The 115343-nt window shown below is 31.3% G+C and carries 114 protein-coding genes and 5 tRNA genes (1 of these 119 cut by a window edge); 59 read left to right on the top strand and 60 right to left on the bottom strand.

Features of this window, described 5'->3' with window-relative positions:
* Together D6T69_RS06145 and D6T69_RS06140 are read left to right on the top strand one after the other, a co-directional pair.
* On the top strand, window positions 1–1190 hold the 3' portion of the coding sequence (locus tag D6T69_RS06145) for a sensor histidine kinase (protein ID WP_164506693.1). It extends 685 nt beyond the left edge of the window; the window shows 1190 of its 1875 coding nt (coding positions 686–1875); the start codon falls outside the window, past its left edge; it ends in the stop codon at window positions 1188–1190.
* A 2-nt stretch (window positions 1191–1192) separates the two neighbouring features.
* A complete protein-coding gene (locus D6T69_RS06140; protein ID WP_125066924.1) occupies window positions 1193–1615 on the top strand; it encodes a response regulator in 423 nt (140 codons plus the stop codon).
* A 60-nt stretch (window positions 1616–1675) separates the two neighbouring features.
* Here D6T69_RS06140 and D6T69_RS06135 read toward each other — a convergent pair whose 3' ends face one another.
* The 3 genes from D6T69_RS06135 to D6T69_RS06125 form a co-directional block, all read right to left on the bottom strand.
* Complete coding sequence (locus tag D6T69_RS06135) at window positions 1676–1933, bottom strand: DUF6952 family protein (RefSeq protein WP_028892839.1); 258 nt, start codon at window positions 1931–1933, stop codon at window positions 1676–1678.
* A gap of 2 nt (window positions 1934–1935) precedes the next feature.
* Window positions 1936–2244 (bottom strand): thioredoxin family protein, encoded by a 309-nt coding sequence (locus D6T69_RS06130; RefSeq protein ID WP_099214027.1) that lies wholly within the window; start codon window positions 2242–2244, stop codon window positions 1936–1938.
* An 89-nt stretch (window positions 2245–2333) separates the two neighbouring features.
* Complete coding sequence (locus tag D6T69_RS06125) at window positions 2334–2975, bottom strand: peroxiredoxin (protein ID WP_121148250.1); 642 nt, start codon at window positions 2973–2975, stop codon at window positions 2334–2336.
* A 287-nt stretch (window positions 2976–3262) separates the two neighbouring features.
* On the opposite strand from D6T69_RS06125, the gene katG reads away from it, so the two are divergent.
* Complete coding sequence (katG, locus tag D6T69_RS06120; protein WP_125066923.1) at window positions 3263–5461, top strand: catalase/peroxidase HPI; 2199 nt, start codon at window positions 3263–3265, stop codon at window positions 5459–5461.
* Window positions 5462–5528: 67 nt separating this feature from the next.
* Here the strand turns inward: katG and D6T69_RS06115 are convergent, their stop codons facing one another.
* From D6T69_RS06115 to D6T69_RS06100, 4 genes are all read right to left on the bottom strand, one after another.
* Window positions 5529–6692, bottom strand: a complete 1164-nt coding sequence (locus D6T69_RS06115) for a sigma-54-dependent transcriptional regulator (protein WP_125066922.1) — start codon at window positions 6690–6692, stop codon at window positions 5529–5531.
* A 196-nt stretch (window positions 6693–6888) separates the two neighbouring features.
* Window positions 6889–7818 carry a mechanosensitive ion channel family protein gene (locus D6T69_RS06110; protein WP_125066921.1) on the bottom strand — a complete coding sequence of 310 codons (930 nt, stop codon included), beginning with the start codon at window positions 7816–7818 and terminating at the stop codon, window positions 6889–6891.
* A gap of 100 nt (window positions 7819–7918) precedes the next feature.
* A complete protein-coding gene (locus tag D6T69_RS06105) occupies window positions 7919–9241 on the bottom strand; it encodes an ABC transporter permease (RefSeq protein ID WP_125066920.1) in 1323 nt (440 codons plus the stop codon).
* A 3-nt stretch (window positions 9242–9244) separates the two neighbouring features.
* Entirely contained in the window at window positions 9245–10174 is a 930-nt protein-coding gene (locus D6T69_RS06100; RefSeq protein WP_125066919.1) for an ABC transporter ATP-binding protein, read from the bottom strand.
* Between the two features lie 190 nt (window positions 10175–10364).
* Between D6T69_RS06100 and D6T69_RS06095 the strand changes: the two genes are divergently transcribed.
* The 19 genes from D6T69_RS06095 to D6T69_RS06000 all read left to right on the top strand — a co-directional run bounded on the left by D6T69_RS06095 (window position 10365) and on the right by D6T69_RS06000 (window position 27159).
* Window positions 10365–10826: a MarR family winged helix-turn-helix transcriptional regulator gene (locus tag D6T69_RS06095; RefSeq protein ID WP_125066918.1), complete on the top strand. Its 462-nt coding sequence runs from the start codon at window positions 10365–10367 to the stop codon at window positions 10824–10826.
* 17 nt (window positions 10827–10843) lie between these two features.
* Window positions 10844–13249 carry a 3-hydroxyacyl-CoA dehydrogenase/enoyl-CoA hydratase family protein gene (locus D6T69_RS06090; protein ID WP_125066917.1) on the top strand — a complete coding sequence of 802 codons (2406 nt, stop codon included), beginning with the start codon at window positions 10844–10846 and terminating at the stop codon, window positions 13247–13249.
* Between the two features lie 68 nt (window positions 13250–13317).
* The gene (locus D6T69_RS06085; RefSeq protein ID WP_125066916.1) at window positions 13318–14508 is read left to right on the top strand and encodes an acetyl-CoA C-acyltransferase; all 1191 of its coding nucleotides are present in this window, start codon (window positions 13318–13320) and stop codon (window positions 14506–14508) included.
* Window positions 14509–14541: 33 nt separating this feature from the next.
* Window positions 14542–14898, top strand: a complete 357-nt coding sequence (locus D6T69_RS06080; RefSeq protein WP_073184577.1) for a four helix bundle protein — start codon at window positions 14542–14544, stop codon at window positions 14896–14898.
* Between the two features lie 34 nt (window positions 14899–14932).
* Window positions 14933–16741 carry an acyl-CoA dehydrogenase family protein gene (locus D6T69_RS06075; protein ID WP_125066915.1) on the top strand — a complete coding sequence of 603 codons (1809 nt, stop codon included), beginning with the start codon at window positions 14933–14935 and terminating at the stop codon, window positions 16739–16741.
* A 275-nt stretch (window positions 16742–17016) separates the two neighbouring features.
* Entirely contained in the window at window positions 17017–18018 is a 1002-nt protein-coding gene (locus D6T69_RS06070) for a PliI family lysozyme inhibitor of I-type lysozyme (RefSeq protein ID WP_125066914.1), read from the top strand.
* A gap of 11 nt (window positions 18019–18029) precedes the next feature.
* Window positions 18030–18458, top strand: a complete 429-nt coding sequence (locus D6T69_RS06065; protein WP_125066913.1) for an META domain-containing protein — start codon at window positions 18030–18032, stop codon at window positions 18456–18458.
* A 616-nt stretch (window positions 18459–19074) separates the two neighbouring features.
* Window positions 19075–19317 (top strand): hypothetical protein, encoded by a 243-nt coding sequence (locus D6T69_RS06060; RefSeq protein WP_125066912.1) that lies wholly within the window; start codon window positions 19075–19077, stop codon window positions 19315–19317.
* 14 nt (window positions 19318–19331) lie between these two features.
* Complete coding sequence (locus D6T69_RS06055; RefSeq protein WP_125066911.1) at window positions 19332–19607, top strand: hypothetical protein; 276 nt, start codon at window positions 19332–19334, stop codon at window positions 19605–19607.
* A gap of 134 nt (window positions 19608–19741) precedes the next feature.
* Window positions 19742–21313 carry a hypothetical protein gene (locus tag D6T69_RS06050; RefSeq protein WP_125066910.1) on the top strand — a complete coding sequence of 524 codons (1572 nt, stop codon included), beginning with the start codon at window positions 19742–19744 and terminating at the stop codon, window positions 21311–21313.
* Between the two features lie 2 nt (window positions 21314–21315).
* Window positions 21316–21792, top strand: a complete 477-nt coding sequence (locus D6T69_RS06045) for a hypothetical protein (protein ID WP_125066909.1) — start codon at window positions 21316–21318, stop codon at window positions 21790–21792.
* 285 nt (window positions 21793–22077) lie between these two features.
* The gene (locus D6T69_RS06040; protein WP_125066908.1) at window positions 22078–22314 is read left to right on the top strand and encodes a hypothetical protein; all 237 of its coding nucleotides are present in this window, start codon (window positions 22078–22080) and stop codon (window positions 22312–22314) included.
* A gap of 136 nt (window positions 22315–22450) precedes the next feature.
* Window positions 22451–23107, top strand: coding sequence for a dioxygenase family protein (locus D6T69_RS06035; protein ID WP_125066907.1), 657 nt, complete (start codon window positions 22451–22453; stop codon window positions 23105–23107).
* Window positions 23108–23206: 99 nt separating this feature from the next.
* Entirely contained in the window at window positions 23207–23752 is a 546-nt protein-coding gene (locus D6T69_RS06030; protein ID WP_125066906.1) for a TPM domain-containing protein, read from the top strand.
* Window positions 23753–23817: 65 nt separating this feature from the next.
* Window positions 23818–24612: a cation transporter gene (locus D6T69_RS06025; protein ID WP_125066905.1), complete on the top strand. Its 795-nt coding sequence runs from the start codon at window positions 23818–23820 to the stop codon at window positions 24610–24612.
* A gap of 316 nt (window positions 24613–24928) precedes the next feature.
* Window positions 24929–25453 (top strand): TetR/AcrR family transcriptional regulator, encoded by a 525-nt coding sequence (locus D6T69_RS06015; RefSeq protein WP_125066904.1) that lies wholly within the window; start codon window positions 24929–24931, stop codon window positions 25451–25453.
* A gap of 5 nt (window positions 25454–25458) precedes the next feature.
* Entirely contained in the window at window positions 25459–25869 is a 411-nt protein-coding gene (locus tag D6T69_RS06010; protein WP_125066903.1) for a nuclear transport factor 2 family protein, read from the top strand.
* A gap of 96 nt (window positions 25870–25965) precedes the next feature.
* A complete protein-coding gene (locus tag D6T69_RS06005) occupies window positions 25966–26406 on the top strand; it encodes a GNAT family N-acetyltransferase (RefSeq protein WP_125066902.1) in 441 nt (146 codons plus the stop codon).
* A gap of 141 nt (window positions 26407–26547) precedes the next feature.
* On the top strand, window positions 26548–27159 hold the full coding sequence (locus D6T69_RS06000) for an aspartyl/asparaginyl beta-hydroxylase domain-containing protein (protein ID WP_125066901.1): 612 nt from the start codon (window positions 26548–26550) through the stop codon (window positions 27157–27159).
* A 55-nt stretch (window positions 27160–27214) separates the two neighbouring features.
* On the opposite strand, the gene trxB is transcribed toward D6T69_RS06000, so the two are convergent.
* The gene (gene trxB / locus D6T69_RS05995) at window positions 27215–28153 is read right to left on the bottom strand and encodes a thioredoxin-disulfide reductase (protein WP_125066900.1); all 939 of its coding nucleotides are present in this window, start codon (window positions 28151–28153) and stop codon (window positions 27215–27217) included.
* Between the two features lie 221 nt (window positions 28154–28374).
* Between trxB and D6T69_RS05990 the strand changes: the two genes are divergently transcribed.
* The 3 genes from D6T69_RS05990 to D6T69_RS05980 all read left to right on the top strand — a co-directional run bounded on the left by D6T69_RS05990 (window position 28375) and on the right by D6T69_RS05980 (window position 30145).
* Window positions 28375–28449: transfer RNA gene (locus tag D6T69_RS05990), tRNA-Pro, on the top strand.
* Window positions 28450–28564: 115 nt separating this feature from the next.
* On the top strand, window positions 28565–29428 hold the full coding sequence (locus D6T69_RS05985; RefSeq protein ID WP_125066899.1) for an AraC family transcriptional regulator: 864 nt from the start codon (window positions 28565–28567) through the stop codon (window positions 29426–29428).
* 81 nt (window positions 29429–29509) lie between these two features.
* The gene (locus tag D6T69_RS05980) at window positions 29510–30145 is read left to right on the top strand and encodes a class I SAM-dependent methyltransferase (protein WP_317125310.1); all 636 of its coding nucleotides are present in this window, start codon (window positions 29510–29512) and stop codon (window positions 30143–30145) included.
* Window positions 30146–30346: 201 nt separating this feature from the next.
* On the opposite strand, the gene D6T69_RS05975 is transcribed toward D6T69_RS05980, so the two are convergent.
* The 6 genes from D6T69_RS05975 to D6T69_RS05955 all read right to left on the bottom strand — a co-directional run bounded on the left by D6T69_RS05975 (window position 30347) and on the right by D6T69_RS05955 (window position 35326).
* Window positions 30347–30733 (bottom strand): hypothetical protein, encoded by a 387-nt coding sequence (locus D6T69_RS05975; protein WP_125066898.1) that lies wholly within the window; start codon window positions 30731–30733, stop codon window positions 30347–30349.
* Window positions 30734–30743: 10 nt separating this feature from the next.
* The gene (locus D6T69_RS05970) at window positions 30744–31163 is read right to left on the bottom strand and encodes a GreA/GreB family elongation factor (RefSeq protein ID WP_125066897.1); all 420 of its coding nucleotides are present in this window, start codon (window positions 31161–31163) and stop codon (window positions 30744–30746) included.
* 11 nt (window positions 31164–31174) lie between these two features.
* Window positions 31175–32476, bottom strand: coding sequence for a Glu/Leu/Phe/Val family dehydrogenase (locus tag D6T69_RS05965; RefSeq protein WP_125069192.1), 1302 nt, complete (start codon window positions 32474–32476; stop codon window positions 31175–31177).
* 67 nt (window positions 32477–32543) lie between these two features.
* Window positions 32544–32714 carry a hypothetical protein gene (locus D6T69_RS15940; protein ID WP_164506692.1) on the bottom strand — a complete coding sequence of 57 codons (171 nt, stop codon included), beginning with the start codon at window positions 32712–32714 and terminating at the stop codon, window positions 32544–32546.
* 183 nt (window positions 32715–32897) lie between these two features.
* Window positions 32898–34223: a sigma-54-dependent transcriptional regulator gene (locus D6T69_RS05960; protein WP_125066896.1), complete on the bottom strand. Its 1326-nt coding sequence runs from the start codon at window positions 34221–34223 to the stop codon at window positions 32898–32900.
* A 5-nt stretch (window positions 34224–34228) separates the two neighbouring features.
* Window positions 34229–35326: a sensor histidine kinase gene (locus tag D6T69_RS05955; RefSeq protein ID WP_125066895.1), complete on the bottom strand. Its 1098-nt coding sequence runs from the start codon at window positions 35324–35326 to the stop codon at window positions 34229–34231.
* A gap of 135 nt (window positions 35327–35461) precedes the next feature.
* Here D6T69_RS05955 and D6T69_RS05950 point away from each other — a divergent pair, with 135 nt between their 5' ends.
* From D6T69_RS05950 to D6T69_RS05940, 3 genes are all read left to right on the top strand, one after another.
* Window positions 35462–36073 carry a DUF4230 domain-containing protein gene (locus D6T69_RS05950; RefSeq protein WP_125066894.1) on the top strand — a complete coding sequence of 204 codons (612 nt, stop codon included), beginning with the start codon at window positions 35462–35464 and terminating at the stop codon, window positions 36071–36073.
* A gap of 247 nt (window positions 36074–36320) precedes the next feature.
* Window positions 36321–36686, top strand: a complete 366-nt coding sequence (locus D6T69_RS05945; protein WP_125066893.1) for an MmcQ/YjbR family DNA-binding protein — start codon at window positions 36321–36323, stop codon at window positions 36684–36686.
* 4 nt (window positions 36687–36690) lie between these two features.
* Entirely contained in the window at window positions 36691–37239 is a 549-nt protein-coding gene (locus D6T69_RS05940) for a 5-formyltetrahydrofolate cyclo-ligase (protein ID WP_125066892.1), read from the top strand.
* 52 nt (window positions 37240–37291) lie between these two features.
* Here D6T69_RS05940 and rho read toward each other — a convergent pair whose 3' ends face one another.
* On the bottom strand, window positions 37292–38908 hold the full coding sequence (gene rho, locus D6T69_RS05935; RefSeq protein ID WP_125066891.1) for a transcription termination factor Rho: 1617 nt from the start codon (window positions 38906–38908) through the stop codon (window positions 37292–37294).
* Between the two features lie 199 nt (window positions 38909–39107).
* On the opposite strand from rho, the gene D6T69_RS05930 reads away from it, so the two are divergent.
* The 4 genes from D6T69_RS05930 (at window position 39108) to D6T69_RS05915 (ending at window position 43193) form a co-directional block, all read left to right on the top strand.
* On the top strand, window positions 39108–39542 hold the full coding sequence (locus D6T69_RS05930; protein ID WP_125066890.1) for a DUF4293 domain-containing protein: 435 nt from the start codon (window positions 39108–39110) through the stop codon (window positions 39540–39542).
* A 218-nt stretch (window positions 39543–39760) separates the two neighbouring features.
* A complete protein-coding gene (locus tag D6T69_RS05925; RefSeq protein ID WP_125066889.1) occupies window positions 39761–40417 on the top strand; it encodes a response regulator in 657 nt (218 codons plus the stop codon).
* A 275-nt stretch (window positions 40418–40692) separates the two neighbouring features.
* Window positions 40693–41358 (top strand): hypothetical protein, encoded by a 666-nt coding sequence (locus D6T69_RS05920; protein WP_125066888.1) that lies wholly within the window; start codon window positions 40693–40695, stop codon window positions 41356–41358.
* Window positions 41359–41414: 56 nt separating this feature from the next.
* Window positions 41415–43193 (top strand): tetratricopeptide repeat-containing sensor histidine kinase, encoded by a 1779-nt coding sequence (locus D6T69_RS05915; protein ID WP_125066887.1) that lies wholly within the window; start codon window positions 41415–41417, stop codon window positions 43191–43193.
* Here D6T69_RS05915 and D6T69_RS05910 read toward each other — a convergent pair.
* Window positions 43176–43673: a metallophosphoesterase family protein gene (locus D6T69_RS05910; RefSeq protein ID WP_125066886.1), complete on the bottom strand. Its 498-nt coding sequence runs from the start codon at window positions 43671–43673 to the stop codon at window positions 43176–43178. The two genes, D6T69_RS05915 and D6T69_RS05910, sit on opposite strands and share 18 nt — an antisense overlap.
* 248 nt (window positions 43674–43921) lie before the next feature.
* Here D6T69_RS05910 and truA point away from each other — a divergent pair, with 248 nt between their 5' ends.
* From truA to D6T69_RS05895, 3 genes are all read left to right on the top strand, one after another.
* On the top strand, window positions 43922–44656 hold the full coding sequence (gene truA / locus D6T69_RS05905) for a tRNA pseudouridine(38-40) synthase TruA (RefSeq protein WP_125066885.1): 735 nt from the start codon (window positions 43922–43924) through the stop codon (window positions 44654–44656).
* The gene (locus D6T69_RS05900) at window positions 44656–46422 is read left to right on the top strand and encodes an ABC transporter ATP-binding protein (RefSeq protein ID WP_125066884.1); all 1767 of its coding nucleotides are present in this window, start codon (window positions 44656–44658) and stop codon (window positions 46420–46422) included. Before truA ends, D6T69_RS05900 begins: the two co-directional genes overlap by 1 nt.
* A 70-nt stretch (window positions 46423–46492) precedes the next feature.
* A complete protein-coding gene (locus tag D6T69_RS05895) occupies window positions 46493–46948 on the top strand; it encodes a hypothetical protein (RefSeq protein WP_125066883.1) in 456 nt (151 codons plus the stop codon).
* A 46-nt stretch (window positions 46949–46994) separates the two neighbouring features.
* On the opposite strand, the gene cdaA is transcribed toward D6T69_RS05895, so the two are convergent.
* Together cdaA and folP are read right to left on the bottom strand one after the other, a co-directional pair.
* Window positions 46995–47777 (bottom strand): diadenylate cyclase CdaA, encoded by a 783-nt coding sequence (gene cdaA / locus D6T69_RS05890; RefSeq protein WP_125066882.1) that lies wholly within the window; start codon window positions 47775–47777, stop codon window positions 46995–46997.
* An 80-nt stretch (window positions 47778–47857) separates the two neighbouring features.
* On the bottom strand, window positions 47858–48676 hold the full coding sequence (gene folP / locus D6T69_RS05885) for a dihydropteroate synthase (protein WP_125069190.1): 819 nt from the start codon (window positions 48674–48676) through the stop codon (window positions 47858–47860).
* 80 nt (window positions 48677–48756) lie between these two features.
* On the opposite strand from folP, the gene D6T69_RS05880 reads away from it, so the two are divergent.
* From D6T69_RS05880 to D6T69_RS05860, 5 genes are all read left to right on the top strand, one after another.
* Window positions 48757–49302, top strand: coding sequence for a DUF1599 domain-containing protein (locus D6T69_RS05880; RefSeq protein ID WP_125066881.1), 546 nt, complete (start codon window positions 48757–48759; stop codon window positions 49300–49302).
* A 16-nt stretch (window positions 49303–49318) separates the two neighbouring features.
* On the top strand, window positions 49319–50290 hold the full coding sequence (locus D6T69_RS05875; protein ID WP_125066880.1) for a BT_3928 family protein: 972 nt from the start codon (window positions 49319–49321) through the stop codon (window positions 50288–50290).
* A 50-nt stretch (window positions 50291–50340) separates the two neighbouring features.
* On the top strand, window positions 50341–51366 hold the full coding sequence (locus D6T69_RS05870; RefSeq protein WP_125066879.1) for a GyrI-like domain-containing protein: 1026 nt from the start codon (window positions 50341–50343) through the stop codon (window positions 51364–51366).
* A gap of 150 nt (window positions 51367–51516) precedes the next feature.
* Window positions 51517–51909, top strand: a complete 393-nt coding sequence (gene crcB / locus D6T69_RS05865) for a fluoride efflux transporter CrcB (protein ID WP_125066878.1) — start codon at window positions 51517–51519, stop codon at window positions 51907–51909.
* A gap of 54 nt (window positions 51910–51963) precedes the next feature.
* Window positions 51964–52668: a crotonase/enoyl-CoA hydratase family protein gene (locus D6T69_RS05860; protein ID WP_125066877.1), complete on the top strand. Its 705-nt coding sequence runs from the start codon at window positions 51964–51966 to the stop codon at window positions 52666–52668.
* Window positions 52669–52698: 30 nt separating this feature from the next.
* Here D6T69_RS05860 and D6T69_RS05855 read toward each other — a convergent pair whose 3' ends face one another.
* Window positions 52699–53310 (bottom strand): DUF1684 domain-containing protein, encoded by a 612-nt coding sequence (locus tag D6T69_RS05855; protein WP_125066876.1) that lies wholly within the window; start codon window positions 53308–53310, stop codon window positions 52699–52701.
* A gap of 360 nt (window positions 53311–53670) precedes the next feature.
* On the opposite strand from D6T69_RS05855, the gene D6T69_RS05850 reads away from it, so the two are divergent.
* The 13 genes from D6T69_RS05850 (at window position 53671) to D6T69_RS05790 (ending at window position 68649) form a co-directional block, all read left to right on the top strand.
* On the top strand, window positions 53671–53901 hold the full coding sequence (locus D6T69_RS05850) for a hypothetical protein (RefSeq protein WP_125066875.1): 231 nt from the start codon (window positions 53671–53673) through the stop codon (window positions 53899–53901).
* Window positions 53902–54047: 146 nt separating this feature from the next.
* A tRNA-Pro gene (locus D6T69_RS05845) sits at window positions 54048–54122 on the top strand.
* A gap of 175 nt (window positions 54123–54297) precedes the next feature.
* Window positions 54298–54371, top strand: a tRNA-Thr gene (locus D6T69_RS05840).
* Between the two features lie 98 nt (window positions 54372–54469).
* Window positions 54470–55075 carry a uridine kinase gene (gene udk / locus D6T69_RS05835; RefSeq protein ID WP_125069188.1) on the top strand — a complete coding sequence of 202 codons (606 nt, stop codon included), beginning with the start codon at window positions 54470–54472 and terminating at the stop codon, window positions 55073–55075.
* Between the two features lies 1 nt (window position 55076).
* Window positions 55077–55394, top strand: coding sequence for an FtsB family cell division protein (locus tag D6T69_RS05830; RefSeq protein WP_121148165.1), 318 nt, complete (start codon window positions 55077–55079; stop codon window positions 55392–55394).
* Window positions 55394–56740, top strand: a complete 1347-nt coding sequence (locus tag D6T69_RS05825; protein ID WP_125066874.1) for a methylmalonyl-CoA mutase subunit beta — start codon at window positions 55394–55396, stop codon at window positions 56738–56740. Before D6T69_RS05830 ends, D6T69_RS05825 begins: the two co-directional genes overlap by 1 nt.
* The gene (gene scpA / locus D6T69_RS05820; RefSeq protein WP_125066873.1) at window positions 56733–58796 is read left to right on the top strand and encodes a methylmalonyl-CoA mutase; all 2064 of its coding nucleotides are present in this window, start codon (window positions 56733–56735) and stop codon (window positions 58794–58796) included. Before D6T69_RS05825 ends, scpA begins: the two co-directional genes overlap by 8 nt.
* A gap of 5 nt (window positions 58797–58801) precedes the next feature.
* Window positions 58802–59680, top strand: a complete 879-nt coding sequence (locus D6T69_RS05815) for a phosphatidylserine decarboxylase (RefSeq protein ID WP_164506691.1) — start codon at window positions 58802–58804, stop codon at window positions 59678–59680.
* 105 nt (window positions 59681–59785) lie between these two features.
* Complete coding sequence (ccsA, locus tag D6T69_RS05810) at window positions 59786–62932, top strand: cytochrome c biogenesis protein CcsA (protein ID WP_125066871.1); 3147 nt, start codon at window positions 59786–59788, stop codon at window positions 62930–62932.
* A 61-nt stretch (window positions 62933–62993) separates the two neighbouring features.
* On the top strand, window positions 62994–63509 hold the full coding sequence (locus D6T69_RS05805) for a DUF2892 domain-containing protein (protein ID WP_125066870.1): 516 nt from the start codon (window positions 62994–62996) through the stop codon (window positions 63507–63509).
* A 59-nt stretch (window positions 63510–63568) separates the two neighbouring features.
* The gene (locus tag D6T69_RS05800) at window positions 63569–65473 is read left to right on the top strand and encodes a polysaccharide biosynthesis protein (RefSeq protein ID WP_125066869.1); all 1905 of its coding nucleotides are present in this window, start codon (window positions 63569–63571) and stop codon (window positions 65471–65473) included.
* Window positions 65474–65501: 28 nt separating this feature from the next.
* Window positions 65502–66269, top strand: coding sequence for a polysaccharide biosynthesis/export family protein (locus tag D6T69_RS05795; RefSeq protein WP_125066868.1), 768 nt, complete (start codon window positions 65502–65504; stop codon window positions 66267–66269).
* A gap of 7 nt (window positions 66270–66276) precedes the next feature.
* Window positions 66277–68649 (top strand): GumC family protein, encoded by a 2373-nt coding sequence (locus tag D6T69_RS05790; RefSeq protein WP_125066867.1) that lies wholly within the window; start codon window positions 66277–66279, stop codon window positions 68647–68649.
* A gap of 48 nt (window positions 68650–68697) precedes the next feature.
* Here D6T69_RS05790 and D6T69_RS05785 read toward each other — a convergent pair whose 3' ends face one another.
* Window positions 68698–69435: a tyrosine-protein phosphatase gene (locus tag D6T69_RS05785; RefSeq protein ID WP_125066866.1), complete on the bottom strand. Its 738-nt coding sequence runs from the start codon at window positions 69433–69435 to the stop codon at window positions 68698–68700.
* A gap of 146 nt (window positions 69436–69581) precedes the next feature.
* Here D6T69_RS05785 and D6T69_RS05780 point away from each other — a divergent pair, with 146 nt between their 5' ends.
* Complete coding sequence (locus tag D6T69_RS05780; protein WP_125066865.1) at window positions 69582–70433, top strand: N-acetylglucosamine kinase; 852 nt, start codon at window positions 69582–69584, stop codon at window positions 70431–70433.
* Here D6T69_RS05780 and D6T69_RS05775 read toward each other — a convergent pair.
* Window positions 70430–71683, bottom strand: a complete 1254-nt coding sequence (locus D6T69_RS05775; protein WP_125066864.1) for a UDP-N-acetylmuramoyl-tripeptide--D-alanyl-D-alanine ligase — start codon at window positions 71681–71683, stop codon at window positions 70430–70432. The two genes, D6T69_RS05780 and D6T69_RS05775, sit on opposite strands and share 4 nt — an antisense overlap.
* Before the next feature lie 64 nt (window positions 71684–71747).
* A complete protein-coding gene (gene gldJ, locus D6T69_RS05770) occupies window positions 71748–73448 on the bottom strand; it encodes a gliding motility lipoprotein GldJ (protein ID WP_125066863.1) in 1701 nt (566 codons plus the stop codon).
* Between the two features lie 375 nt (window positions 73449–73823).
* On the opposite strand from gldJ, the gene porV reads away from it, so the two are divergent.
* The 5 genes from porV to D6T69_RS05745 all read left to right on the top strand — a co-directional run bounded on the left by porV (window position 73824) and on the right by D6T69_RS05745 (window position 80193).
* Window positions 73824–74918 (top strand): type IX secretion system outer membrane channel protein PorV, encoded by a 1095-nt coding sequence (gene porV, locus D6T69_RS05765; RefSeq protein WP_125066862.1) that lies wholly within the window; start codon window positions 73824–73826, stop codon window positions 74916–74918.
* Between the two features lie 82 nt (window positions 74919–75000).
* Window positions 75001–75483: a cytidine deaminase gene (gene cdd, locus D6T69_RS05760; RefSeq protein ID WP_125066861.1), complete on the top strand. Its 483-nt coding sequence runs from the start codon at window positions 75001–75003 to the stop codon at window positions 75481–75483.
* A 172-nt stretch (window positions 75484–75655) separates the two neighbouring features.
* Window positions 75656–76720, top strand: a complete 1065-nt coding sequence (locus D6T69_RS05755; protein ID WP_125066860.1) for a 3-oxoacyl-ACP synthase III family protein — start codon at window positions 75656–75658, stop codon at window positions 76718–76720.
* Between the two features lie 71 nt (window positions 76721–76791).
* On the top strand, window positions 76792–78327 hold the full coding sequence (guaA, locus tag D6T69_RS05750; RefSeq protein WP_125066859.1) for a glutamine-hydrolyzing GMP synthase: 1536 nt from the start codon (window positions 76792–76794) through the stop codon (window positions 78325–78327).
* A 30-nt stretch (window positions 78328–78357) separates the two neighbouring features.
* Complete coding sequence (locus D6T69_RS05745) at window positions 78358–80193, top strand: LysM peptidoglycan-binding domain-containing protein (protein WP_125066858.1); 1836 nt, start codon at window positions 78358–78360, stop codon at window positions 80191–80193.
* A 52-nt stretch (window positions 80194–80245) separates the two neighbouring features.
* Here D6T69_RS05745 and rfbB read toward each other — a convergent pair whose 3' ends face one another.
* The 38 genes from rfbB to D6T69_RS05555 form a co-directional block, all read right to left on the bottom strand.
* Window positions 80246–81292, bottom strand: coding sequence for a dTDP-glucose 4,6-dehydratase (gene rfbB / locus D6T69_RS05740; protein WP_125066857.1), 1047 nt, complete (start codon window positions 81290–81292; stop codon window positions 80246–80248).
* A 28-nt stretch (window positions 81293–81320) separates the two neighbouring features.
* A complete protein-coding gene (gene rfbC, locus D6T69_RS05735; protein WP_125066856.1) occupies window positions 81321–81875 on the bottom strand; it encodes a dTDP-4-dehydrorhamnose 3,5-epimerase in 555 nt (184 codons plus the stop codon).
* Window positions 81875–82753, bottom strand: coding sequence for a glucose-1-phosphate thymidylyltransferase RfbA (gene rfbA, locus D6T69_RS05730; protein WP_125066855.1), 879 nt, complete (start codon window positions 82751–82753; stop codon window positions 81875–81877). The genes rfbC and rfbA overlap by 1 nt, the downstream gene beginning before the upstream one ends.
* Window positions 82754–83118: 365 nt before the next feature.
* Window positions 83119–84129 (bottom strand): UDP-glucose 4-epimerase GalE, encoded by a 1011-nt coding sequence (galE, locus tag D6T69_RS05725; RefSeq protein WP_125066854.1) that lies wholly within the window; start codon window positions 84127–84129, stop codon window positions 83119–83121.
* Complete coding sequence (locus D6T69_RS05720) at window positions 84129–85259, bottom strand: aminotransferase class I/II-fold pyridoxal phosphate-dependent enzyme (RefSeq protein WP_125066853.1); 1131 nt, start codon at window positions 85257–85259, stop codon at window positions 84129–84131. The genes galE and D6T69_RS05720 overlap by 1 nt, the downstream gene beginning before the upstream one ends.
* Window positions 85252–85875 (bottom strand): acetyltransferase, encoded by a 624-nt coding sequence (locus tag D6T69_RS05715; protein ID WP_125066852.1) that lies wholly within the window; start codon window positions 85873–85875, stop codon window positions 85252–85254. The genes D6T69_RS05720 and D6T69_RS05715 overlap by 8 nt, the downstream gene beginning before the upstream one ends.
* Window positions 85875–86621, bottom strand: a complete 747-nt coding sequence (locus D6T69_RS05710; protein WP_125066851.1) for an aldo/keto reductase — start codon at window positions 86619–86621, stop codon at window positions 85875–85877. Before D6T69_RS05710 ends, D6T69_RS05715 begins: the two co-directional genes overlap by 1 nt.
* Complete coding sequence (locus D6T69_RS05705) at window positions 86609–87385, bottom strand: TauD/TfdA family dioxygenase (protein WP_125066850.1); 777 nt, start codon at window positions 87383–87385, stop codon at window positions 86609–86611. Before D6T69_RS05705 ends, D6T69_RS05710 begins: the two co-directional genes overlap by 13 nt.
* An 18-nt stretch (window positions 87386–87403) precedes the next feature.
* Window positions 87404–88066, bottom strand: coding sequence for a PIG-L deacetylase family protein (locus tag D6T69_RS05700; protein WP_125066849.1), 663 nt, complete (start codon window positions 88064–88066; stop codon window positions 87404–87406).
* On the bottom strand, window positions 88067–89041 hold the full coding sequence (locus D6T69_RS05695; RefSeq protein ID WP_125066848.1) for a methionyl-tRNA formyltransferase: 975 nt from the start codon (window positions 89039–89041) through the stop codon (window positions 88067–88069).
* A 7-nt stretch (window positions 89042–89048) separates the two neighbouring features.
* Window positions 89049–89627, bottom strand: coding sequence for a sugar transferase (locus D6T69_RS05690; RefSeq protein ID WP_125066847.1), 579 nt, complete (start codon window positions 89625–89627; stop codon window positions 89049–89051).
* Window positions 89627–90871 (bottom strand): glycosyltransferase family 4 protein, encoded by a 1245-nt coding sequence (locus D6T69_RS05685; RefSeq protein WP_125066846.1) that lies wholly within the window; start codon window positions 90869–90871, stop codon window positions 89627–89629. The genes D6T69_RS05690 and D6T69_RS05685 overlap by 1 nt, the downstream gene beginning before the upstream one ends.
* Window positions 90872–92752: a heparinase II/III family protein gene (locus D6T69_RS05680; RefSeq protein ID WP_125066845.1), complete on the bottom strand. Its 1881-nt coding sequence runs from the start codon at window positions 92750–92752 to the stop codon at window positions 90872–90874.
* 21 nt (window positions 92753–92773) lie between these two features.
* Window positions 92774–93580: a formyltransferase family protein gene (locus tag D6T69_RS05675; RefSeq protein WP_125066844.1), complete on the bottom strand. Its 807-nt coding sequence runs from the start codon at window positions 93578–93580 to the stop codon at window positions 92774–92776.
* 2 nt (window positions 93581–93582) lie between these two features.
* Window positions 93583–94092 (bottom strand): hypothetical protein, encoded by a 510-nt coding sequence (locus D6T69_RS05670; protein ID WP_125066843.1) that lies wholly within the window; start codon window positions 94090–94092, stop codon window positions 93583–93585.
* Entirely contained in the window at window positions 94082–95125 is a 1044-nt protein-coding gene (locus tag D6T69_RS05665; RefSeq protein WP_125066842.1) for a glycoside hydrolase family protein, read from the bottom strand. Before D6T69_RS05665 ends, D6T69_RS05670 begins: the two co-directional genes overlap by 11 nt.
* A 46-nt stretch (window positions 95126–95171) precedes the next feature.
* Complete coding sequence (locus tag D6T69_RS05660) at window positions 95172–96200, bottom strand: glycosyltransferase (protein WP_125066841.1); 1029 nt, start codon at window positions 96198–96200, stop codon at window positions 95172–95174.
* Window positions 96193–96627, bottom strand: coding sequence for a serine O-acetyltransferase (locus tag D6T69_RS05655; protein WP_125066840.1), 435 nt, complete (start codon window positions 96625–96627; stop codon window positions 96193–96195). The genes D6T69_RS05660 and D6T69_RS05655 overlap by 8 nt, the downstream gene beginning before the upstream one ends.
* A gap of 10 nt (window positions 96628–96637) precedes the next feature.
* Window positions 96638–97717, bottom strand: coding sequence for a glycosyltransferase (locus D6T69_RS05650; RefSeq protein WP_125066839.1), 1080 nt, complete (start codon window positions 97715–97717; stop codon window positions 96638–96640).
* On the bottom strand, window positions 97699–99042 hold the full coding sequence (locus tag D6T69_RS05645; protein WP_125066838.1) for an O-antigen polymerase: 1344 nt from the start codon (window positions 99040–99042) through the stop codon (window positions 97699–97701). Before D6T69_RS05645 ends, D6T69_RS05650 begins: the two co-directional genes overlap by 19 nt.
* Window positions 99043–99058: 16 nt before the next feature.
* Complete coding sequence (locus tag D6T69_RS05640) at window positions 99059–99415, bottom strand: ParB N-terminal domain-containing protein (protein WP_164506690.1); 357 nt, start codon at window positions 99413–99415, stop codon at window positions 99059–99061.
* 97 nt (window positions 99416–99512) lie between these two features.
* The gene (locus D6T69_RS05635) at window positions 99513–100556 is read right to left on the bottom strand and encodes an ATP-grasp domain-containing protein (RefSeq protein ID WP_125066836.1); all 1044 of its coding nucleotides are present in this window, start codon (window positions 100554–100556) and stop codon (window positions 99513–99515) included.
* A complete protein-coding gene (locus tag D6T69_RS05630) occupies window positions 100553–101077 on the bottom strand; it encodes a hypothetical protein (protein WP_125066835.1) in 525 nt (174 codons plus the stop codon). Before D6T69_RS05630 ends, D6T69_RS05635 begins: the two co-directional genes overlap by 4 nt.
* Window positions 101058–102206, bottom strand: coding sequence for a pyridoxal phosphate-dependent aminotransferase (locus D6T69_RS05625; RefSeq protein WP_125066834.1), 1149 nt, complete (start codon window positions 102204–102206; stop codon window positions 101058–101060). The genes D6T69_RS05630 and D6T69_RS05625 overlap by 20 nt, the downstream gene beginning before the upstream one ends.
* Window positions 102207–102232: 26 nt before the next feature.
* Window positions 102233–103447 carry an oligosaccharide flippase family protein gene (locus D6T69_RS05620; RefSeq protein WP_164506689.1) on the bottom strand — a complete coding sequence of 405 codons (1215 nt, stop codon included), beginning with the start codon at window positions 103445–103447 and terminating at the stop codon, window positions 102233–102235.
* A 9-nt stretch (window positions 103448–103456) separates the two neighbouring features.
* The gene (gene wecC, locus D6T69_RS05615; RefSeq protein WP_125066832.1) at window positions 103457–104671 is read right to left on the bottom strand and encodes a UDP-N-acetyl-D-mannosamine dehydrogenase; all 1215 of its coding nucleotides are present in this window, start codon (window positions 104669–104671) and stop codon (window positions 103457–103459) included.
* Window positions 104672–104678: 7 nt separating this feature from the next.
* Window positions 104679–105800, bottom strand: a complete 1122-nt coding sequence (gene wecB / locus D6T69_RS05610) for a non-hydrolyzing UDP-N-acetylglucosamine 2-epimerase (protein ID WP_125066831.1) — start codon at window positions 105798–105800, stop codon at window positions 104679–104681.
* Entirely contained in the window at window positions 105797–106810 is a 1014-nt protein-coding gene (locus D6T69_RS05605) for an NAD-dependent epimerase (RefSeq protein WP_125066830.1), read from the bottom strand. Before D6T69_RS05605 ends, wecB begins: the two co-directional genes overlap by 4 nt.
* A complete protein-coding gene (locus D6T69_RS05600) occupies window positions 106810–108135 on the bottom strand; it encodes a UDP-glucose dehydrogenase family protein (RefSeq protein WP_125066829.1) in 1326 nt (441 codons plus the stop codon). The genes D6T69_RS05605 and D6T69_RS05600 overlap by 1 nt, the downstream gene beginning before the upstream one ends.
* Window positions 108136–108166: 31 nt before the next feature.
* Window positions 108167–109099: a Gfo/Idh/MocA family oxidoreductase gene (locus D6T69_RS05595; RefSeq protein ID WP_125066828.1), complete on the bottom strand. Its 933-nt coding sequence runs from the start codon at window positions 109097–109099 to the stop codon at window positions 108167–108169.
* Window positions 109099–110379, bottom strand: coding sequence for a nucleotide sugar dehydrogenase (locus tag D6T69_RS05590; protein WP_125066827.1), 1281 nt, complete (start codon window positions 110377–110379; stop codon window positions 109099–109101). The genes D6T69_RS05595 and D6T69_RS05590 overlap by 1 nt, the downstream gene beginning before the upstream one ends.
* Window positions 110380–110482: 103 nt before the next feature.
* Window positions 110483–110557: transfer RNA gene (locus D6T69_RS05585), tRNA-Val, on the bottom strand.
* Between the two features lie 28 nt (window positions 110558–110585).
* Window positions 110586–110660, bottom strand: a tRNA-Val gene (locus D6T69_RS05580).
* A 70-nt stretch (window positions 110661–110730) separates the two neighbouring features.
* Window positions 110731–111939 (bottom strand): bifunctional folylpolyglutamate synthase/dihydrofolate synthase, encoded by a 1209-nt coding sequence (locus D6T69_RS05575; protein ID WP_125066826.1) that lies wholly within the window; start codon window positions 111937–111939, stop codon window positions 110731–110733.
* Between the two features lie 36 nt (window positions 111940–111975).
* Window positions 111976–112794, bottom strand: coding sequence for an energy transducer TonB (locus D6T69_RS05570; protein WP_125066825.1), 819 nt, complete (start codon window positions 112792–112794; stop codon window positions 111976–111978).
* The gene (locus D6T69_RS05565; RefSeq protein ID WP_125066824.1) at window positions 112795–113187 is read right to left on the bottom strand and encodes an ExbD/TolR family protein; all 393 of its coding nucleotides are present in this window, start codon (window positions 113185–113187) and stop codon (window positions 112795–112797) included.
* Window positions 113187–113870: a MotA/TolQ/ExbB proton channel family protein gene (locus tag D6T69_RS05560; protein ID WP_047790255.1), complete on the bottom strand. Its 684-nt coding sequence runs from the start codon at window positions 113868–113870 to the stop codon at window positions 113187–113189. Before D6T69_RS05560 ends, D6T69_RS05565 begins: the two co-directional genes overlap by 1 nt.
* A 177-nt stretch (window positions 113871–114047) precedes the next feature.
* On the bottom strand, window positions 114048–115274 hold the full coding sequence (locus tag D6T69_RS05555; protein WP_125066823.1) for a Glu/Leu/Phe/Val dehydrogenase dimerization domain-containing protein: 1227 nt from the start codon (window positions 115272–115274) through the stop codon (window positions 114048–114050).
* Between the last annotated feature and the right edge of the window lie 69 nt (window positions 115275–115343).

Below are 115343 nucleotides of genomic sequence, written 5' to 3'. Positions count from 1 at the left end.
TTTATACTCTAGTTTTAATTCTCTCTGGTTTCTTATACACTTATATTGTTTCTATCGGATTAAACAAATCTGATTACCTTAGGAGAACACTGGAAAAAAATTTAATTAATAAAAACTCAGAGCTTTTGAATTTTAAAGAAGCCTTAGATAAAATTGCTATTGTTGCTATTACCGATGAAAATACATTTATCAAGTATGTGAACGATAAATTTTGTGAAATTTCAAAATACTCTAGAGAAGAAATTATAGGAAACACCAATGAAATTGTCCGTTCTGATTATCATCCTGATTCTTTCTATACTGAAGCTTGGTTAACCGTTTCTTCTGGAGAGCCTTGGTTTGGCGAAGTAAAAAACAGAGCTAAAGACGGTTCTTTATACTGGACAGAAACTGCTATTGTACCCCTAAAAAAAAGAACAAATTATATTAGGGAATATATGGCTATACAATTAGATATTACCAAACGTAAAGAAGCTGAAGAATTACTTGCCTCTAAATATGTAAAAACCTTAGAACAAAAAAATCAAGAACTTGAGCAGTTCAACTATATAACCTCTCACGATTTACAGGAACCTTTAAGAACTATTTCTTCTTTTTCTGACATACTTTATGAAGAGTATCACGACAAACTAGACAGCAACGCTAAACAACTTTTTCTCTTTATAAAAAAAGCTACCCGTAGAATGAGTAGTTTGATTAAAAACTTATTAGATTATTCTCAATTAGGTCGCCAAAGAGAAATATCTAAGGTTAACTGCAATCTCTTAGTTAACGATATTATAGAAGATTTAAACAGTACAATTAAGCAAAACAAAGCAACTATTAAACAAAGTAATTTACCTATTATAAATGCCTATCCTATAGAACTTAGGTTGTTGTTTCAAAACCTTATTAGCAACGCTATAAAATTTTCTAAAAAAGACGTTTCTCCTCAAATTTCTATTAAAGCAAAAAAGAAAGATCATGTTTGGGAATTTTATGTAAAAGACAATGGCATTGGGATACCTGAACAATTTCAAAAAAAGATTTTTTCAATCTTTCAACGTCTACATACAGAAAATGAATATGAAGGTACTGGAATTGGTCTTGCACATTGCCAAAAAATTGTAGGAATGCATGGAGGAGAAATTGGAGTTAAATCAAAACCAGGAAAAGGAAGTACCTTTTTCTTTACAATACCAAACCAATAATTATGAAAAAACTACACACTATTTTATTAATCGACGACGATCCCGCTACCAACTTTCTTCATAAATTAATTATAGAAAAAGAAAATTGTTCCGAGCACGTCGTATCCAAACAAAGTGCTGAAGAAGCTCTTGAATATTTAAAATCTAAAATTGAAGACAACTCTCCTCATCCTGAACTTATCTTTTTAGATATTAATATGCCTAAAATGAATGGATGGGATTTCTTAGAAGAGTATAAAAAGTTCGATAAAAATAAACAAGCTAAAAAGATTGTTATTATGCTTACTACATCATTAGATCCTAATGATAGAGAAAAAGCTAAATCAATTAGTCAAATAAACGAGTTTCAATCTAAACCTTTAACTTCAGAAAAGTTAAAAAGTATATTAGTATCTAATTTTCCAACTATTTTTAATCATTCCTAGAACAAAAAAATCCCAGAAAACTATAAGTTAACTGGGATTCTATAAAATCTTTTCTAAAAACTATTGGTCAATCGAACCTAAAACGCGTTTCATAAAATTATTTAACGCTTCTTTTTTAGGTGTTCCGTCTTTAATCATTTTATCAACTTCAATTGCTCCGTACATGTTAGAGATTAACTCTCCTATCACGTCTAACTCTTCATCTTTTAACGATGGAACTTCAGTTAAAGCTTCAAGAGTTTCAATAGTTTCTAGTACGTAATCTTGATCGTTTTCTTCAATAAATGAAGTTAAGTGTTTAATTACTGGTAATTTCATAATTAAGCTACTTCGTTTACTAAATCTTTCAATACATCAAACTTGTTAGTTTGGGTTTGATTTACAAATTTACCATCAATAAAAGTAGCAAAGGTAGGTAAGTTACTTACATCAGCAAGTTTTCTACTCTCTGGAAACTTCTCTGCATCCGCAATTACAAAAACCATATCTTCGTTTTCAGAAGATAATTTTTTAAACTTAGGTTTCATAATGCGACAGTTACCACACCATGTAGCTGAAAACTGTACTACTACTTTTTTATTACCTGCAACAACCTCTGATAAATTGTCTTGACTCAATTCTTGTACCATAGTCTTTTATATTATCAATTTCGAAAGGAGCTCGTGCTCGACCCCTTCACTTATCTCACACGAACTTGTTTCCTTTCTTAAATTATATTTTAGATTGCAGCTAAGTACTCTGCAGTAGCTTTAGCGTTTGCTTGCATTGCTTCTTTACCTTCTTCCCAGTTTGCTGGACAAACCTCACCTTTTTCTTGTACGTGAGTGTAAGCATCAACTAAACGTAAATATTCGTTTACGTTACGACCTACTGGCATATGGTTGATTCCTTCGTGGAATACAGTTCCTTCTTCATCAATTAAATAGGTAGCTCTATACGTTACATTATCTCCTTCAACTTGTACAGTTCCTGTAGCTTCGTCATAAGTTTCGTTAGAGATGTCTAAGATACCTAAAATAGATGACAAATTACGATTACTATCAGCTAATAATGGATAAGTAATACCTTCAATACCTCCATTGTCTTTTGATTGGCTTAACCAAGCAAAGTGTACTTCTGGAGTATCACAAGAAGCTCCGATTACAATAGTATTTCTTTTTTCAAATTCTGGTAATGCAGCTTGAAAAGCGTGTAACTCAGTTGGACAAACGAAAGTAAAGTCTTTCGGATACCAAAATAACAACACTTTTTTCTTGTTTTTAACTGCCTCTTCTAATACATTTAATTTAAACGTATCACCCATTTCATTCATTGCATCTACGTTTAAACTTGGGAATTTTTTTCCTACTGCTGTAGCCATTTTATAATTTTTTATTGATTAATAATTTTTTACGAGCACAAATGTATTTCGTTTCTTATCATTAAAAGAGTGAAACTAAAAATATTTTTTTATTACATTATAAGAATTATCAATACTATTAAAACAACAAAATCAATAAACAAAATACCATTTTAAAAACCAACAACTTACAAACCAAAAAAAATAAAGAATAAGAATATATTATACCAAAATAAAAAATATAGATAAAAATTATCCATCGTTTTATTGTAAATTTGAACGTATTCTAACCTAAAAAAAATACAAATATGAAAGATTTACACTCACACTCTTCTAGTAAAAACGGAAAGTGTCCTTTTTCTCAAGGCGCTAATACTGAAATACATGACAACGTTATGGAATGGTGGCCTAAATCATTGAATTTAGACATTCTACACCAACATGACACCAAAACCAATCCTTTAGGAGAAAATTTTAATTATGCTGAAGAATTTAAAAAATTAGATTTAGAAGCTCTTAAAAATGACCTAAAAAACTTAATGACCGATAGCCAAGATTGGTGGCCTGCCGATTGGGGACATTATGGTGGTTTAATGATTCGTATGGCGTGGCATGCTGCAGGTACTTATAGAGTTGCTGATGGCAGAGGTGGTAGTAATACAGGAAACCAACGTTTCGCTCCTTTAAATAGTTGGCCTGATAATGGTAATTTAGATAAAGCCAGACGACTATTATGGCCTATCAAGAAAAAATATGGTAATAAATTATCGTGGGCAGACCTTATTATTTTAGCAGGAAACATGGCTTACGAATCTATGGGATTCAAAACATTTGGTTTTGCTGGAGGACGTGAAGACATCTGGCATCCTGAAAAAGATATTTATTGGGGTACTGAAAAAGAATGGTTAGCACCTACCAAAAATAGATATGGAAGTGACAATAACCGTGAATCACTTGAAAACCCGCTTGCTGCTGTTCAAATGGGATTAATTTATGTAAACCCTGAAGGTGTAGACGGAAAACCTGATCCGTTAAGAACTGCACAAGATGTAAGAGAGACTTTTAAGCGAATGGCAATGAACGATGAAGAAACCGTTGCGTTGACAGCTGGTGGACACACCGTAGGAAAAGCTCATGGTAATGGTGATGCAGACGCTTTAGGTCAAAGTCCTGAAGGAGCTGAAATTCATAACCAAGGTTTTGGTTGGATGAATCCTAAAGGAAGTGGAAATGCTGAACATACTGTAACTAGTGGTTTAGAAGGCGCATGGACAACAACACCTGATAGATGGAATAACACATATTTCCATTTATTATTAAATCATGAATGGGAGTCAAAAAAGAGTCCTGCTGGTGCTTGGCAATGGGAACCTATTAACATGGATGATGCTGACAAGCCTACCGATGCCCACAACCCGAATATCAAAAGAAATCCTATCATGACTGATGCGGATATGGCAATGAAAATGGATCCTGAATACAGAAAAATATCTGAAAAATTCTATAAAGATCCTGAATATTTTGCTGATACCTTTGCACGTGCTTGGTTTAAATTAACACATCGTGATTTAGGACCTAATACACGTTATTTAGGTGCTGATGCTCCAGCAGAAACACTTATCTGGCAAGATCCAGTTCCTACTGTTGACTATACGTTAAGTGATACTGAAGTTGAAGAGTTAAAAGAAAAACTATTGAATAGCGGACTTACTCGTACTGAACTAATCAATACTGCTTGGGATAGTGCTAGAACTTTTAGAGGTTCTGACTTTAGAGGTGGTGCTAATGGAGCTCGTATTCGTTTAGCTCCACAAAAAGACTGGGAAGGAAACGAACCAACAAGATTAAAGAAAGTATTAGATAAGCTTACTGAAATTCAATCTGGGCTAAGTAAAAAAGTAAGTATTGCTGATTTAATTGTTTTAGGAGGGAGTGCAGCTGTTGAAAAAGCAGCTCAAGAAGGTGGTGTTAACATTAAAGTTCCTTTTACTCCTGGAAGAGGTGATGCAACCGCTGAAATGACCGATGCTGAATCTTTTGATGTTTTGGAACCTTTACATGACGGATATAGAAACTGGCAAAAGAAAGATTATGTAGTGAAACCTGAAGAATTATTATTAGACAGAACACAACTTATGGGCTTAACCGCTCCTGAAATGACTGTTTTAGTTGGAGGAATGCGTGTATTAGGAACCAACCACGGAGGAACTAAACATGGTGTGTTCACAGAAAATGAAGGTGTATTAAGTAACGACTTCTTTGTTAATCTTACCGACATGAAATACTCATGGAAGCCTGCTGGAGAAAACTTATACAATATTGTTGATCGTAAAACTGGAAGTACTAAATGGACAGCTACAAGAGCTGATTTAATATTTGGTTCAAATTCAATTTTACGTTCGTATGCTGAAGTATACGCACAAGACGATAACAAAGAAAAGTTTGTGAAAGATTTTGTAGCAGCTTGGACCAAAGTAATGAATGCTGACAGATATGATTTAGCATAATTTAAAAACTAAATCATAAAAAAAGAAGAGCGATTTGCTCTTCTTTTTTGTTTATTATCTAGTAATATTATTTACTCGCAAATAGTTTCACGTCATTTTTAGAAACTTCTTTTTCTCCTAAAATAAGTAATCGTTCAACTACATTTCGTAATTCTCGAATATTACCTGTCCAATCATATTCTTGCAACAATTTAATAGCATCATTAGAAAATCCTTTTTTAGGCATACCTTGCTCTTCAGAAATTTTCTTTGCAAAGAAATCTACTAATAACGGTATATCTTCTCTTCTATCGTTTAATGCAGGAACTTTAATTAAAATCACTGCTAAACGATGATATAAATCTTCACGGAAACGTCCTTCTTCAATTTCCTTCTTTAAATCTTTATTTGTTGCAGCAACTACGCGTACATTTACTTTTATGTCTTTATCTGAACCTACTCGTTGAATACGATTTTCCTGTAAAGCACGTAATACTTTTGCTTGTGCCGACAAACTCATATCTCCAATTTCATCCAAGAAAATGGTTCCTCCATTAGCCGCTTCAAACTTTCCTGCTCTATCTTTGTTAGCTCCTGTAAAACTCCCTTTTACATGCCCAAACAGCTCACTTTCTATTAGTTCTGATGGAATAGCTGCACAATTCACTTCAACCATTGAAGCTTTAGAGCGCTCAGATTTTTCATGTAACCAATGCGCTACTAACTCTTTTCCTGTTCCATTAGGTCCAGTAATTAAAACTCTAGCATCGGTAGCTGATACTTTTTCTATAATATCTTTAATATGAGTAATAGCATCGCTCTCTCCAATCATTTCATAATTCTTACTCACCTTCTTTTTCAAACGCTTATTTTCTACTACCAACTCCTTTTTATCTAAAGCATTTCTTACGGTATTCAATAAACGATTTAAATCTGGTGGTTTTGAAATATAATCAAAGGCTCCTAAACGCATGGTGTTTACTGCAGTATCTAAATCACCATGACCAGAAATCATCACCATTGGTATTTCAGGTTTTAACTTTCTAACTTTTTCCAATACCTCAACACCATCCATTTTTGGCATCTTAATATCACACAAAACCAAATCGTAATCTGTTTTCTTTATCATTTCAATTCCTTGCAAACCATCTTCAGCTTCTTCTACTTCATAGGAATCGTTTTCTTCAGAAATAATTTTTTTTAATACTCTGCGAATTGCAGCTTCATCTTCTATTATTAATATTTTACTCATATTTTTTTTAGACTTTTAGATGCTAGATTAAAAGAAAAAAACTAGTTTAATGAATTCTTGAAATCAGAAATCATTTTTTTGAGCTCACTTACTTCGTTCTCTAAATCTATTAACGTTACTTTATTAACACACTCTTTACAACAAGAAAGAACCATTGGTGGTTACAACTCAAAAAGCAAGCCAAACGTTTTTCATCTTAATTATTTAGTTCTTCTTTAGAATTTCCCTCCTCTTTACCTTCAATTTCTTTCTGATTGTTTTTCTTTGGAGGTTCAAAACGTAACCCTTTGGCATCTACAATGTGTATATCTCTTTGTGGGAACGGAATACTGATATTATGCTCTCTAAACAGCTCGTCTATTTTAAACCGTATATCACTTTTTGGTATTGCTGCCTGAAAACTATCATTTAATGTAAAAATTAATTTAAAGTTTAACGAACTATCTCCAAAATTTTCAAAAAGCACTAACGGAGCTGGGTGCTGATATACTTTTGGATGTTCACTAGCCGCTTTCATTAATAGTTTTTTAACTAAAGCTACATCACTACCATAGGCTACACCCACTGTTACACTTTCTCTAGTAGTGGTGCCATTCTGTGTCCAGTTATATAAACTATTTGATAAATACTTATGATTAGGAATAACCAATACTTTATTATCAATTGTTACGGCTCTTGTAGTTCTTAACTTTATTTCTTCCACCCTACCAACTTTGTCATCTAACTCAATAATATCTCCAACATGAACACTTTTATCAAGAATGATAAAAATTCCAGATATTATATCCTGAAAAAAAGTTTGCAAAGCCAAACCAATACCTATTAATAAGGCAGAGGATGCTACTAAAATTGCACTTAAATTAACTCCTGCTGAACTTAAAGCTATTGAAAAAACAACTACATAAGCTAACCAACTTGTAAAAGAGAAAATAGTATCAAACTTATTCTTGTCTTCTTGTTCTAATTTACTTTTAGCTAGTTTTTTTAAGTACTTCAGTAAAATTTTCACAAGAATTAAACCTATTATTAAAAACAGAACTGTCTTTATTGTAATATCTACTTCTTTTCCTCCTACTGGAATTCTAAGATTTAGAAAATCGGTTATTTCTTTTATTACTTCTTTCATCTGTTAGTTCTTTTTTTTATTGATTAGATGCAATTTACTATCTAAACATTTTCAGGTATTACTATGAGTTAAATACTACAATTTATTTTATAAATGATAATTACCCATTGTAACGAATCCACTTCCATAAATCTTTATAAGTCGGCTTTTTACCATACATTAAAATACCCACGCGATAAATTTTAGCAGCAATCCATACAATCACCATAAAAGTAAGAATTAATAGCAACATAGAAATGGCTATTTCCCACCAAGCAACTCCAAACGGAATTCTCATTAACATCACTATTGGAGATGTGAATGGTATATAAGAAAATATTACTGACACTGGTCCGTGAGGATCATTAATTACCGTTGCAAAACCTACATACACTGCCAAAATTAATGGTAACATAATAGGCATCATAAATTGTTGTGTGTCCGTTTCATTATCTACCGCTGCTCCTACTGCTGCAAACAACGAGCTATACAACATATACCCTCCTAAGAAGTAGAAAATGAATAAGAAGAACATTTTTATTAAAGGCAATCTGAAAATTTCTTGCACAATCATTTCACCTTTATTGGCTGCTGTTTGTTGAATAGCTTCCATTTGTTCTGGTGATACTTTTGCCGACTGCATTTCCATCATATCAACACCAAAGAAAGAAGATGCTACTAGGCTAAACACTAAAAACAAAATTCCCCAAATAAAGAACTGTAACAATCCAGCTGATGCATTTCCAATAATCTTTCCTAACATTAATTGAAAAGGTTTCACAGAAGAAACGATCACCTCAATAATTCTGCTTGTTTTTTCTTCAATAACACTACGCATTACTGATGTTCCGTAAATCATCACAAACATCATCAATAAATATCCTGCAATAGCTCCTACACCAATCTTTAATCCGTTGATTAATTTAGATGATTTTTCCCCAGAGAAATTCAACATTTTTATTTCTGATGAAATTTTAGACTCCTCAATATGTGCAATATCAATTCCGAAGCTTGTTAGTTTTTTATGACGTAACTCCTTATCAATTTTATCCTCTAAACTTTCCATGATAGACATACTTGGTGAGTCTTTAGAGAAAAACTCAATCGATTTTGCCAACATTTCTAAACTATCTTGTTTCGGAATATATAAAGCCCCGTAATAATCACCATCTTCTACCTTCTTTTTAGAATCTTCAATTCCTAAAGCAGTAAAATCTTCATACTTTACTGTTTTTGAATCTTTAAAAATATCTTTAGAGAACATTCCAGACTCATCAACATATACTATCTTCTTAACCTTTTCATCGTTCTTCTTCATTAAGAAAAATACTAAAGCCCCCATACCAATCATTAACAGTGGACTTAAGAAAGTCATAACGATAAACGACTTATTTCTAACCTTAGCAATAAACTCGCGTTCTATAATTAATCGTAATCTTTTCATTGCTTAACTGTTTTTATGGATTGCTTGAATAAAAATATCATTAGCACTTGGTACTAACTCTACAAAATGCTGTACTTGACCTTGGTTGGTTAAATACGATAATAAATCGTTTGGAGAACTTCCGTTGGTAAGTTTTACATTTAATTTTAACCCTTCGTTTAACAGTTTGAAATCTGCCGGTAAGACCTCGAAGTTTTCTTTAAGCTTTTGCTCCACTTCTTTTGAATTAGAAGTTGCTAATCCAACCTGAAAAGTATTTGTTCTAAACTCCTTTTTAATATCTTCTAGCTTACCATCTAAAATTTTATTCGACTTATTAATCAAAGCTATATAATCACACATCTCCTCAACAGACTCCATTCTATGGGTAGAAAAAATAATGGTAGCACCTTCATCACGCAACTGTAAAATTTCTTTAGCTATTAGTTGTGCATTAATAGGATCAAATCCAGAAAAAGGCTCATCAAAAATTAATAATTTAGGCTGATGTAATACCGTTACTATAAACTGTACCTTTTGAGCCATTCCTTTAGATAGCTCTTCAATCTTTTTATTCCACCAAGCACCTATATCAAATTTATCAAACCAATATTTCAATCGTTTTTTAGCTTCCGATTTACTCAACCCTTTTAATTGAGCAAGGTACAATGCCTGCTCTCCTACCTTCATACTTTTATACAACCCTCTTTCTTCTGGCAGGTAACCTATATGTTCTATATGGTTTGGAGCTAACTTTTCTCCGTCTAATATAATTCCACCAGCGTCAGGCATTGTTATTTGGTTGATAATTCTAATAAGTGAGGTTTTTCCTGCACCGTTAGGTCCTAATAAACCAAAAACACTTCCTTTAGGAATGTGCATCGAAACATTATTTAATGCAGTATAATCGCCATAACGCTTTACTACATTATTAATTTCTAATAAATTGTTCATAGATTTTATAGTTGATTAATTGCCGTTTATTTAAAAACAGCAGTGACAAACTTACATATTTTTATACTCAATTAGTATACGCTTCTCTCTAAACGTTACAAGATTAATTTTTTGTTAATTTTATTATGCATGCATAACTTTTCTACGAAATACTATGCGTGCATAATAAAATTTTATATATTTGGCATCCATGGACAAGGATAAATCAATAGATCACCAATTAAGAGCCACGTGGCAAGCCGTTGCAAAAATGTATAACGAGCAAGCTGCAAAGCATGATAGCACAATGGCTACGGCTTTTGCTTTATTGAATATAGATTTTGAAAACGGTACTCCTTCTACTGCTTTAGGACCGTTAATGGGAATGGAGCCTACAAGTCTTTCTCGTTTATTAAAAACAATGGAAGATAAAGGAGTTATATGTCGCGAGAAAAATCCTAATGATGGTAGAAGCGTTATTTTAAAGCTTACTAAATATGGTAAAGAAATGCGTGAAGTTTCAAAAGGGCATGTATACCAATTCAATAATAAAGTAAGAGAACATATTACTGAAGAAGAGTTAGAAACCTTCTTTAAAGTAACAACAACAATAAACAAACTAATTACAGATAAGTTAATATACGAAGAAGATATTGACAATAAAGCTGTATAAAACAAACCAACAAACAAATGGCAAGAAGAATTAAAAAAGTAGCAATTATCGGTTCTGGTATCATGGGATCAGGTATTGCATGTCATTTTGCTAACATTGGCGTTGAAGTATTGCTTTTGGACATCGTTCCAAGAGAGCTTAACGACAAAGAAAAAGCAAAAGGATTAACCTTAGAAGACAAAGTAGTTCGTAACCGTTTGGTAAATGATGCTTTGACTGCTTCGTTAAAGTCGAAACCATCACCTATCTACAATAAAAAATTTGCAGATAGAATTACTACTGGAAACCTTGAGGACGATTTACACAAAGTTAAAGATGTAGATTGGATTATGGAAGTAGTTGTTGAACGCTTAGACATTAAACAAAGTGTTTTTGAGCAAGTTGAAAAATATCGCACTCCTGGTACTATTATTTCTACCAACACTTCAGGTATTCCTATTAAGTTTATGAACGAAGGACGTAGTGAAGATTTCCGTAAGCACTTTGCGGTTACACACTTTTTTAACCCTCCTCGTTATTTAAAATTATTTGAAGTTGTTCCAGGACCTGACTGTAAACAAGAAGTTACAGACTTCTTAATGGATTATGGTTCTAAATTCTTAGGAAAAACTTCAGTATTAGCTAAAGATACACCAGCATTTATTGGGAACCGTATAGGTATCTTTGGAATCCAATCGTTATTCCACCAAGTAAAAGAATTAGGCTTAACTATTGAAGAGGTTGATAAATTAACAGGACCAGTTATTGGACGTCCTAAATCAGCTACTTTCCGTACTGTTGATGTTGTTGGATTAGATACTTTAGTACACGTTGCTAACGGAATCTACGAAAACTGTCCTAACGACGAAGCACACGACTTATTTAAGTTGCCAGATTTCATCAACACAATGATGGAAAACAAATGGTTAGGTAACAAAACCAAACAAGGTTTTTATAAGAAAACAACCAATGCAGAAGGAAAGCGTGAAATTTTAGCCTTAGATTTAGATACGATGGAATACCGTCCGTCTAAAAAAGCAAAATTCGCTACCTTAGAACTAACAAAAACAATCGATAAGCCAATTGACCGATTTAAAGTATTAGTTGGCGGAAAAGATAAAGCGGGAGAATTTTACCGTAAGAACTTCGCAGCAATGTTTGCCTACGTTCAAAATAGAATTCCAGAAATTTCTGACGAATTATACAGAATTGACGATGCCATGAAAGCTGGTTTCGGATGGGAAAATGGTCCTTTCGAAATTTGGGATGCTGTAGGAGTTGAAAAAGGTATCGAATTAATGAAAGCTGAAGGAAAGGAACCAGCTGCTTGGGTTACTGAAATGGTAGCTAAAGGAGAAAAATCTTTCTATACAGTTAAAGACGGTGCAACATATTACTACGATGTACCTGCAAAAGCTCAAGTTAAAAAACCAGGACAAGATTCATTTATCATCTTAGATAATATTCGTAAAACTACTGAGGTATTCAAAAACTCTGGAGTTGTTATTGAAGATTTAGGAGACGGAATCTTAAACTGTGAATTCCAATCTAAAATGAACACTATTGGTGGTGATGTTTTAGCAGGATTAAACAAAGCGGTTGATTTAGCTGAAAAAGACTTCCAAGGATTAGTAATTGGTAACCAAGCTGCAAACTTCTCAGTAGGTGCCAACATCGGAATGATTTTTATGATGGCTGTTGAGCAAGAGTACGATGAGTTAAACATGGCTATCAAATATTTCCAAGATACCATGATGCGTATGCGTTACTCTGCAATTCCTACCATTGCTGCTCCTCACGGAATGGCGTTAGGTGGTGGATGTGAATTATCATTACACGCTGATAAAGTAGTTGCTGCTGCTGAAACATACATCGGATTAGTAGAGTTTGGAGTTGGAGTAATTCCTGGTGGTGGTGGATCTAAAGAAATGGCGTTAAGAGCACAAGACTTATTCCATACTGGTGATGTTCAATTAAATGTATTACAAGAGCACTTCTTAACTATTGGTATGGCTAAAGTTGCAACTTCAGCTTATGAAGCATACGACTTAAACCTACTACAAAAAGGAAAAGATGTTGTGGTTGTAAACAAAGACCGTCAAATTGCAGAAGCTAAAAAGCACGCTGTGTTATTAGCTGAAGCAGGTTATACACAACCAGTAAAACGTAAAGATGTTTTAGTATTAGGTAAGCAAGCCTTAGGAATGTTCTTAGTAGGAACTGATTCTATGGAAGCTTCTAAATATATTTCTGAACACGATCAGAAAATTGCAAACAAACTAGCCTATGTAATGGCTGGAGGAGATTTATCAGAACCAACAAAAGTTACTGAGCAGTATTTATTAGACCTTGAGCGTGAAGCTTTCTTAAGTTTAACTACTGAAAGAAAAACGTTAGAGCGTATTCAGCATATGTTAAAAACTGGTAAACCTTTACGTAATTAAAATTACTATGCTATTAGCCTCTAGCTGTTAGCAAATAGCTAAAAGCCAATAGCCAAAAGCAAGAAAATATGAAAACAGCATATATAGTAAAAGGATATAGAACCGCCGTAGGGAAATCTAAAAAAGGTGTGTTCAGATTTAAAAGAGCTGACGAATTAGCTGCTGAAACCATCAAGTATATGATGACAAAGTTGCCAGAATTCGACGTAAAGCGTATCGACGATGTTATTGTTGGTAACGCAATGCCAGAAGGTTCTCAAGGATTAAACATGGCAAGAATTATTTCGTTAATCGGATTAGATTCTGTAGATGTTCCTGGAGTTACCGTAAACCGTTTCTGTTCATCAGGATTAGAAACTATTGGTATGGCAGTAGCAAAAATTCAATCTGGAATGGCAGAATGTATTATTGCTGGTGGAGCAGAAAGCATGAGTTCTGTACCAATGACAGGTTTTAAACCAGAATTAAACTACGATATCGTAAATGCAGGTCACGAAGATTACTATTGGGGAATGGGTAATACTGCTGAAGCAGTAGCGCAACAATACAATGTATCTCGTGCAGATCAAGATCAATTTGCATACGAATCGCACATGAAAGCTTTAAAAGCATTAGATAGTGATCGTTTCCAAGATCAAATAGCTCCAATTGATGTAGAAGAAACTTACATTGATGGAAACGGAAAACGCGCTACAAGAAATTACACAGTTACTAAAGACGAAGGTCCACGTCGTGGAACAAGCGTAGAAGCCTTAGCAAGATTACGTCCAGTATTTGCTGCTGACGGTTCTGTTACTGCTGGTAACTCATCACAAACAAGTGATGGAGCTGCCTTTGTAATGGTAATGAGTGAAGATATGGTAAAAGAGTTAGGTATTCAACCAGAAGCTCGTTTAGTAAGTTATGCAGCAGCAGGAGTACCACCTCGTATTATGGGAATTGGTCCTGTAGCAGCAATTCCAAAAGCATTAAAACAAGCAGGTTTACAACAAAGTGATATTGAATTAATTGAACTAAACGAAGCGTTTGCTTCACAATCGTTAGCAGTTATTCGCGAATTAGGATTAAATCCGGATATCGTTAACGTAAATGGTGGAGCAATTGCTTTAGGTCACCCATTAGGATGTACTGGTGGTAAACTATCTGTTCAGTTATTTGATGAAATGCGTAAGCGTAACATGAATAACAAATACGGAATGGTAACCATGTGTGTAGGTACTGGTCAAGGTGCTGCTGGTATTTTTGAATTCCTAAGTTAAGAAACAAGACTATTAGAATCAAGAAACAAGACGATGCACAATTTCAAAAAATTAAAAATTTGGACTGAAAGCATGAATTTAGTTTCTGATTCTTATAAATTAACTAGAACCTTTCCAGACTTTGAAAAGTTTGGCTTGGTTTCTCAGATGAATAGATGTGCTGTTTCTATTCCTTCTAACATAGCTGAGGGTTCAAGTAAAAGCACTAACAAACATTTTAATAAATATTTAGAAGATAGCTTAGGTTCTTCATTTGAATGGGAAACACAATTAATTATTGCTTTTAATGAAAGCTACCTATCTGAAGAAAAGTTTAAAGAATTAGAACAAAAAATTAAGTCAATACAAAAAATGATTTCAAGTTTCCAATCTGGTCTGAATAAGTCTTGACTCTTGGCTCTTGAATCTTAAAATCTAATATACTATGTCAGAATTAACAAAAGATCTTTTACGCGGAGGGCAGTTCCTAGTAAAAGAAACAAAATGTGAAGATATATTTACTCCTGAAGATTTTTCAGAAGAGCAAACAATGATGCGTGATGCGGTTAAAGAATTTAACGACCGTGAAATCATTCCTCATAAAGAACGTTTCGAAAAGAAAGATTATGCACTTACCGAAGAAACTATGCGTAAAGCTGGTGAATTAGGATTTTTAGGTGTGGCTGTTCCTGAAGCTTATGGCGGATTAGGAATGGGATTCGTTTCTACCATGTTAACATGTGATTACATTTCAAGTGGAACTGGATCTTTTAGTACTGCTTTTGGTGCACACACAGGTATTGGTACGATGCCAATTACTTTATACGGTACTGAAGAGCAAAAGCAAAAATACGTTCCTGCTTTAGCAATGGGAGAGCGTTTTGGAGCTTACTGTTTAACAGAACCAGGAGCAGGATCGGATGCTAACTCAGGTAAAACTACTGCTGAGTTAACTGAAGACGGAAAGCACTATAAAATTAACGGACAAAAAATGTGGATTTCGAATGCAGGTTTTGCTGAAATCTTCATCGTTTTTGCTCGTATCGAAGACGATAAAAACATTACTGGTTTTATCTTAGAATATGATAAAAACAATCCTAACGGAGTAACTTTAGGAGAAGAAGAACACAAATTAGGTATTCGTGCATCATCTACTCGTCAGGTATTTTTCAACGATACATTAGTTCCTGTTGAAAATATGTTATCTGTTCGTGGTGGTGGATTCAAAATAGCAATGAACGCCTTAAACGTTGGTCGTATTAAGTTAGCTGCTGCTTGTTTAGATTCTCAAAGAAGAATTATAACTCATGCTGTAAACTATGCTAACGAGCGTAAGCAATTTAAAACTCCTATTGCTGAGTTTGGAGCTATTAAAATGAAATTAGCTGAAATGGCTACTAACGCTTATGTTGGTGAGTCTGCATCATACAGAGCAGCTAAAAATATTGAAGACAGAATCGCTATTCGTGAATCTGAAGGAAACACGCATCAAGAAGCAGAATTAAAAGGTGTTGAAGAATACGCTATTGAATGTTCTATCTTAAAAGTAGCAGTTTCAGAAGACGTACAAAATTGTGCTGATGAAGGAATCCAAATTTTTGGAGGTATGGGATTCTCTGAAGAAACTCCAATGGAGTCTGCTTGGAGAGATGCTCGTATTGCTCGTATCTACGAAGGAACTAACGAAATCAACCGTTTATTATCGGTAGGAATGTTAGTTAAAAAAGCAATGAAAGGTCATGTAGATTTATTAAATCCTGCAATGGCAGTTCAAAACGAATTAATGGGAATTCCTTCTTTCGATACTCCAGATTATTCTGAATTATTCTCAGAAGAAAAAGAAATTCTTGCTAAACTTAAGAAAGTATTCTTAATGGTTGCAGGAGCTGCTTTACAAAAATTTGGACCAGAGTTAGAGCAACACCAACAGTTATTAACTGCTGCTTCAAATATTTTGATTGAAATATATATGGCAGAATCAGGAATTTTAAGAACTGAGAAGAACGCTAAGCGTTTTGGTGAAGATGCTCAAAAAGAACAGATTGCAATGGCTAAGTTATACTTATACAATGCTGTTGAAATTATTACCAAAAGTGCAAGAGAAGGAATTATTTCTTTCGCTGAAGGTGATGAGCAACGCATGATGTTAATGGGACTTAAGCGTTTTACAAAGTATGCAAACTACCCTAACGTAGTTGAATTACGTAATACAATCGCAGAAAAATTAAAAGCAGAAAATAAATACTGCTTCTAAACATATTAAAACTACCTAATGTTGCTAACAAGCATAGGTAGTTTTTTAAAACTTTCTTCAACTTTTATAGGTTTTAGAATTTAGTTGTTTGTTTAAAAGATCGTCAAATTAGGTTTTGGCGGTCTTTTTTTATACCCTCAAAAAACGTTGATAAACCTATACGCTACAATATCAACCTACTAAAAAATCAAGAATCTTAAGGTTTTCTTAAAACGTTTTTTCATATCTTTAATGGTATATTTATTGTTATTTAGAAGCAAAAAACATAAAATAGCATGATAAAACTTACCAATTCAGCACTACTAGGAATGGCATTTTTAGCCATCGTTAGCTGTAAAAAAGAAGCGAAAAAAACAGACACACAAGAAACCACAAAACAAGAAACTGTAGCTACAATTACTGATGTTACAGGAAACTACGTTTCATCAGAATACGAAAAAAGAAACGAAGGGTACGATTGGGTTTCTGTTGCTGTAAAACCAGCCGCAAATGACAATATAAAAATTGCTGTTCGCTCACGAGCTGACAAGAAAAAACCTACCTGTACTTTTGACGCTCTTGCTGAAAAAACAAATGACAGCACATATACAACTGACATAAATGGTAAGACTGTAGTATTTTCTTTTAAAAACAAACAAATTTCTATTGCAACGGCAAACAAAGAAGATAATAGTTTATTAAACTTTTACTGTTCAGGCGGAGGAAGTCTTGCGGGTTCTTATCATAAAATTGAAGGAAACCTTGACCAAACACAAATAGACAAAACCATTTTTAGAAAAAATGTAACCCTACAAGGAATTAGTTTTAGCATTGCTACTCAAAAAAATGGGATGGAAACTGAATTAACAGTTATTCCTTACGGATTAGAAATTGACAATTCTGCCGTTACTCAAACAATTGATGGTAACGTTGTTGATGCTGAAATTGAAGATTTAAATTCTGATGGTTCTCCAGAAGTTTTAATCTACACAAAATCTGACGGAAGTGGAAGCTACGGAAATGTAATAGGATTTTCAGTAAACAATAAAAAATCGATGAGTCAAATATACTTCCCTCCTATTACCGATAATAAGGAGTTAAGTAAGGGATATATGGGGCACGATGAATTTACCATTATTGAAACAACTTTAGCACAACGTTTTCCTATTTATAAAGAAAGTGATTCAAATGCTAACCCAACAGGAGGTACCAGACAAATTACTTATAAATTGGTAGATGGTGAAGCTTCAAGAAAATTTGTAGTAAAAAACTCAACTGAATTTAACACTAATAACTAAACTTACATATTATGAAAAAACTATCATTTGTATTCGCAGTAATTCTATTAATTACAGTGTCTTGTGCTAAAAAAGATACTGCTGAACAGTTATACGGAACCGCTTGGGAACTAGAATACATCTCTGGACCTAGAATTGCTTTTGAAGGATTGTTTCCTGATAAAAAGCCACAACTTACGTTTGATAAAGAAACAAAGAAAGCTACAGGAAATAACGGTTGTAACGGTTATGCTGCTGAATTTACGTTAGGAGAAGAAAATGCGATTTCTTTTGGAGAACCAGGACCAACAACTATGATGTACTGCGGACAAGGAGAACAAGAGTTTTTAAAAACCATTAAAAAAATAAACAAGTATAGTTTTGACATAGAAGGAAAACTAAACTTATTGATGGACGATGTAACCATGATGCGTTTTAAAAAAGTAACCACTGAAGAATAATTCACGATAATTGTTACTTTAAACGAATTAATAACTTAGGGGAAACCTCATACTATATAACCTTTTTTTGGTTTGTTGGTATGAGGTTTATTTTTTACTGCCAAAGGCAACGTCCACTAATAAGTATACAGAGAATGTTGGGTTGAATCTATACTGATGTAAAAGCAGAGAACATGCCGTGATATTAGCGGCCCATGCCGTAGTGTCTTCGGAGCATGCCGCGGTGTCTGCGGAGCGCGCCGTGGTATTAGCGACCCGTGCCGTAGTGTCTTCGGAGCATGCCGTGATATCAGCGACCCATGCCGCGGTGTCTTCGGAGCACGCCGTGATATTAGCGACCCATGCCGTGGTGTCTGCGGAGCATGCCGTGATATCAGCGACCCATGCCGCGGTATCTGCGGAGCATGCCGTGATATCAGCGACCCGTGCAACCTTTAATGACACTTAACACAACTTTTATTACCTAAATAGCTGAGCTTATGGGTTTCCGTAAGAGAATTAAATTATTATTGTTAAGTCCGTAAAGGTATAATCAAACATAAAATACAATCATAAACCTACCAAAATGGGTGTATAAGGATATATTATACATCTATATAAACAAGTTGTGCAACATTTGAAAAAAACTGATTTCCATAAAGAACAAGAAAGAATTAAACCGATAATTATTTTATGGGTTAAACGGATTTACGTGATTGCTTTTAATATTTATGCTTGGTTTTGGTTAATTCGAGAAATCTTTTTTAGGAAAACAACTGAATTTGAACCTTATTTATTATGGCTTTTCACAACCGCAGGAATGTACTATTTTGTACTAGAAAATCAAGATGTATTTATTAAATCAAAAGATAAACATTGAGAAAAACTTAAAATATGAAAAAAATAGATGACGTTATTTTCACCGAAAAAGCTAAAAAAATGAAAGACTGTTTTTTAGCAAAAGTTGACGAAATAAGAAAAAACAATAAAGACTATTTTGAAGAAAATGGTATTGACTTTGATAAATCTTTCATATTAGAATTTTCAAATCACGGCTCACAATTTAAGATAATTGATGAAAAAGTTGCTGAAAAATTTGGGGAACAATTTTCAAAAAAATATCAAGAATGTATATCTAAAATATTTGAAAATAAAAATTCCAATGATTAGAAACGATATGAATATAAAAACGTTGCACAACAATGGCTACAAGTAATTGCTAGTTCTTGCCTACTCAAACGGCTGATAAAAACGAAAAAATTGTAACTCAATAATTTGAATTAATAATCTTAAATTTAACAGATATGAAAAACAGAAAAAACAAAATCAGTAACCTTTTCAAAGTAGGTGTTTTTCTCTTTGGTATTTCTTTATTTCTGTGGAATTGTGAAAATGAGCCTTTGTTAGAAACACAAAGCAACTTTATAAGTAAAGTTAAAAATAGAATAAACACCGACTTAATAGACCTTCCTTATACTAAGAACAATTTAATAGTTGACTGGAACAACTATAATATTATAACAAGTGATGGTTTAGAGTTCTATGAATTTAAAACAGAACTAATAGCTCCTTTAAAAAACTCCTCTGAAAGTTTTAACAGCCCTAGTTTTTATGTAATAGTCTATAAAGAAAACAACGCTATTATAATTAAATATATAGAGGTAAGAGCATATAATTATAGTTTAGAAAATCTCCCTATAGATTTTATTAATTTAGGAGCTTACTCAGGTTCATTTAGGTATTTTAATGATAAGGGAGAGTTAGAGAATTCAGAAGCTTATATAGAAGGATATTTGATAAAATCAAACAAAGATAACTACTTACCTATAGAAAGAAACACATTAAATAGAGCTAAAGAAGATGGAACTTTCCAAGCAAAAGTTCAGCCTTGTACAGAGGTTCCTTCAATACTTTATGTTCATGAAACAACACATCATTATCAAGATTACTATAAAGCATCTTACCGAGTTGACTCTAATGGAAACATGGTAGAAGGAAGTATGACAGTAGCAGACGTACCCTATAAATCGGTATATTTAGGTTCAACAACACAAACCTATACTTATACAAGTTATTCGTGCGACACACCACACACTGGAGATGAAGTGTACAAATCTGAATATATGAGAGAGCAAATACTCATGGATTGTGGACCAGGGTATGATAATGTAACCTATGATGGATATTGTGTTGATACGGAAGAACAAATAATTAATAAACTTGAAGGTAAAGCGGAGTGTGTTTACAATAAACTAAAAAATTCTAGTACAAGCTTTAAAAGCATGATACAAAACTTTGATGGTGATTTCCCTGTAAGTCATTTAAAATTAACTATAAATAATAGTTTAGGTTTTGGGGTTTATGGAATTACATTACCTCCAGTAAATTATGTAACAGAAATTCAAATAAATGGAAATGGGGTATCAAATTTATCGGACTTAGGAGTTGCAACAACAATAGCTCATGAATTAATTCATGCAGAAATTTTTAGAAAAATGCTTTCAGCAGCAAAAAAGGGTGATTTGAATTATCATAATAATCAGAATTATACAACTCAAGATAGAATTAATTATGTAAATTCATTAAAAGATAATTTTCCTGGGTTATATGATTATTATTGGAAAAGATATAAATCAACATGGAATCATAATATGATGGCTACTCATTATAGAACTACCATAGCAGATATTATACAGAGTTTTGACAATAATCGTCTTTCTCGTTCAACCTATGAGTCTATAGCTTGGGCTGGTTTGGGTGAAATAGAAAATAATCAAAGTACTATTGCTTGGCAGAATTTAACTTCTATAGAACAACAAGCGATTATTGACGCACTAAATCAATATTTTTTTAACGGAACTTCAAATTGTAATTAATTATGAGAAAAATAGTATTGTTTTTATTTATCATTGTAAAATCATATTCTCAAGAATCAACATCAAATTATTTTTTTATAAATGGGCAAAAGTTTTCAAAGCAAACCAAGTATGTGATGTATGATTCTAAAGAGGATGTAAAAAAAACTACTAATGATAAAATATATTTTTTTATTCAAGGGGAAACATTTGAATTTTTGAGAAATAAGTTTAGGGTAGACACTTGTAGTATCAGAAATTTAAAAAAAATAAAAATAGAAAAAGTAAAAGGTCTATCCGACAGAGAATATTTGTTTTATAAACAAAGTTTAAACAAAATAAAAGGAAAGGAAGATAAAATACTTGGACCAATGCCGATAACCAAAAATCACAATTATTTTAAAGTAATTATTGTAGAGAAATATGAAAATAAAATTTTGAAATACGATGTTGATTGGACTTATACAGGAACAAGAGGGTTTAAAGTAATCCGAAAATAATACAAACCACAACCACGTATATAAAAAATAGCAGTTAAGTACAAACAGTTAAGATTTATACTTTTCTGCTATCTTTCTAATAAACTTGAAAAGTGATCGTATTTTTACTCTGCTACTTTTCATACACAAGACCGTTGTGTGTAATTTGAAAAATGAAAAAATTAATGGATGAACTAATCGAAAAAGCAAACGAATGTTTGAACGAAAATGAATCTGAATCAAAAGCGGAATTAGAAAAATACATTAAAAATTTAGTCCTTTAATGCTTAATCCGAATTAATAAAAATGATTAAATACGAAATTAAGACAGGAAGCAGTTTTCTAAACAAGAAAGCACGAGAACAAAGAGACGGAATTTATAAACCAACCCTAAAAGGAATGCATTGTAGAAAATGTAGTTCAGATACTATAATTGAATTTGTAGAGTCAGGAGGGAATTATGTGAAAGCGAAAATTAATCCTTGTTGTTCGGGTTTTGATACTCGAATTAGAGAAAAATTATGTCCAAATAAAAACGGTTGAATAAAAAACAAAGCGTAACAATGGCTATAAACAATCACTTGTTCTCGCCTACTTCTGAAAAACAATAGTTTCCTTATTCAGTTCGTATTCATTAAATTAGAGCTTTAAAACACAACTAATTTTATACAAATACGTTATGTATCTTCCTAAACACAAAACACTAAAACACTATTTAGGAGCGCTTTTTTTAATGCTTATTGTAGCTTCTTGTAAAGGGCAAACACAAACTAACGTAGAAAGAAACGTAGATGGTGGTTGCCAAGACTGTAAAGCTTTATTGGATTATAAAATGCTTAATATAAATCCTAAGCCAATTGATACCTTACCTGGTTTTCATGAAAATGAACCAAAACTAAAAATAACGGGTACTGCATTTAAAAAAGACGGAAAAACACCCGCTGAAAATGTTATACTCTACATTTATCACACAAACAGAAATGGAATTTACCAACCTAGTGACAAACCTGTAGGTTCGGAAAAAAGACACGGACAACACAGAAATTGGCTTAAAACAGATAACGATGGTAAATTTACTTTTTATACATTCAGGCCAGCATCTTACCCAAACTCTCAAGAACCAGAGCACATTCATATTTATGTAAAAGAGCCCAATACAGTACCTTATTATATTGACAGCTATCAATTTGAAAGTGATCCCGCTCTTACTGAAGAAAAAAAGCAATCAGAAAAAAACAGAGGTGGCTCTGGAATTATACAACTTAAAAAAGAAGATGGCATTTGGACTGCTCATAGAGACTTAATCTTAGGGTTGAATATTCCTGATTATGAGTAAAAGCTTTAGTTACAATTGCTACTCACCTACCCCTAAAAAACTCAGACCTCTATTCAATATGCATTTACTAAATTAGTTGTTTAAACTAGTTATATAAAAATGAAACTTTTCTTTAAAATAATAATACTCTCTTTTTTAACAACTTCAGGCTGTAAGTTGCAGCAAAATGAGAAGAATGAAATAAACACTAACGCTCCTAAAGCTGAATTTACCGAATTCGATTTAGGTGAAAGTGATTTATCCACACTAAAAAATGTAGTAAATGATTATGAATCTCTCTTCACCATTGAACAACTGGAAAAATTAACTTTGTTAATTCGCGAGTATGAGAAAAAGACTTCCAACCAAATAGCTATTGTTTCTATTAAATCAATCGGAAAATACACCGATTTTAGTCAATTCGCTATTGACTTATCAAATTATAATGGTGTAGGTCAAAAAGAAAAAAATAACGGCTTGACTATTGTTTTCAGTAAAACCCTAAAAAAAATAAGAATTTCTACAGGCGTTGGAACTGAACAAGTTTTAACAGACGAAATTTGTGAGGAAGTAATTGAAAAAACAATTATCCCTGAATTTAAAAAAGGAGAATATTACCTTGGTATTGAAAAAGGAATAACTGAGTTAATGACTAAGTGGGAATAGTACTATCTATTACATAACTATAAAAACAAACTATCCTACTTATTACTGATTCAAAAAGAAATTCAATGTATAAAACTATTTTTGAAATAACCAAAATGGATTGTCCTTCTGAGGAGAGTTTAATTCGAATGAAGTTAGACGGAATTTCTGGTATAGCAAACTTAAAGTTTGATATTCCTAATAGAAAATTAACGGTTTTTCATAACGAAGAAGTTGATTTAATTGAAAAATCGGTAATTGAACTAAACTTAGGCGGAAAGAGGGTTTCCACAGAAAGAACAAATCAAACTAATTTTGAAGAAAACACCAATCAGAAAAAATTACTTTGGGCTGTTCTCGGAATTAATGCTGCTTTTTTCATTATTGAAATGACAACGGGAATTATCTCTAAATCAATGGGACTTGTTGCCGATAGCCTAGACATGCTTGCTGATAGTTTTGTTTATGGAATTAGTCTTTTTGCCGTTGGTGGAACTTTAACAAGAAAGAAAAGAATTGCAAAACTTGCTGGATATTTTCAAATAACTCTTGCTTTACTTGGATTTGTTGAAGTTTTAAGAAGATTCTTTGGTGCTGAAAAACTTCCAAACTTTTCAACAATGATAATCGTTTCGGTTTTAGCACTTATCGCAAATGGCATTTGTCTTTATATTTTACAGAAGTCAAAGAGTAAAGAAGAAGCACACATGAAAGCAAGTATGATTTTTACTTCAAATGACATTATTATTAATTTAGGAGTAATAACAGCAGGAGTTTTAGTGCATTGGTTAAATTCTAACAAACCTGATTTGATTATCGGAACCATTGTTTTTGTTTTAGTAATTCAAGGAGCTTTTCGAATTTTAAAACTAAGTAAGTAAAGACAAAGCTACATTTGATAGAGTTTAGTAGCTCTTTTTTATCTCCAAAAGTATCATATAAACTAGCCCTATTAATTCCTAAATGGCAAACCAAATCTTAAACAGAAGTTGCTGAATAACCTTGTTTCCAAAACAAACACATTGCTTTGGTTAATACTTCTTCTTCATTAAATGATTTAACTCTTGGCATATAAAAAATGTGGAAGTATAAATAACTTCCACAGAATTAGTTTATTTATTAAACTAAAAATGTTAAAATACCGAACAGACTTGTCTGTTCTTAAGAGTTCATATAACTTTGACAAAAATTAAGAGTATGAGTAGCCCTAGAGAACGTATATTAGAAACTGTAGCCCATTTATTTCATCAACAAGGTTATAACAGTACGGGTATTAACCAAGTTATTAAAGAAGCTAAAGTAGCCAAAGCAAGTTTTTATCAACACTTTAAATCAAAAGATGCTTTGTGTGTCGACTTCTTAAACTATAGACACGAATTTTGGTTTAAAGAACTATTTAAGTTTACTTCAAAAAGTAAAAATTCAAAAGACAGAATACTCCTTTCTTTCGATTTTGTAGCTCATATGAATACAAAAGAGGGTTTCAGGGGTTGTAGCTTTTTGAATATTCTATCAGAAATATCAAAAGAACAAGAAACTATACTCCTAGTGATTCAATCTCATAAAAAAGAATTGAATAATTTTTTTCAGGAGTTAACAGATAACGAATTACTAGCTATCCATATTTACCTACTTTTTGAAAGTGCTATCATAGAAAGTCAACTCTTCAAATCAAATGAAATAGTATATAAATCAAAAAAAATAATACAAAACTTACTATAATTATTATGGAACAAAAACATCCACTCCCTCCTTTTACTCTTGAAACAGCTAAACAAAAAATTCAACTAGCAGAAGATGCTTGGAATTCTCAAAATCCTGAAAAAATTGCATTAGCTTACACTGTTGATAGTGAATGGAGAAATAGAGACACCTTTGTTAACGGTAGAGAAGAAATTATTAACTTCTTGAGTAAAAAGTGGCAAAATGAGCTTAATTATAAACTAAAAAAAGAATATTGGGCTCACAGTGAAAATAGAATTGCTGTACGCTTTGAATATGAATATCAGAACAAAGAAGGCAAATGGTTTAGAGCTTACGGTAATGAAAACTGGGAGTTTAATGATGATGGACAAATGAAAAAAAGATATGCGAGTATTAATGATCTTGAAATAGAGGAAGTTGATAAGTATCTTTAAAACAATCAACTTTATTAGCAAAAAAAATAACGGCGACTCTGGTAAATCATCAAAGTCGCTTTTTGTATTTTTATAGCTTAAGTAAAAATTGAAAAAGTGGATTATAAAATAGATACTATAAACAAAACTGAATATCAAGAAGTAGTTGACTTATGGGAAGCTTCCGTTAGGGCGACACATCATTTTTTAAAAGAAGATGACATTGCATATTTTAAACCTCTTATTCTAAATACGTATTTAGATGCAGTAGAGTTAAAGTGTATTAAAATCAATAATAAAATAGTAGGTTTTTTAGGTGTTGCTGAACAAAATTTAGAAATGCTTTTTATCCACCCTGAATATCGAGGTAAAAAGGTAGGTAAAGCCTTATTAGAATACTCAATTGACAAATTGAATGTAGATAAGGTCGATGTAAATGAGCAAAATGAACAAGCTGTTGGTTTTTACAATCATTTCGGTTTTGAAACTATCAAACGTTCTGAATTAGACGCTACTGGAAAACCATACCCTATTTTACACATGCAATTAACTAAATAAGACTTGAGAATTACTATTAATAACTCAAGTTCTAAAAATAGGTACAAAAAGGTTAACTTTATCAAACTGCAATCTTTATGAAAAAGTCAATCTTTTGTAGTTTTATATAATACTAACCTAAATTTTTATAAATCAATTTCTATGGAAACAGCTACTACTACAACAAGTAATACTTTTAGTGACCGTATTAAACTGCCCTTTAATTTTGAAGTACCTAAAATGTTTAAAGAAGCCAAAGCTTTGCAATTAGATAACTTTGAATATTATGATGTAATTCCTTTACGTTCACCTGCTCATTTAGTGGATACATCATTACCTTTCCCTGCTCCTGCTGAGGATTATGCAGATGGTTCGTGGACAGATTGGTTGGATACTAATGCCTTAAAAAAGTCTCCGTATTTAACTAGTGTTATCGATTTTTTTAAAGAAAACACCACTGTGAACTTAGTTAGGTTACTTCGACTGGCTCCACACTCAACAGTTAAAGAACATACGGATCCTACCTTAGGTTTGGAGATTGAAAAATCAGTAATACGACTTACTATTCCTATTCTTAACAATGAAAGTGTAACTTTTTATTTGAATAACACTCCCGTGCTCATGAAACCTGGGGAATGCTGGTATATGCGACTTACCGATCCTCATAAAGTTATTAATAATGGTGATGAGGAACGCATAAACCTTACTATTGATATGATTCCTAATGATTGGATTCGAAGGATTATTAATGAAAGTGGACAAAATTCTATATAAAATAAAAAGGGTACGCTAATACGTACCCTTTTTATTTTATATATGACTTTATAGTCTATTCTAAAGCTCCTAAATAACGTTCAGCATCTAAAGCTGCCATACAACCTGTACCAGCTGCTGTTACTGCTTGTCGGTATTCTTTATCTTGAATGTCACCAGCGGCAAAAACTCCTGGTAAATTTGTCTTAGTAGATTTTCCTTTAGTAATTAAATACCCTGTATCATCCATATCTAAAACACCTTTAAACAAATCAGAATTTGGTTTGTGCCCTATTGCAATAAATACACCTGTTACTGGAATCTCCGTTTTTTCTCCAGTTTGATTGTTTACAGCACGAACACCTTCAACAACGTTTTCACCTAATACCTCATCAATTTCAGTATTATACATAACAGTAATATTTTCTGTTTTGTTTACACGATGTTGCATTGCTTTAGAAGCACGCATATAATCTTTACGAACTAACATAGTTACCTTACTACAAATGTTAGCTAAATATGTTGCTTCTTCTGCAGCAGTATCTCCTGCTCCAACTACTACAACATCTTGTCCTTTATAAAAGAACCCATCGCAAGTAGCACAAGCTGAAACTCCTCCTCCAATTAAACGTTGCTCACTTTCTAATCCTAAATATTTAGCAGTAGCTCCAGTAGAAATAATTATAGTTTGAGCTTCTATTTCTGTCGATTCATCTACAGTTACTTTATGAATTCCTCCTTCTTCTTTAGAAAGCTCTACTTTAGTAACCATTCCAAAACGTACATCTGTTCCGAAACGCTCTGCTTGACTTTTTAAATCTTCCATCATTGCTGTACCATCAGTACCTTTTGGATATCCTGGGAAATTATCTACCTCAGTGGTTGTAGTTAATTGTCCTCCCATTTGCATTCCTGTATACATAACTGGTTTCATGTCTGCTCTCGCTGCATATATAGCTGCAGTGTAACCTGCTGGACCAGACCCAATAATCAAACATTTAATTTTTTCTGCCATTATCTTGAATTTTTGAAGTTACAAATGTAATTTTTTTTTATTTCTAGTTATCTGCTTTTAAATATATTTTAACTATTGTCTTATAAAATCAAATTATTTAATAATTATTTCATTTTTTTATTTGTCATTTACTTTTTTTTTCTACATTTGCAGTCCCAATTATTCGGGGTGTAGCCTCTCCTTTTACTCGAGATAAACTACACTACGAATTTTACACTTTTCGGGGTGTAGCGTAGCCCGGTCATCGCGCCTGCTTTGGGAGCAGGAGGTCGCAGGTTCGAATCCTGCCACCCCGACTAAAAAGTCCTAAAAATCATCTGATTTATAGGGCTTTTTATTTTTTAGAGTTACTTATCATCTCCTACTCTTTTTCTACTTAAATTTGTATTACATTAGTTAGATTCTAACCTCATGAAAACCATCCCTGTAAGACATTTAAAAATCTCTCAAAAAGAACCTAACCTATCTGGTGATTTTATGATTAAAAATCTTCAGGAGCTTCTTAATGGGAAAGATATGGTTCATGAACTTCACAGGCACGATTTCTACTTCTTTTTAGCATTAAAAAAAGGCACTGGAAATCACGAAATAGATTTTGTTAATTATGATGTTACAGATCATACAATTTTTATAATCCGACCTGGTCAAGTACACGAATTAGAATTAAAAAACAATAGCGAAGGTTTTATGATTCAGTTTAATACTGATTTTTATTATCCTATTGATAAAGGGATGAATCTTTTATTACAAAAAGTAAGTGCTTCAAATTATTATCAATTAGAGGAAGACCTTTTTTCAAGAATTAACCTTTTATTGATATCTATTTTTTCAGAATACAAAGATAAAGCTGAAGCATATAAAGAAGTTATAAAATCTAATCTTCATATTCTTTTTATAGAGTTACTAAGGTCAAGAAATACCAACAATAAAGATTCTAATACTAAGGATTTATATATTCAAGAATCTCTTGAGAAATTTCTACATTTATTAGAAACAAACATTACTAAGGTAAAACAAGTTTCAAAATATGCTAGTATGTTAAATCTATCTAACTACCAGCTAAACACCATAACAAAACAGACTTTAGGCAAAACAGCTTCAGAAATTATTAATGAACAAATTATACTAGAATCTAAAAGGTATCTTTTAGCATCTTCCAATCAAATAAATCAAATAGCATATTATTTGGGTTATGAAGATGTTTCATATTTTATTAGATTTTTTAAAAAACACACAGGCTACTCTCCCGAAGCTTTCAGGAAAAAACTAACATAAGTACCATACTACTTTACAATCATCCTACCCTAGAGGCTTAGACTCTAGATACTTTTACATCGTATAAATCAAATTAAAAATATGATGACAAAAGGTGATTTAAAATATAAAGAGTTTTGGAATGAAAAATATCAAAACACCAACTTTGCTTATGGCAAAGAGCCCAACTTATTTTTTAAAAAAGAGCTTCAAAAAATAAAAACTGGAAAAATCTTATTACCTGCTGACGGAGAAGGCAGAAATAGTGTATATGCTTCCAAATTAGGGTGGGATGTTACTGCTACCGATTTAAGTATTGAAGGAAAAAGTAAAGCTCTAAAACTAGCCTCTGAGTTTAATGTAAATCTAAAGTATGTTGTAGGCGACATACAAGATCTTGAACTTCCAAAAGAATCTTTTGATGCTATTGGTTTAATCTACGCACATTTTTCTGCTTGGAAAATTTCTATTATTCACCAAAAACTTACTACACTTCTTAAACCTAATGGGTATATAATTTTTGAAGCTTTTAGTAAAAATCATCTTAATTATCAGAAGAATAATCCCAAAATAGGTGGTCCAAAAGATGTAGATATGCTTTTTTCTATAGAACAAATACAACAAGATTTTACTGGTTTTGAAATTCAAGTTTTAGAAGAAAAAGAAGTCTTTTTAAATGAAGGAGATTCTCACAACGGTAAAGGAAGTGTGATTCGTTTTATAGGCAAAAAATTCTAGACAGTGATGAAAAAAGTTTTTGTTAACTATTCAGTACTACTAGAGCTGTCTATCATAAAAAATAGTTAATTGCTTACAAAACTGATTTTAGAAATAAAAAGAAGTCTCTTTAGTTTACGATTCAAAAAAACCTTGGAACTACATGATTCCAAGGTTTTACAACTAACTCTACAAATCTAACATACTTGCTTTACAAGAATGCTATTCTTTTAGTAAAACTTCCTCAAAAAACTTGTCTTTAAGTTTTTGATAAGCTTCCAAATTTTTATGATAACTCTCACGTAATCTATCGTACTCTCCTAAATAAGCCATGTCACACTGTATATCATCACACTCTGCTACATTAACATACGTATTTGAGTATGATAAGACAGTTTTATAAAGCTCATTGTTTATTTTTTTTCTTTCAGAAAAAAGCTTCAATGTTTCTTCAGAAATAGCTTTATTAATTAAAGAGTGTTTATGTAAACCTAAAAGGTTATCAATTTCTTTATTAATATACTGCAATTGATCTACCCATCCTTTTAATTCTACATGATTGTATTTATGTACTACATCTATATCGCTACCGTGATTATTAAGTGTCATTTTTTTATCTTTAAATTAAGGTACTAAAACTCTCTTTCCCCTTCTTTTGAGTTACTTTTAAAATTTTAACTTCTTTCTTTCCTCCTGGTAAATCCCAGTGAACTACATCATTTAAAGCATAACCAAATAAAGCTATACCTATTGGCGTTAAAATAGAAACTTTGTTGTTTTTCAAATCCTTTTCAGTTGGTTTTACAATCTGAATAGTTTTTTCCCAAACAGCGCCAGAAGCTATAGTTACAACAGTATTTAAGCGTATAACATCATCTAGCATTTCTTCTTCATTTAAAATTTTAGCTGTTTTTAACTCTTCAGCAAACTTATCTAGTGATGTTTGTACTTTACCTTCTTCAGTATGCTCTGAAACATTTAGTAAACTCTTAATGTACACATACTCTTTTTTCTCTAAAACTAAACTTCCGTGTTTCATTTTACTGCTTTTTATGGAAAAATTCCTCGTTGAACATATGCCTTTTCAATACGTTGTATCGCTATACAATAAGCTGCTTTTCGCATATCAACACCTTCTAACTTAGCATAATCTGAAACTTTAGTATAGGAGTCTTTTAGTTTCTTATCTAATCGTACAATAACCTCTTCCATATTCCACAACTCTCCGTTACGGTTTTGAAGCCACTCGAAATAACTAGTGATTACTCCTCCTGAATTACATAATATATCAGGGATAATTGTTACTCCTTTTTCTAAAAGAATTTTTTCTCCTTCAACATTTATAGGTCCGTTTGCTCCTTCAGCTATTAAATTAGCTTTGATTAAGTGTGCATTATCTTCAGTTATCTGATTACCCAATGCTGCTGGTATACAAATATCACAGTCAGTAGCAAAAAAATTTTCCTTCTCTATTGCTAGAGATTCTGGGTACCCTACTAAGCTCCCGTTGTTAGCTTTTGTATAGTTAAAAAGGTCTTCTACCTTGATTCCATTCGTATTTTGAATGCTTCCATAAGCATCTTGAACTCCTATCATTTTAGCTCCTTCTTGTTCTAAAAAGTAAGCTGCCCAATATCCAACGTTTCCAAACCCTTGAACAATAAAAGTTTTATCTTCTAAGGTTTGGTTATTTCCTTCTACCCAAAACTTAATAGTTAAGAAAACTCCGTAACCTGTGGCTCTATCTCTTCCTTCTAGACCTCCACTACCTATTGGTTTTCCTGTAACTACATGTTGATTCATTGAACGTTCTGCTGGTGCTTTTGTACTCATATACGTATCTGCCATCCACGCCATTGTTTGAGCGTTTGTGTTTACATCTGGAGCAGGAATATCATGCTCTGGTCCAATATTATCTCCTAATGCAAACGTAAAACGTCTAGTGATACGCTCTAATTCATCTTTTGAGTATTTAGTAGGGTCTATTTGAATCCCTCCTTTACCTCCACCATATGGTAAACCTGCCAAAGATGTTTTCCATGTCATCCACATAGCTAACGCTCTCGCTGCATCTATATCTACTGTTGGGTGGTAACGTAAACCTCCTTTATATGGTCCCAAAGCATTGTTATGCTGCACACGATATCCTTGAAAAATTTCAACATCTCCATTATCCATCTTTACAGGAAAATTAACAATGATTTCGTTATTCGTAATACTTAATATCTTACGAATATTAGGGTGTAAACCAATTTGATCTGATGCACTATTAAACTGTTCTAGTACATTATCAACCATTCCTCTAGCATTCTTTCGCTTCGCTGGTTTTATTAATTCTTTGGTTAATGTCATCTCACTTATGTTTGAATTTATTTTACTTCCTAAAATTTCACTTTTTGTATTATTCATACGTTATTTATTATACAGCTTGCATTTCTTGTTTCATAGCAGTTACGTCATCTTCTCTTGCTTTTTCTGCACTCACCTCATTATACTCACTACACGACCATACCTTTTCTTTAGCTTTGGTTAACACACATATATTTACTTCTGTACATGATGGACAAATATTAAAGGGATTAGTGTTCATAAATTATATTCATTTTATTCTTCCCTTTAAAGGCAAATGATATGCCGCTAAACATGCCAAAAAAACAAAAACTTCTAAATCCCTTTATTTACGAAGGACTCAGAAGTTTTTATAAATTTTTATTTAAAATAAAAGTGGGTAATTTCTCCCCAGGTGGAGAAAAAACACCCAGAAAAAGTGTTGTTATTCTTTCAGCTTTTCTCGTAATGTCTTACGGTCTATTTGAAGAATTTTTGCTGCTTTTGTTTTATTGTTATTAGTTGCGTTTAATACATATTGTATATGACGTTTTTCCATTTCTTTTAAGGAGATTAATCTTTCCTCAGAAAAATCAACATTATATTTTAGCGAATCAGGTAAATGCTCTACTTCTACTATACGATCACACATAATTACCGCACGTTGTATTATATTTTCTAACTCTCTAATATTACCTGGCCAATTATATCTTTGTAGTATAGCCAAAGCTTTAGGACTTATTTTTACGAACCTATCTTTATATTCCACCCCATATTTAAACAGAAACTTTTCTACTAACATAGAAATATCTTCTTTCCTTTCTCGTAAAGGTGGCACCTCTATTTCAACTACTGTCAACCTATAAAACAGGTCTTCTCGAAATGTTCCTTTTTGAATCATTTCTTTTAGGTTATTGTTAGTCGCTGCAATAATTCTAACATCTACTTTCTCTGCTTTTTGAGCTCCTACCTTCACCACTTCTTTTTCTTGTAAAGCCCTTAATAACTTTGATTGTACATTTAATGAAGCATTTCCTATTTCATCTAAAAAAATAGTTCCTCCATTAGCCGCTTGAAAAAAACCATTCCTGTTACTATCTGCTCCTGTAAAAGCGCCTTTTATATAACCAAACAACTCAGACTCTAATAAATTCTCAGGAATTGCTCCACAGTTTACCGCTATGTATGGTCCTTTAGCAAACTTACCTTCATAATGTATTGCACGCGCCACCAACTCTTTACCAGTACCACTTTCTCCCTTAATAGAAACTGTTGCTTTATTATTTTTTACTCGATCTATTATTTGAAAAATTTCATTAATCTTTTCTGAAGCCCCTATCATATCTCCATAAAAATCCTTTTTATCTTTTTCTTGAGTAGTTTTTTTATGACTTTTTTCTGCTTTTTTTAAAGCATCATCCATTGCCGATTTCAACTCATCTTTTGTAAAAGGCTTCGTTAGGTATGCTACTACTCCTGACTTAATGGCTTCTAATGAATCTTGAACAGATGGATATCCTGTTACTATAAGTTTAGGTAACTTTGGATAGTGTTCTGAAACGAATTTAACGAGTTCAAAACCATCCACTTCTGGCATTTTTAAATCGGTTATTAGCAAATCAATTGGTGTATCTCTTAAAATTGTAACTGCTTCTTTAACTGATACTGCCTTGTAGGTATGATAATTCCAAGATTGTAAATGTCGATGTAACAGCTCTAAGATATGAACATCATCATCTACTATTAATATATTTTCCTTTTTTAACGGCATTTCTTTTATTTTGGTAACCTAACCTCAAAGATAGCACCTTTTTCAATGCCATTTTTAGCTGTTATTGTTCCTTTATGACTCGATACAATACCGTGTACAACACTCAATCCTAGACCTGTTCCTTCTCCTGTTGGCTTCGTTGTAAAGAAAGGTTGAAACACTTTTTCAAGAGCTTCATCACTTAATCCTATCCCTTCATCAGAAATTCTTAATATCACTTCTTTATCTGTTTGAAATGTTTCAATAGTAACTAGCCCTTCTTTTGGTGAAAAGTAAATAGCATTAATAATAAGATTGAAAATAATCTGAGTAAGTTGAACCGTATCTGCTCGTAACCACAATTCAGATTCTTCTACTTTCACTAAGTATTTTACAGACTGTCTTCTAAAAGTAGCATCCAGTAAATTTATAGCATCTTTTATACTTGGAATAATATTTACTTTTTTCATTTCTTGTGGCATTTCACAAGCAAAATACATGAGTTTTTTTACTACTTCTCTTGAAAAGATAGCACTTTGAATAATTTTATCTACATCTGCCAAAGCCTTTTCATTACTGGACATATCTGCTTTCAATAGTTCTGAGTAACCTAAAATATTAGCTAGCGGGGTATTTAATTCATGGGCAATACCAGCAGTTAATTCTCCTAAGATTGATAAGCGATCGGCGTGTTCCATTTTACGCCTCATCGACAGCTCATTGTTCTTTATTTCAATACGCTCTAAAAGTCCCCCTATTTTTATAGCAACAGTATCAAATAATTCTTTTTCTTCCTTTAGATATAAATTATCCTTAAGCTCTTTTCCTTTTATAAATGCTGATATTTTTCCTTTAGGTATATTAAATACTGGTATAGGACTTGAGATTATACAAAGCTCTTCCTCGGTTTTACTTTCCTCTTCAGAATATTTTTCTGTATCAATAAAAACTTGAGTGTTTTTTGGAAACTGCAATGCTCTTTTTAAACTTTTGGCAATTGCTTTTAAAGTTACATCAACTTGATCTAGATTCGCGTTTATTATTAGAGATGTTACTTCATATAAACAAGTTAACTCTTTTATACGTTCTTTTAATTCTTTTTCTGTTGTACTTGCTGACCTCATTAAGTAGTTTTTAAACTCATTTACTTTCTGAGAATAAAAATACAAAATAACTCTCCTTCACTTACTTCATTTATAAAAACTACTACATTATATATTCTCTTTTATGCTTTAGCTATTTTATGTAAATTCGTAATTATGGAATTACTTTTTATAGGTTTGGCAGGAGGTGCCATTATATCCTATTACATTTTTAAAAAATTCACCTCAGTAAAAAGAAAAAACTTGACAGAAAAACAATCGGTAGTTTTGTTAGATAAAATTAAAAAAGTGTCTAAATTAATTACTATTGAAGGAGAGTTTGCTGAAATATACCATCATGAAAACACCAAAGAAAAATTTTTAGGACTTGTTACCAGTAAGAAAAAAGCCATTATTCTAATCAATGCTAAAGTGCATATTGGTTTTGATTTTAGGAAAATAAAAATGCATACGGATACTAAGAAAAAAGTATTAGTTCTTTCTGAATTTCCTCGACCTGAAGTATTTTCAATAGAACCTAATTTACGTTTCTACGATATTCAAAACGGATTACTTAACAAGTTTAGTTCTGAAGATTTAACTGAAGTTAATAAAGAGGCTAAAGATCATATTCTTCAAAAAATACCTGAAAGTAATTTAATGCAAACAGCAAATAAAGAAGCCTTAGAAGCTGTTACCTTAATGCAAAATTTAGTAGAAACCATTGGATGGAAACTAGACTACACAGCTTTAAAAATTCCTGAATCAACTCAAAATTTAATTGAATAATTAGCAGTAATGAAGAAACATTATAAAACATTTAAACTATTATTCATTTCTGCTTTTTCTTTCTTTTTATATTATTACATAGATAACCATAACGCTTTAATATCACTTCAAGAGAAAGCTGACAAATACTCCATACGTAGAGGCTTTGAGTTTTTCATTCTCATAAATATTTTTAAATACTTTTTCTTATTACTTAGTTTTATGTCTATTATTTTCCTAGTTTTTACATCTTATAAAAATAAAAAAAATGAATATTGAAGAATTTCGTAACTATTGTATTACCAAAAAAGGAGTAACTGAACATTTTCCTTTTGATGATAATGTTTTAGTATTTAAAGTAATGAATAAAATGTTTGCTTTATCGGGGTTAGATAGCTGGGAGCAACATGAACCTAAGGTTAATTTAAAATGTGATCCTGAACGTGCTTTAGAATTAAGAGCTGAGTACGAAAGTATTGATCCGGGATTTCACATGAGTAAAAAACATTGGAATACAGTTACTTTAAACAATGATGTTTCTGATACTTTTGTTTTTGAATTGATTGATCACTCATACGAACTTATAGTAAAAGGATTAACAAAAAAACTTAAAGAAGAATTAAAATCGCTATAACCTCATGCTTAAATCTGACCTTAGAAAACTATACAAGCAAAAGAGAAACTCTCTTACTCAAACAGAAAAAGAAAAACTCCAAGAAAGTATATATCAACAAATATTCAAGTTACAAACTAATGATATACATACTATACATTTGTTTTTATCCATGCGAAAGTTCAATGAAATAGACACTCAACCTATCATTGACTTTTTTAGAGGCAAAGGAAAAAGAATTATTGTTAGTCGTTGTAATTTCAAAGATGACTCATTAACTCATTTTTATTTTGAAAAAGACACTAAACTAGAACTTAACAAATTTGGTGTTCCAGAACCTATAAATGCAGAAGAAGCAAATGTAAAAGATATCGATTTAGTTTTTGTACCTATGCTAATTTCTGATGAGCAAAATTATCGAGTTGGTTACGGAAAGGGCTTTTATGATCGATTTTTATCAGAATGTAGAGAAGACACTCAAACTATCGGGCTCAACTTCTTTTCTCCTATAAAAAAGATAGAAGATACTCACAAGTTTGATGTTCCACTAGATTCTGTGATATATCCAAAATAAAAAATCCCGCTAAGAGCAGGATTTTTTATTTTATATAAACTAACGATTATCCTTATCCATTCATTGAAATCAAGAACTCCTCGTTATTTAATGATCTTTTAATTCTATCTTGAATAAACTCCATTGCTTCAATAGGGTTCATATCAGCTAAATACTTACGTAATACCCACATACGTTGTACAGTCTTTTCATCTAATAATAAATCATCACGACGTGTACTCGACTTAATTAAGTCAATTGCAGGATAAATTCTACGGTTGGCAATATTACGCTCTAATTGTAACTCCATGTTACCTGTTCCTTTGAATTCTTCAAAGATAACCTCGTCCATTTTCGAACCAGTTTCAGTAAGTGCTGTAGCAATAATAGTTAAAGAACCTCCATTTTCAATGTTACGAGCTGCTCCAAAGAAACGTTTTGGTTTGTGTAATGCATTTGCATCAATACCTCCTGATAAAATCTTACCAGATGCTGGTGCTACCGTGTTGTAAGCTCTTGCTAAACGTGTAATAGAATCTAATAAAATTACAACATCATGCCCACACTCTACTAAACGTTTTGCTTTTTCTAACACAATATTAGCTACACGAACATGTTTATCAGCTGGTTCATCAAAAGTAGAAGCAACTACTTCACCACGTACACTACGTTGCATATCGGTAACCTCTTCAGGACGTTCATCAATTAATAAAACGATTTGATATACTTCAGGGTGATTCGCTGCAATTGCTTTTGCTACATCTTTTAATAATACTGTTTTACCCGTTTTAGGTTGTGCCACAATCATACCACGTTGCCCTTTTCCTATCGGAGAAAACAAATCGATAATTCTAGTAGATAATGAACTTCCTTTTTCTGCTAAATTGAACTTTTCATCAGCAAATAATGGAGTTAAGTGCTCAAAAGAAACACGATCACGTACAATATTTGGGTTTAATCCATTAATTTTTGAAACTCTAATTAACGGAAAGTACTTCTCCCCTTCTTTTGGAGGACGTACATTACCTCTAACTGTATCACCTGTTTTTAATCCAAATAGTTTTATTTGAGATTGTGATACATAAATATCATCAGGTGATGATAAGTAGTTATAATCAGAAGAACGTAAAAAACCATACCCATCAGGCATCATTTCTAAAACACCTTCACTTTCAATAATACCATCAAACTCAAAATCAGGGTCACGGTACTTATTACCGCTTTTGTGATGCTGCTTATTAGTATTCTGATTTTTATTATGCTTATTACCTCTATTATTGTGGCTTTTATTATGTTGCTGCTGCTTTTGCTGTTGAGGTTGTTGTTTTTTATCCTCTGAAGCTTGAACTTGCTTCTTCTCTTCTTGCCTTTTCTTAGGCTTATTAACAACTTCCTTTTTTTCTTGCTTTTCTGGAGCCCTTTTTACTTCAGGTTCATTAACAACCTTACTTTCTGGCTTCTCAGCAGTAGTTTTAGCTTCAGTTTTAGTTATTCTTTTTCTTTTTGGCTTCTCTGCCTTAGGTGCAGGTTTTGGTTTAGCCTCATTAGCACTTGCTTCCGCTTGCGCATCTAAAATTTTGTATACCAAGTCTAATTTTTTTAATTGACTAATCTTGGTTAATCCTATTGATTTGGCAATAACTTGTAAATCAGCTAATTTTTTAGTTTTTAATTCCGAAATATCGAACATTCGTTAAATAATTAAGTTACTAAAATTCCTTATGTATAAAGAATTATTTTGTATTAAGTTTTGTTTTGAGTGCTAATTATATAGGGGCTATATAATAATTTTGTGCGGTTACATACAAGGCAAATATATACAAATATTTTAACTTCTAATATTTCTTTTTAAAAAAAGAAGTATTACATTTGCTACCCGATAAAAAATTATGATACAAAGAATACAATCTATATACCTATTAGTAGCAGGAATTATCTCTGGAGGATTGACTTTTATAGTTAGTCTTTGGAGTAACTCCCAAACTAATACTATTTATGTTTTAGATTTATTTTCTGGGAACTCAATCTTAGAAAAAAGTATTCCTGTTTTATTTTTTATTTCGGCTTTAGTAGCTTTTGTAACAATATTTCTATTTAAAAATCGTCAGTTACAATTTGTACTAAACCGCTTAAACATATTGATAAACCTTTTTTTATTAGGACTATTGATTTATTTATCACAAACATTATCTGGAGAAGCTTTGGTTTCTGAGAAAGGTATTGGGATGTTCTTTCCTATCATTGTTATTTTGCTATTAGTTTTAGCAAATAGAGCCATTAAGAAGGATGAAGATCTTGTAAAATCTGTAGATAGATTACGATAAGCCTAACATCTTAGTATATTTAGTGCGAAAAAAACCGAGATTTAAATCTCGGTTTTTTATTTTTGTTTCCTAGGCTATTCAAGGCCTACAACCTAAAATGTTAAAGAAATGTTAAAAAAATCTCAGGGTTTTCCCTGAGTCACTAATGAAACAATTAGGGATACTGTGTATTGTACACACTGTTTTAACCTCATAAATTTGTAACTGTAATAACAACTATGAATTACAACAAGATAAAAGTTCACATAGCAGATGACCATAAAATATTAATAGACGGAGTCATTGCTTTATTAAATACTGAAGACGACATTGAAGTAGAGGGTTTTTCTTTAACAGGTAGACAAGTAATAAACTGGTCTTCTAAAAATACAGCAGATGTATTAGTTTTAGATATAAACATGCCTGAGATGGATGGTATAGAAGTTTTAAAAACGTTTAAGAAACGTAATACAAATATTAAAACAATAATACTATCAAGCTTAAGCGACCCAAAACTAGTTCAAGAAATGATAGCACTAGGTGCTAATGGTTTTGTAGATAAAAGTCGAGCTAATGAGCAAATAATTGATGCTATTAAAGTTGTACACAATGGCATACAATATATTAGTGAAGACATTAAAGTAAAATTATTAGACTTATATGCTTCAGATGCAAAAGACGAAGATGAACCAGAATTTTTGCATGGAGATTTAACTGAGAGGGAAATTGCTGTATTAAAGTTAATTGCTAAAGAGAAAAGCTCCAATGAAATTGCAGAAAAACTCAATGTCAGCATAAAAACAGTAGAAACATATAGAAGTAATTTATATAAAAAATTAAAAGTAAAAAATGTAGTAGGTTTAGCGATGTATGCAGTGAGAAACAAAATAGTGTAAAGACATAATCAACCCTTCAAATTTTCTTTAGTCCCCCAGATTAAGAAGAAGCCCCCCGAGTCTATACACTTTATGCATCGCTAATCAACTACTGCTAATAACAATAAACCCAATAGCGATGTACGCGTTATTTAACATAGTATAGAAAACCCCTTCATTTTGTTTTCTTTTATCCCCTAAGAGATATCGTCCCCCGCGTCTCTTAACATCTATCCTAAGTACATCGCTATTTTTTTAAAAAAAAGAAGTCTAATCTCAATAAACACCAATAAGTCATGAAAAATTTTACTCCTTATTTACTAGCTTTGAGTCTTAGTGTTATTTTTGCTTCTTGTTCTTCTAACGAAGCAGAAGTTATAGAGAATAATCCTGAAAACTTATTACAATCATATACACTTAAAAGAGATGCTACTGGTGCTTATTCTATTGATTTTAATACAACAGATAACACAGATGTGACTACAGTTACTAATGTAGATAACTCAAAAGAAATAATTTTAGCCGAAACTCCACAAAAAACAGCTTCTAAACATTCTAATGATTTTTCTATAGAAAATGACCATTTAAAAATTGGTTTCTTGGAAACTAACAAAGGCAAACAGACAAAAATATCTGTAAAAGATGAAAACATTACTTTTGCTAAAGGAATTACAGAGTTTTTAAGTTCTTACAGTATCACAGCTAATGAAAATGGAACCTATTTATTAAACTTTACAGTCAACAGTAATGTTGCTACTGATTTTGTTTACAACAAAGAACTTAAAGTCTATGAGGTTCACTTATCTAGTGGTGAAGCTACAGAATATACATTTTCGAGGGAGCTTGAAACAGGTTCAGACAATATAATAAGATTAAATTTCGTTAATCATAAGTTTTCTGGAAAATTATTAGAAGAAGTAGCTGCCACTGTAACAAAACCTGAAGTAATAATTCAATCGTGAATTTAAAACTAAAAACATATATATTCTTTTTATCCTTTTTTACCTCCTTTATTTTAATGGGGCAAGAAAAAGGTATAGATTTTAAAGAGGAAAAACTTAAAGATTCTATTACTTTTAATAAAATTGACAGTTTATATTTAAATCAAAATTATACTGAAGCTTTAGACAAGGCTTTATTACTATTAAAAAAAAGCAAATCTCAAAAAAAATACTTACTTTCTTCCAAGATTAATAACTTAATAGGTAATATATATTTTGAAAATCATTCGTACTTAAAAGCTATAGAATTCTACACTACTAGCAATGATCTTGTAAAAAAACACAAACAACTGTACATTTCTGAAAGAAAAAAAAATTTAAACTTTTCAAACCCTAGTAATAATGATCTTGAAATAACAAACCTTCAGAAAATAGGAAGCGCATATCATGTTTTAAAAGAAAGTGACTCAATAAACTCAAAAATATACAAAGATAGCGCAATGCTTTATTATGAAAAAGCTATCAACGGTGCTTTTAAAACACGAAAAGCCAAAATAATTAAGGCTAAAATAAACAATAATCTTTCAACCATATACCTAAGGGACTCTCTATATGATAAAGCGGAATTCTATATTAATGAATCTATAAAACTATACGAGAGTATGAATAATAAAGTTGGTAAGGCTGGAGCTCTAGGTAATCTTGCCAACATCTATCTGGAAAAAAAGGAATTAGAAAAATCTAAGGACACCTATTTTAAAGCTTTAAAACTAATTAATGGTGTAGACGATATTTCATCTACTAAAACAAAATCTAGCTTGTACTTTAATTTAGCTTGGACTCTTTACCTTTTAAAAGACTATACAGCCTACGACTATCAAGAGAAATCATACAATATTAAAGATGATTTAAGAGACAAAGAAATAAGAAGAATGATTGAAGAGATTTATGCTCAACAAGAAGTAAATTTAGAAAAAGAGAAAACAGCCTTAGTTGAAGAACAACGAAAACTAGAAGAAGCCCAAGAAGCCAAAACATCTATGCTCTTTGGTGCTTTAAGTTTTTTAGTATTAATTGTTTCAGGAGTAATCATATACAACTATAAACTTCGTCAGAAAAATCTAAGTCTTAAATTATCTGAAAGTAAGCTTATACAACAACAAAACCTTGAGAAGGTTAAATCAGAAGCACAAGTTAAAATTCTTAACGCTACGATAGACGGAAAAGAAACCGAACGTAAACTCATTGCTGAAATATTACACGATAATGTGAGTGCTTTACTTTCATCTGCTAATATGCATTTAACAGCTACAAAAAAGCAATTTAACGGAGATACACCACAAGAAATAGAAAAAACACAAGCTATTATTTCTGAAGCCTCTCAAAAAGTTAGAGACTTATCTCACAACCTAGTTTCTTCTATTTTATTGAAATTTGGACTTGAGTATGCTATTAAAGATGTCGTTAAAAAGTATTCTAACAGTCAATTAAAGCTTGAAGTTTCCGCAAAAAACATCAGTAGGTATAATCAAGAATTTGAAATAAAAATATTTAATGTGATTCAAGAATTAATCAATAATATCTTGAAACACAGTAAAGCCAAACATGCACAAATAGATTTAAAAGAAGAGAAGAATCAACTAACCGTTCTCGTTAAGGATGATGGGGTAGGATTTTCTACCTCGTCTTCTTCTTTTTCTGATGGTATAGGTCTTAACCAAGTTGAAGCTAGAATTCACATGATGGACGGTAAGCTAACTATAAAATCTGAAGTAAATATAGGCACCTCTATACACATCATGGTTCCTATACTAAAAAAAGAAAAAAACCTTAGCAAACTAACCTCTGTTAGCTAGTTCGATAACCTCCATATTTTTTACATTGCCTTTATCTATTTCAAAACGCAGCATGGTTCTGACTTTATGAAACCCATGATTTCCTGCTGCTCCTGGATTCAAATGTAATAAATTCAACTTTTTATCGTATTGAACTTTTAAAATATGCGAATGCCCACAAATAAATAATTGTGGGGTGTTCATTCTCAGCTCTTCTCTAACTCTTTGATTATATTTATTCGGGTAACCCCCTATGTGAGTTATCCACACAGAAACACCTTCAACAGTAAATTTATTATCTAGCGGAAATTCTGCTCTAGCATCTTTATCATCAATATTTCCATAAACAGCTCTAAGTGGCTTCAGTTTCTTTATTGCATCAGTTACATTTAAATCACCTATATCACCTGCATGCCAAACCTCATCAGCTTGCTTTACAAACTTTAAAATTTGTTCATCAATAAAACTATGTGTATCGGAAAGGAGTAAAATTTTTTTCATTAAAGCAAAACTAATGAATTCCTAAATAAAAAATCCACGACGTTACATCATGGATTTCTTTATACTAAGGGGATATTAATGAAAGGGGAATTCACTATCTTATTCTAAACTGAGGGTGCGAAAATAACACAAATACTCAGTTAATGTGTTAACATATGTTAATAATATTCAAAAATATTATTTTACCTCTTCTCTAGTACTTTTCAAATTAGAATTTTATAATTTAGCTCTATAAAACTTTACGCTTCTTGAGGTATTTTATTGAATTAGCATACAACGGAAAAAATTATCATGGATGGCAAATACAGCCACGTGCAATTTCAGTTCAAGAAAAAATAAACAAAGCAATCAGTACAATTTTAAGAAAAGAAATAAACATTGTTGGAGCAGGGAGAACCGACGCTGGTGTTCATGCATCTCAAATGTTTGCTCATTTCGATGTAGAAGCTCCATTAAACGATAATTTCACTTATAAATTGAATGCTATTTTGCCAGACGATATTGTTATACTTAAAACGCAATTAGTACATAACGATGCTCATGCTCGTTTCGATGCGCTAAGTAGAAGTTATGAGTATAAAATTTGGTTAGGTAGAAATCCCTTTTTATTAGATACCACTTGGCAATTACACCATCAGCAGTTAAATATAGATTTAATGAATAAAGCAGCAGCAATTCTATATGATTATGAAGATTTTGAATGTTTTTCAAAAGTAAAAACAGATGTACATACATTTAACTGTACTGTTACCAATGCAAAATGGATTAGAAACGGAAACGAATTAACATTTCATATTAGTGCCAATCGCTTTTTAAGAAACATGGTTCGTGCTATTGTAGGAACCTTAATTGATGTTGGTTTAGAAAAAATAACTGTAAATGATTTTAAAAAAATCATTGAAAGTAAAAATCGAAGTAAAGCAGGAGTGTCAGTTCCTGCAAAAGGTTTATTTTTAACAAAAGTAATATACGATTATATATAGTGAGCAAAACAACAGGAAAAGCATTTGATATTAAAATTTTTGCAAGACTTATGAGTTTTACAAAAAAATACCGTGTACGATTTATAGTTGCAGCACTATCTACCATTTTACTTGCAGGATTTGCTGTGTTAACACCTGTCATTTTAATGACGGCTATAGATGATTTTATAGCAACCAAAAACTTTACCAGGCTATTGTATTTTACAATTACCATGATAGTAGTGTTACTGATCCAAGTATTTTTTCAGTTTAGTTTTATTTATTACGCCAACTGGGTAGGTCAACATATTATTAGAGACATAAGAGCTAAAACTTTTAGAAAAATACTTCAGTTTAAAATGGGGTATTTTGATAATTCTTCTGTTGGAAAATTGGTAACTCGTGTTGTTTCAGATATAGAAACTATTGCCAATTTTTTCACGCAAGGTGTTTTTATGATTGTTAGTGACATTTTAAAAATGATTGTAGTAATCATTGTAATGTTCTATACAAACTGGAAATTGGCATTAATTGCACTTGCAACCTTACCTGTATTAATCTACGCTACTAAGCTATTTCAAATAGCGATAAAATCTACCTTTCAAGATGTACGTAATCAAGTAGCAAACCTAAATAGTTTTGTGCAAGAAAGAGTTACAGGAATGAAAATTGTTCAGCTCTTTAACAGAGAAAGAATTGAGTATAAAAACTTTATTGAAATTAACAACAAGCATAAAAAAGCACATGTTAAAACCGTTTGGTATTACTCTATCTTCTTCCCTATTGCTGAAATTCTTTCTTCTATTGCAATAGGACTTATTGTATGGTATGGTGGTTTGCAGGTTGTTGAAGACAAAGCTGTAAGTGTTGGTGCTATCATTGGTTTTATCAAAATGGCTCAAATGCTTTTTAGACCATTACGACAAATAGCTGATAAGTTTAATCAACTACAAATGGGAATAGTTGCAGGTGAACGCGTATTTAATATAATTGACACAGAAAGCACTATAGACAAAAGTGGAACTGTTACTGCTAATAACATACAAGGAACTATTAGTTTCAAAGATGTACGATTTAGTTATATTAAAGGAGAAGAAATTTTAAAAGGAATAAGTTTTAATGTTGAAAAAGGGCAAACTGTTGCAATTGTAGGTGCTACAGGAGCTGGTAAATCTACTATTATTAACCTTATAAACCGTTTTTATGAAATAGATAGCGGTGAAATATCTATCGATAACATTCCTGTTCAAGACTATAAAATAGCTTCTTTACGTCAAAAAGTAGCGGTTGTGCTGCAAGATGTATTTTTATTTTCTGATAGTATTTTAAACAATATTACCCTTAACAACGAAAACATTTCTCTTGAAGAAGTTAAAATTGCTGCCAAACAAATTGGGATTCATGATTTTATAATGAGTCTACCTAACAATTATCACTATAATGTAAAAGAACGTGGTGGTATGTTGTCTTCAGGACAACGTCAGTTAATTGCTTTCTTACGTGCCTATGTAAGTAAACCTAGTATTTTAATTTTAGACGAAGCTACTTCTTCAGTTGATGCACATTCAGAACAAATGATTCAATATGCTACGGATGAAATTACAAAAAACAGAACTTCTATTGTAATTGCTCATCGTTTAGCAACCATTAAAAAGGCTGATATGATTATAGTTATGGACAAAGGTCGTATAGTTGAAAAAGGAAATCATACCGAATTGTTAAAAAAACATGAGGGCTATTATAAGAATTTGTACGAAAAACAGTTTAATAGTGAAACGGTGATGTAAATAAATTTGTTTGCATCAATCAAAATAGTACATTTGTTATTCAATCTTAAAAACTAAAAATCAATTAACGATGAAAAAAGTAATTTTATCAGTATTTGTTGTTGGTGCTTTATTAGCAACATCATGTAAGAACACTAAAGAAGAAGCTAAAGACGCTACCAAAGATGCTGTTGAAGCTGTAGAAAAGGCAACTGAAGAAGCTAAAGAAGCTGCTGCTGACGCAACTGAAGAAGCTAAAGAGGCTACTGCAGAAGCTGTTGAAGCTGTAGAATCTGCAATCGAAGGTATCGAAATCCCAGAATTTGAAGATCCAAAAGTAGGAGAATACTTACAGTCTTATTCTCAATATGCTAAAGATTATATCGAAGCTAAAGGAGATGTGGTAAAAAACTCTGAATTAGCTAAAAAAGGTGTTGAATTAGCTGCACAAGCTAAAGACATCGTTGCTAACTTAGATGAAGAAGCTGCTAAAAAATTCAATAGCGTTATGACTGCTATTCAATCTAAAATGGCTCCTGCTCAATAATCTTTTTGAACAGAACATAAAAAAGCTCGCAAGTTGCGAGCTTTTTTTATGCCATTACATCTTTTTCTAATTTCCTATGGAGTTCTTCTAACGATTTATATAACACAAACTCTCCGTCTTTTATATACGAAATCTCTCCTGTTTCTTCTGAAACCAATAAACAAATTGCATCTGTTTTTTCACTAACACCAATTGCTGCTCTGTGACGTAATCCAAACCTTGAAGGTATTTTAGCACTATTAGAAACCGGTAATATTACTCGAGTTGCCACAATATAATTATCACGAATAACAGTTGCACCATCATGCAACGGACTATTTTTATAAAAAATACTCTCAATTATTGCCTCGTTAACCAAAGCATTCATTTTATCACCAGTATTAATTAAAAAATCAAGGTTATTCGTTTTCTCTATCACTAACAGCGCTCCCGTTTTTGTCTTAGACAAATTAACACAAGCCGTTAAAATAGTCTCAACATCAGTTTCAGTATGAATTTCAGTCTTTAAAAACTTCAATTGATTTAAAAACCCTTTTTTAGTAGAAAAATTAGTGGTTCCTATCATTAATAAGAACTTACGAATCTCTTGTTGAAACACAATAATCAATGCTATAACACCACCAGAAAGTAAGTACCCTAGAATTCCACTTAACATTTCCATGTGTAAGGCTTGAGTAACTTTCCATATTAAAAATATAAATGCAATTCCTATTACAATGTTAATCGCTACGGTACCTTTTAACAGCTTATAGATATAGAAAAGTAATACAGCTACTAAAAAAATATCTAATACGTCAAGAAACGAAAAATCGATAAAATCTAAATTCATTAATTTTTTGAAGTTTTTTAACTTTAAAACAAGCTTTTAGGCATTTTATCTTTGCCTAATAAGTAAATGTAAGGATTTTATTACAACTGTTCCACAATTTTAACCGCCTCAACTGCTTCTTTTACATCGTGTACCCTTAAAATATGTGTTCCGTTTAACAAAGCAATTGTATTTGCTACAGTAGTAGCGCTTAGAGCTTCTTGCGGTGTAATTCCTAACAATTTATATAACATAGATTTCCTAGAAACCCCAGTTAAAATAGGAGCATTTAACCTTTTAAACATTGATAACCTTTTAAGTAATTCATAGTTTTGATTAAGTGTTTTTCCAAAGCCAAAACCAACATCTATAATTACATCATTCACCTTTAGCTGGCGCAATTTAAAAAGCTGTTCTGCAAAAAAAGAAACCACTTCCGTAACCACATTTTCATATTGAGGATTTTGTTGCATATTTTGCGGTGTTCCCTGCATATGCATCATAATATATGGAACTTGTAATTTTGCCACTGTCTCAAACATTTGCGCATCCATCTTTCCACCAGAAATATCATTAATAATTGCAGCACCTGCATTTATCGACTCTTCCACTATTCTACTTCTAAATGAGTCTACCGAAATAATAATTTCAGGAAAGCTTTTAATCAACAATTCCACCACAGGAAGCATTCTTTGTAGTTCCTCTTCTTCCGAAATATGCTTTGCTCCTGGTCTTGAAGAATACGCTCCAACATCAATAAACGTAGCCCCTTCACTTAACATCTTTTCTGCTTGTACAAGAATATCTCGTTCATTTTTATACTTTCCTCCATCAAAAAAAGAATCAGGAGTTACGTTTAAAATCCCCATAACCTTAGGCTTAGTTAAATCCACCAAGGTTCCTTTACAATTAATTGTCATCATGCTAAATTTCCAAGTAAAAATAAATGAAAAGCTTGTAATATTTACTATTTTTGGTCGAATACTTTTAAATAAGAAAGATGCAGAACACCTCTAAACAGTATGATGCTGTAGTTGAAGAATGTAGAAATTTGTTTGTAAAAAAAATGAGCGATTACGGTAGCGCCTGGAGAATTTTAAGACTCCCTTCATTAACCGATCAAATATTTATAAAAGCTCAACGCATACGTCAATTACAAGAAAATACTGAGCGAAAAGTTGATGAAGGAGAAAAATCAGAATTTATTGGCATTATTAATTATTCTATAATGGCGTTAATTCAAATTGAGCTAGGTATTGTTGAACAACCTGACCTAACTACCGAAGAGGCTACTACTTTATACGATAAACACATAAAAACCACCAAAGAATTAATGGAAAACAAAAACCATGATTATGGTGAAGCTTGGAGAGACATGAGAGTTTCTTCGTTAACCGATTTAATTCTGCAAAAACTACTTCGTGTAAAACAAATTGAAAACAATCAAGGCAAAACTTTAGTTTCTGAAGGAATTGATGCTAATTATCAAGATATGATTAATTATGCTATTTTTGCCATGATTCACCTTTCTGAATCAGATAATTAACCTAAAAAACACCCCTATGATTTTAAAAATGCTAACTCATATTTCAAGAGTACTTGTAGGACTTCTTTTTATTTACTCTGGATTTGTAAAATTGGTAGATCCAATCGGATCTCAATATAAATTTGAAGAATATTTTGGCGCCGATGTCTTAAATTTAGAATTCTTAATTCCTTTCGCTTTACCTTTTTCAATTCTTTTAATTGTTACCGAATTGGTTTTAGGTATTATGCTTTTAGTAGGTTACAAACCTAAACTTACTGTTTGGAGCTTATTTGGTTTAAACCTAATTTTCTTATTTTTAACTTGGTACTCTTATACCTACAACAAAGTTACAGATTGTGGATGTTTTGGTGACGCTTTAAAACTTACACCTAAAGAAACATTTTACAAGAATGTTGTTTTTATGGTTTTTATCGTGATTCTTATTTTAGGTGTTAAACACATTAAACCTTTAGTTTCAAATAAGTTTTCTTCTTTAACAACCTTTAGCTCTGTTTTTTTAGCACTAATTGTAACTTACTATGTTTTACAACATTTACCAATTATTGATTTTAGAGCTTATTCTATAGGTACAGATATTGCTAAAGGAATGGAATATCCAGAAGATAGCGACGAGCTTCCTCCTATACATGATTTCATGATAGAGACAGACGAAGGAGACAAGTTAGAAGAAATGCTTGCAAAAGAAAAAGCAATGCTTGTTATTATGTCTAATTTAAAGAAAACAGAAAAAGATGGTATTGCTGATGTTTCTAAGATTGCAAAACAAGCTAGCGAACAAGGTTATGAAATTTACGTCTTAACTGCTTCTTATATTGAAGACTTAGCCGCAACCCAAAAAGAATACGGACTACCTTACACTTTTGGCTTTTGTGATGAAACTGCTTTAAAAACTGTAATTAGGGCAAACCCCGGCATTGTTACCGTAAAAAGAGGAATCATTGCAGGAAAATGGAACTGGACAGACGCCGATGACGTAAAACTATAGATAACAACCTAAAAATCATTAACTTTATAACTAAACCAAAAATTATAATCATGAAGTTTATAAAGTATTTTTTTCTACTACTTGTTACCTTAATTGTTATATTCCTCATTTACGTAGCTACTTTTTCTAGCAGTTATGATGTAAATAGGAGCAAGATTATCAAAGCTCCAGTAGGTCATGTTTTTAACACCGTTAACGACCTAAAAACATGGGAGAAATGGGGCCCCTGGCATGAAGAAGACACCACTATTGTAGTTACTTATGGAAACAAAACTGTAGGAGTTGGCGCATCTGACAGCTGGACAAGTAAAGATGGTTCTGGAAAAATGGAAACTGTTGCAGTAGTTCCCAACAAATCTATCAACCAAAAAATATCATTTGGTGATTATGAACCTGGAGATATTTATTGGACGTTTGAAGAAGTGCCTGAGGGCACAAAAGTAACTTGGGGAATGAAAGCTGATAACAATCCTTTTATTTTCAAATTTTTTGCAGCCTTATCTGGAAGTTGGGACAATATGTTTGGTCCTATGGAAGAAAAAGGACTTAACAATCTTGAAAAATTAGTTTTAGAGACTATTCCTACAGCTCCTAAATTTTCTACAAGTCAAGTAATAACTAAAAAGCTTACTGAGAAAGTTTTTATCGGTTATCCGCATAAAACAAGAATTAATCATGAAGAAATGACTAAATTATTTATGCAAGATATGCCAAAAGCAGGTACGTACGCTATTAAAAGTGGATTAAGTGAAGGCGATTTTATTCCTGCTGCTGTTTACACCAAGTACGATGAAACCAATAACGAAACAGAGTTTTATATAGGCCTTTTACTACACAAACCTATTACACCAGACAAGGGAATGAAAACTATTAATCTCCCTGCTGGTAATAGTGTTATGATTTCTAAGTTTGGTAATTATGGTGATGGTGATTACGAAGCACATATGAAAATCGATACGTACTTAAAAGAAAATAATCTCAAACAAAATTGGCCTATTTGGGAACTATATGTAAATGACCCTACGACGATTAAACCCGAAGAAATTCAAACAGACATTTATTACCCTATAGAATAGAACCTAATTACAACTTATTCATAATTAAAACCTCACAAATTTGTGAGGTTTTCTTATTTTCGCAATGATATGAAAAGCTCTTGTAGAGATTCTTATAATATCTCGTTTAACAAAAGAGTAAAATTTAGCTATTAACCCAAAAGTACTTTTGTGAAACAATTATTATTAGTTTTTATAGGTGGTGGAGCAGGAAGCGTTTTACGATATATTATCGGAAAAGCTCTAAATAGCTCTCAAACAGGAATTCCGTACGGAACTTTTGCTGCCAACATTCTTGGTAGCTTACTTATTGGAATTATTTTAGGACTTGCCACCAAAAACGAAACCATAACACAAAACCACACTTTATTATTAGCTACTGGCTTCTGCGGTGGATTTACCACTTTCTCAACCTTTGCCTATGAAAATCATATCTTTCTAAAGTCTGGAGATTTCGCCTCTTTTGCGCTATACACTGTTGCTAGCTTTATCATCGGATTTTTAGCTGTTTTCGCAGGAATTTACTTAGTAAATTATTTTTGGACGAATGCACAATCTATTTAAACAATACTTTACCCTTAAAACAAATCTCACTTTGTGAGTAAATTTATATAACAAATGAGTGAACTTATACAATACAAATCAGAAGAAAATCACGTAATTATCACTATTACTAACGGAAAAGCTAATGCTATTTCTCATGAAGTGATTGATGCTTTAAACACCTCTTTTGACAAAGCTGAAAAAGAAGAAAAACCAGTAATACTAACAGGACAACCAGGAATATTCTCTGCTGGTTACGACTTAAAAAGCATGACTCAATCTCCTGAGTCAGCTTTAGAATTGGTTACCAAAGGATCTAATTTATCGCACAGAATGTTGTCTTTTCCTTACCCTATAATTGCAGCTTGTTCTGGACATGCAGTAGCTAAAGGAGCTTTCTTACTTCTATCTGTCGATTACAGACTGGGAATTGAAGGTGATTTTAAAATTGGATTAAATGAAGTTTTAATCGGTATGACCATGCACAATGCCGGTATTGAAATAGCTAAAGCACGTTTAACCCCTGTTTATTTTGAAAGAAGTGTTAACTGCTCTGAAATATATAATCCTAAAGAAGCTATTACTGCTGGATTTTTAGATAAAGTTGTTCCTCAAGAACACTTACTACCAACAGCTATAAAGGCTGCAGAGATGTTTTCTAAACTAAACAAGAAAGCACATAAAGAAACTAAACTCAAGGTAAGAAAACCATATTTAGATTCGTTAATAAAAGCAATTAAACAAGACAGTGAAGAAGGTTTAACACCTCCTTCAAAATAAAAGAGTCCTGCAATTGCAGGACTTTTTTATTTATTTAGGTTCCTTATATGCCATTACCCCTGCTTTAATTTCTGTATTTAGGTAATTATCACTTGGTGTAATTGGACAAGAATACCTATCACTATAAGTACAGTAAGGGTTATAAGCTTTATTAAAGTCAACCTCTACAGTTCCATCTTCCCGTATATCTGTTGTATAAATATCTATAAAACGACCACCTTTATAAGATGTTTTTCCATTTGTATTATCTAAAAACGGTAAAAACAAATGATTCGCATATTCAGGTTTAGGATTTACATCTTGGTAAATAGCAAGTTTAAAATCTTTCCCATCAATAGAAAAAGACAAAATTCCATATTTTTTATACATAGCTACCCTATCGGTCGTTGTTGGAAAATCAAAAATAGGGGCATCTGGTGTTTTTACTAATTCTGCATTTACAGTATACTTTTTATCGATAGGAAAAAAATCCAATCCTTTAAAGTTCTTTAATCCTTTTTTGGTAAGCGGTGACCTAGAAGCATCTTTAAACTTAGTATTCATTTCTTTTTGAAAATCAGATTCTCCTAAGACAGCTCTCTTTCCTTGACTGTTGCAAGACAATATTGAAACAGTAAAAATTAATAATAGTAGTTTTTTCATATTGGTATTTATACATCTGTTAACACAAAAATACTGTATTACAACCAAAGCACCACTATTCCTTAAAAAATCACTAAATAAAGAGGTCAAAACTGTTAATTTTCTATTAATAATTTGAAATAACAAAATAAAATCGTTACATTTATATTCATAGATAATATTTATGACTGATATTAGATAATGTAAAAAAGACTTTTTACCTTATAAGAAAAACTTATTAAATAATAAAACAAATTGATGAGCTTGTTTCTTTGCAAACAGAAAGTTTCCCATATATTTGCCGCCCCAGTTATTTTTAGGCATTTATCTTTTATCAGACAAAACCTAATAAAGAAATTTTAAATTAAATTGGTAAATTTTATGAATTCAGAATTAATCAATAAGGCAGAAGAATTTGAAAACAGAAAATTCAAATTTGTTACTACTAGTGATAGAATACTAGCCTCTAGAGAAGCAAAAGCTCTGATTCTAGAGATTAATGAGGTATATAAACAAACAAAAGACAGTACGTTAATGGACTTAATGAAGCGTTTAACAGCTGTAAAACAACGTATTGAAAAACGTTTAAAAGGAAAACCTTTAACAGCTTAAACAATAAACAACCTTTAAGCTCGTTTATGATATATACATAAGAATAGTAGTTTCATCAACTACCACTCTCATTATAATATTTATTCTTGATAAAGTTCTAAGTAAATTTACTTAGAACTTTTCTTTTTTAAATATATTTGTAACATCGGGATGTAGCTTAGTCCGGTTAAAGTGCTGGTCTGGGGGACCAGAGATCGGTGGTTCGAATCCACTCATCCCGACTTCTTTTATTTTTTTTCAAAAAAATTCAACCTCCCTAAATAATCAAAACAAACTAAAATTCAACAACTTAAAAAACTTCTAAAATCATTACAAAAAACACCTTTCAAAAATTTTTAAAAAAAGTTTTTTCAGTTTCAAAAAACATTATATATTTGCCACGCTTTTGAGGCAAACGCCGATGTAGCTCAGCTGGCTAGAGCAGCTGATTTGTAATCAGCAGGTCGTGGGTTCGAGTCCCTCCATCGGCTCAAAACTAAAAGCGCTAACAAAAAGTTAGCGCTTTTTTTATGCACTTATTTTGCTAAATTTGTCATAACTCTATTTTTACAAAAACTTAATGAAAAATATATTTGTTATTGGTATTGCTGGAGGTACAGGGAGTGGAAAAACCACGGTAGTAAACCAAATTATTAACGAGCTTCCTGCAGATGAAGTTTGCGTTATTTCTCAAGATTCTTACTACAAACAAACAGACAACCTAACTTACGAAGAACGTACTAAGATAAATTTTGACCATCCTAGAGCAATCGATTTTGACTTAATGGTTGAACATTTAACTGAACTAAAAAATGGATGCATTATAGAACAACCAGTATATTCATTCGTTGCTCACAACAGAACCAAAGACACCATAAAAACACACCCCAGAAAAGTTATTATAATTGAAGGTATTTTGATTTTTAATAGCAAAGAACTTCGTAACTTGTGTGATATAAAAGTTTTTGTTCACGCTGATGCTGACGAACGCTTAATTAGACGTGTAAGAAGAGATATTAAAGAACGAGGTAGAGATGTTGATGAAGTTTTAAACCGCTATCAAAGTACTTTAAAACCTATGCATCAGCAATTTATTGAACCTACAAAAAATTACGCCGATATTATTATACCTAACGATAGATATAATACTGTAGCTATAGACATTGTAAGAACTGTAATTAACGACCGTTTATAACATGAGTTTTAAATCAATAAAAAACAAACCTTCCTTTAAAATAGCCACTAATATTTACGTGATTATACTCACTGTATTTGTGGTTTGGATGCTTTTTTTTGATGAAAACTCTTACCTTACCCATAGAGAGTTTAATAAAGAAATTAATGAACTAAAGAGCTGGATTGATTATCATGAAAAAAAAATCAAGAAAGACAAAAAAACCATTCAACAACTACAAGACTCTCTTCAACTAGAACGCTATGCTAGAGAAAAGTACTTAATGAAGAAAGAAGATGAAGATATTTATATTATTGAATTTGATACCATAAAAAAGTAATGAGTAACTATTTATTTGACGAATTTCAAGGTGTTACCCCTGCAGAATGGAAACAAAAAATACAAGTAGACCTTAAAGGTGCCGATTATAACGATACACTTTTATGGAAAACTGAAGAAGGTATTACCGTAAAACCTTTTTACACTAAAGAAGACAGAACCAATATTAAGATTAACACTCCACATAAAGGTTTTGCTATTTGTCAATCTATTAACATTGAAAACGAAGAAGAAGCAAATGCATTTGCTATCGACTCAATTCAAAGAGGAGCAAACGCCATACAATTCAACGCAAGAAAAGAGTTTGACTACAACACCTTATTAAAAGGAATTGACACTCAAAAAACCTTACTTTACTTTACTTTTAATTTTTTATCATCACAATTTGTAAAAAAACTAGCTGATTTCACAAACTCGGACAAGTGCTACTTCAATACAGACATTATAGGAAACTTAGCTAGCTCAGGAAACTGGTACTCTAATCTTAAAAGTGATCATACACAATTAGAAGAAATAGCAAAAGCTACTCAAAATGCTATTTGCGTTAATGCTTCCATTTATCAAAATGCAGGAGCAACCATCGTTCAACAATTAGCATATGCACTTGCACACGCAAACGAATACTTGAATCATTTTGGAAGCTCAATCGCAAACAATATTCACTTTAATTTTTCTGTAGGAAGTAATTACTTTTTTGAAATTGCCAAACTAAGAGCTTTTAGAGTTTTATGGAATGCTCTTTTAAAAGAATACAATACCGAAGCAACTGCTCATATTTTCACACAACCAAGTTCACGTAACAAAACTATATACGACTACAATGTAAACATGCTACGCACTACCTCTGAGTGCATGAGCGCTATTCTAGGAGGAACAAATACTGTAGCCAATAACTCTTACGATAAGATTTTTCATCAACCAAACGAGTTTGGAGAACGTATATCAAGAAATCAACTATTAATTCTACAGCAAGAAAGCGAGTTAGCAGAAGCTCAAAATATTGCCGACGGTGCATACTACATTGAAACAATTACTCAACAACTTGCCCAAAAAGCACTAGAAGTTTTTAAATTAATAGAAAAAGGCGGTGGTTTCTTAAAACAATTAAAAGAAGGAGTCATTCAACGAAAAATAAAAGAGTCTGCAGATAAAGAACAACAATTATTTGACTCAGGAGAATTAGTTTTACTTGGAACAAACAAAATTCAAAACGAAAATGACAAGATGAAAAACGATTTAGAAGTTTCACCTTTCTTGAAAATTCGTAACGAAAAAACACTAATTCAACCTATTATTCAAAAACGATTAGCTGAAAAGCTAGAACAAGAACGTTTAGAAAATGAGTAGAAAAGATATATCAAACATACAAATAGATAAAAGCCAAGAACAGCAAAGCAAAAACTTCAAACACGAAGATTTTGTTGCTGGTATTGCACCTAACTTACGTGGACCTTACTCTACCATGTATGTTCGTAGACCTTGGACAATTCGTCAATACGCAGGTTTTTCTACCGCCGAAGAAAGTAACGCCTTTTATCGTAGAAATTTAGCTGCTGGTCAAAAAGGATTATCAGTTGCTTTCGATTTAGCCACACACCGTGGTTACGATTCAGACCATGAGCGTGTACAAGGTGATGTTGGAAAAGCAGGTGTTGCTATAGATTCTGTGGAAGACATGAAAGTTTTGTTCGATCAGATACCATTAGATAAAATGTCCGTTTCCATGACTATGAACGGAGCTGTTTTACCTATATTAGCTTTCTATATTGTAGCAGCTGAAGAACAAGGTGTAGCTCCTGAGTTATTATCAGGAACTATTCAAAACGATATTTTAAAAGAGTTTATGGTGCGTAATACTTACATTTATCCACCTACTCCATCAATGAAAATTATTGCTGATATTTTTAGATATACTTCTGAAAATATGCCTAGGTTTAATTCAATTTCTATTTCTGGGTACCATATGCAAGAAGCTGGTGCTACTGCAGAAATTGAATTGGCTTATACTTTAGCTGACGGATTAGAATACATTAAAAAAGGGCTAGAAGCAGGAATGGACATTGACACCTTCGCTCCTCGCTTATCTTTCTTCTGGGCTATTGGAATGAATCATTTTATGGAAATTGCCAAAATGCGTGCAGGAAGAATGTTATGGGCTAAATTGGTAAAGCAATTTAACCCTAAAAATCCAAAGTCATTAGCATTAAGAACTCACTGCCAAACTAGTGGATGGAGTTTAACTGAGCAAGATCCTTTTAACAATGTAGCCCGTACTGCAATTGAAGCTATGGCTGCTGCTTTTGGAGGAACACAAAGTTTACACACCAACGCTTTAGACGAAGCAATTGCCTTACCTACTGATTTTTCAGCGCGTATTGCTCGTAACACACAAATATATTTACAACAAGAAACCCATATTACAAAAACGGTTGACCCCTGGGCAGGTAGTTATCATGTAGAAAAACTTACCGAAGAAATTGCCAACAAAGCTTGGGAATTAATTCAAGAAGTTGAAGAATTAGGAGGAATGACCAAAGCTATTGAAAAAGGGATTCCTAAAATGCGTATAGAAGAAGCTGCTGCAAAAAAACAAGCAAAAATCGATAGTGGACAAGATGTTATTGTTGGTGTTAACAAATACCAATTAGAGCAAGAGGATCCTTTACATATTTTAGAGGTAGATAACGAAGCAGTTCGTCAATCTCAAATTGACAGACTAAACGATTTAAAATCAAAAAGAAATCAAGCTGAAGTAGATAAAACTTTACATGATTTAACTGAATCTGCTAAAACAGGTGAAGGGAATTTATTAGATTTAGCAGTAAAAGCTGCAAGAAACAGAGCTACTTTAGGTGAAATTTCTGACGCTCTTGAAACTATTTTTGGACGTCATAAAGCAGTACATAAAACCATATCTGGCGTGTATAGTAAAGAAATAAAAGACGACGAGTTATTTAAAAAAGCCACTGAATTAGCCGACAAGTTTGCAGAATTAGAAGGGCGTCGTCCTCGAATTATGATTGCTAAATTAGGACAAGACGGTCACGATCGCGGTGCTAAAGTAGTTGCTACTGGTTATGCTGATTTAGGTTTTGATGTAGATATAGGTCCGCTATTCCAAACACCACAAGAAGCTACCAAACAAGCTATAGAAAATGATGTACATATTTTAGGTATTTCATCATTAGCAGCAGGACACAAAACATTAGTTCCTCAAGTTATCGCTGAACTTAAAAAATATGGTCGTGAAGACATTATGGTGATTGTAGGAGGAGTGATTCCCGCACAGGATTACCAATTCTTATTTGATGCTGGTGCTGTTGGTGTTTTTGGCCCTGGAACTAAAATTGCACAAGCTGCTATTGACATGTTAACTATTTTAATTGATAGTACCGAAGAATAACGGTTATGAAAATAAAATTTATTGATAGAAAAACAGGTAAAATAATTACCGAAACCCCTCCTGGAGAAGGGTATTTAAAATTGCTTTACAACAATCCGTTTGGAAAAATGGCTTTATTACCATTAGTTAAACGTAAATTTTTGTCATCGTGGTATGGTAAGCTCATGAACAAACCCAATTCTATTAACAAAATAAACAGTTTTGTTAGAGAGCTTCAAATTGACATGAGTGAGGCAGAAAGACCTTCTGAGGACTATATTTCTTTCAATGATTTTTTCTATCGAAAATTAAAACCTGACGCTCGTCCTATTGAAGAAGGCTTTATTTCTCCTGGTGACGGAAAAATGTTAGCATTTAAAAACATTTCTGATATTCATAACTTCTTTATTAAAGGAAGAAAATTCACCTTAGAGGAATTTCTAGACAATAAAGAGCTAGCTACAAAACATAAAGACGATTCTTTAATTATACTTCGATTAGCCCCTAACGATTACCATAGATATCATTTTCCATACGACGGAACTCCTTCCGAAGTAACCAAAATTAAAGGACGCTATTTTTCAGTATCACCTTACGCTTTAGCTACTAACTTCACCAAGGTGTTTTGTGAAAACAAGAGAGAATACTGCACTTTAAAAACACACGATAAAGGAGATATTATTATTGCTCCAGTAGGCGCCACCATGGTTGGTAGCATTATTGAAACTTACACACCAAATATTGAAGTAAAAAAAGGCGATGAGATGGGGTATTTTGCTTTTGGAGGTTCAACTATTGTATTATTAGTTAATAGTTCTAAAATCACTATTGATGAAGATATTTTAACCAACACCAAAAACAAGATGGAAACCTTTGTTAAAATGGGGGAGCGAATTGGAAATTAACCTTCATAAATTTAACATTTTACCTTTTAAAAATGATTGATTTCATAAGGCAATTAAAGCTTTAATCCGTAAATTTGCGTCGTTTTATACTTAGCAGATTTACTGATGAAAAAAATCTTAGATATCCTCTACTCTACCCGTTTAATGGCTGTTTTATTTTTTGCTTTTGCCATTGCCATGGGAGTTGCCACTTTTATTGAAAACGATTATGGAACACAAACTTCTAAAGCTCTAGTGTACAACACTTGGTGGTTTGAGTTAATAATGGTATTTTTTGTTATTAACTTTTTCGGAAATATTTTTAGGTATAGGTTGTATAAAAAAGAAAAATGGTCTGTATTATTATTTCACGTATCCTTTCTTTTAATCTTAATTGGCGCTGGTATTACTCGTTATATTAGCTATGAAGGTTTAATGGTTATTGATGAAGGAGAAACAACTAATCAATTCTACTCAGAACATACTTATTTAAATGTAATTATTGATAATGGTGAGTTTCAAAAAACCACAGCTAACAAATTACTTTTATCTGCTTGGGGTAAAAACTCAGTAACTTTTAAAGAAAACTTCCAACCAAAAAAAGAAGGCAAAAACCATGAAGTCACTTTTAATTTAGTAGATTATATTCCTTGGTCTGAAACAAAAATGGTTTTAGATGAAAACGGAACAGAACATTTATTTTTTGTAGAAAGTTCTGACGGAAGCAGGCACGAACACTACATTAAAAAAGGAACTATTGAAAATATTCATAACATTTTAGTAGGTTTTGAAGCTCCTAATAAAGAAGCGGCTTCAATTAACTTCTTTTACGAAGACGGTAGCTTAAAAATGATTTCTAAAAATGATGGAGATTGGTTTAGAATGGCTGATCAAAAGAAAGGCCTTATAGTTAAAGATAGCGCCCAACATTTTCAGCTGTTAACACTCCATAACGTAAACGGATTACAATTTGTAGTTCCAAAATCTCCAGAAAAGGGAGAAATAAAAACTGTACGAGGTAAAAAAGACGATAAAAAATATGACACTGTAATTTTTGACGTTACTACAAACGGAGAAACTAAACGTGTTGAGTTTTATGGTGGAAAATTTAACGTTGATAACCAGCAACAATTTAGTATTGGAGATCTAAACTTTAGAGCTTGGTACGGTTCTAAATTATTACAAACTCCTTTTAGTATAAAACTAAACGACTTTCAATTAGAAAAATACCCTGGTTCGGAAAGCGCCGCTGCTTACGCAAGTGAAATTACCGTAATAGCACCTGATGAAACTTTTGACTATAGGATTTTTATGAATCATATTTTAGATTACGGAGGATATAAGTTTTTCCAATCAAGTTATAAAATTGAAGGAGAGCATGAACAAACTCATTTATCTGTAAACCATGATTTTTGGGGAACTTGGATTACCTATATTGGTTACTTTTTATTATTTTTTGGTTTAACCGCCGCTTTGTTTGTAAAAGGCACTCGTTTTTATGATTTAAAACAATCATTAGTCAAAATTCGAAATAAAAAAACCAAATTATCAGTAATCGTTTTATTTATTTCTTTAGCTGGTTTTGCTCAACACAAACAACACGAGCCTAAGCAAATTACTGAAACTCAAATAGACTCTATTTTAATTGCTAACAAAGTAGATAATAAACATGCTGATTTATTCAGTTCTTTAGTAATTCAAGATGCTGGCGGACGTATGAAACCTGCTCATACCTTTGCTTCGGAATTAGTTAGAAAAGTGGCTCATGTGGATAAATTTAAAGACATGGATCCTAGCCAAATTTTACTTTCTATTACAGAAAACCCAATGCTTTGGCTTAATGTTCCTTTTGTGTATCTAGAAGATGGAAATACACAAGTTAGAGAAATTCTAGGAGTTCCTGAAGATGCTGAATATGCTCGTTTTATCGATTTTTATAATAAAGATGGCTCTTCTAAAATTAGCAAATTAGTAGTTGAAGCTGAAAAGAAAAAAATTCAAAACAAATTTGAAAAAGACATTATAAAAATTGAACGTAGAGTATGGTTATTATCTCAAGCTTTAGGAGGTGGTATGTTACGTATCTACCCTATTCCAAATGATGAAAACAACAAATGGGTATCGCAACCTGAAACACTACAAGCTAATTTCAAAGGAACTGACTCTGTATTTGTACGTCAGTCATTACCTGTGTATTTACAATTATTACAAGCTTCAAAGAAATCAGGAAACTATACAGAAACCAACAAAGTTTTAGACGGAATTAAAAAGTTTCAACGAAAATTTGGATCAGAAGTCATTCCTGCAAAAGACAAAATTGATTTAGAAATAGCGTATAATAAACTAAACATTTTTGTTAAACTTTCTAAATACTATGGGTATGTAAGTTTACTTTTAATTGTATTTGTATTCTTACAGATTTTCAATAACAAACCGTGGGTTAACAATATTGTAAAAGTCTTAATAGGAATTGTAATTTTCTTATTTGTCTTTCATGTTTTGGGGTTAGCTGCTCGCTGGTATATTAGTGGAAATGCTCCTTGGAGTAACGCTTACGAATCTATTATTTTTGTTGGCTTAGCTACCATGTTATTTGGGTTAATTCTTGGAAAGAAATCGTCTTTAACTATTGCTGCTACTACATTTTTAGTTTCAGTAATTTTAATGTTTGCTCACCAAAACTGGTTAGACCCAGAAATTGCTAACCTTCAACCTGTATTAAATTCTTGGTGGTTATATGTTCATGTATCTGTAATTGTTGCTAGTTATGGTCCGTTCGCGATGGGAATGATTTTAGGTATCTTCTCTTTATTCTTAATTATCTTCACCAATGAAAAGAATAAAAAGAAAATGGACTTACATATTAAAGAATTAACTGTTATTAATGAAATGGCTTTAACCGTTGGTTTGGTAATGCTAACCATTGGTAACTTTTTAGGCGGTATGTGGGCTAATGAAAGCTGGGGACGCTACTGGGGTTGGGACCCTAAAGAAACTTGGGCATTAATTTCTATTATGATATATGCTTTTGTATTACACATGCGTTTGATTCCAGGTTTAAGAGGGCGTTTTACTTTTAATTTATGGTCTATCTTAGCTTTCGCATCCATTATGATGACATATTTTGGAGTAAACTTCTACTTATCAGGATTACACTCTTACGCTAGTGGCGATAAAGTAATTACCCCTACTTCAGTATATTATTCCATAGCTTTTGTTGCTGTTTTAGGGACACTAGCTTGGATAAAGAACAAAAAGTATTACAAGAAATAAGTTGACAGTTTTTCTGTTAAAAAAATGTATTTTTGCAAACCGATAAAAAGAAAAAACAATTATGTTCAATAAAAATATAAAATTAGTATTAGCTGCCTTAATAACTGTATGGTCAGTGTATGAATTTACACAAGGACACATCATGAATGGTATATCTATACTTCTACTTGCAGGTCTATTTATTTTATTTTACTTTAAAAACGAGTTTATTCTTTTAGCTTTTTTACAACTTCGTAAACAAAACTTTGCAGGAGCTCAAAAATGGTTAGGTTATATTAAGAATCCTTCTGCTGCATTAACTAGAAAGCAAGAAGGTTACTATAATTACTTACATGGAATTATGTTATCTCAAACAAACATAACCCAAGCTGAAAAGTATTTGAAAAAAGCTGTTAAGTTAGGCCTAGCTATGGATCATGATTTAGCGATGGCTAAGTTACAATTAGCTGGGATAGCTATGACTAAACGTAGAAAAAGAGAAGCTACAAACTTAATGGCAGAAGCTAAAAAACTAGATAAGCATGGAATGCTGAAAGAGCAAATGCAGATGATGAAGCAGCAAATGAAGAAGATTTAACGTTTTTTTAAGTTTTTCATCATATATTTTGTAATTTTACTCGCTAACAAAAATCATCAATGATTAGAGGTTTCTTTTTAAAAGCTTTTGATAAGTACGCTTCAAGATGGCTTGTTTTAATTATAGATATTATCTTAGTTTGTGTATCTTTCATTTTGGCCTACACTGTACGTTTCAATGCTAGTTTGAACTTCGATATTAATAACCTATACATACAAATTCCTTTTATAGCTACTATAGCAATTATTAGTTTTCTTATAGTTGGTTCATATAAAGGTATAGTTAGACACACAGGAACAAGAGATGCTTTTAACGTATTTCTTGGTGTTACTTTACTTTCATTTATCACTGCATGCGTTGTATTATTTAACAGTGCTTTAAACATATTTCCTAATTTCACTATCCCTAAATCAATAATTATTATCCATTATTTGATTTCTGTTCTTATTTTGGTAGTTAGTCGATTTATTTTTAAGGCTTTTTATGAAATTGTTTCTACTGAACTTAAGTCTATTACAAATGTTTTAATATATGGAGCTGGAGATTCAGGCCTAATTACTTATGGCGCTTTAAATAGAGATACTAAAAACAAGTATGAAGTTCTAGGTTTCATTGATGATGACCCGAAAAAGGTAGGTAAAAAGTTAGATAGAATTAAGATATATGACGGAAAAAGAATAGATAAAAGTTTTGTTAAGGACAAACATATTAACGAAGTAATTATTTCTATTCAGAATATCAAATCAGAAAAACTCTTATACCTTACTGACAACCTATTAGCTCTAGGCGTTGAAGTAAAAATTGTTCCTCCTTTATCTAAATGGATTGATGGTGATTTAGAAGCTAATCAAATTAAACAAGTAAAAATTGAAGATTTATTAGATAGAAAACCTATTTCAATTGACAACCCTATTGTTAAAAGAGAAGTTAATAATAAAATAATTTTAGTTACGGGTGCTGCAGGATCTATTGGTTCAGAAATTTCTCGCCAATTAAGTATTTATAACCATAAGCATTTAGTATTAGTAGACCAATCTGAATCACCTCTATACGATCTTCAACAAGAACTAATTCAAAAAGAACGTAAAAATTTTACTTCAATTGTTGCAGATGTGAGAGACGAAAAAAGGATGAATGAAATATTTGAAGAATTTAAACCTCAAAAAGTATTTCATGCAGCAGCATACAAACATGTTCCTTTAATGGAAATGAGTCCGTATGAAGCTGTGAAAATAAATGTTGGTGGAACAAAAAACATTGCTGATTTGTCTATCAAGCATAATGTTGATCGTTTTGTAATGGTATCAACCGATAAAGCTGTAAACCCAACTAATGTTATGGGTGCCACAAAACGGGTTGCAGAAATGTATATAAGTTGTTTGAGTAACTCCAATAAGCATACAACAAAATTTACAACTACTCGTTTTGGTAATGTTTTAGGGTCTAACGGTTCAGTTATACCTCTTTTTAAACGTCAAATTGAAAACGGAGGGCCTTTAACTGTTACTCATAAAGATATTACTCGTTATTTTATGACTATACCTGAGGCTTGTAGACTAGTTTTGGAAGCAGGTACAATGGGTAATGGGGGTGAGATTTATATTTTTGACATGGGAAAGTCTGTAAAGATATATGATATAGCTAAAAGAATGATTCATTTATCAGGATTGCAATTTCCTGATGATATTGATATCAAAATTACGGGTTTACGTCCAGGGGAAAAGTTATACGAAGAACTTTTAGCTAATGGAGAGAATACTACCCCAACCTATCATGAAAAAATTATGATTGCTAAAAATCAAAAATTAGATTACAGTTTTATCATTAATAGGATTAAAAATTTATGCATTTCTAACCAACAACATGACAATCATAAAACTGTACTACTTATAAAGGAGATAGTTCCTGAATACATATCAAACAATTCTATTTACGAAAAATTAGATACTACTGTCAAAAATTAAATTAGTACTTTCGCAAAAAAATTCAACAATGCAAAGATTCTCAAAAATTGTTTTAACTATTCTAATCCTATCTTTAGCTTCATGTGCCTCTAGAAAAGACATTGTATATTTTCAGAAAGATGAAGTTGATCCAGCAAAAACAAATACAACATATAAAACTATTTTTAAAGCTGACGATTTACTTCAAATTACAATTTCAGCTCTAGACTTAGAAGCTGTTAAACCTTTTAACTTACCTGCTGTAACTTTTGCTACTACGACAGATAGAGCTGTAGGAACCCCTCAACAGCAAGCTTACTTAATTGATAATAATGGTTTTATTGATTTTCCTGTTTTAGGAAAATTAAAGTTAGCTGGACTATCAAGAACTGAAGCTATTGATTTGCTAAAAGACAAACTTTCACCTGATTATATTAAAAATCCAACTGTTAATATTAAAATAATTAATTTTTCAATTACAGTATTGGGTGATGTGAAAATGCCTGGGAGATTTACTATTCCTAATGAACGTATTTCCGTTTTAGAGGCAGTGGGGCTAGCTGGAGACTTAAACATTTCAGGTATTAGAACTATTGAAGTTAAAAGAGAAGAAAATAATCAAATAAAAAGTTATAAGTTAGATTTACGTTCTAATAAAATTTTTAATTCTCCTGCATACTACCTGCAGCAAAATGATGTAGTGTATGTAGAACCTAATAAATCTTCATCTCAAGACGCAGCTTATAATAAGAATACAGGCTTATTTATATCACTAGGTTCTGTAATCATTTCATTAATTTCAATTCTTACAAGATAGTATAGCTATGAATAATAAACAATATTCTCCACAGTTAGAACAAAACGATACTATTAACATTAGGGCAGAATTAGAAAAGTACTTAATTCACTGGAAATGGTTTGTTTTAGGAATAATACTAGCTTTAATAGGAGCCTTTATATATTTAAGATACAGTACTCCTAATTATAATGCATCTACTACTATTTTAATAAAAAATGATAAAAAGGGAGGTATATCAGAAGAACTCGCTGCTTTTGAAGATTTAGGAATTGTAGGTGGGGCTGGTAAAAATATTGATAATGAAATTGAAATTATAAAGTCTAGAAAACTTATAAATAATGTTATTCAAGAGCTAAATTTAAATATCAAATATTTAATTGAAGGTACAATCAAAGAGTCTGAAATTTATAAAACAACCCCGATTATCTTTATCCCAACCGACTCAACTTCTAAGTTTTTACATAAAATAGACACCACTTTTAATGTTGAAGTATTACCCAATGACAAATTTCGTTTGAAAGACATGGGAGGGAATACTGTTTCAGAAAATACTTTTAGTGAAAATATAAAAAGTAATACTTTAGGTGGTTTCCAAATAGAAAAAACTTTAATTTTTGGTGATTCAGATATAGGAAAAAATATAAAAATATCAATCAAACCCCTTGATAAAGTTATCAACAACTATCAAAAGAATATTAATATATCTCCTATTAGTAAAAAGTCTAGTGTCTTAAGTCTTTCATTACAGTCACCCATAAAAGAAAAAGCTGAAAATGTTTTAGATGAGCTTGTTAAGCAATATAATCTTGACGCTATCAATGATAAAAAAGAAGTCTCTAAAAAGACAAATGATTTCATTACTGAACGTTTAACTAATGTTGCTAAAGAACTTGGAAAACTTGATGATAATGTAGAGAGTTTCAAAGATAAAAATAACATTACTGATATTGAATCTGAAGCTCAGTTAACACTTCAAACCAATACTGAAAATCGTAAGAAACTAATAGAAGCTTCAACTGAATTAAGCTTAGCTAGATCTTTAAATAAAGAACTTGATCAGAATGATTACTTACCTGCTAATTTAGGACTATCAGATCCAAACATAGGTAATTCAATTAATGAGTACAATCAACAAATGGCTCAACTAAAGCGTTTGGAAAAAAGTGCTGGTTCAAAGAACACCGTTCTTATTGATATTCAAGAAAACCTTTCGAGCCTTAGAGCTTCCTTAAAAAGAAGTCTTGAAAACACTGTAAGATCATTACAAATAAAAGTAAATAACTTACAGCGTGAAGCTAGCAGATTTAATACTAAAATATCTTCTATTCCTACAAAGGAAAGAGAATTTTTGGATATTGCTCGTCAACAGGAGATTATTGCTGGATTATACTCTTATTTATTAAAGAAAAAAGAGGAAACTGCTATTTCTCTTACAGCTACAGCTGTTCCAAATGCTAAGATTATTGATAAAGCTTATGCTTCTGACATCCCAGTAAGTCCAAAAAGAAAAATTATTTATTTAGCGGCCTTACTTTTTGGCTTAATTATTCCTTTTGTTATTATTTATTTGAGAGACTTATTAGACACTAAAGTTCACACAAGAAAAGACATAACAGATTTAACCTCTATACCATTCTTAGGAGACATCCCTCACTCTGAAACTAAGGAAAAAATAGTTATCAATGCAAGTGCACGTTCTAGTGCTGCTGAGGCTTTCAGATTGATAAGAACTAACTTAGACTTCATGCTCCCTAATAAAGAAAGCGATAATGGCAAAACTATTTTCATCACTTCTACAACTAGTGGAGAAGGTAAATCTTTTACTTCTATTAATCTAGCTGCTTCTTTATCTTTATCTGGTAAAAAAGTAGTTTTAGTAGGAATGGATTTAAGAGCTCCTAAGATAACAGAATACTTAGAGCTTCCTGATAGAAAAGGAATCACCAACTATCTTACTAACGATATAAAATTAGACTCTTTAAAGTTTTCAATAGACGAAATTCCTGATTTAGATATTATTTCTTCTGGAACTATTCCTCCTAACCCTGCTGAGTTATTAATGAGCAATAAGATAGAGCTACTATTCAAAACTTTAGAATCCGACTATGACTATGTTATAATTGACACTGCCCCTGTGAGCTTGGTAACAGATACTTTATTAATTGCTAAACACTCAGACATTGTACTCTATGTTAGTAGGGCTAATTACTTAGACAAACGTATGTTAATAATTCCAGAAACCTTATATAAAGATAAAAAACTGCAGAACTTGGCAATAATTTTGAACGATACAGACTTAAAACGCGGTTATGGATACGGTTATGGATATGGATACGGTTATGGGTATGGAATAGATCAAGATGAAAATAAACCTTGGTACAAAAGAATTTTTAGTTAGTTAAATTTTTATAGTAATAAAAAAAGGAAGCTTAAAAGCTTCCTTTTTTTATTTAAACATTTTATTATTTTCCAATAATTTTTCAATCTGTTTTTTTGTCTTTACAGTTCCTATCTTTTGCAAAAGCTTTAAATGATTGTGATGATGTGTATCCGTTCCTACAAAATCATACATACTTTCACTTAATAATTTTTGAGCTGTTTTTTGTACTCCTTTTCCATATTGCTCGGTTAAAGACAAAAGGTTGAGCTGAAAAACACAACCTGCTTTCTTCAACTTATAAAAATTCTGAAAATCATTATGATAAAAATTATATCTCTCTGGATGTGCTAAAACTGGTTTATAACCTTTTAATTGTATTTCAAATAATATATCATATAAATTGTAAGGGGCATTAAAATATGACATTTCAACAAGTACATAATTCTCTTTTAAAACTAAAATATCATCTGTCTTCAACCTTTCTACGAAACGCTCATCCATCATATACTCTGCTGCAGCTCGTATTGAAACATCTTCAAAACCATTTTCTTTTAAAGCAACTTTCACTTCTTCTAGCTTATTCTTTATAGTTTCAGATGAATTTGGATATACATCTCCAAGAACATGCGGAGTTGTTACAAAGTTTTTGATCCCATAGGAATGCATTTTAGAAATTAACGAGATAGAATTATCAATATTTTTAGCCCCGTCGTCTATTCCTGGTAGTAAATGTGAATGAATATCTACAAACCCTTCAGGAAAAACTTCAGCTAAAGGGATTTCTTTTTTTTTGAAAAAAAACATAATAAGGTAAAATATCTATTTATCTGCAAATTTAAACTAATAAACTTACTATACTATCACAAATTTCATTCCTTTTTATTTTTTAAAAATTAAATAATTGCTATTTATCCTTGATGACATATATTTGGCTTATAAAAAACAAAAAAATGATTTTAATTGCCGATGGTGGATCTACTAAAGCTGATTGGATTGCTCTTGATAATACTAAAAAAGAACTTTTTAGAACAACTACACTTGGATTAAACCCATCGGTTCTTACTGAAGACGAAATGTTTAGCACAATTAATAATGCTAATGATTTATTAAAAGTACAAAACAATGTTTTACAGGTTCATTTTTATGGAGCTGGTTGTGGAAGTCCTAAAGCAGCAGAAAGTTTACAAAACGTTCTAAAATCCATCTTCAAAAGAGCTACAGTGTCTGTTTCAGAAGATACTTTGGCTGCTGTTTATGCTAGTACTGGTAAGAATCCTGGAATTGTCTGTATTTTAGGAACAGGCTCTAACAGCTGTTATTATGATGGAAAAAACATGATTACTACAGCCCCGTCATTGGGCTACACTATTATGGATGAAGCAAGTGGTAATTATTTTGGCAAACTGTTATTACGTGATTTTTACTACAAAAAAATGCCTAAAAGAATGGCTTCAGCATTCAAAACTTCTTTTGATCTTGATACTGATGTTGTAAAAATGAATTTGTATAAAAAACCTTATCCTAATATGTATTTGGCTTCTTTTGCAAAATTCATGCTAGAGTATAAAGATGAAAAATATGTTAGAAAAATAATAAAAAAGGGAATCCAAGATTTTTTTAAATACCGCATTCTTCCTTTTAAAAAGGATAACCAAACACCAATTTATTTTATTGGGTCAATTGCTTATTACTTTCAAGATATACTAGACAAAGTCGCCTCAAAAAACAATTTATCTGTTACTGATGTAATTAAACGTCCTATTGATAATTTAGTTGACTTTCACCGAAATAATTCTTTTTAAAAAAACGCTACAACTCTTTCTAAAGCCATACCTCTAGAGCCTTTTACTAAAATTGTACTACTCTCTATTTGGTTGTTCTTTATATACCCTTCAAACTCATAAAAGTTCTCAAACTTTTTATGCTTGGTAATTGTTTTATAAAAATTCTCACCTATAAGGAAAGTTTGGTCTAAATCTAATTCTTCTATCAAATTTACGATACCCTGATGCTCTTTTGGGCTATATTCTCCTAACTCAAACATATCTCCTAGAATTATTGTTTTATTGTTAGCTTGTAGCTTACTAAAGCTCTCTAAGGCTGCTTTCATGCTTGTAGGATTAGCATTGTACGCATCTAGAATTATTTTATTAGTCTGTGTATTTATTACCTGTGACCTATTATTAGAAGGAACATAACTTTCAATTGCCTCTTTTATTTGTTCTGATGTTACATTAAAGTAACTCCCAATAGTTATTGCCGCCGATATGTTAGCAAAATTATAGGCTCCAATTAAATTACTTAATATCTCTATATTATTATACGATAACTTTACAAATGGATTAGCCTCTATAAACTTTATACTTTCTTCAAAGGTAATATTCTCTATCCCTTTTGTTTTAGCTATCTGCTTTTCATCATTGGGGTTAACAAAAGCTTTTTTGTTTTTTGCTCTCAGATAATCATATAATTCTGATTTAGCCTTTACCACACCTTCTAAAGAACCAAAACCTTCTAAATGAGCGCTTCCAAAATTTGTTATATATCCATAATCAGGATTTGCTATTTCTGACAAAAGTTCTATTTCTTTTGCATGATTAGCTCCCATCTCAACAATACCTATTTCTGTATCTTTATTCATTGATAACAAAGTCAACGGTACTCCAATATGATTATTAAGGTTACCTTGGGTGGCAGTAGTATTATACTTTATTGAAAGAACAGCATTTATTAATTCTTTTGTCGTCGTTTTACCGTTGCTACCTGTCAAAGCAACAACTGGTATATTTAATTGATTTCTATGATAATTTGCTAATCCTTGAAGTGTTTCTAAAACATCCTCAACCAAAATTAGTTTTTCTGAAGTTTTATACTCAGCTTCATCAATTACTGCATAACTAGCTCCTTTACTAATAGCTTCTTCTGCAAACTTATTTCCATTAAAGTTTTCACCTTTTAAAGCAAAAAAAAGTGTGTTCTTTCTAATATTTCTAGTATCTGTATCTACTAAACCATGAGTGATATACAGTTTGTATAAATCTTCTATCTTCATATTGTAAAAATAAAAAACCTCATTGAGATTCAATGAGGTTCTAATATAATTTTAAGTTCAATTATTATTTCACTTTATCCGGTATAGCGGTTTTTCTTTTGTTTAAAACCATTGGTCCCATTTTATCAGTAGCACATCTAAAACCTATATAGTTTGTTGCCATATACTCTGGGAAATATCTTCTTTGTGCAGGATCTAACCAGTACTCTCTATCTGCCCAAGAACCACCTTTATAAACCCTAGACTTATCACTAATTAATGTAGTTCTTCTCTTGTCATCATATTTATAATTATTGACAATATTCCCTAAAGTATCGATTTCTGCTTCTGGTTTTTGAGGTGAGTTGTACATTCTTGTGGTGCGATCTAATTGGTCTTTATCTAGTCCGTAGAACTTAGAAGAAGCTTGATCACCATCACCTAAACTTGAGTTATTTGCTAAGTTATAATTTCTTCTCATGTAAGTATCTTCTTTGGTAATTGGAATATACTTAACACTTCCTGGTAAATCTTTAGGTACAATTCTACCATTTTCTAAAGTATCGTATTGAACTTCTCCATCACCTACTATGACAACTTTACCTTCTTCGTTTATCAGCTTTTTAGTAAAAATATTACCTCTAAAATAATTAAAGTCATTTGCTTCAGAATCGATAATTGGTCTATAAACATCCTGTACCCATTCAGATACGTTACCCGACATATCGTACAATCCAAAGGCATTAGGAGGATAACTTCTTACAGCATTAGGAATATCTGACCCATCACTACTCCATCCTGCAATACCACTATAGTCTCCTTTTCCTTGCTTAAAGTTAGCTAACTGATCTCCTCTTCTTCTCTTATCTCTATCACGAGTATATTTACCACTCCATGCATATTTCTTTCTACCTCTAATATTATTATATTCTCGATTTTCAAAAATTGCTTTGGCAGCATATTCCCATTCTACTTCTGTAGGTAATCTAAATTTTTGAGATAAAATTCCATCCGAAGAAGTAACTTGTCTTCCAGTAAAAGCTCCTTTTACTGGCTTTGGTTCTCCTTTTACTCTTGGCACTGGAATTCCTTTTTTATAAATTGTAGAATCTCCGTCAAAAATTGCGTAAGGGTCTGTTAAATAAGTATCAGTATCAAAGTTATTTTCACCTTTAAAACTTATTGAATCTTCCTTAAAAATATTTTTTATAACTCCTTTATCCATTAATATTTTTAAGTTAACCGCATTAGTACGCCACTTACAATATTTATTGGCTTGTATCCAACTAACCCCTACTACAGGATATTCTGCATATGAAGGATGTCTTAAGTAACTTTCAGATAATAAGTTTGTATTTCCCAAACCTTTTCTCCATACCAATGTATCAGGTAAAATAGATGGGTAAATATTTTTGAACTGTGGGTCTTCTGGAGGAAATACATCTTTAGTATATTGCATGAATAATCCATATTCTGCATTGGTCACCTCTGTTTCATCCATGTAAAAAGTACGAACATGCATTTTTTGAGGAGTTGTATTCCAATCAAACATAACATCATCTTGCACTAATCCCATAGTAAAGGTACCTCCTTCAATATGAACCATCCCTGGCGGCACATTTTTTCCTTCTTTGTACTCTCCCTTCAAATAACCTCCGTAATTAGGATCATTAAAGTTCCAACCAGTTAATGAAGACTTCCCCGATCTAGCTCCATTACTCTTACAAGAAGTAATTAATAAACCAGTGATCGCTAATAAACTAAATAATTTCAACGTACTTTTCATGTATTTTTAACTGTTTTTTAAGGGTGTCGCAATTTACAATATTTCTAATTTCTTACAACTAATTTATCTATAAATTCACATTTAGTAACCTTGTCTATGCAAGATTACAAACGACAGTTTTTGTACTTTATTATCACGAATCTAAGAAAAAGATTAAAATATAGACTGTTAAAGTTTAATATTTTTAGTGATGTAAAATTATTTTTTTCATAATTCTGAGAATACATATAATATTATCATGGTAATACCGTTACCTTATTAAACTAATAAATAAACTTTTAAAGTTTGCGTTACAAAGAAGTCCAAAAAAAGTTATTAGTTATATACTCCCCCAAGAAAAATTATATATTTGCTAAACAATTAATCAAATTTTACATGAAAAAATTATCAATCGTATTATTTTTTGTGTGCTTTACCCTTCAAAATAAAGCGCAAGCCCAAACATCAATAAATACCACGGCAATGCCTTTTTTATTGATTACACCTGATGCTCGTGCTGGTGGTATGGGAGATATCGGAGTTGCTACATCTTCAGACGCCTTTTCTATCTTTCACAACCCTGCAAAAACTGCATTTAATCAAAACAGAATAAGCATAGGACTTAACTATACTCCTTGGCTTAGAAACTTAACTGACGATATTTTTGTTGGTGGAGGTTCTTACGTTAATAGGTATAGTGAAAAATCAGCTTGGGGAGTTGATTTAAAGTATTTCTCTCTTGGAGAAGTAGCTTTAACTAATGACAGCGGTGCTTCTAATGGAATAGAGAACCCTAATGAATTAGCTATTACTGGTATTTATTCATTAAAGTTAAGTGAAACTTTTTCTATGGGAATCGGTTTAAAGTACATCCACTCTAATTACAAAATAAGAAGTAACGATTCCAATTTAGAAGCTGTTAATTCTTTTGCTGTTGATGTTTCTGGTTATTATCAATCTAAAGAGAAAAACTTTGGAAACTTTAACGGGCGTTACAGATTAGGTTTTAACATCGCTAACATAGGCCCAAAAGTAGAGTATAGTCCTGGTGTTCCTAACTTTATTCCAACCAATGCTAAAATTGGTGGTGGTTTTGATTTTATCTTTGATGACAAAAACATTTTGGGGCTTAACTTAGAATTCACAAAGTTATTAGTTCCATCTAGTCCTAACTCAGAAAGAGGTTGGTTCGAAGGAATGTTCACCTCTTTGGGAGACAGAAGTTTTAGTGAAGAATTACAAGAAACTACATGGGCCTTAGGTGCTGAATACTTGTACAATAATGCTTTTGCTCTTAGAGCAGGTTATTTTCATGAGAGTGAAGAAAAAGGACAACGTCAGTACTTTACTTTAGGTACTGGGTTTACTGCAAGAGCTTTTACTTTAGATTTATCGTACTTGGTAAATACCGCAGCTGTTAATAATCCTTTAGAAAATACATTACGTTTTTCTTTATCATTTGATTTAGGAGAACTATATGAAGTATATTAAAAAATAGTATTTTTTTTTATAAATTCGTATCAGAATATAAAAGCAGTCTTATCGACTGCTTTTTTTGACTAATTTATTTACGATGAAGAAAATTGACGTAACTACTACAGCAACTCTATTTGATAATATTTCACAATTATCAACCGAAGATGCTTTTTTAATGGACAAAGCTGTTGAAGCAAGACAAAAAGCTTACGCTCCTTACTCTAAATTCAATGTTGGAGCTGCTGTATTACTTGATAATGGTGAGGTTGTTTTAGGTAATAATCAAGAAAGTGCTGCCTACCCTTCTGGTATGTGCGCAGAGCGAGTGGCTATTTGGAAAGCTGGTTCTGATTTCCCTGATATGAAGGTAAAAAAAATAGCTATAACGGCAGCTTCTGAAAATTCTACCGTGAATAAACCAGTTGGTCCTTGTGGAGCATGCCGTCAAACATTATCAGAATACGAAATAAATCAACAACAACCTATTGAAATTATTTTTATGGGTGAAGTTGGTAAAATTATAAAAACTGAATCACTGCTTTCTTTACTACCTTTTTCTTTCGATAGTTCCTATTTGTAACTTCAAAAGATTAAAATCATAAAAAAAGCCCATTTATATTTATAAAAAAACAAAACCTTTTATGTTTTTTAAGAATATCGTAATTCTTAAAAATTGACTGTAAATAAAGAGGTTATCGACTGTAAAAATGTTTTATTTGTAATTACTCAACATTTAAAATTTAGTATATCGAATGAAATTATCAGTAATAACAGGAACAGGTGCCTTTATTCCATCAATTAAAAAAGAAAATAGTAAGTTTAATGACAACTTCTTCTTAAATGCTGATGGGACTTCCTTTGATAATTCGAATCCTGTAATTATTGAAAAGTTTAAATCTATAACTGGTATTGAAGAGCGTCGCTATGCTAAGCCAGAATACAAAGCTTCTGACCTAGGTTTTTTTGCTGCAAAAAAAGCAATTGAAGATGCTAATATTAATCCTGAAGAATTAGACTATATCATTTTTGCTCATAATTTTGGAGATGTTAAAAAAGATGCTATTCAAAGTGACATTCTTCCAAGTTTAGCTACTCGTGTAAAACATTTACTACAAATTGAAAATCCAAATTGTGTAGCATACGATATTCTATTCGGTTGCCCAGGTTGGATTGAAGGTGTTATTCAAGCTCAAGCTTTTATAAAAGCTGGTATTGCTAAAAAATGTTTAGTAATAGGTGGCGAAACTCTATCAAGAGTTATAGACATGAACGATCGCGACTCTATGATTTATAGTGATGGTGCTGGTGCTTGTATCGTAGAAGCTGCTGATAAAAACGATAGTGGAATTTTGAGTCATGCTTCACAAACTTTTACTAAAGAAGAAGCTTATTACCTGTTCTTCGGGAATTCTAATGATAAAAGTAAGGATAACGATGTACGTTATATAAAAATGCATGGACGAAAAATTTATGAATTTGCCTTAACCAATGTTCCAAAAGCTATGCAAACTGCTTTAGATAAAAGTGGTGTAGCTATTGATGATGTAAAAAAAATATTCATTCATCAAGCCAATGAAAAAATGGATGAGGCTATCATTAAACGCTTTTATCGTTTGTATAAGAAACCAATTCCTGAAGGTGTGATGCCTATGAGCATTCACAAATTAGGGAACAGTTCGGTAGCTACAGTACCTACCCTACTCGATTTAGTTTTAAAAGGCAATATTGAAAACCAAGAAGTAAAAAAAGGCGATGTTATTATACTTGCCTCTGTTGGTGCAGGGATGAATATCAATGCAATTGTGTACAAGTATTAATAGTTTGTTAAGCAGAAGAATTTCTTGTTAAATATTCTCGCAAATCTAAAATGTAAGTACTATTTTTGCGCATGCAACAACACAACGTACTTATATTAGATTTCGGATCGCAATACACACAGTTAATTGCGCGCCGCGTAAGAGAATTAAACATTTATTGTGAAATTCATCCTTACAACAAAATACCACAAAACTTAAACGATTTTAAAGCTGTAATCCTTTCTGGAAGTCCATCATCTGTTCGTTCAGAAGAGGCTCCTCATCCAGATTTATCTGAAATAAGAGGTAAAAAACCTTTATTAGCAGTATGCTATGGTGCACAATACTTAGCTCATTTTTCTGGTGGTTTAGTAGCTCCTTCCAACACTCGTGAATATGGTAGGGCTAATTTATCTTTTATTAAAGAAGGAGAAGAATTCTTTAAAAACATTTCAGAAGGAAGTCAAGTTTGGATGAGCCATTCTGATACAATAAAAGAATTACCAACTAACGGAACTTTGCTAGCAAGTACTCATGATGTAGAAAATGCAGCATATAAAATTGAGGGAGAGACTACCTATGCCATTCAATTTCACCCAGAAGTGTATCATTCTACAGATGGGAAACAATTATTACAAAACTTTTTAGTTAATATAGCAGGAGTAGCCCAAACTTGGACACCAGATTCTTTCGTAGACGAAACGGTCGCTGAGTTAAAAGCTAAAATAGGTAATGATAAAGTTGTTTTAGGATTGTCAGGCGGAGTAGATTCTACCGTAGCTGCGGTTCTACTACACAAAGCTATAGGAAGTAATTTACACTGTATTTTTGTTAATAACGGATTGTTACGTAAAAATGAGTTTACTGACGTATTAAAGCAATACGAAGGTATGGGATTAAACGTTAAAGGTATAGATGCTTCGGCACGTTTTTTGGAAGAGCTTGCAGGATTAAGTGACCCAGAAGCGAAACGTAAAGCCATTGGTAAAGTTTTTATTGATGTTTTTGATGATGAAGCGCATCAAATAGAAGATGCTAAATGGTTAGCTCAAGGAACAATATACCCTGATGTGATTGAATCAGTTTCTGTAAACGGTGGTCCTTCAGCTACTATAAAAAGTCATCACAACGTAGGTGGATTACCAGATTTCATGAAATTAAAAGTGGTAGAACCTTTACGTATGATTTTTAAAGATGAAGTACGTCGTGTAGGTGCTTCTATGGGAATTGATAAAGAGTTATTAGGTCGTCATCCATTCCCTGGTCCTGGTTTAGCTATTAGGATTTTAGGAGATATCACTGCTGAAAAAGTTCGTATTTTACAAGAAGTAGATGCTGTATTCATCAACGGATTAAAAGAAAGCGGATTATACGATAAAGTATGGCAAGCAGGTGCTATTTTGTTACCTGTAAACTCTGTTGGAGTTATGGGAGATGAAAGAACTTATGAAAAGGTAGTTGCCTTGAGAGCAGTAGAGAGTACTGATGGTATGACTGCAGATTGGGTTAATTTACCTTATGAGTTTTTACAAAAAACATCTAATAAAATAATAAATAATGTAAAGGGGGTAAATAGAGTTGTATACGACATTAGCTCTAAACCACCAGCAACAATTGAATGGGAATAAAAATCCATCATTAATATAAAAAAAGAGTAGATGAAGAAATTACAATTTTTACTATTAGTTTGTATTTTAACTTTTACCGTTTCTTGCGGTCAACAAAAACGTTACGTTTCGTACAAAATCCAAGAAGGTGAGACGATGCGAGACATTGCAGACCGTTTGGACATGAGAACGAAAGATTTATTACGCTTAAATCCTGATGTTGGAAGACGTCCTGAAGCTAACACAGTAATTGTTATACCTAATCCTAAAATTAAAAATAGTACTTCTCCATCTACTACTTCTTCTCCTGAAGAAGAAACCGTAGATACCACTGACACTGATAAGCATAAAGACACAACTCCTGAAACTGAAGATGACAATACTGAATTTCAACAAACAATTGTTGAATATGAAACTCACGAAGTTCAAAAAGGAGAAACTGTTTACCGTATTACAAAACAATATGGTATTACCAAAGATGACTTAATCAAATTTAATCCTGAATACACTAATATTCAAAGTAATAATTTAAGTATTGGTCAAATATTAAAAGTTAAAGAAATCAAGAAAACCATTACTATTGATAAAGAGGAAGTCTTAGAAAAGTTCTTAACACATACTGTAAAGAGTAAAGAAACTATGTACAGTTTAACTCGTTTCTACAATGTATCCAAAGAAGATTTATTGCGTTTGAATCCTGAATATCCAGATTTAGTTGATAACAAATTATCAATTGGTCAATTATTAAAAATCAAACCTATTGAAGAAGTTAGTAAAAAAGAGAACTATACTTTTTATAAAGATTCTATTGAAATTGACACCTCTATAAATCTTGCTATTTTGCTTCCTTTTAAAGCTGATGAGTACAATACTAAATCAAGCAAAGATATTTTTGAAGGAAACCAATTAGCAAACATGGTTACTGATTTTTATTTAGGAGCTGAAATCGCTATTGACTCTATTAAAAAGCAAGGAGTACTGGTAAATGTTAATCTTTTTGACACAGGAAATAGAGGGAAGAATATCGCCACCATTTTAAAGAATAAAAGGTTAGAAAATACCGATGTAGTTATTGGTCCTTTTTACTCTGACAAAGCAGAAGTTGTTGCTCGTGATGTAAATGCACCTGTTGTTTTCCCTCATTACTCTAGTAAACAAAGTAAATTTTCTTCATCTAAATTAGTAAAAACTTCTCCCGAAAAAGACAATTACACTGAGTATTTAGCATCTTATTTAAAAGACAACTATAAAGATCAAGAAATATTTATTGTAAGCGATGAAAAAAAAGACACTAACATAAGTGTTTCTAAGATTATTTCTGAGCTAAAAAAACATGATAGTATTAATAACATACATGTTTTAAAACCAGAAAAAGGCTACATAAAAAGAGAACGTTTTACAAGCAAAATGTCTTCTAAAAGACATAACTGGGTAATCCTTGCTTCAGAAGATAATGTAGTAGTTGCTGATGCCTTAAATAGTATGATTAGTTTACCTGACGAAACTAAAGTTCAGGTATTTGCTACCAGTAAAGGTAGCGCTTATGATAAGATTGATAATAATAAGCTTGCCAGTATCAATTTCACTTATGTTTCTAACACATACTCAGATGAAGATGCTATAGAAACAAAAGATTTCAACAACAAATATTTACAAAAAAACAATACTATCCCTTCAGACTATGCTATTAAAGGGTTCGATATTACCTATGATGTTTTAATGCGTTTAGCTTCGGGGAATGAACTTACAGACACCTTTAAAAAAGGAGTTTCTTTACGTGTTGAAAATAAATTTGATTATCGTAAAAAAATGTTTGGAAGCAGTGGAAATCAAGGTTTATTTATAGTTAAATACAATGAAGATTTAAGTTTAAGTAGACTTAGATAAATAATCTTAATCTTACAATAAAAAAGCCAAAACTTTTAGTTTTGGCTTTTTATTACTTATACATTTCTTTATAATATTTTTGGTACTCTCCACTTGTAACATTCTTAACCCAATCTTTATTTTCCAAATACCATTTAACTGTTTTTTCTATTCCTTCTTCAAACTGTAAAGAAGGTTCCCACCCTAACTCATTTTTAAGCTTTGATGCGTCTATTGCATAACGAAAATCATGACCTGCTCTATCTTTTACGTGAGTGATTAGTTCTTCTGATGCTCCTTTTTCTCTCCCTAAAAACCTATCTACTACTTTTATTAGAACTTTAATCAAATCAATATTTTTCCATTCATTCCCCCCCCCTATATTATATGTATCTCCTAATTTTCCTTTATGAAAAATAACATCGATTGCTTTCGCATGATCTTCCACATACAACCAATCTCTTACATTTTCTCCCTTACCGTACACTGGTAAAGGTTTGTTATTACAAATATTATTGATGAATAATGGAATTAATTTCTCAGGAAACTGATGTGATCCGTAATTATTTGAACAGTTAGAAATTACCATGGGCAAGCCATATGTATTATAATATGCTCTTACAAAATGATCTGAAGAAGCTTTTGATGCCGAATAAGGTGATTTGGGATTATACGAAGTTTCTTCAGTAAAAAACCCATCATCTCCTAAGCTTCCATACACCTCATCCGTAGAAATATGGTAAAACAATTTCCCTTCAAAATTGCCTTTCCAACTATTTTTAGCAACTTCTAATAAATTTAAAGTTCCATAAACATTAGTTTTAACAAATGACAAAGGATCTATGATAGAACGATCTACATGTGATTCTGCTGCTAAATGAATAACTCCATCAATTGAATAGGTAGAAAACAATTCTTTCACCAAACCTTCATCGCAAATATCTCCTTTTACAAAGGTGTAGTTCGGTTGATGCTCAATATCTTTTAAATTTTCTAGATTTCCTGCGTAGGTTAATGCATCTAAATTTATTATGTGATCGTTTGGATACTTATTTACAAACAATCGCACCACATGAGAGCCTATAAAGCCAGCTCCTCCTGTAATTAATATATTCCTCATGAAAGTTTAGTATATAAACTCAAAGTTACTAATAAATAAACGGAGTTTTTAACTCTATAAAAGTAGAAAGTTGTTGGTCTTTTGAAGAAAGTATTACGTCTTCAGGATTAGTTTTCCAATCAATATTCAACGTAGTATCGTTCCATATAATTCCAGAATCGTATTCAGGAGCATACCAATTATCTACTTTGTATGCAAAAATAGCTTCTTTGGATAAGGTTACAAACCCGTGCGCAAAACCTCTTGGAATAAATACTTGCTTTTTATTTTCTTCGGATAACTCTACCGCTATATGTTTCCCATAGGTAGGGGAGTCTTTTCGAACATCAACCACTACATCCAATACTTTTCCTTGGATACAACGGACTAGCTTCGCTTGTGCAAAAGGTGGTTGTTGAAAATGCAACCCTCTTAAGGTTCCGTAAGTTGATTTTGACTCATTATCTTGAACAAAATTTATGTGTTCAATATTATTTTCAAATTCTTTTTGATTGAAAGATTCAAAAAAATATCCTCTATGATCTCCAAAAACTTTTGGTTCAATAACAACAACTTCAGGAATTTCAGTCTTCGTAAAAATCATTATCTCTCTTTTGCTAAGTTTAATAAGTATTGTCCATAGCTATTTTTTTTCAAAGGTTCTGCTAAATTCCTGACTTGTTCTTTATTAATATACCCCATGTATAGTGCTATTTCTTCTATACATGCTACTTTTAAACCTTGACGTTTTTCAATAGTTTCAATAAATTGACTTGCTTCTAATAAAGAATCATGTGTCCCGGTATCTAACCACGCAAAACCACGTCCCATTAACTCAACCTTTAACTGTTCGTTTTCTAAATAATACTGATTTACTGAAGTGATTTCCAGCTCTCCTCTTCCTGAAGGCTTTACATTTTTGGCTACTTGAATTACATGGTTTGGATAAAAATACAAACCAACCACTGCATAGTTTGATTTTGGGTTTTCTGGTTTTTCAATAATAGAAACAGCATTTCCACCCTCATCAAAATCTACTACTCCGTAACGTTGAGGATCTTTTACATTGTACCCAAAAACAGTAGCTTTATTCTCTTTTTTTATATTTTGTATGGCAGCTTGAAGCATTTCCGGCAATCCGTGACCATAAAAAATATTATCGCCTAAAATGAGACAAACATCATCATTCGCTATAAACTCTTCTCCTATTATAAAGGCTTGTGCTAACCCATCCGGTGAAGGTTGTTCTGCATAACTTAAGTGTATTCCTAAATCATTACCGTCTCCTAATAATTTTTGAAAACTTGGAAGATCATCTGGAGTAGAAATAATCAAAATATCTCGAATACCAGCCAACATTAATACTGATAACGGATAATAAATCATCGGTTTATCATAAACTGGTAGCAATTGTTTTGATACTCCTTTAGTAATAGGATATAACCGTGTTCCTGACCCTCCTGCTAGTATAATGCCTTTCATATAATACAATTTTGATTTATGAATTACGAATTATGATTTTATCATATTTGTAATCTGTTTACCCCATCTATGATACTGCTAATGTATAGAAAAAATAAACTATTGGGGAGATGAGGTTCTCAATTTTTAGTTTTTAGTGAGGAATTTAGAGTTCTTAATTATTGATTATGCATTATCCATCCTTTCAGTTTAACTACGCTGAATCAAAAGGTTTCTCTTTACAGAAATGACAAACAAAACGTCATTTCGAACTGAGTGATAACGAATGTGAGAAATCTTATTAAAAGGAGTAACTCCTCACAACCTTAAAATTTAGCTATGCTGAACCTAAAGGTTTCTCCCTACCATTGAAATGACGTTTTAAATTATGATTGTTTCTGTTGCCATTTCCAAGCAGAAAGCAACGCTTCTTCCAATGTCTCTTGAGGTGACCACCCTAAAACTTCATTGGCTTTAGTAGTATCTGCATACGCTGCTGTGATATCTCCTTCTCTTCTAGCTACTATTTTGTATTTCAACGATTGTTGGGTAACCTTTTCAAAAGTTTTTATAATCTCCATCACAGAACTTCCTTTACCAGTTCCCACATTGAAAAACTCAAAATTTTCTTCATTCTCTTTATTCAACAAACGTTCCAAAGCTTTTACATGCGCTTTTGCTAAATCTACAACATGAATATAATCACGAATGGCTGTCCCGTCTGGAGTTGGATAATCATCTCCAAAAACAGCCAGTTCTTCTCGAATACCAGCAGCTGTTTGTGTGATAAACGGAATTAAATTTTGTGGTACTCCTAATGGTAACTCTCCAATTTTAATTGACTCATGTGCTCCTATCGGATTAAAGTATCGTAAAGCTATCGCATTCATGTCATACGCTTTACAACTATCTTTTATAATCTCCTCTCCTATCTGTTTGGTATTCCCATAAGGAGATTCCGCTGGTTTAATAAGTGCTCCTTCTGTAATTGGTAACTCATCTGCTTGTCCGTACACCGTACACGATGAACTGAAGATAAAATGATCAATATTTCGATCTTTCATCTCTTGTAGCAGGTAAACTAAAGCATTGATATTATTCTCGTAATAATCCAACGGTTTTTGCACACTTTCGCCTACTGCTTTGAAAGCTGCAAAATGTATCACTCCATCAATTATATTCCCATTAAAAAAGCTATGTACTGCTTTTTTATCTCGTAAGTCTATTTGATAAAAGTTGGGTTTAACATTAGAAATCTCAGTAATTTGCTCTAATACTTCTATTTTAGAATTAGATAAATCATCGATAATCACTACCTCAAAACCTGAGTTTTGTAACTCCACTACTACATGAGATCCTATAAATCCTAAACCGCCTGTTACTAATATTTTTTTCATTACCTAATCATTTTCAAAATTACCTCTTTTATTCGTTCTCTATCTTCATCACTTAAATTAGAACCTGAAGGTAAACATAACCCATCTTCAAATAGTTTTTCTGAAACGTTACTACCGTAATACAAACAATCTTTAAAGACAGGTTGCATATGCATTGGCTTCCATAATGGTCTAGACTCTATATTGTCTTCTAACATAGATAATCTCAAATCCTCTCTAGAAAAGCCTATTTGATTTTCATCTATTAAGATAGAACTTAACCAATGATTTGAATAATAATCTGATGATGATTCAGTGAAAACTTCTATTCCATTTATATCTTTAAATATTTCTTTGTAAAACAAATTATTTGCTCTCCTTAAACTAATATGCTTATCTAAAACTTCCATTTGACCTCTTCCAATACCAGCCGTTATATTACTCATACGATAGTTATAACCAATCTCTGAATGCTGATAATGAGGTGCATTATCTCTTGCTTGAGTAGCTAGAAAGATTGCTTTTTGCTTACTTTCTTCACTATGAGAAACTAAAGCTCCACCTCCTGAGGTAGTAATAATTTTATTTCCGTTAAAAGATAAAACCCCAAAATCTCCAAACGTACCACATTTTTGTCCTTTATAAGTTGAACCTAAAGCTTCAGCAGCATCTTCAATTAATGGTATTTCATAGTATTCACTTAGTTTTTTTATTTGATCAATTTTTGCAGGCATTCCATATAAATAAACAACAATAATTGCCTTTGGTTTTTTTCCTTTAGAAACTCTATCTTCAATAGCAGCTTTTAAAGCATGTGGACACATATTCCAAGTTTCTTTTTCGCTATCAATGAACACTGGAACACCTCCCTGATATACAATAGGATTTGCTGAAGCTGAAAAAGTCATACTTTGACATAAAACCTCGTCACCATTAGAAACCCCTGCTAATACTAATGCTAAATGTAACGCTGAAGTACCAGAGGCTAAACATGCTACTTTTGAATTATGAGCTATATATTTTTCTAAATCATCTTCGAAACCATTCACATTAGGCCCTAGAGGAGCAACCCAATTTGTATCAAATGCTTCCTGTACATATTTTTGCTCTCCTCCTCCCATATGTGGAGAGGATAACCAAATTTTATTCATTTTCTTCCTTTCTGTATTTAATTATTTTTCCTGGATTCCCAACTACTACAGCAAAATCTGGAACATCTTTTATAACAACTGTCCCTGCTCCAATTGTTGACCATTTACCTATTCGAATATTAGGAATCAAAACTGCACCTGCACCAATGTGAGCTCCTATTTCTACTTCAACACCTCCTGTTACAGTAACACCTGGTGAAATATGAACATAATCTTTAATATTACAATCATGATCAATATTACAATTGGTATTTATTATGCAATGCTTGCCTATCTTAGCCTCAGCATTAATAACAGCCCCAGCCATTATCACAGTTCCTTCATCAATACTTGCTGTCTCAGAAATAAAAGCATTAGGATGTACAGCTTTACCAAACTTTACATCAAGCTTATTTACAATTCTGTTTCTAACCCTATTGTCACCTATTGAAATTATTATTTCATCGCCTGTATTACATTTCTCTTTAGAGAAAGCTCCTAATATTTTTGTCCCTAGTAAATTTGATGACAAGTTTTTAGAATCATCAAAAATACCTCTAACAACTTTTCCTGAAGCCTTCAATATTTCTAAGATTACTTTACCATGACCACTAGCTCCATATAAACAAGTATTCATTATTTCAAAAATTCTTTATATACTTCCAGTTGGTTAACAGAATTAATCCCTACAACTGTCGATAATACATTTTGATATTTTAATACATGTGATAAACACCCTTTAATCACGTCTTGTGTTTTAGAACTTTTTATTAACTTACCAGCAAAAAAAGGTCTAATAGCTATAAAAGGAACTGTTTTAGCAAAATTTTCATACTCTTTCTCTTCTTTGTTTAAGTAAGAGATTACACCATCAAGATGTGGTAACTTAATTACTTCTTGTGCAAAGACAGGTGAATATGGAAAACTAAAAACACTTTTAATTTTACCTTTTTTCTTTAATTTATAAAGGGAATTTAAAATCTCATCTTTTTGAGATATTAGAGTATGTAACCTATCTTTATCATTAATCGGCTTTGATCTTACTAACCATTGTAAAACATCAATACTATCTATATCTAGTTTTCTTAATTCGTTATCAATCTTGGTTTCTAAATTGAGATGTGAAAACTTAGTTTCCTCAAAATGAGGTGATGATATTTTAACAATATGCTTAATGCTCTTTTTACAAGAAGCCTTTGAGATCGCACTTGAATATAAATCATAGGAACTATACTCATAAGATGAATGATGAGTATCTATTCCAATAGAATAACCTTCTTCAATCAATCTTAAAACATCAATAACTGATAACTTTTTATCAGCAAAACGCATAGTTCCTAGTGTAATAGGACTTAAAGATAAGTTTTGTTTTAGTTCTTCCACTTTAGGCCTGTTTTCCAGATAAATCTATCATTTGTTTTAGCTACTTCATATGAAGTTCGACCATGTAAAACTAGTTCATCCCACCATAAAACTGCTTCTCCAGGATTTAACGTAACTTGTTCAATCATGTGAGAATTTGCTATATAATTTTGTAAGAAGTCAAAAAATTCTTTGTTTAAAGCTTTATTCTCTTCTGTTTCGTCTTTATCTACACAATAGTAGTTATAATTAAAGTGAATTAATCCATCCTCTTTAATATCAATTATTTTTTCAGTTCTTTCTTCTCCTGCTTTCTTATATCTAACATCTGTAGTTGTAAGACGATTTAATAAATCAGGGCAGTTTTCCTCCATATATTTTAATAAAACTGGTCCGTCAATAAATGTAGTAGCTCCACCTTTAATAGCTTTATTAACACTATAAAACAACATTATATCAGCTGGATTAGCAATGTAAGATTCATCGGTATGAAGTGGTTGAGCATTCTTACTATGTCTATAAGCAGATAAATCAGGAATGTCATGGTCATATCTTATTTCTAACCATTTCTCGTGAGTTTGAGCCCCTTCATTTTTAAAATCTTCTCCAATATTAATTGATTCACCTACATTATCAGTTAAAACATCATAAAACTCTCTTAAGTCTCCTAAATACCACTCAGGTATTACTTTAATTACTTTATACTCTTTTAGCGCCTTTTTCACCTCTAAAGCTGCTAATTCAGCATCATTAGTTCTTAATTTAACTTCAGTTATAAATTTCATATTCACAATGTTTATTTTCTATTTTATATTTCTTATTAACATGAATGATTCAGCAGCATTTGCACCAACAGTAGAGCCTCTGAACTTTGCTAAAGCATTAATAGCTTCAATAGATCTAGAATGAGGAAACTCTTTTAGCTGACTTTCAAACTTCTTCATTGCTTCAACCTTCTGTTCCATAAATTCACTAACGTCTACAAAAACATTAGGTATAAAAGCATCATCTCCAAAAGGTGCCGCCCACTCAGTCTCAGATAAAGTTTCATAACTATAGATTTCTTTAACTGAACATCCATTAACAGGTTTAATTGCCACTAAAGAAGATTCAAACACCATTCTATGATCCTTATGTAAATCACCTCTATGAGGTAGATAAACTATCTCTGGTTCATAAGATTTGATTATTTTACTTATCTCATTGGAAATTAAATATGATGGAGTTTGATCCAACATAGGAGCAGGAAAATCATAAAATATTGTCTCTTCTATTTTTAGATATTTATGTGCTTCTTTTGCTTCTTTCCTAATACCTTCTATTACATCATCAGAGTACAATTCTTTAATACCTCTAGTTACTACAACTACTTTTACAGTATCTCCCTCTGATATATGCTTTGCTATTGTAGCTCCACATCCCAATATTTCATCGTCAGCATGAGGTGCTATTACTAGTACATTCATTTAATATTTTTTTAATTTTTCCAATTCTTGTTTCATTTTGAATATCTCAATATCAGAATAATAACCAAGTTTTTGACCAACTTTTAGTTTTTTATTTAATCGATTATTTGATAAATCAAAAATTTCATAATCTATTAAACTTAATAAACCTTCTCCAGTTTGAACTAAAGCTACTCCATCTTCGTCAACCTCTAATACTCTTCCTATTACACCTGCAAAATTACTATTATTTTCAATTCTAGCTTTCCAAATTATTATTTTTACGTCTTCTTTAAATGTAAATGCTCCTGGATGTGGTCTAGATGATGCTCTAATTAACTTATAAATATCTTTTGAAGTTTGAGACCAATTAATACATCCATCATTAGGTGCTCTTCTTCCATAATATGTGGCTTTAGAATGCTCTTGTTCTATATATTCTATTTTTCCATTCTTTAATTTTGGGAACCATTCTTCTAATGCTTCCGAAATGGCATCTAACATTTTCAACTCAAAATCTTCAGCATAATCGTCTTCTTCAATATCAAATAATTTTTGTCCTAAAATTGGACCACTATCAACTCCTGAATCAATTAAAAAAAAGTTCGCTCCTCCTTTTTTTTCATTTAAAATTGACCAAGCAATAGGCGCACGACCTCTTCCTCTTGGTAGGTTAGTGGGATGAAAACCGACAACTCCTTTTGTTGGTATATTCATTATCTCATCTTTTACTAATTGAGATAAACCTACAACAAACAATAAATCTGGTTTCCATTCTTTTATTTGATCAACTACATCAGGATCATTTATATTAAAGAAACCTTTATAAGGAATAGACTCTTCCTCTGCTATAGGTTTTAATAATGTATACGCACTAACATTTTTTAAAGATTTAGGTTCGTATCCTAAAACACCAACAAGATCCATCTTATGCTTTATAAGTTGATTTAATGTTGCTTGCGTTGATGTTACTGCACCTGCTAAAACAATTCTCATTTTACTTTTAATCTTTTTTAAACCTTTCCTCTCCTAAAATTACAACTGCGAAAGTTTTGAATATAATTTTCAAATCGTTGATTAAACTAACATTTTCAACATATTTTCTATCAAAAACCCAACGATCTTTCCATGGCAAATGTATATTTCCATTTACTTGTGATAACCCAGTTAATCCAGGTCTAACTTTTAATCTATATTCAGCATTATCATCAAAATATTCTTTAATATTAGGAAGTACTGGACGAGGTCCTACTATAGACATGTCGCCTTTTATAACATTTATTAATTGAGCTAATTCATCAATTTTATATCTTCTAATAAATCTACCTACTTTAGTTACATTTACATCATCTTTATAAACTTGCTTATCTACAGAAAAATTACGATTTACATACATAGAACGGAATTTATATAGTTTAAACAAACCACCATTTAACCCTATCCTATCTTGAGTATAAAATGCTGAACCCTTACTTGAAAAATAAATAGCTATTATGATAATAATAAATAATGGACTTAATAAAACAACACTACCAAGACCAAAGAGCAAATCGAATATTCTCTTAAAAAAATTACGATACATTATTTTAATGTTTTTTCTATATGGTTTATATACTCATCAGCTAGAGATAATCTATCAAAATGCTTTTTAGCATAAATGTACCCATTTTCTCCTTGTTGCTTTTGTAAATCTACTTTATCTTTATATTCCAAGATTTTCTTTGAAATATCCTCTGCGTCTTCTGGCACAACACAAATACCACAATTAGCAGTCTCTATAAGATCTTTTGACACTCCTTCAATTGCCAGTAAAATAGGTTTTTTACATGACATGTAATCAAAAGTCTTATTAGAATAAATAGTTTTAAAAGTATCAACTCTTTTTAAAACTGAAGCTCCCATATCAGAAGCTAAAATATATTTAAAAACTTCAGATTTAGAAACTGGGTCTCTAAAAACTACATAATCTTCAACCTCAAGTTCTTTAGTTTTTGAAATAAGCATATCCTTCTGCATTCCAGAACCAATTAATTGAAAAACAATATTTGTTCCTTTCAATAATACTGCGGTATGCACTAACTGAATCAAATGGTTAGCTACACCATGAGCACCTACATATGTTATTACAAATTTATCTTCTAAATTCAATTCTTTTTTAAAAGATAATGCATCAAATGTTTCTTGTACCTTCTCTGACAAAGTAAAATCAGCAGCATTAGGAATGAATATTATTTTTTCTTTTTTAATATTTTTTTTCTCTAAAAGTTTTTCTTTGAAAGCAGGAGTTAAAACATTAATTAATTTAGATCTCTTATAGATAAATTTTTCGAACCAATAAGCAAACTTTATAATCATTTTGTTTTTAAGCACACCTGTATCTATAGCAGACTCTGGCCACAAATCACGTATTTCAAAAATAAAAGGTGTTCTTTTAATTATAGATAGAACATAAGCTGTTATGGCTACAAATAATGGTGGAGAAGTAACTAATATAACATCAAACTTCCCTTTAGTTTTAAATAAACCTGCATAAATACTTGAAAAAACAAACGAGAAATAAGCCCACAATCTTCCTAAAAAATTCACGTTGTAACTTTCAGAAACGTGGCATCTTATTACATCAACATTACTATAAAAATTTTCATCTTTAAAAGTAAATTTTCCTTTATATCTTTTGTGTTTCTTTCCTGTTGTGTAATGAACCATTCCTCCTAAAACAGTTATTTCATGACCTTGATTTGCCCATGTCTTCGTCATTTCATTAAATCTAGATCCACCACCATCATCTTTTTCTAAAAAAGCTTGATGTATTAATAAAATTCTCATTTATAAAGTTATTCTTATTTCTGTATTAAATTGACTTTTATTTGTTTCAAATCGTAATCTTACTGATCTTTCCTTTACTCCATAATAACCTGAATACCATTTTTCTTCAATCAAAGGTTTTAACAAATTACCATCTTCATCTTTGGAAATTATTTCTATGTTTTCCAAGTATTTTTTATCTAAATGCCAATATTGATAAATTTTTTTATTTCCTTTATTTTTAACATTGTCGTTCACTTGCCATAGATTTTCTCCTATTGTTTTTTTAACCGATCTTTCATGAACAATATTAGGTGCTACATGTTTAAAGGCCTTAATTTCACCTTTAAAATTATAAGTGTTATTATTTTTATTTAAAAATGCTTTTGCTTTTTTAACCCAATAAAACCAAATAAATCTTCCTCCTTTTAACATTTGGTCTTCTCCTGAAACACTAACAGTATTGTGTCCTTCTGTTCCATTAAAATACTTCACATATTCTTTATCTGTATTGTATTTATAGGATCCTGAATCTCTCAATATATTAATTCCTTTGACCCATATATCTAGATGTAAATTATCTGCTTGCGAAGGTCTATCTTTATATTTACCACATTTTATAAAAGTAAAATCTTTTGAATCACGACTAATATAATATCCACCAATATCAAATGTATGTATCCCCATTTCTCTCTTTAAAACCTTCATTGAATTGGCTTTTAAACTAACATTCAAAAAATCTTCTCTTAGAAACTCTTCTTCAAATAAATATTCACCTGTTAATACTCTATGTAAACTATTTAATTGTGGTCGGTAATCTCTATAATCAGTTGTTGACAATGGGAAAAACCAAGCTCCGTCATTTGCTCCATAATTAGGAAGAAAACCATTTTCTTCTTGTATGGATTGAAATAAAAAGTTTAATGATTTGTAAGCTTTTTCATAGATGCTTTTTGCAAAAGGTTTTTGAAATTTTTCAGTAATTGTAATACCTAGGGATAGTAACTGAATTACTACTCGATGATAATTCATACTATGTTGTAGGAAAGTTCCGTCATTATAAATTTGATAATTTATTTCTTCTTCGAAATATTTTCTTCCTTTTTTAGACCATTTTTTAGTTTCTGTTATAAATGGGAATAACAATTCACTCAAACTTAAAAATAAAGTCTCAGTTATTGCATGATTATTTCTTACTGCAATTCTAGAAAAATTAATATTGTTATAAACATGATCAATTGACCAATAAATTACATTTTGAATTTTATTCCATCTATCTTCAGTCAAAGCTTGATCGTATTTATAATAATCAAGAACAAAACACCAATTAAAAATTCTAAGAGAAATTTCTTGACTACATATCCAGTTAGGCCCTTGGTTTATGGGATTATTATCAATCCAGCTTTCTACCTCAGAAAAAATAAACTCTGCGTTATTTTTTTTAAAATGAAAATCATATCTTAAAATAGTAATCAAATAAGTAAATCTTGATTTTTCCCATACAAACTTTATATCTCCTGATTCTGAAGATAGATCAGGAATAATTGACCAATGCTTCGATATGTCGTATATAAAGCCTGAAGTCGGATTCTTCAACCAATTGTACTCTCTATTAAGTTTTTTCCAATCTGAACTAAAAAATTGTATCTCTCCACCTAAAATTTTAGTAGCATTAATTTCCAGTTCTTTATCCCTTACTCTTTCTAACTCATCATTAAATGAAAAAATATTAAAATTTGTTTCCCTCCAATCCATAAGAGATATCAACTCTTTTTTTGAAGGTTCAATAGGAAATCTTACTTTTTGAAATCCTAATTTAGCTAACAACATATGATATATTCTAAAAAAGATATATCTAGCTCCCATATTGGATATAAAGTTAGTAACTAATGATAATTTCATATTTTAAAAACTGAACCTTTGTTAAATATTATTAGATGTATAATCTTCCAAATGTTGATTAGCTATTGTGCTTATTAAACTATCAACTATGTAATATTGTTTACCCTCTTTATTTTCTTGTTTCACTCTTACAATCTCTCCATTTAAAAATTGTAATATGACTTCAACATATTTCTTCGTCATTAGAGGCTCAAAACGAGCTCGCAAACTCTTAATAGACTCATTATTTATCAACTGTACGTCAAAAACTTTCAAGATATCTCCTGTATCAACCCCACTGTCCATAAAATGCACAGTGAAACCTATATTTTTAAAATCTTTTTTAAATAAAGGCCATTCTACTACATCCATACCTCGATATTCAGGTAGTTTACCCATATGACAATTTAGCACCCCTGAACCAGAATTTTCTAATATATTTTTTCTTATTAATCCCCCTCCTGTAAAAACAGTTACATCAACTTTTTTTTCTTTTAGTTTTTTCTCTACAAAATCACTATTTAAATCATCTACAAAATATACTTCAATTCCATTTTTTCTTAATTCACGTAAATTTTTTAATTTAATATCTTCTCTGTCTCTAAGAGTTAAAATAGTATCTATATCATTAAATTGATCGTACGCTTTTTCTTTTAAAATTAATTTCTTCCAAATTTTTTTTAATAAGCGAATCCCATCTCTAGAAAACTCTTTCTTAAACCTAGAAATAGTAAATTTCTTTATAAAAACTACATCGATATCAACATCATTTCTTAACAATAATTCTGCGACTGAAGTTGAATATAAACTTTTAGGGTTTGGAGAAATTAATGCTATTTTTTTCTTCATTCTTAGTTTTTAATTTTTTCAATAATATTATTTAATAAAATTAAATTATATGAATATTGTCCATTATAACTTTTAAAAAAACCACTTTTAGACAGAGATTTATTTTTAAGCAACTTAAGAGATGTATTAAGGTAACGAGAATCATTAGTTAAAATATAAACCTCTAACATTAGAGTTATTACATTTTGTATAAAAAAAATCTGGTCATTTTTTTTTCTATAATTCTTTCTTATCCTTTCTCTTAAACTCCTTATTCTAAATTCTAAAAACCTATGAATCTTAGAATACCATAGGATGTGATTTTCATTTTCTACATCTAGATTTTGTCTTAAATACAAGATATTATCTAAGGTTATACTTTTGAAATACTTATAATCTGGTAGAGTATCAAAATTATTACTCAATTCATTTTTTTCATAACTATGCTCTAATACATTAAAAAAAACAGAAAACTCAATATTCATTTTTTTCTGTTCTATATTCTTTAAATGTTGACTTAAATTATTCAGCATATTGTGTTTCTAATTTAAAAATATATGATTTACCATCTACTTTTTTTAAAGCTTCAAAATGTAATATAAAATCATTAATACTCTGTTTCCCATCAGCAAAACCTATTACTCCCCATTTGAAATATCTCATGGGTAAAATATCTTTTTTGAATTTTTTTAGAAGTGTCCAATTCTCTAGATCTTTGGATATGAACAAACTGGCATTATTTTCTAGAACTCCTTCTCCTATTTCTACACTAGTGGCCGCTAAATAATATCCTTCTTTTAAATACTTTAAATACCATACCGGTCCTGGAAAACCACTTTTTTTATCAACTTTATAATTATCTCTATTCATTTTATAATGATAGCTCCTTTCTATAGGGGAATCCATAATCCAATGAACATAATCTTTTTCAAAAAAAAGACTAACAGCTCTATAAGTCTGACTACCATCACCAATACGAATATTTTCAGTAAAACTTTCGTCTGACTTCATTATTATATTTTCATTTTCAAAATCACCTGTTAAAGTCCAGACTTTATCTTCGAAAGGATCATAATAACAACCATGAATATGCTTTACTTCACCACTTTTAAATTGATAAATCAGCTCCCAAGATATTCCATTATTAGAGCTTTTATAAATATTAACAGGTTTACGATCTCCATTATTACCATACTCTCCAAAAAATAAATTACCTTCTTTCGTCCTACACATCGATTGATGAAGAATATTTCTGCAATTTACCAGTTGAAGAGTTAATTTTAGTGTATTGGTATTTAAATCATAAGAATACACTTTACCTTGTCTAATTATAACTAACTTGTCTTCTGAGGGAAAAACATTACATTTATCAAGTCTTAAAGCTCTCCTAGTTAAACGAAACAAGCCAAAAAACCTCTCATATATTTTAATTGGTAAACTTATTTTGCACTTAAAATTATTATAAACTACATCAACTTTATTAAATTTACTCTTAATTATATTTCCTTCTGAATAATAATGAACTATTTCTGTTTTAGGAATTTTATTTACTCTAGTTAGTTTCATCTTAGATATTAAATAAATACAACAATTGAATTTTATTAATCATAGATTAGACTTTGGCTAACTCTATCATTAACTTTTTATAAACTAATTCTTCGTCAAAAAAATCGAATTTTTTGTACGAATTCATACTCATTTCTTTGTAATTATTTTCGTTAAATTTCTTAATAGATTCTGAAAGTTCTAATGGAGATTTTATAGATACAAGAAAACCATTATAATTATTATCTACAATCTCTTCTATTGAATTCCAATAAGTAGATATTATTGGTTTCCCTAAAGACATGGCTTCAACTAATATACCTGGATGACCTTCTCCATAATAATAAGTTGGTAATAAAACTACATCATATAATTCAATTTTATTTATAACTTCTTCTGGTTTCAAAACTCCTTTATAAGTTACAATATCATTGTCTATGTTTTCTTTAGTTAAATTATCATATAATGGACCGAAAACATCGATTGTATAAGTTTTATTTAAATATTGTGAAGCTTGAATTATGTCTAAGATTCCCTTATTTATTTTAACTTGGCTAATAAAAACAAAACTTTTAGAGAATTCATTAACCTTAAAATCTTTTTTAGGTCTTTTTCTCACATTGGGTAATATTAATATTTCTTTTGCTTCGTTTTTTAAAAAAAACTTCTGATTATATAACGTTTCGACTATTACTAAATCACTTTTAAAAAAGGTTTTCTTAGCAAAAAAACGAATAACTTTATTTCTATCTAAAAAATGTTTTTGAAAATTACTTCCAAAAACTCTAAAAACAATTTTTTTTGAAAAAAATCTACCTATTAAATATAAAATTGGAGTTACTAAAAAAGCTCCGTTAGTAGATACATTTATGAAAACTAAATCTGATTTGTATACTTTTTGAAGGTATTTAAATACTACAAAAATTAAACTTCTAAACCTAGAGAAAGGATATTCATTAAGACAAATAAAATCATGAAAAACCTTTTTTTCATCAAAATAATCCTTTAAAGACTTCATTAAAATAGTAGCTCCTCCCAACTGGGAAATATTCTCTTTTGGCAAAGAACCAATTAATAAAATTTTCTTATTATACATAATCCGATTTCTTAATATTTTCCTTAATAATTTTAGCAGGCACTCCTACTACTAAGCAACCATCTGGAATATCTTTAACTACTACTGCGTTGGCCCCAATTACTACATTATTACCTATAGTTACAGGTCCTATAATAGCAGCTCCTGCTCCAACGTAAACACTATTTCCTAATTTAGGAACTTCATATTTTTTTGATGTACCACCTATAGTTACATTTTGATCTATATGCACATCATCTCCTACAATTGTTCTTGCATGTATTACAATACCTAAACCTCCATAACCTAACACAAATTTTTTTCCTAATTTTATACTATACGGTAAATAACATCCAAAAACCAACCTTATAAAATATGTGATTAACTTTGGTATAATTGGTAATTTCCTTAATGCATATGATATTCTTTGTAAAAAAATTGGATTCATTAAATAAGTTTTAATTATTATTATTCTGATCAAAAAGAGAAATATAATTTTCTACCATTGTTTTTTTATTGAAAAAATTTCTAGATATTTTATAATTCATTTCACCAATTCTAGTTCTTTTTTCTACATTCATTGATTTAAATAAATTTATTTTATCAATAATGTCTTCTTTTAAATAGGGATTAAAGAGTAATTCCTTCTGAGTATCTAAATAAATTTTATTATCGGAAACATCAGAGGCTAAAATTGGCACACCGCACAACATAGCATCTATAACCGCATTTGGACAACCTTCATAAAAAGAGGGAAGAATCATAGCATCATATTTAGTCATTACATTATAAATATCTGAAGTTGGTACTAGAATCCTGATTTTTTTATTTAGATTATTTTTTTCTATTAAATCTAAGGCTTGTTTATAAACAGAATAATCTTTAAATACCTCTCCGTACCAATCAACTTGAATATTTTCAACTTCATTTATTGCATCTAATAATCCTAATGGGTTTTTTTGATCTATAAATCTCGCAGGTACTATTAAACGGCATATATCACTTTTACTGAAATCCTTTTTTTTCTCAATACCTTCTGTTGTCGTACCATTTGGAATTACTGATAGTTTAGTTCCATAATATGGTAATAATCTATCTTGTTGCGCATAAGAATTACAAACAATATTATTTGCTACTAAATGACTAAACCTTATTAAAAAATCCTTCATCTTCAAATCGTTAATATTCAGATTACGCTCACCAACAATCAAATGTACTTTTCTCCAAAAAAACAATAGTTTATATATAGCTGAATAGTTATTAGGACCATGTAAAAACGATATTATAATATCAGGCTTTTCTCTATAAAAGAACAACACTAATTTATATATTCTAATTATCTTATTTTCTGTAATAACTTTTACAACTTTTATATCCTTAGATAATAAATTTTCAAAAAAACTATACTTATAATATTGTACAGTAGTTATAGAGTATTTTTTACTCTCTTCTAAACCATTTGCAAGATTTACTAACTGCTTCTGAGCACCACCACTATTGAATGAATCTGTAACTAATACTACTTTACTCTTACCCATTTAGCTTCTTTATTATAGTTTAATTTTAACAAAATCAATCCACAGAAATAATACAAGTTATATCTTAAAAAATGCTCAGGATCAAAATACATTACCCTAAGCGCAATAATCAAAGAAAATGAAATAAAAACAATTACTGAAAGAGAGTTATTTATACTAAAGGAGAACTTATCTATTAATCGCAAAATAAAACCAAAGAAAACACATGTAATTATTACCCCAACTCCCCCCAAGTTTAGATAACCATAGCTCAGAATATCAGAAGGCACTTGTCCCTGTTCCAAACTACCTAACATATTTACTGTGTTTATATCAGATGTTGAAAAGATATTTTCTATTCCTAGTAATTTTCTAGGTAAAATATAAAGTATTGCATTTGTTATATCTTGAAAATAGTAATAGTTATCATTTACTATTATATTATTAATTAATGATAGATATGGAAAAGAAAATTCTCCAATAACCTCATATAATAAATGTGAAAAACGTGCTTCTTTTATTATATCAATATGCTCACTAACTATTCCATCATACATATAAAATCTAAAAATAGATTTACCTATTAAAACAAAAATAGCTGCGAAAAAACCAAAAGCTAAATATTTGATTTTGTTAAACTTTCTTTTAAAAATATCATTCGAAAGAACAAAGCTAAAAATAAAAACCAATAAAAATAATCGCCCAGATTGTCTATAAAAAATCAAAAGAGAAAGAAATAGAGAAATATAAAAAAGTGCTTTGTAAATAACTGACCTACTGGTTACTTTTAAACTCCAAAATATGTATGTAGAAAAATATAAAAAAGTTGAAATCGAAATTAGAAAAGCAAATTTACTCCCTTTTATATCATCTTTCTCATTTGCAAAAGCCATCCTAGTATTGGTACTTATATAACTATCAAATCCTTCTAGTGCTATGAATAAGAAAATACATAAAACCCCTATGATAAACATATACCATGCCACTTTTCTTGATTTTTCATTTAAAAAATAAAATCTAGTTTCTTTTAAATCTACTTTATACTTTTTGATATTGTAACTTAACAATATCGATAAATAACCAATTAATATGAAAATATCAGCTTTTATGTAATACGTAGAATTAACTATATCGTACTTATGCCTATATAGTTTTAACCAACCGTCATTAAAATCATTAGGAGGCGGGATTGCAGAAATTATAAGTGGGAAAAAACAATAAACAATAAAAAATATTATATTAAAAAAATCAAAAACACGAATTTGATATATTTTAATATTAATGATTTGTTTAAAACAAATAATAGTTGTAAACGTTAATAAGAAAAAGTGAATAAAACTATGCATTATTTGTTTTTAATAATTATGGTAATTTAAATTCACAAAGTGATGATAACAAAATGATTGGTTTCCAATTATTTTGTTCGTCTAAGAACTCATGTATAGTTGATTTTGGAGCCAACATACTCTTCGTCATAATTGTACTCATAATATCTTCTTTACTAAGAGCTAACTCTTCTTGATTATGAGTTCTAATAGTTTTACTCAAATATTTAATTTTTGTTACTGGTACAATTTCTGCTCCAAGTTCTAAAAGAGTATGATACCTATGATGACCATCAATTATTAGGCCAGTTTCATGACAACAAATTATTGAAGGAATAACAACATAATCCTTGTAAGAAGTTATATACTCTTTCAAAGCATTTTGTCTCTTCAAAATAACATTTTCATGAGGCTTAAGTTCATTTATTTTTACATTTTCAATGCTAACTACTAAACCTGGATCTTTTAATTTTACAGAGAACATAATTACTCTAAATTTTTTGATTATTTTTTTTGTTTACTACAATCCCATTAATAATATCGAATGTCTGTTTTATGAACTGGTAATCATAACTTCTATCATTAAAATAGAGACTTTTCTTATAATCACCATATGCATTTAAATCTTCTTTATTAGTAACTGATGGATTCATTTGATAATTAGGACTGACCTCTAATATCATTGGCATAGAGTCTAAATCATCATCATGCCAAGCAACATCAAATGCCCCTGTAGTAAGTTTCATTTTAAGAAACTCTTTTATTAAAAAATCTCTCCACTTTTCTGGAAAGTTTTCAAAATCTACCGAAGACCCTCTTCCTGTAGAAGTAGGTTTCCATTCTTTACCGTTATTAATTCTCCAATAATGATGTACTACTTTATCTCCTGCAAAAATTACACGTAAATCTTTTCTCATGTTAAGTAATTCTTGTACAATGATAATTTCATTATTTTCAAAATAACCATCATTTACTATTTCCCTTAAAACATCTTCATTTTCAATCTTATGAACACCCATCGAGCTTGCTGAATGTTCTTCTTTTATTAAAAAAGGATAATTTAAGTTTAAAGATAAAACCTCTTTAATACCTTTACACAAATATGTTTTAGGGGTAGAAATATTTAAAATATCAAACTCCTTACTCATATGATTTTTATTCTCCCAATAAGCAACTTCGTTCGATGAAGGTATTACTCTATTTCCTTGGCTTTCTAATTCTTCTATTATAAATTTCATACTATTTGAATAATTAGTCAGCTTAAGTTCTTTAAGATAGTTTCTATGATAATTCAGTATTATTGTTTTATCTTTAAATTTACCTATGTCTTTATTCCTATAAACTTGGAAAGGTATTTTATTCACAGATAATGCACTTATCCACCCGAAATCATTAACCGCTAAATCCGATAAAAAATAACGCCATCCTCTTTTGGGTATCCATATTATAACTTTTGCATTATTCTTTTCCATAGAAAAATTAGATAATCTATATAAAAAAATAACTCTTACTATTTTTTTTAAAATTTTTTTCATATACTATTTATGACATTTATTACATCAGCTCCTTTGTATTCAACAGGTAGTTTTTCTACCTCTTTAATTGTATCTAAATAATACTTAACAGTACCATTTTCATGATTATAAGACAAATCATCATAATAAAAAACATTATCTGATTTTTCTACGAAAAATTTTAAATATCTTATCTTATCTATTGTATTATCAACTATTATTAGATCATAGTCTAATGAATTAAAATCTAATTCAAGCCTTTTTTTAGTTTGAAAATAGAATTTTAAATTTCTAGCCGTCAAAAAACAAAGCTTTGAATCTTTTGGTAGAGAATAAATTACGTTTTTCATTCCTTCAAAAATTGGAATTTCTAAATATAAAGCACCTTTATTTTCTTTTAGATAAGGCCAAGTATTATATAAAGTATTATCTAAATCAAAAATATATGTTGAATTATTACTTTCACGAAATTTATATTTTAATTTAACTCTAGTAATAAAGTGGTAAAAAAGTTTTATCAATTTAACTATTAACGACTTCATCAATTGATTTTATAATGATTTCATTCTCATCTTTAGATCTTGCTGCAACTCTAATAAACTCTCCATTTAATCCAATTTTATCTTCACAATTTCTAACATACACTCCATACTTTACTAATAGTTCAGTTGCTACCTCTACAGCTGTTTTACCACTAGTTATTTCAATAAGGACAAAATTAGCTCTTGAAGGATATACTTTTACCCCCTTAACCCTCTGCAATTCAGATATAAAAAACAAAGACTCTGTTATATACTTCTTCCTAACAACTTCATACTTTTCATTAAAATCTTTTCTAACGTAAAGTCTAAAAAAATACTCGGCTAAACCATTTAAATTCCAAAGAAATCCATTTGTCGTTAAATCTTTGACCCATCCTTTAGGAAAAATACCATACCCGCATCTTAATCCGGCAATTCCAAAATCTTTAGACATACTTTTTATTACAATCACATTGTGGTAATTTTCTAAATAAGGTACAATTGATTTCAATTCTAGTTCACTGTCTTCATATGCAAAATGAATAAAACTCTCATCTATAATAATATTTTTTATTTCGGGAAGCGACTCTATAATACGAATTAAATCTACATGCTTTATATATCCTCCATCAGGATTGTTAGGGTTTATCAGAACTATTGTATCTGGTTGTTCTGCCTTCACAAATTTCAAATAGTCATTTATGTTAAGTGAAAAGTTATTTTCCTTTTGTAAGGAATAGTATACAACTTCTGTGTCTCTTCTGGTGAACTCATAATATGAAGAAAAAGTTGGTATATTCACAATAATTTTATTCTCAACATAATTATGGATAACAGCTTGCATAGCTTCTATAGCTCCATTTGTTATGAAAATTCTATCTTCATTAACTCCAACATGCTTACTTAATAATTTAGCAATTTCGAAACTTTGAGATGGATAAAATTCCAAAATTCTATTTATTTCACCTGTATCTAATAATTCTCTTTTTAGATAGGATAAAAACAACTCTGTTGCATATGGGTTACTTAAAAAACACGCATCTACTTCTATTTTTAATTCAGGAATAACCCCTAAAATAGTTTGAATACTTGGAGAGTGAGTCCCTGATTTACTTTTAAGTTCAAGGTATTTTTCTTCAATACTTTTCATTATACTATTTTGTTAAACTATTTTATTTATAATTTCTTTTTTATTAAAAAATAACTTCCCATAACTACATTTAGTAAGTAGCTAAAAAAAATAACATATAAAGCTCCTTTCAATGAAAATTTATAAACCATTATATGAGAAGTAACTAAAGCAAACAGTCCACTAAAGAAGGTAGATAAAAAAACAAATTTGTTTTTCTTGTTTGCTACTAAAACTCTTGTTATCAAACCTCCGTAAGGGGCTATTAACAGGATACATAAAAATGCTAACATATCCAATACTTCGGCATTATTCTCAAATAGTAGCTTATTGATGTAATCAAAAAAAGCATAATACCCCAAAGAAGTAATAATAGAAATTGAAAACAACACAAATAAGGTTTTTCTTATTAATTCTCTAGTCTTTTTCACCAACTTACTATTAATCAACTTAGACAACTCTGGATAAACAGCTTGTTGAATGGGACCAATCACGCTCACAAACACATCCCTTAATTTCAAATATACCCCAAGAATCCCTATTTCAACCGTATTTAACATCCCAGTTGAAATTATTAGAACAAAATTAGAATACAATTGTACCAATATATTACTTAAAAAAATACTGAACCCAATTCTTAAGTCACTTATCACTTCCAACGGAGTAGGTAAAGAAAACCTTAGTTTGTCTCTTACATATATATAAATCCAGCTGAACAATGCACACAAAACTGATGATAAGCTTAAAAAGAAAACAGTTAAGTTAATATCATCTGCCCCTTTGATAAATAATAAAATTCCTACAATAGTAACCAGTTTTGAAACCAAGTTTATAATACCAATCAATTGCATTTCTTCTTTCCCTTGGAAATACCAAATAGGATACAAACCAATTCCAACGACATTTAACCACCCCAAAAAAACTATCTCGCACTTTCCTTGTAATGGTTTTATAAAAAAAACTGAAACAAACACCATTAAAAAACTCAAAACCAACAAGATAAATTTCACTACTAATACTTTACTTACTATAGAAGCTAAGTTTTCATAACTTTTTGAATTACTAACCTCATTAGTTCCTATTAAATTATACCCATAATCAACAAGTGTAGTTCCATAATTCATTATCACTTGAAGTAGTATAATTATTCCAAAACCTTCTAAAGATATCTTATCTATAAGAAATGGATAAATTAAAATAGGAAATATTAAATTTATCCCTTGAGCTAAATATAAATAAATTGTATTAAGAAAATATTTCAAAGCTTTTATTTATGAATTTGAAATGCCACAAAAATCTAAAACTATTTTTTTATCACTTAAATTAAATCTTTTAAACTCATCATGGGCAACTAGAAACGCAATAATATCTGATCTTTCTATAGCTTCTTTATAATCAGTTAATTTAAAAACTTTGTGTTCTTTTATATTTGGTTCAACAATAAAGTACTCTCCGTTACTGTCATTCTGCAATACTTTATTTACTATATATTTTGCAGGAGATTCTCTTAAGTCATCAATATTAGGTTTAAAAGCTAAACCCATTAAAGCTACTTTCGGTTTTCTATCATTTTGCAACTCAAATTGTAGTTTAGCATTTTGTATTTTTTCTGCACACCAAAAAGATTTGTAGTTGTTTACCTCTCGTGCAGTTCCTATGATTTTGGACTCCATTGGATAGTCCGAAACTATAAAATACGGATCCACCGCAATACAATGCCCTCCAACTCCGCTACCAGGCTGTAAAATATTCACCCTTGGATGTTTATTTGCTAACTTAATCAACTCCCATACATTGATATCTGCTTTATCACAAATTAAAGACAGCTCATTAGCAAAAGCAATTTGCACATCACGAGACGAGTTTTCTGTTAACTTACACATTTCAGCTGTGCGTGCATTCGTAGCGTGTAATTCTCCTTTTACAAATTGTTTGTAAAATACTAAAGCTTTCTCAGTAGAGGCTGTGTTCACTCCTCCAATCACTCGATCATTATGTACTAATTCGTACATCACATTTCCTGGTAATACACGTTCTGGACAGTAGGCTAAGTATATCTTTCCTTCTAACTCTGGACGCTGTAAAAAAATTAAGTCCATCATTTTTTCGGTAGTTCCTACAGGAGAAGTTGACTCTATAATATACAAATCCCCTTCCTTTAACAAAGGAATTATTCCTTCTGTAGCCGCCTGTACATAGGATATATCTGGTTCGTTCTTCCCTTTAAAAGGAGTCGGTACTACTATTAAATAGGTATCTCCACTTACTGCTTTGGTGTCTGCTTTTAAATAACCTTCTTCTACTGCTCTTGCTACTGCTTGATCTAAATCAGGTTCAACAATATGTATTTTTCCAGCATTGATGGTATCAACGACATCTTGAGAAATATCTACTCCATGCACTGGGATTTGATTATTCGCTATTAAAGCTGAAGTTGGTAATCCTATATACCCTAAACCAATGGTTACTACTTTAGGTTGTGACATTTCTTTTTTATTTTGACTTTATAAATTCTACTATTCGTTGACATGCTTTTCCTTCTCCATACGGATTATGTAATTCACTCATCAATTGATAGCGATTTGTATTTATTAGTAAACTATTTGCTTCGTCTACAATTTTATTCTTATCTGTTCCTACTAAAATAACCGTACCTGCTTCAACTGCTTCTGGTCGCTCAGTAGTATCCCGCATCACTAAAACTGGTTTCCCTAAACTTGGTGCTTCTTCTTGTACCCCTCCTGAATCTGTAATAATCATATAGGATTGATTCATTAACCATACAAATGCGGGATATGCTAAGGGATCTATTAATTTTATGTTTTCAATTCTTGACAATATTTCATGTACTGGTTTTTGCACGTTCGGATTTAAATGCACTGGATAGATAATTTGTACATCTGTATGTGTCGTAGCAACCTCTTTCAACGCTTCACAAATATTAACAAATCCTTGTCCATGATTTTCTCGACGATGTCCGGTTACTAAAATTAATTTCTTAGAAACATCTACCATTTCTTTTAGTTCCTCTATTTCTTTATTCTCAATAGAAATAACTCTTTCAGAACTATCTAATAAGGCATCAATCACTGTATTCCCTGTTACTAGAATATCCTCTTCATTTACATTTTCTACTAACAAGTTTTGTTTTGATTGAGTTGTAGGCGCAAAATGATAATCACAAATACGTCCTGCTACTTGACGATTGATTTCTTCTGGAAATGGTGAACGCTTATTATGAGTACGCAAACCTGCTTCTACGTGACATACTTTAGCTCCTGAATAAAAAGCAGCGATACTAGAGGCCATCGTTGTCGTAGTATCTCCATGTACATACACATAATCTGGTTGAAACTCTTCTAATATTGGTTTTAAGCCTGTAATGATATCCGATGTTAGTGTGTATAGATTTTGATTTGGCTTCATCAAATCCATATCATAATCAGGTGAAATTTCAAAAAACTCTAATACTTGATCTAACATTTCACGATGCTGTGCTGTTACACATACCTTAGTCTCAAAATCTTTAGAACTCTTTAAAAACTCTTTAACTAAAGGAGCCATTTTGATTGCTTCTGGTCTTGTTCCGAAAATTATTAAATTTTTCTTTCTCATTTCTCTTTATATTCTTGGTACCATTGTACAAAACGACGTACTCCTTCTGCTACTTTTACTTTAGGCTTATAAGTATAATCATTGATTAACTCATCTACATTTGCCCAAGTTTTTTGTACATCCCCCATCTGCATCGGTAACATCTCTTTGGTCGCTTCTTTTCCTAAACTCGTTTCCATTTGAGTAATAAAATCCAACAGTTTTACTGAATCGTTATTACCTATATTATATATTTTATACAACTCTCTATTTTCAACCGACTTTTCCATGACTCTTTTTACTCCTTCTACAATATCATCTATATAAGTAAAATCACGTTCCATATCTCCATCATTAAACACCTTAATCGGGCGATTTTTTGAAATCGCATCCGCAAAAAGGATTGGAGCCATATCAGGTCTTCCCCATGGTCCGTAAACGGTAAAAAATCGTAATCCTGTTGTTGGTATTTTATATAAATGACTGTAGGTATGTGCCATCAATTCGTTACTTTTTTTTGTTGCAGCATACAAACTCACAGGATTATCAACTATATCTTCTTCTGAAAAAGGTACCTTTTTATTCATTCCATAAACACTTGAACTACTTGCATACACTAAATGTTTAATCTCATGATGCCTACAAGATTCTAAAATATTTAGGAAACCAACAATGTTACTTTGAATATAAGCATCAGGGTTTTCAATACTATAACGAACACCTGCTTGTGCTGCTAAATTACATACAACATCAAAGCTTTCTGTAGTGAATAACTGAAATAATTCTTTTTTATCTTCTAAGTTTAGTCTGATAAACTTAAATTTTTCACTAGTGCTACTAGTTATTTCTTTGTAGTATACCTCAGCGCTTTTTCTTTCAACTCCTAACTCTTTTAATCGAGCATACTTTAAATTGACATCATAATAATCGTTGATATTATCTATTCCTACAACTGTGTGCCCTAATTCTAGTAGCTTTTGACTTAGGTGAAATCCAATAAAGCCTGCTGCTCCTGTAACTAAAATTTTCATTAGTTTTTTCCTATTTGATAATATTCAAATCCTTTTTCTTCCAATCCATAGGTAGTATATTGATTTCTTCCATCAAAAATAACTGGAGCTTTCAGTTGTTTTTCAATCTCAGAGAAATCTGGTGAACGGAACTCTTTCCATTCTGTCAATAAAATCAACGCATCTGCATTATCTAGCACCTCGTACTTTGCATTTTTATAGTCAACATTCTCTACATCTTTTAAATAAAAGTGCTGTGCCTCTTCCATAGCCTTAGGATCATATGCTTGTACTTTAGCTCCTCTCTTTACTAGTTCTTTTACTACATAAATTGCTGGTGCTTCACGCATATCATCCGTTCCTGGCTTAAATGCCAACCCCCAGAGACCAAAAGTTTTTCCTGATAAATCTTCTCCAAATTTATTGATGATTTTATCAGCTATCACAAATTTCTGACGATTATTTACTTCCTCAACAGACGTAATCAATTTTGCTTCATATCCATTCTCTTCAGCTATCTTTTTTAAGGCCTTTACATCTTTTGGAAAGCAAGAACCTCCATATCCTGCACCAGGGTAAATAAAACTATAACCAATTCTTGAGTCTGAACCAATTCCTGCTCGAACATTATTTACGTCAGCTCCAACTCGCTCGCAGATATTTGCCATTTCATTCATGAAGGATATCTTTGTTGCCAACATTGCATTTGCTGCATATTTTGTCATTTCTGCTGAGCGAACATCCATAGCAATAAAACGTTCATGCGACATAGTAAAAGGTGTATACAGTTGACGCATTTTATCAAAAGCATAATCAGATTCTGCTCCTATTACCACTCTATCAGGTTTCATAAAATCATTGATAGCATCCCCCTCTTTTAAAAACTCAGGATTAGACACTACATCGAATTCAAGCGTTGCGTTTCTTTTATCTAATTCTGCTTGAATTGTAGCTTTTACTTTATCTGCTGTTCCTACTGGTACAGTAGATTTATCCACCACAATTAATCTGTGGTTCATCTTCTGACCTATCTCTTTAGCTACAGCCAATACATATTGTAAATCCGCCGATCCATCTTCTCCCATTGGAGTTCCAACTGCTATAAAAACTATTTCAGACTCATTAATAGCTTCTTCTAATTTAGTAGTAAAGAATAAGTTCTGCTTTTCTACATTCTTCAACACCATTTTTTCTAAGCCTGGTTCATAAATGGGAATAATTCCTTGATGAAGCTTATTTATTTTTTCTTGATCAATATCAACACAAATAACCTTGTTCCCCATCTCTGAAAAACATGTTCCTGATACTAATCCTACATATCCTGTTCCAATAACAGTTATTTTCATTTCTTTTTATTTTTTTGTACAAATATATATATTACAAAAGATAATGCTTCTCTCCCGCATTTATTAATTTAGAATTACGAATATCATGTACTATCTCAATTGATTGTCTTGCTTCTCGTAAACCAAAACCATTTCCTTTTAATATTTCTTGATAGCTTATAGTATGAAGATCTGTAAAACCTGAACTAAATTCAATTTCTTCTCCGTTCACTGTTATAGAACGATAGGTGCGTTGTCCTTTTTCTTGAATTTGTTTTGGTAAAGTAGTTTCATCAATTGATAAAAACCAACGCACGCGTGCTTTTTCAAACTCTAAATAACCTGAAGCTTTATGTTTTTCTCTGAGATGTACTTTATTCTCTTGTATATTTCCAAAAATCCATGAGAGCATATCAAAAAAGTGAACTCCAATGTTTGTTGCAATCCCTCCTGATTTACTTTCGTCTCCTTTCCAAGAAATATCATACCAATTTCCTCGTGAAGTTATATAAGTTAAATCTACATCATACTTTTCTTGCCTTTTCTCTCTTTCAATTTTATTTTTCAGTGCTATAATACTAGGATGTAATCGTAACTGAAGTATTGTACTTATTTTATTTCCTGTTTCTTTTTCAATTGCTTCTAAAGCGTCTACATTCCATGGATTCAACACTAAAGGCTTTTCACAAATAGCATCGGCTCCTCTACGTAATGCCATACGTATATGAGAATCATGTAAATAGTTTGGGGTACATATACTCACATAATCTAACTGAATACTTTGCTGTCTTTTCAGTTTTTCCACGTGACGATCAAACCGCTCAAATTCTACAAAAAAATCTGCTTGGGGAAAATAACTATCCATAATCCCCACGCTATCATTTTTATCTAATGCAGCCAACAAAATATTGTTTGTATCTTTAATCGCTTTTAAATGACGTGGAGCAATATACCCCGCGGCTCCTATGAGTGCAAAATTCTTCACTATAAACTTTTATCCACTATTTCTTTTGGTATTATTCCTTTCACATCATACACTACTGACTCTTCCTTCTTTAAAGAAACAATATCCAATTCTTTATATTCTTCATGCGCTACTGTTAACACAATCGCGTCGTATTTTTCGTTTGGTACTTCTTGTGCTGATTCTAACCCGTATTCTTTTTTCACCTCCTCAATATTTGCCCAAGGGTCATAAACTGTCACCTTTGCTCCATATTCCTGTAATGAGCGTACTACATCTACTACTTTGGTGTTACGTACATCAGGACAGTTTTCTTTAAATGTAATTCCCAATACCAACACCTCCGCATTTTTTATTTTGATGTCGCGGCTTATCATTAACTTAATGACTTGTGAAGCCACATATTCTCCCATTCCATCGTTCATTCTTCTACCTGCCAAAATAATCCCAGGATGGTATCCAAGTTCTTCCGCTTTTTGTACTAGATAATAAGGATCTACACCTATACAGTGTCCACCAACTAGCCCTGGTTTGAATGGCAGAAAATTCCATTTAGTCCCTGCTGCCTCTAAAACTTCTTGAGTATTGATACTCATAAACCCAAAAATTTTAGCCAGCTCATTCATAAAAGCAATATTGATATCTCTCTGAGAGTTTTCAATCACTTTTGAAGCTTCAGCAACTTTTATACTTGAAACCAAATAAGTACCCGCTGTTACCACTGAACCATATAATTCATCTACAAACTTTGCTATTTGAAGAGTAGAGCCTGAAGTTACTTTTAAAATATTTTCAATGGTATTTTGTTTATCTCCTGGATTGATACGCTCAGGAGAATACCCCGCAAAAAAATCTTTATTAAATCCTAAACCAGAAGTTTTTTCTAATACTGGGACACATACTTCTTCTGTAACACCAGGATATACTGTTGATTCATAAATAACAACATCTCCTTTCTTTAACACTCCTCCAACTGTTTTACTCGCACTAATTAAAGGCTTTAAAACAGCTCTGTTGTTTTTATCTACTGGCGTGGGAACCGTAATTATAAAAGTAGTACAGTTTTTAATATCATTTATTTCTGAAGTACAAAACAGTCCGTTCTCTTCAGTATTCTCACTTTTTAAAACAGACAACAACTCTTTAGCTTCTACTTCCTTGGTAGTATCAACACCTTCTTTGAGTTGTTTTACCCTTTCTTTATTAATATCAAATCCGACTACAACATATTTTGTAGCAAACAATCTCGCCAACGGTAAACCAACATAGCCCAATCCGATTATTGCAATTTTATTCCTCAATGTAGTCTTCAATATTTTTTAAGTCCACAAAACTACAAAAAATAGTATGAACAAAAGATTATAAAACAAAAAAAAGCCTCATCAAAAATGATAAGACTTTCAGTGGGCGCGAAGGGATTCGAACCCCTGACCCCTTGGGTGTAAACCAAGTGCTCTGAACCAACTGAGCTACGCGCCCGTTTGCAATTAAACTTTTGTAAGAGTTGTGGGCGCGAAGGGATTCGAACCCCTGACCCCTTGGGTGTAAACCAAGTGCTCTGAACCAACTGAGCTACGCGCCCTTACTTGTTAATTGCGGATGCAAATATATAACAGTTTTAGAAATTAACAATAACTTTTTTACATTTTTTTCTATAAAATTTCTGCCACTACAAATGTACTTCCTCCAACATAGATTACATCTTCTTTAGATGCATTTACTTTTGATTTTTCAAAAGCTTGATTTACAGAATCAAACACTTCTCCAAACAAATCAAACACACCTGCTTGTTCTCTTAATTTGTCTACTGATAACCCGCGAGGAATATTTGGTTTACAGAAATAATATTTTGCTTTTTCAGGAAACATTGGTAAAATTTCATTCAAATACTTGTCTGAAACAACGCCTAAAACAATATGCAATTGCTTATAATTTTCTTTTTTTAATTGTTTTAATGTATAAAACAACCCCTCTTTATTATGTGCTGTATCACAAATCACTTTTGGATATTCCTGCAACACCTGCCAACGTCCTTTTAAATTGGTATTTTTTACTACATTTAACAATCCGTTTTTAATATTTTCTTCTGTAATTGTAAATTCTTTTAATTGCTGAGTAGCTATTACCGCCGTTGTTACATTATGTTTTTGGTATTCACCTAATAAATCAGTCGTATAATTTTGCTTTTTATCTGAAGCAAAAAATATTGGTGCTTCGCATTCTTCCGCTTTAGTGTTAAAAACATTTTCCGTTTCTTTTTGACGCTCACCAATAACTACTGGAACATTTTCTTTTATAATCCCTGCTTTTTCAAACGCTATTTCTGATAAAGTTTCTCCTAAAAACTGAGTATGATCCAGTCCTATATTGGTTATTACCGAAACTTCTGGTATAATAATATTTGTCGAGTCTAACCTTCCTCCTAAACCAACTTCTATAACAGCAACATCTACTTTCTGATTCGCAAACTCATCAAACGCCATTCCTACCGTCATTTCAAAAAAAGATAAGCCTTGTTTCTCTAAAAAAATCTTATTCTTTTCTATAAATGTAACTACCGACTCTTTTAACATTTCTTCTCCATTGATTCGAATTCGTTCAGTAAAATTTTTTAAATGAGGTGAAGTATACAATCCTACTTTATAACCTGCTTCTTGTAGTATCGATGCAATCATATGACTAGTAGACCCTTTACCATTAGTTCCTCCAACATGAATCGTCTTAAATTTTTTTTGTGGATTATCAAGCTCCTCACATAGTGCAACGATATTGGTTAAATCTTTTTTTAATGCCGTTTGTCCCTGACGTTGATACATTGGTAACTGGGCAAACATCCAGTCTAATACTTGTTGATAAGTCATCTTTATATCTTAATGTAAAAAATAAAATAGGTGTATTTACTTTGAAAGAGAAAACTTGTAGATAATTGTTCCTCGTTGTTTAGATGGAGCATTTCCGTCTGCATTCCATTTTGTTTTTAACGCTGCTTTTTTTGCCGCATCGTATAAGCATGATGCTGAATTCGTAGTCCCTCTAGCTCCAGGAGTTGCTTTGATTACTTGCCCGCTTTGATTTACTTCAATACTTACCACTACCGTACCCTCTTCCTGACAGTCTGGTTTTTGAATAGGTTTTGACAAAGCTTTTCTTCCTGCTAGGTTATAATTACCTCCTGAACCACTTCCGGAATTTCCATAATATTTATCTGAATTAGGATCTCCATTTTCATTTCCTTTTACGCCTGATTCTTTATCATCTCCTTCACCTGCATTTGTTCCTTCATTTAAAGTTCCGCTTAACAAACTATTCAGAGCATCGGTCGTTTCTTTAGATGGTTTTGGCTTTGGTTTCTCTTTAGGTTTTTCTTCTTTCGGAGTTTCTTTTACAGTTTCTTTCTTTTCTTCTTTTTTTTCAACCACTGGAACTTCTTCTGCCGTATCGTTTGTAATAATTTCTTCTTTTATTGTTTCCTCTGGGGTTTCTTCTACTTGCTCTTCAACGACCTCTTCTTGTTGTGGTGTTGCTTGTGCTTTAGTTTTTTCAACAGGCTCTCCACTTCCTACTTCAGAGGTACCAAAATTAATTGCTAGACCATATTCAATTGGTGGATCGAAATATTTCATTCCGTAATTGAATATTCCAATAACAAATAATATCAGAATAATTGCTGTTATCACAGCTGATTTACGTTTATGTTGGGTATCTAAAACTGTCATTTATTTGCCTTTAACGGCTAAAATCATTTTTAACTTATTTCTATTCGCAATATCAATCACCTGCATTACTTTTTTATATTGCACATTTTGATCACCACGAATAACCACTGTCTTCTTTTTATCTACACCTACTTTGGTTAACAACTCTCTTTCTAAATTTACGTTACTAACTTTTGTTTTGTCTATATAAAATGACGCATCATTTGTTATGGTTACCGCTACTGATGTATTATTTTCTGTTTTACCTCCAGCTTTTGGCAACAACACATCAATTGCACTTACTGTAACAAGTGTAGATGTTAACATAAAAAATATCAATAACAAAAAAACAATATCAGTCATTGATGACATATTGAAATTTGGATTGACTTTATTTCTTCCTCGTAAATTCATTATACTGGCTCGTTTAATAAGTCTAAAAACTCAACAGACTTTGCTTCCATTTGATAAACAACTTTATCGGTACGAACAACTAAATGGTTGTAAGCTATATATGCAATAATTCCTACAATTAATCCTGCAACTGTCGTTGTCATTGCTGTATACAAACCATCCGATAACATTTTAATATCTATTTGTCCTCCTGAATTTGCTATTTCATGAATCGCAACAATCATTCCAATTACAGTTCCTAAAAAACCTATCATTGGAGCAGCTCCTGCTATTGTTGCTAATACTGATACATTTCTTTCTAGCTTATAAACCTCTAGTTTTCCTGCATTTTCTATTGCTGTATTAATATCTTCCAAAGGTTTTCCTATTCTAGAAATTCCTTTCCCTATTAATCTGGCCGTTGGCGTAACTGTATTATCACAAAGTGATTTAGCACTATCTATTCTTCCGTTCGTTACATGATCTCTAATTTGATCCATGAAATTAACATCAACTTTAGATGCTTCTTTAATAGCAAAAAAACGTTCAAAATAAATATAAAGAGCTACGGCTAATAACACGAATAACAAAGCGATAATGATTTGACCGCCTACACCTCCATCCATAATTAAATTATAGATTGATAACGTTTTTTCTTGAGGCACTTCCTCTACCAACTCCTGAGTTTCTTGAAATAATAGCATGAATACTAAATTAGAATTTATATTATGTTTTCGCTATTTAACTAACGATTTCTTTTATTTAAAATTGTTTGATATAAAAAGTCTTCCTTACTTTTAACAATGAAGGAAGACTTTTACTTTTATTATGCTTAATTACTTAAAAATAGCATTTTTTTGCAATCATAAAAACTAATAATTTTATACTAGTTCTTTTAATGCAATTTCAAAAGCTGTTTCACTTATTTTAGTTTTTGCCGCACTTTTAGCGTGTGTTCTTTGTAAGGCTTTTTTAATAGTATTTGAAGTATCTTCAAAAATAGCTTGATCTGTCATTTCTACTCTACGTTCCATAAAGTAAGCAAATACTCTTGCCATACCGCAATTTGAAATAAAGTCTGGAATCAAACTCACTTTTTTATCGGTATCTTCCATAATAGATCCAAAGAAAATTTCTTTATCTGCGAATGGAACATTTGCTCCACAAGAAATAACTTCTAATCCTGAATTTATCATCTGGTTAATTTGCTCTTGAGTAACTAACCTTGAAGCTGCACATGGTGCGAAAACTTCACAAGGAAGATTCCAAACACGCTCGTTCATCTCTTCAAAAGGAATCATGTTTTCAGATACTAACGTATTCCCATCTTTATTTAAGAACATTTCTTGAATTTCTTCAAAAGAGAATCCTTCTTCTTTAATAACTCCTCCAACACGATCAATAATTCCTACGACTTTAGCTCCCATTTGTGCTAAATAATAAGCTGCTGCTGAACCTACATTACCAAAACCTTGTACTACAGCACGCTTTCCTTCTACTGTTCCTCCATAAATATCGTAGTAGTGACGAACTGCTTCCGCAACTCCATATCCAGTAATCATATCAGCTACTGTATATTTTCTGGCTACACTTGGTGATAAGTTTTCATCTTCTAACACCTTAATAACTCCATGACGTAACTGACCAATACGGTTAATTTTATCTGCTTCGGTAGGCTTGAAATGTCCATTAAAAACTCCCTCTTGCGGATGCCAAACTCCACTATCTTCTGTAATCGGAATTACTTCATGGATTTCATCAACGTTTAAGTCTCCTCCTGTTCCATAATAGTTTTTTAATAATGGAGCAACAGCTTTATACCAACGCTCTAAAACTCCTTTTTTACGAGGGTCTTGCGGATCAAAATTAATTCCTGATTTTGCTCCTCCAATTGCTGGGCCCGATACCGTAAATTTCACTTCCATAGTTTTAGCAAGTGACATTACTTCGTATTTATCTAATCCTTTGCGCATACGTGTACCACCACCAGCAGCACCTCCTCTTAATGAATTAATAACTGTCCAACCTTCTGCTTCTGTTTCAGGGTCTTTCCAATTAAATACTATTTCTGGTTGCTTTTCTTCGTATTGCTTTAATAATTCTTTCATTGTTTAATGTTATAATAGATGATTTTCAACTTTACCTGTTTCTTTTTCATATTCAAAAAATTCGTTGTA

The organism is Tenacibaculum singaporense, assembly GCF_003867015.1.
Classification (GTDB): Bacteria; Bacteroidota; Bacteroidia; order Flavobacteriales; family Flavobacteriaceae; genus Polaribacter; species Polaribacter singaporensis.
The sequence above is the reverse complement of the archived record's forward strand: the minus strand, read 5'-3'. Positions and strand labels throughout refer to the sequence as shown.

Bases quoted from the DNA above. Each gene is read 5' to 3' on its own strand.
- D6T69_RS05870 (WP_125066879.1), top strand. From the start codon at position 50,341: ATGAAGTTTATAAAGTATTTTTTTCTACTACTTGTTACCTTAATTGTT.
- D6T69_RS05945 (WP_125066893.1), top strand. From the start codon at position 36,321: ATGAATATTGAAGAATTTCGTAACTATTGTATTACCAAAAAAGGAGTA.
- D6T69_RS06095 (WP_125066918.1), top strand. From the start codon at position 10,365: ATGGACAAGGATAAATCAATAGATCACCAATTAAGAGCCACGTGGCAA.
- D6T69_RS05560 (WP_047790255.1), bottom strand. From the start codon at position 113,870: ATGCTATTATTTCAAGAAACTCAGGAGTTGGTAGAGGAAGTGCCTCAA.
- D6T69_RS05705 (WP_125066850.1), bottom strand. From the start codon at position 87,385: ATGAAATTTATAACTGAAGTTAAATTAAGAACTAATGATGCTGAATTA.
- D6T69_RS06000 (WP_125066901.1), top strand. From the start codon at position 26,548: ATGGAAACAGCTACTACTACAACAAGTAATACTTTTAGTGACCGTATT.
- D6T69_RS05910 (WP_125066886.1), bottom strand. From the start codon at position 43,673: ATGAAAAAAATTTTACTCCTTTCCGATACACATAGTTTTATTGATGAA.
- D6T69_RS05925 (WP_125066889.1), top strand. From the start codon at position 39,761: ATGAATTACAACAAGATAAAAGTTCACATAGCAGATGACCATAAAATA.
- D6T69_RS05780 (WP_125066865.1), top strand. From the start codon at position 69,582: ATGATTTTAATTGCCGATGGTGGATCTACTAAAGCTGATTGGATTGCT.
- D6T69_RS05570 (WP_125066825.1), bottom strand. From the start codon at position 112,794: ATGACAGTTTTAGATACCCAACATAAACGTAAATCAGCTGTGATAACA.
- D6T69_RS06080 (WP_073184577.1), top strand. From the start codon at position 14,542: ATGCACAATTTCAAAAAATTAAAAATTTGGACTGAAAGCATGAATTTA.
- D6T69_RS06010 (WP_125066903.1), top strand. From the start codon at position 25,459: ATGGAACAAAAACATCCACTCCCTCCTTTTACTCTTGAAACAGCTAAA.
- D6T69_RS05825 (WP_125066874.1), top strand. From the start codon at position 55,394: ATGAGTAACTATTTATTTGACGAATTTCAAGGTGTTACCCCTGCAGAA.
- D6T69_RS06115 (WP_125066922.1), bottom strand. From the start codon at position 6,692: ATGAGTAAAATATTAATAATAGAAGATGAAGCTGCAATTCGCAGAGTA.
- guaA (WP_125066859.1), top strand. From the start codon at position 76,792: ATGCAACAACACAACGTACTTATATTAGATTTCGGATCGCAATACACA.
- D6T69_RS06065 (WP_125066913.1), top strand. From the start codon at position 18,030: ATGAAAAAACTATCATTTGTATTCGCAGTAATTCTATTAATTACAGTG.
- D6T69_RS06030 (WP_125066906.1), top strand. From the start codon at position 23,207: ATGAAACTTTTCTTTAAAATAATAATACTCTCTTTTTTAACAACTTCA.
- porV (WP_125066862.1), top strand. From the start codon at position 73,824: ATGAAAAAATTATCAATCGTATTATTTTTTGTGTGCTTTACCCTTCAA.
- D6T69_RS05985 (WP_125066899.1), top strand. From the start codon at position 28,565: ATGAAAACCATCCCTGTAAGACATTTAAAAATCTCTCAAAAAGAACCT.
- D6T69_RS05785 (WP_125066866.1), bottom strand. From the start codon at position 69,435: ATGTTTTTTTTCAAAAAAAAAGAAATCCCTTTAGCTGAAGTTTTTCCT.
- D6T69_RS05850 (WP_125066875.1), top strand. From the start codon at position 53,671: ATGAATTCAGAATTAATCAATAAGGCAGAAGAATTTGAAAACAGAAAA.
- D6T69_RS05805 (WP_125066870.1), top strand. From the start codon at position 62,994: ATGTTCAATAAAAATATAAAATTAGTATTAGCTGCCTTAATAACTGTA.
- D6T69_RS05800 (WP_125066869.1), top strand. From the start codon at position 63,569: ATGATTAGAGGTTTCTTTTTAAAAGCTTTTGATAAGTACGCTTCAAGA.
- D6T69_RS05860 (WP_125066877.1), top strand. From the start codon at position 51,964: ATGAGTGAACTTATACAATACAAATCAGAAGAAAATCACGTAATTATC.
- D6T69_RS05565 (WP_125066824.1), bottom strand. From the start codon at position 113,187: ATGAATTTACGAGGAAGAAATAAAGTCAATCCAAATTTCAATATGTCA.
- D6T69_RS06110 (WP_125066921.1), bottom strand. From the start codon at position 7,818: ATGAAAGAAGTAATAAAAGAAATAACCGATTTTCTAAATCTTAGAATT.
- D6T69_RS05855 (WP_125066876.1), bottom strand. From the start codon at position 53,310: ATGAAAAAACTACTATTATTAATTTTTACTGTTTCAATATTGTCTTGC.
- D6T69_RS05970 (WP_125066897.1), bottom strand. From the start codon at position 31,163: ATGAAACACGGAAGTTTAGTTTTAGAGAAAAAAGAGTATGTGTACATT.
- scpA (WP_125066873.1), top strand. From the start codon at position 56,733: ATGAGTAGAAAAGATATATCAAACATACAAATAGATAAAAGCCAAGAA.
- rfbB (WP_125066857.1), bottom strand. From the start codon at position 81,292: ATGAGGAATATATTAATTACAGGAGGAGCTGGCTTTATAGGCTCTCAT.
- D6T69_RS05960 (WP_125066896.1), bottom strand. From the start codon at position 34,223: ATGCCGTTAAAAAAGGAAAATATATTAATAGTAGATGATGATGTTCAT.
- D6T69_RS05950 (WP_125066894.1), top strand. From the start codon at position 35,462: ATGGAATTACTTTTTATAGGTTTGGCAGGAGGTGCCATTATATCCTAT.
- D6T69_RS05680 (WP_125066845.1), bottom strand. From the start codon at position 92,752: ATGAAATTATCATTAGTTACTAACTTTATATCCAATATGGGAGCTAGA.
- D6T69_RS05605 (WP_125066830.1), bottom strand. From the start codon at position 106,810: ATGAAAATTTTAGTTACAGGAGCAGCAGGCTTTATTGGATTTCACCTA.
- D6T69_RS15940 (WP_164506692.1), bottom strand. From the start codon at position 32,714: ATGAACACTAATCCCTTTAATATTTGTCCATCATGTACAGAAGTAAAT.
- katG (WP_125066923.1), top strand. From the start codon at position 3,263: ATGAAAGATTTACACTCACACTCTTCTAGTAAAAACGGAAAGTGTCCT.
- folP (WP_125069190.1), bottom strand. From the start codon at position 48,676: ATGACAATTAATTGTAAAGGAACCTTGGTGGATTTAACTAAGCCTAAG.
- D6T69_RS05940 (WP_125066892.1), top strand. From the start codon at position 36,691: ATGCTTAAATCTGACCTTAGAAAACTATACAAGCAAAAGAGAAACTCT.
- D6T69_RS05645 (WP_125066838.1), bottom strand. From the start codon at position 99,042: ATGCATAGTTTTATTCACTTTTTCTTATTAACGTTTACAACTATTATT.
- D6T69_RS05975 (WP_125066898.1), bottom strand. From the start codon at position 30,733: ATGACACTTAATAATCACGGTAGCGATATAGATGTAGTACATAAATAC.
- D6T69_RS06050 (WP_125066910.1), top strand. From the start codon at position 19,742: ATGAAAAACAGAAAAAACAAAATCAGTAACCTTTTCAAAGTAGGTGTT.
- D6T69_RS06135 (WP_028892839.1), bottom strand. From the start codon at position 1,933: ATGAAATTACCAGTAATTAAACACTTAACTTCATTTATTGAAGAAAAC.
- D6T69_RS06140 (WP_125066924.1), top strand. From the start codon at position 1,193: ATGAAAAAACTACACACTATTTTATTAATCGACGACGATCCCGCTACC.
- D6T69_RS05655 (WP_125066840.1), bottom strand. From the start codon at position 96,627: ATGAATCCAATTTTTTTACAAAGAATATCATATGCATTAAGGAAATTA.
- D6T69_RS05920 (WP_125066888.1), top strand. From the start codon at position 40,693: ATGAAAAATTTTACTCCTTATTTACTAGCTTTGAGTCTTAGTGTTATT.
- D6T69_RS05755 (WP_125066860.1), top strand. From the start codon at position 75,656: ATGAAATTATCAGTAATAACAGGAACAGGTGCCTTTATTCCATCAATT.
- D6T69_RS06125 (WP_121148250.1), bottom strand. From the start codon at position 2,975: ATGGCTACAGCAGTAGGAAAAAAATTCCCAAGTTTAAACGTAGATGCA.
- D6T69_RS05690 (WP_125066847.1), bottom strand. From the start codon at position 89,627: ATGTATCGTAATTTTTTTAAGAGAATATTCGATTTGCTCTTTGGTCTT.
- D6T69_RS05880 (WP_125066881.1), top strand. From the start codon at position 48,757: ATGCAGAACACCTCTAAACAGTATGATGCTGTAGTTGAAGAATGTAGA.
- D6T69_RS05745 (WP_125066858.1), top strand. From the start codon at position 78,358: ATGAAGAAATTACAATTTTTACTATTAGTTTGTATTTTAACTTTTACC.
- D6T69_RS05685 (WP_125066846.1), bottom strand. From the start codon at position 90,871: ATGAGAATTTTATTAATACATCAAGCTTTTTTAGAAAAAGATGATGGT.
- D6T69_RS06055 (WP_125066911.1), top strand. From the start codon at position 19,332: ATGAAAAAAATAGATGACGTTATTTTCACCGAAAAAGCTAAAAAAATG.
- D6T69_RS05915 (WP_125066887.1), top strand. From the start codon at position 41,415: ATGGGGCAAGAAAAAGGTATAGATTTTAAAGAGGAAAAACTTAAAGAT.
- D6T69_RS05600 (WP_125066829.1), bottom strand. From the start codon at position 108,135: ATGAAAATAACTGTTATTGGAACAGGATATGTAGGATTAGTATCAGGA.
- D6T69_RS05575 (WP_125066826.1), bottom strand. From the start codon at position 111,939: ATGACTTATCAACAAGTATTAGACTGGATGTTTGCCCAGTTACCAATG.
- D6T69_RS05630 (WP_125066835.1), bottom strand. From the start codon at position 101,077: ATGAAGTCGTTAATAGTTAAATTGATAAAACTTTTTTACCACTTTATT.
- D6T69_RS06130 (WP_099214027.1), bottom strand. From the start codon at position 2,244: ATGGTACAAGAATTGAGTCAAGACAATTTATCAGAGGTTGTTGCAGGT.
- D6T69_RS05700 (WP_125066849.1), bottom strand. From the start codon at position 88,066: ATGAATGTACTAGTAATAGCACCTCATGCTGACGATGAAATATTGGGA.
- D6T69_RS05715 (WP_125066852.1), bottom strand. From the start codon at position 85,875: ATGAATACTTGTTTATATGGAGCTAGTGGTCATGGTAAAGTAATCTTA.
- gldJ (WP_125066863.1), bottom strand. From the start codon at position 73,448: ATGAAAAGTACGTTGAAATTATTTAGTTTATTAGCGATCACTGGTTTA.
- D6T69_RS06085 (WP_125066916.1), top strand. From the start codon at position 13,318: ATGAAAACAGCATATATAGTAAAAGGATATAGAACCGCCGTAGGGAAA.
- D6T69_RS06035 (WP_125066907.1), top strand. From the start codon at position 22,451: ATGTATCTTCCTAAACACAAAACACTAAAACACTATTTAGGAGCGCTT.
- D6T69_RS05635 (WP_125066836.1), bottom strand. From the start codon at position 100,556: ATGAAAAAAATTTTAAAAAAAATAGTAAGAGTTATTTTTTTATATAGA.
- D6T69_RS05660 (WP_125066841.1), bottom strand. From the start codon at position 96,200: ATGTATAATAAGAAAATTTTATTAATTGGTTCTTTGCCAAAAGAGAAT.
- D6T69_RS05775 (WP_125066864.1), bottom strand. From the start codon at position 71,683: ATGAAGATAGAAGATTTATACAAACTGTATATCACTCATGGTTTAGTA.
- D6T69_RS06070 (WP_125066914.1), top strand. From the start codon at position 17,017: ATGATAAAACTTACCAATTCAGCACTACTAGGAATGGCATTTTTAGCC.
- D6T69_RS05815 (WP_164506691.1), top strand. From the start codon at position 58,802: ATGAAAATAAAATTTATTGATAGAAAAACAGGTAAAATAATTACCGAA.
- D6T69_RS05665 (WP_125066842.1), bottom strand. From the start codon at position 95,125: ATGAAACTAACTAGAGTAAATAAAATTCCTAAAACAGAAATAGTTCAT.
- D6T69_RS06045 (WP_125066909.1), top strand. From the start codon at position 21,316: ATGAGAAAAATAGTATTGTTTTTATTTATCATTGTAAAATCATATTCT.
- trxB (WP_125066900.1), bottom strand. From the start codon at position 28,153: ATGGCAGAAAAAATTAAATGTTTGATTATTGGGTCTGGTCCAGCAGGT.
- D6T69_RS06015 (WP_125066904.1), top strand. From the start codon at position 24,929: ATGAGTAGCCCTAGAGAACGTATATTAGAAACTGTAGCCCATTTATTT.
- D6T69_RS06075 (WP_125066915.1), top strand. From the start codon at position 14,933: ATGTCAGAATTAACAAAAGATCTTTTACGCGGAGGGCAGTTCCTAGTA.
- D6T69_RS05790 (WP_125066867.1), top strand. From the start codon at position 66,277: ATGAATAATAAACAATATTCTCCACAGTTAGAACAAAACGATACTATT.
- wecC (WP_125066832.1), bottom strand. From the start codon at position 104,671: ATGTCACAACCTAAAGTAGTAACCATTGGTTTAGGGTATATAGGATTA.
- rfbC (WP_125066856.1), bottom strand. From the start codon at position 81,875: ATGATTTTTACGAAGACTGAAATTCCTGAAGTTGTTGTTATTGAACCA.
- D6T69_RS05955 (WP_125066895.1), bottom strand. From the start codon at position 35,326: ATGAGGTCAGCAAGTACAACAGAAAAAGAATTAAAAGAACGTATAAAA.
- D6T69_RS05930 (WP_125066890.1), top strand. From the start codon at position 39,108: ATGATACAAAGAATACAATCTATATACCTATTAGTAGCAGGAATTATC.
- rfbA (WP_125066855.1), bottom strand. From the start codon at position 82,753: ATGAAAGGCATTATACTAGCAGGAGGGTCAGGAACACGGTTATATCCT.
- D6T69_RS05965 (WP_125069192.1), bottom strand. From the start codon at position 32,476: ATGACATTAACCAAAGAATTAATAAAACCAGCGAAGCGAAAGAATGCT.
- D6T69_RS05720 (WP_125066853.1), bottom strand. From the start codon at position 85,259: ATGAATAAAATTTGGTTATCCTCTCCACATATGGGAGGAGGAGAGCAA.
- galE (WP_125066854.1), bottom strand. From the start codon at position 84,129: ATGAAAAAAATATTAGTAACAGGCGGTTTAGGATTTATAGGATCTCAT.
- D6T69_RS06100 (WP_125066919.1), bottom strand. From the start codon at position 10,174: ATGAACAATTTATTAGAAATTAATAATGTAGTAAAGCGTTATGGCGAT.
- D6T69_RS05875 (WP_125066880.1), top strand. From the start codon at position 49,319: ATGATTTTAAAAATGCTAACTCATATTTCAAGAGTACTTGTAGGACTT.
- D6T69_RS05555 (WP_125066823.1), bottom strand. From the start codon at position 115,274: ATGAAAGAATTATTAAAGCAATACGAAGAAAAGCAACCAGAAATAGTA.
- D6T69_RS05675 (WP_125066844.1), bottom strand. From the start codon at position 93,580: ATGAAGAAAAAAATAGCATTAATTTCTCCAAACCCTAAAAGTTTATAT.
- D6T69_RS05795 (WP_125066868.1), top strand. From the start codon at position 65,502: ATGCAAAGATTCTCAAAAATTGTTTTAACTATTCTAATCCTATCTTTA.
- cdaA (WP_125066882.1), bottom strand. From the start codon at position 47,777: ATGAATTTAGATTTTATCGATTTTTCGTTTCTTGACGTATTAGATATT.
- cdd (WP_125066861.1), top strand. From the start codon at position 75,001: ATGAAGAAAATTGACGTAACTACTACAGCAACTCTATTTGATAATATT.
- D6T69_RS05650 (WP_125066839.1), bottom strand. From the start codon at position 97,717: ATGGGTAAGAGTAAAGTAGTATTAGTTACAGATTCATTCAATAGTGGT.
- wecB (WP_125066831.1), bottom strand. From the start codon at position 105,800: ATGAGAAAGAAAAATTTAATAATTTTCGGAACAAGACCAGAAGCAATC.
- D6T69_RS06105 (WP_125066920.1), bottom strand. From the start codon at position 9,241: ATGAAAAGATTACGATTAATTATAGAACGCGAGTTTATTGCTAAGGTT.
- D6T69_RS05895 (WP_125066883.1), top strand. From the start codon at position 46,493: ATGAAAAAAGTAATTTTATCAGTATTTGTTGTTGGTGCTTTATTAGCA.
- rho (WP_125066891.1), bottom strand. From the start codon at position 38,908: ATGTTCGATATTTCGGAATTAAAAACTAAAAAATTAGCTGATTTACAA.
- D6T69_RS06090 (WP_125066917.1), top strand. From the start codon at position 10,844: ATGGCAAGAAGAATTAAAAAAGTAGCAATTATCGGTTCTGGTATCATG.
- D6T69_RS06040 (WP_125066908.1), top strand. From the start codon at position 22,078: ATGATTAAATACGAAATTAAGACAGGAAGCAGTTTTCTAAACAAGAAA.
- D6T69_RS05670 (WP_125066843.1), bottom strand. From the start codon at position 94,092: ATGCTGAATAATTTAAGTCAACATTTAAAGAATATAGAACAGAAAAAA.
- D6T69_RS06025 (WP_125066905.1), top strand. From the start codon at position 23,818: ATGTATAAAACTATTTTTGAAATAACCAAAATGGATTGTCCTTCTGAG.
- D6T69_RS05980 (WP_317125310.1), top strand. From the start codon at position 29,510: ATGATGACAAAAGGTGATTTAAAATATAAAGAGTTTTGGAATGAAAAA.
- D6T69_RS05830 (WP_121148165.1), top strand. From the start codon at position 55,077: ATGAGTTTTAAATCAATAAAAAACAAACCTTCCTTTAAAATAGCCACT.
- D6T69_RS05695 (WP_125066848.1), bottom strand. From the start codon at position 89,041: ATGAGAATTGTTTTAGCAGGTGCAGTAACATCAACGCAAGCAACATTA.
- D6T69_RS05625 (WP_125066834.1), bottom strand. From the start codon at position 102,206: ATGAAAAGTATTGAAGAAAAATACCTTGAACTTAAAAGTAAATCAGGG.
- ccsA (WP_125066871.1), top strand. From the start codon at position 59,786: ATGAAAAAAATCTTAGATATCCTCTACTCTACCCGTTTAATGGCTGTT.